The sequence below is a fragment of the Aurantimonas endophytica genome (assembly GCF_014196845.1).
GTDB classification, from domain to species: domain Bacteria; phylum Pseudomonadota; class Alphaproteobacteria; order Rhizobiales; family Rhizobiaceae; genus Aurantimonas; species Aurantimonas endophytica.
In genome coordinates this window covers 1,066,061-1,177,907 of record NZ_JACIEM010000001.1, presented here as the reverse complement: position 1 = coordinate 1,177,907, position 111,847 = coordinate 1,066,061, and the positions used below count along the sequence as shown (strand labels likewise).

107 protein-coding genes and 1 pseudogene (2 of these 108 cut by a window edge) are annotated in these 111,847 nt (G+C 67.0%); 56 read left to right on the top strand and 52 right to left on the bottom strand.

Going from position 1 to position 111,847, the window contains the following annotated elements:
- Nucleotides 1–360, top strand: the 3' portion of a protein-coding gene (locus tag GGR03_RS24570; RefSeq protein WP_183206598.1) for a nuclear transport factor 2 family protein. It extends 306 nt beyond the left edge of the window; 360 of the gene's 666 nt are visible here — the last part of the coding sequence; its start codon lies beyond the left edge, outside the window; the stop codon is at nt 358–360.
- Between the two features lie 180 nt (nt 361–540).
- Here the strand turns inward: GGR03_RS24570 and GGR03_RS05755 are convergent, their stop codons facing one another.
- From GGR03_RS05755 to GGR03_RS05710, 10 genes are all read right to left on the bottom strand, one after another.
- Nucleotides 541–1,734, bottom strand: coding sequence for an ABC transporter substrate-binding protein (locus tag GGR03_RS05755; protein WP_183206597.1), 1,194 nt, complete (start codon nt 1,732–1,734; stop codon nt 541–543).
- A 40-nt stretch (nt 1,735–1,774) separates the two neighbouring features.
- Entirely contained in the window at nt 1,775–2,869 is a 1,095-nt protein-coding gene (locus GGR03_RS05750) for a branched-chain amino acid ABC transporter permease (protein WP_183206596.1), read from the bottom strand.
- Nucleotides 2,870–2,875: 6 nt separating this feature from the next.
- Nucleotides 2,876–3,781: a branched-chain amino acid ABC transporter permease gene (locus GGR03_RS05745; RefSeq protein WP_183206595.1), complete on the bottom strand. Its 906-nt coding sequence runs from the start codon at nt 3,779–3,781 to the stop codon at nt 2,876–2,878.
- 1 nt (nt 3,782) lies between these two features.
- A complete protein-coding gene (locus GGR03_RS05740; RefSeq protein ID WP_183206594.1) occupies nt 3,783–4,514 on the bottom strand; it encodes an ABC transporter ATP-binding protein in 732 nt (243 codons plus the stop codon).
- On the bottom strand, nt 4,514–5,269 hold the full coding sequence (locus GGR03_RS05735; RefSeq protein WP_183206593.1) for an ABC transporter ATP-binding protein: 756 nt from the start codon (nt 5,267–5,269) through the stop codon (nt 4,514–4,516). The genes GGR03_RS05740 and GGR03_RS05735 overlap by 1 nt, the downstream gene beginning before the upstream one ends.
- A gap of 304 nt (nt 5,270–5,573) precedes the next feature.
- Nucleotides 5,574–6,545 carry a 5-oxoprolinase subunit C family protein gene (locus GGR03_RS05730; RefSeq protein WP_183206592.1) on the bottom strand — a complete coding sequence of 324 codons (972 nt, stop codon included), beginning with the start codon at nt 6,543–6,545 and terminating at the stop codon, nt 5,574–5,576.
- Nucleotides 6,542–7,411, bottom strand: coding sequence for a 5-oxoprolinase subunit B family protein (locus tag GGR03_RS05725; protein WP_183206591.1), 870 nt, complete (start codon nt 7,409–7,411; stop codon nt 6,542–6,544). The genes GGR03_RS05730 and GGR03_RS05725 overlap by 4 nt, the downstream gene beginning before the upstream one ends.
- A 10-nt stretch (nt 7,412–7,421) precedes the next feature.
- Complete coding sequence (locus GGR03_RS05720) at nt 7,422–8,786, bottom strand: acetyl-CoA carboxylase biotin carboxylase subunit (protein WP_183206590.1); 1,365 nt, start codon at nt 8,784–8,786, stop codon at nt 7,422–7,424.
- 1 nt (nt 8,787) lies between these two features.
- On the bottom strand, nt 8,788–9,021 hold the full coding sequence (locus GGR03_RS05715; protein ID WP_183206589.1) for an acetyl-CoA carboxylase: 234 nt from the start codon (nt 9,019–9,021) through the stop codon (nt 8,788–8,790).
- 66 nt (nt 9,022–9,087) lie between these two features.
- Nucleotides 9,088–9,810, bottom strand: a complete 723-nt coding sequence (locus GGR03_RS05710; RefSeq protein WP_183206588.1) for a LamB/YcsF family protein — start codon at nt 9,808–9,810, stop codon at nt 9,088–9,090.
- A gap of 125 nt (nt 9,811–9,935) precedes the next feature.
- Between GGR03_RS05710 and GGR03_RS05705 the strand changes: the two genes are divergently transcribed.
- The 9 genes from GGR03_RS05705 (at nt 9,936) to derI (ending at nt 19,010) form a co-directional block, all read left to right on the top strand.
- The gene (locus GGR03_RS05705) at nt 9,936–10,841 is read left to right on the top strand and encodes a LysR family transcriptional regulator (RefSeq protein WP_183206587.1); all 906 of its coding nucleotides are present in this window, start codon (nt 9,936–9,938) and stop codon (nt 10,839–10,841) included.
- 350 nt (nt 10,842–11,191) lie between these two features.
- Nucleotides 11,192–12,670 (top strand): sugar ABC transporter ATP-binding protein, encoded by a 1,479-nt coding sequence (locus GGR03_RS05700; RefSeq protein WP_183206586.1) that lies wholly within the window; start codon nt 11,192–11,194, stop codon nt 12,668–12,670.
- A gap of 35 nt (nt 12,671–12,705) precedes the next feature.
- The gene (locus GGR03_RS05695; protein WP_183206585.1) at nt 12,706–13,710 is read left to right on the top strand and encodes an ABC transporter permease; all 1,005 of its coding nucleotides are present in this window, start codon (nt 12,706–12,708) and stop codon (nt 13,708–13,710) included.
- Nucleotides 13,711–13,800: 90 nt separating this feature from the next.
- Entirely contained in the window at nt 13,801–14,790 is a 990-nt protein-coding gene (locus GGR03_RS05690) for a substrate-binding domain-containing protein (protein WP_183206584.1), read from the top strand.
- Nucleotides 14,791–14,856: 66 nt separating this feature from the next.
- Nucleotides 14,857–15,630 carry an SDR family oxidoreductase gene (locus tag GGR03_RS05685; RefSeq protein WP_183206583.1) on the top strand — a complete coding sequence of 258 codons (774 nt, stop codon included), beginning with the start codon at nt 14,857–14,859 and terminating at the stop codon, nt 15,628–15,630.
- A gap of 46 nt (nt 15,631–15,676) precedes the next feature.
- On the top strand, nt 15,677–16,672 hold the full coding sequence (locus tag GGR03_RS05680) for a dihydroxyacetone kinase subunit DhaK (protein WP_183206582.1): 996 nt from the start codon (nt 15,677–15,679) through the stop codon (nt 16,670–16,672).
- Nucleotides 16,673–16,692: 20 nt separating this feature from the next.
- On the top strand, nt 16,693–17,337 hold the full coding sequence (gene dhaL / locus GGR03_RS05675) for a dihydroxyacetone kinase subunit DhaL (protein ID WP_183206581.1): 645 nt from the start codon (nt 16,693–16,695) through the stop codon (nt 17,335–17,337).
- Between the two features lie 137 nt (nt 17,338–17,474).
- Entirely contained in the window at nt 17,475–18,518 is a 1,044-nt protein-coding gene (locus tag GGR03_RS05670) for an NAD(P)-dependent alcohol dehydrogenase (RefSeq protein WP_183206580.1), read from the top strand.
- A 30-nt stretch (nt 18,519–18,548) separates the two neighbouring features.
- Nucleotides 18,549–19,010 carry a D-erythrulose-4-phosphate isomerase gene (derI, locus tag GGR03_RS05665; protein WP_183206579.1) on the top strand — a complete coding sequence of 154 codons (462 nt, stop codon included), beginning with the start codon at nt 18,549–18,551 and terminating at the stop codon, nt 19,008–19,010.
- Nucleotides 19,011–19,073: 63 nt separating this feature from the next.
- Here the strand turns inward: derI and dhaL (GGR03_RS05660) are convergent, their stop codons facing one another.
- The 6 genes from dhaL (GGR03_RS05660) to GGR03_RS05635 form a co-directional block, all read right to left on the bottom strand.
- A complete protein-coding gene (gene dhaL, locus GGR03_RS05660) occupies nt 19,074–19,733 on the bottom strand; it encodes a dihydroxyacetone kinase subunit DhaL (RefSeq protein WP_183206578.1) in 660 nt (219 codons plus the stop codon).
- Nucleotides 19,734–19,792: 59 nt separating this feature from the next.
- Entirely contained in the window at nt 19,793–21,883 is a 2,091-nt protein-coding gene (locus tag GGR03_RS05655; RefSeq protein WP_183206577.1) for a bifunctional sugar-binding transcriptional regulator/dihydroxyacetone kinase subunit DhaK, read from the bottom strand.
- Between the two features lie 137 nt (nt 21,884–22,020).
- The gene (locus tag GGR03_RS05650; protein WP_183206576.1) at nt 22,021–23,052 is read right to left on the bottom strand and encodes an ABC transporter permease; all 1,032 of its coding nucleotides are present in this window, start codon (nt 23,050–23,052) and stop codon (nt 22,021–22,023) included.
- Entirely contained in the window at nt 23,049–24,650 is a 1,602-nt protein-coding gene (locus GGR03_RS05645; protein WP_425486697.1) for a sugar ABC transporter ATP-binding protein, read from the bottom strand. The genes GGR03_RS05650 and GGR03_RS05645 overlap by 4 nt, the downstream gene beginning before the upstream one ends.
- An 88-nt stretch (nt 24,651–24,738) precedes the next feature.
- Nucleotides 24,739–25,689: a substrate-binding domain-containing protein gene (locus GGR03_RS05640; RefSeq protein ID WP_425486703.1), complete on the bottom strand. Its 951-nt coding sequence runs from the start codon at nt 25,687–25,689 to the stop codon at nt 24,739–24,741.
- A 114-nt stretch (nt 25,690–25,803) separates the two neighbouring features.
- Nucleotides 25,804–26,787, bottom strand: coding sequence for an ABC transporter permease (locus GGR03_RS05635; RefSeq protein ID WP_183206574.1), 984 nt, complete (start codon nt 26,785–26,787; stop codon nt 25,804–25,806).
- Between the two features lie 640 nt (nt 26,788–27,427).
- On the opposite strand from GGR03_RS05635, the gene GGR03_RS05630 reads away from it, so the two are divergent.
- Complete coding sequence (locus GGR03_RS05630; RefSeq protein ID WP_183206573.1) at nt 27,428–29,335, top strand: adenylate/guanylate cyclase domain-containing protein; 1,908 nt, start codon at nt 27,428–27,430, stop codon at nt 29,333–29,335.
- A 304-nt stretch (nt 29,336–29,639) separates the two neighbouring features.
- Here GGR03_RS05630 and GGR03_RS05625 read toward each other — a convergent pair whose 3' ends face one another.
- Genes GGR03_RS05625 through GGR03_RS05615 form a run of 3 tightly spaced genes read right to left on the bottom strand, consistent with a single transcriptional unit; the run spans nt 29,640 to nt 32,262 of the window.
- Nucleotides 29,640–30,266: a response regulator gene (locus GGR03_RS05625; protein ID WP_183206572.1), complete on the bottom strand. Its 627-nt coding sequence runs from the start codon at nt 30,264–30,266 to the stop codon at nt 29,640–29,642.
- A gap of 21 nt (nt 30,267–30,287) precedes the next feature.
- A complete protein-coding gene (locus GGR03_RS05620; RefSeq protein WP_183206571.1) occupies nt 30,288–31,787 on the bottom strand; it encodes a histidine kinase in 1,500 nt (499 codons plus the stop codon).
- The gene (locus GGR03_RS05615) at nt 31,735–32,262 is read right to left on the bottom strand and encodes a hypothetical protein (protein ID WP_183206570.1); all 528 of its coding nucleotides are present in this window, start codon (nt 32,260–32,262) and stop codon (nt 31,735–31,737) included. The genes GGR03_RS05620 and GGR03_RS05615 overlap by 53 nt, the downstream gene beginning before the upstream one ends.
- Nucleotides 32,263–32,607: 345 nt before the next feature.
- Here GGR03_RS05615 and GGR03_RS05610 point away from each other — a divergent pair, with 345 nt between their 5' ends.
- The 11 genes and pseudogenes from GGR03_RS05610 to GGR03_RS05560 all read left to right on the top strand — a co-directional run bounded on the left by GGR03_RS05610 (nt 32,608) and on the right by GGR03_RS05560 (nt 42,829).
- Nucleotides 32,608–34,545 (top strand): methanol/ethanol family PQQ-dependent dehydrogenase, encoded by a 1,938-nt coding sequence (locus GGR03_RS05610; protein ID WP_183206569.1) that lies wholly within the window; start codon nt 32,608–32,610, stop codon nt 34,543–34,545.
- A gap of 86 nt (nt 34,546–34,631) precedes the next feature.
- On the top strand, nt 34,632–35,573 hold the full coding sequence (gene moxJ, locus GGR03_RS05605) for a methanol oxidation system protein MoxJ (RefSeq protein ID WP_183206568.1): 942 nt from the start codon (nt 34,632–34,634) through the stop codon (nt 35,571–35,573).
- Nucleotides 35,573–36,115, top strand: a complete 543-nt coding sequence (moxG, locus tag GGR03_RS05600) for a cytochrome c(L), periplasmic (protein ID WP_183207045.1) — start codon at nt 35,573–35,575, stop codon at nt 36,113–36,115. Before moxJ ends, moxG begins: the two co-directional genes overlap by 1 nt.
- A 108-nt stretch (nt 36,116–36,223) precedes the next feature.
- A pseudogene (locus GGR03_RS05595) lies at nt 36,224–36,514 on the top strand (methanol dehydrogenase [cytochrome c] subunit); the annotation flags it as partial.
- 231 nt (nt 36,515–36,745) lie between these two features.
- Nucleotides 36,746–37,786 (top strand): AAA family ATPase, encoded by a 1,041-nt coding sequence (locus GGR03_RS05590; protein ID WP_183206566.1) that lies wholly within the window; start codon nt 36,746–36,748, stop codon nt 37,784–37,786.
- Between the two features lie 14 nt (nt 37,787–37,800).
- On the top strand, nt 37,801–38,703 hold the full coding sequence (locus GGR03_RS05585) for a DUF58 domain-containing protein (protein ID WP_183206565.1): 903 nt from the start codon (nt 37,801–37,803) through the stop codon (nt 38,701–38,703).
- Complete coding sequence (locus tag GGR03_RS05580) at nt 38,700–39,632, top strand: hypothetical protein (RefSeq protein WP_183206564.1); 933 nt, start codon at nt 38,700–38,702, stop codon at nt 39,630–39,632. Before GGR03_RS05585 ends, GGR03_RS05580 begins: the two co-directional genes overlap by 4 nt.
- Nucleotides 39,632–40,660, top strand: a complete 1,029-nt coding sequence (locus tag GGR03_RS05575) for a VWA domain-containing protein (RefSeq protein WP_183206563.1) — start codon at nt 39,632–39,634, stop codon at nt 40,658–40,660. Before GGR03_RS05580 ends, GGR03_RS05575 begins: the two co-directional genes overlap by 1 nt.
- Entirely contained in the window at nt 40,657–41,289 is a 633-nt protein-coding gene (locus GGR03_RS05570) for a hypothetical protein (RefSeq protein WP_183206562.1), read from the top strand. The genes GGR03_RS05575 and GGR03_RS05570 overlap by 4 nt, the downstream gene beginning before the upstream one ends.
- Nucleotides 41,286–42,284: a VWA domain-containing protein gene (locus GGR03_RS05565; protein WP_183206561.1), complete on the top strand. Its 999-nt coding sequence runs from the start codon at nt 41,286–41,288 to the stop codon at nt 42,282–42,284. The genes GGR03_RS05570 and GGR03_RS05565 overlap by 4 nt, the downstream gene beginning before the upstream one ends.
- Entirely contained in the window at nt 42,281–42,829 is a 549-nt protein-coding gene (locus tag GGR03_RS05560; RefSeq protein ID WP_183206560.1) for an SRPBCC family protein, read from the top strand. Before GGR03_RS05565 ends, GGR03_RS05560 begins: the two co-directional genes overlap by 4 nt.
- 143 nt (nt 42,830–42,972) lie before the next feature.
- On the opposite strand, the gene GGR03_RS05555 is transcribed toward GGR03_RS05560, so the two are convergent.
- The 6 genes from GGR03_RS05555 to GGR03_RS05530 all read right to left on the bottom strand — a co-directional run bounded on the left by GGR03_RS05555 (nt 42,973) and on the right by GGR03_RS05530 (nt 49,299).
- Nucleotides 42,973–43,782, bottom strand: a complete 810-nt coding sequence (locus tag GGR03_RS05555; protein WP_183206559.1) for a creatininase — start codon at nt 43,780–43,782, stop codon at nt 42,973–42,975.
- Nucleotides 43,775–45,277, bottom strand: coding sequence for an amidohydrolase family protein (locus GGR03_RS05550; protein WP_183206558.1), 1,503 nt, complete (start codon nt 45,275–45,277; stop codon nt 43,775–43,777). Before GGR03_RS05550 ends, GGR03_RS05555 begins: the two co-directional genes overlap by 8 nt.
- Nucleotides 45,278–45,295: 18 nt before the next feature.
- On the bottom strand, nt 45,296–46,378 hold the full coding sequence (locus tag GGR03_RS05545; RefSeq protein ID WP_183206557.1) for an ABC transporter ATP-binding protein: 1,083 nt from the start codon (nt 46,376–46,378) through the stop codon (nt 45,296–45,298).
- Entirely contained in the window at nt 46,378–47,199 is an 822-nt protein-coding gene (locus GGR03_RS05540) for an ABC transporter permease (protein WP_183206556.1), read from the bottom strand. Before GGR03_RS05540 ends, GGR03_RS05545 begins: the two co-directional genes overlap by 1 nt.
- On the bottom strand, nt 47,196–48,068 hold the full coding sequence (locus GGR03_RS05535) for an ABC transporter permease (protein WP_183206555.1): 873 nt from the start codon (nt 48,066–48,068) through the stop codon (nt 47,196–47,198). The genes GGR03_RS05540 and GGR03_RS05535 overlap by 4 nt, the downstream gene beginning before the upstream one ends.
- A gap of 79 nt (nt 48,069–48,147) precedes the next feature.
- On the bottom strand, nt 48,148–49,299 hold the full coding sequence (locus GGR03_RS05530) for an ABC transporter substrate-binding protein (protein WP_183206554.1): 1,152 nt from the start codon (nt 49,297–49,299) through the stop codon (nt 48,148–48,150).
- Nucleotides 49,300–49,678: 379 nt separating this feature from the next.
- Between GGR03_RS05530 and GGR03_RS05525 the strand changes: the two genes are divergently transcribed.
- The 3 genes from GGR03_RS05525 (at nt 49,679) to GGR03_RS05515 (ending at nt 53,062) form a co-directional block, all read left to right on the top strand.
- Nucleotides 49,679–50,656, top strand: a complete 978-nt coding sequence (locus tag GGR03_RS05525) for a LysR family transcriptional regulator (protein WP_183206553.1) — start codon at nt 49,679–49,681, stop codon at nt 50,654–50,656.
- Nucleotides 50,653–51,951, top strand: coding sequence for an amidohydrolase family protein (locus GGR03_RS05520; RefSeq protein WP_183206551.1), 1,299 nt, complete (start codon nt 50,653–50,655; stop codon nt 51,949–51,951). Before GGR03_RS05525 ends, GGR03_RS05520 begins: the two co-directional genes overlap by 4 nt.
- Before the next feature lie 175 nt (nt 51,952–52,126).
- A complete protein-coding gene (locus tag GGR03_RS05515; protein ID WP_183206549.1) occupies nt 52,127–53,062 on the top strand; it encodes a LysR family transcriptional regulator in 936 nt (311 codons plus the stop codon).
- Nucleotides 53,063–53,110: 48 nt separating this feature from the next.
- Here GGR03_RS05515 and GGR03_RS05510 read toward each other — a convergent pair whose 3' ends face one another.
- The 5 genes from GGR03_RS05510 to GGR03_RS05490 all read right to left on the bottom strand — a co-directional run bounded on the left by GGR03_RS05510 (nt 53,111) and on the right by GGR03_RS05490 (nt 57,924).
- Complete coding sequence (locus tag GGR03_RS05510; protein WP_183206547.1) at nt 53,111–53,887, bottom strand: SDR family NAD(P)-dependent oxidoreductase; 777 nt, start codon at nt 53,885–53,887, stop codon at nt 53,111–53,113.
- A gap of 1 nt (nt 53,888) precedes the next feature.
- A complete protein-coding gene (locus GGR03_RS05505) occupies nt 53,889–54,920 on the bottom strand; it encodes an NAD-dependent epimerase/dehydratase family protein (RefSeq protein WP_183206546.1) in 1,032 nt (343 codons plus the stop codon).
- Nucleotides 54,917–56,221 carry a TRAP transporter large permease gene (locus tag GGR03_RS05500; protein WP_183206544.1) on the bottom strand — a complete coding sequence of 435 codons (1,305 nt, stop codon included), beginning with the start codon at nt 56,219–56,221 and terminating at the stop codon, nt 54,917–54,919. The genes GGR03_RS05505 and GGR03_RS05500 overlap by 4 nt, the downstream gene beginning before the upstream one ends.
- Nucleotides 56,218–56,808, bottom strand: coding sequence for a TRAP transporter small permease subunit (locus GGR03_RS05495; RefSeq protein ID WP_183206543.1), 591 nt, complete (start codon nt 56,806–56,808; stop codon nt 56,218–56,220). Before GGR03_RS05495 ends, GGR03_RS05500 begins: the two co-directional genes overlap by 4 nt.
- A gap of 69 nt (nt 56,809–56,877) precedes the next feature.
- Nucleotides 56,878–57,924: a TRAP transporter substrate-binding protein gene (locus GGR03_RS05490; protein WP_246367594.1), complete on the bottom strand. Its 1,047-nt coding sequence runs from the start codon at nt 57,922–57,924 to the stop codon at nt 56,878–56,880.
- Between the two features lie 294 nt (nt 57,925–58,218).
- Between GGR03_RS05490 and GGR03_RS05485 the strand changes: the two genes are divergently transcribed.
- Genes GGR03_RS05485 through GGR03_RS05475 form a run of 3 tightly spaced genes read left to right on the top strand, consistent with a single transcriptional unit; the run spans nt 58,219 to nt 61,141 of the window.
- Nucleotides 58,219–58,992, top strand: coding sequence for an aspartate racemase/maleate isomerase family protein (locus tag GGR03_RS05485; protein ID WP_183207043.1), 774 nt, complete (start codon nt 58,219–58,221; stop codon nt 58,990–58,992).
- Nucleotides 58,992–59,705 (top strand): GntR family transcriptional regulator, encoded by a 714-nt coding sequence (locus tag GGR03_RS05480; protein WP_183206542.1) that lies wholly within the window; start codon nt 58,992–58,994, stop codon nt 59,703–59,705. Before GGR03_RS05485 ends, GGR03_RS05480 begins: the two co-directional genes overlap by 1 nt.
- Nucleotides 59,702–61,141, top strand: a complete 1,440-nt coding sequence (locus GGR03_RS05475; RefSeq protein WP_183206540.1) for an amidohydrolase family protein — start codon at nt 59,702–59,704, stop codon at nt 61,139–61,141. Before GGR03_RS05480 ends, GGR03_RS05475 begins: the two co-directional genes overlap by 4 nt.
- A gap of 10 nt (nt 61,142–61,151) precedes the next feature.
- Here the strand turns inward: GGR03_RS05475 and GGR03_RS05470 are convergent, their stop codons facing one another.
- From GGR03_RS05470 to GGR03_RS05460, 3 genes are all read right to left on the bottom strand, one after another.
- Nucleotides 61,152–61,826: an aspartate/glutamate racemase family protein gene (locus GGR03_RS05470; protein WP_183207042.1), complete on the bottom strand. Its 675-nt coding sequence runs from the start codon at nt 61,824–61,826 to the stop codon at nt 61,152–61,154.
- A 204-nt stretch (nt 61,827–62,030) separates the two neighbouring features.
- Complete coding sequence (locus GGR03_RS05465) at nt 62,031–62,444, bottom strand: DUF3830 family protein (RefSeq protein WP_183206534.1); 414 nt, start codon at nt 62,442–62,444, stop codon at nt 62,031–62,033.
- Nucleotides 62,441–63,229, bottom strand: coding sequence for a GntR family transcriptional regulator (locus GGR03_RS05460; RefSeq protein WP_183206532.1), 789 nt, complete (start codon nt 63,227–63,229; stop codon nt 62,441–62,443). The genes GGR03_RS05465 and GGR03_RS05460 overlap by 4 nt, the downstream gene beginning before the upstream one ends.
- Nucleotides 63,230–63,689: 460 nt before the next feature.
- Here GGR03_RS05460 and GGR03_RS05455 point away from each other — a divergent pair, with 460 nt between their 5' ends.
- From GGR03_RS05455 to GGR03_RS05360, 20 genes are all read left to right on the top strand, one after another.
- Nucleotides 63,690–64,433 carry an aspartate/glutamate racemase family protein gene (locus GGR03_RS05455; protein WP_183206530.1) on the top strand — a complete coding sequence of 248 codons (744 nt, stop codon included), beginning with the start codon at nt 63,690–63,692 and terminating at the stop codon, nt 64,431–64,433.
- Nucleotides 64,420–65,787, top strand: coding sequence for an amidase (locus GGR03_RS05450; RefSeq protein WP_183206529.1), 1,368 nt, complete (start codon nt 64,420–64,422; stop codon nt 65,785–65,787). The genes GGR03_RS05455 and GGR03_RS05450 overlap by 14 nt, the downstream gene beginning before the upstream one ends.
- A 144-nt stretch (nt 65,788–65,931) precedes the next feature.
- The gene (locus GGR03_RS05445) at nt 65,932–66,981 is read left to right on the top strand and encodes a substrate-binding domain-containing protein (protein WP_183206526.1); all 1,050 of its coding nucleotides are present in this window, start codon (nt 65,932–65,934) and stop codon (nt 66,979–66,981) included.
- A 131-nt stretch (nt 66,982–67,112) separates the two neighbouring features.
- Entirely contained in the window at nt 67,113–67,946 is an 834-nt protein-coding gene (locus GGR03_RS05440) for an ABC transporter permease (protein WP_246367592.1), read from the top strand.
- Complete coding sequence (locus tag GGR03_RS05435) at nt 67,943–68,734, top strand: ABC transporter ATP-binding protein (protein ID WP_183206523.1); 792 nt, start codon at nt 67,943–67,945, stop codon at nt 68,732–68,734. The genes GGR03_RS05440 and GGR03_RS05435 overlap by 4 nt, the downstream gene beginning before the upstream one ends.
- Entirely contained in the window at nt 68,731–69,579 is an 849-nt protein-coding gene (locus GGR03_RS05430; RefSeq protein WP_183206521.1) for a carbon-nitrogen hydrolase family protein, read from the top strand. Before GGR03_RS05435 ends, GGR03_RS05430 begins: the two co-directional genes overlap by 4 nt.
- Nucleotides 69,576–71,117, top strand: coding sequence for an amidohydrolase family protein (locus GGR03_RS05425; protein WP_183206520.1), 1,542 nt, complete (start codon nt 69,576–69,578; stop codon nt 71,115–71,117). Before GGR03_RS05430 ends, GGR03_RS05425 begins: the two co-directional genes overlap by 4 nt.
- On the top strand, nt 71,114–72,373 hold the full coding sequence (locus GGR03_RS05420; RefSeq protein ID WP_183206518.1) for an allantoate amidohydrolase: 1,260 nt from the start codon (nt 71,114–71,116) through the stop codon (nt 72,371–72,373). The genes GGR03_RS05425 and GGR03_RS05420 overlap by 4 nt, the downstream gene beginning before the upstream one ends.
- A gap of 102 nt (nt 72,374–72,475) precedes the next feature.
- Nucleotides 72,476–73,201, top strand: a complete 726-nt coding sequence (locus GGR03_RS05415; protein WP_183206516.1) for a DeoR/GlpR family DNA-binding transcription regulator — start codon at nt 72,476–72,478, stop codon at nt 73,199–73,201.
- A 40-nt stretch (nt 73,202–73,241) separates the two neighbouring features.
- Nucleotides 73,242–74,057, top strand: coding sequence for a BtpA/SgcQ family protein (locus GGR03_RS05410; RefSeq protein WP_210291992.1), 816 nt, complete (start codon nt 73,242–73,244; stop codon nt 74,055–74,057).
- Between the two features lie 9 nt (nt 74,058–74,066).
- Entirely contained in the window at nt 74,067–75,050 is a 984-nt protein-coding gene (locus GGR03_RS05405; RefSeq protein WP_183206514.1) for an ABC transporter permease, read from the top strand.
- The gene (locus GGR03_RS05400; RefSeq protein WP_183206513.1) at nt 75,050–76,150 is read left to right on the top strand and encodes a M42 family metallopeptidase; all 1,101 of its coding nucleotides are present in this window, start codon (nt 75,050–75,052) and stop codon (nt 76,148–76,150) included. The genes GGR03_RS05405 and GGR03_RS05400 overlap by 1 nt, the downstream gene beginning before the upstream one ends.
- The gene (locus GGR03_RS24720) at nt 76,147–77,667 is read left to right on the top strand and encodes an FGGY family carbohydrate kinase (protein ID WP_183206512.1); all 1,521 of its coding nucleotides are present in this window, start codon (nt 76,147–76,149) and stop codon (nt 77,665–77,667) included. Before GGR03_RS05400 ends, GGR03_RS24720 begins: the two co-directional genes overlap by 4 nt.
- A 23-nt stretch (nt 77,668–77,690) precedes the next feature.
- Nucleotides 77,691–78,686: an autoinducer 2 ABC transporter substrate-binding protein gene (locus GGR03_RS05390; RefSeq protein WP_183206511.1), complete on the top strand. Its 996-nt coding sequence runs from the start codon at nt 77,691–77,693 to the stop codon at nt 78,684–78,686.
- Between the two features lie 61 nt (nt 78,687–78,747).
- Nucleotides 78,748–80,235, top strand: a complete 1,488-nt coding sequence (locus GGR03_RS05385; RefSeq protein WP_183206508.1) for a sugar ABC transporter ATP-binding protein — start codon at nt 78,748–78,750, stop codon at nt 80,233–80,235.
- Nucleotides 80,235–81,248 (top strand): ABC transporter permease, encoded by a 1,014-nt coding sequence (locus GGR03_RS05380; RefSeq protein WP_183206506.1) that lies wholly within the window; start codon nt 80,235–80,237, stop codon nt 81,246–81,248. Before GGR03_RS05385 ends, GGR03_RS05380 begins: the two co-directional genes overlap by 1 nt.
- 19 nt (nt 81,249–81,267) lie before the next feature.
- Nucleotides 81,268–82,266, top strand: coding sequence for a dihydroxyacetone kinase subunit DhaK (locus GGR03_RS05375; RefSeq protein ID WP_183206504.1), 999 nt, complete (start codon nt 81,268–81,270; stop codon nt 82,264–82,266).
- Nucleotides 82,267–82,269: 3 nt separating this feature from the next.
- Complete coding sequence (locus GGR03_RS05370) at nt 82,270–82,884, top strand: DAK2 domain-containing protein (protein ID WP_183206502.1); 615 nt, start codon at nt 82,270–82,272, stop codon at nt 82,882–82,884.
- Between the two features lie 15 nt (nt 82,885–82,899).
- On the top strand, nt 82,900–83,961 hold the full coding sequence (locus GGR03_RS05365; RefSeq protein ID WP_183206501.1) for an aldo/keto reductase: 1,062 nt from the start codon (nt 82,900–82,902) through the stop codon (nt 83,959–83,961).
- A gap of 185 nt (nt 83,962–84,146) precedes the next feature.
- Nucleotides 84,147–87,080, top strand: a complete 2,934-nt coding sequence (locus GGR03_RS05360) for an autotransporter family protein (protein WP_183206500.1) — start codon at nt 84,147–84,149, stop codon at nt 87,078–87,080.
- Nucleotides 87,081–87,231: 151 nt separating this feature from the next.
- On the opposite strand, the gene GGR03_RS05355 is transcribed toward GGR03_RS05360, so the two are convergent.
- Nucleotides 87,232–88,233 (bottom strand): ring-cleaving dioxygenase, encoded by a 1,002-nt coding sequence (locus GGR03_RS05355; RefSeq protein ID WP_183206497.1) that lies wholly within the window; start codon nt 88,231–88,233, stop codon nt 87,232–87,234.
- 263 nt (nt 88,234–88,496) lie between these two features.
- On the opposite strand from GGR03_RS05355, the gene GGR03_RS05350 reads away from it, so the two are divergent.
- The gene (locus GGR03_RS05350; RefSeq protein WP_183206495.1) at nt 88,497–89,057 is read left to right on the top strand and encodes a VTT domain-containing protein; all 561 of its coding nucleotides are present in this window, start codon (nt 88,497–88,499) and stop codon (nt 89,055–89,057) included.
- 5 nt (nt 89,058–89,062) lie between these two features.
- Here GGR03_RS05350 and GGR03_RS05345 read toward each other — a convergent pair whose 3' ends face one another.
- Genes GGR03_RS05345 through GGR03_RS05315 form a run of 7 tightly spaced genes read right to left on the bottom strand, consistent with a single transcriptional unit; the run spans nt 89,063 to nt 95,159 of the window.
- Nucleotides 89,063–90,274, bottom strand: coding sequence for a BatD family protein (locus GGR03_RS05345; protein WP_183206493.1), 1,212 nt, complete (start codon nt 90,272–90,274; stop codon nt 89,063–89,065).
- The gene (locus tag GGR03_RS05340; protein WP_183206491.1) at nt 90,268–90,906 is read right to left on the bottom strand and encodes a tetratricopeptide repeat protein; all 639 of its coding nucleotides are present in this window, start codon (nt 90,904–90,906) and stop codon (nt 90,268–90,270) included. Before GGR03_RS05340 ends, GGR03_RS05345 begins: the two co-directional genes overlap by 7 nt.
- 1 nt (nt 90,907) lies before the next feature.
- Entirely contained in the window at nt 90,908–91,834 is a 927-nt protein-coding gene (locus GGR03_RS05335; protein ID WP_183206489.1) for a vWA domain-containing protein, read from the bottom strand.
- Complete coding sequence (locus GGR03_RS05330) at nt 91,831–92,787, bottom strand: VWA domain-containing protein (RefSeq protein WP_183207040.1); 957 nt, start codon at nt 92,785–92,787, stop codon at nt 91,831–91,833. Before GGR03_RS05330 ends, GGR03_RS05335 begins: the two co-directional genes overlap by 4 nt.
- A gap of 2 nt (nt 92,788–92,789) precedes the next feature.
- Nucleotides 92,790–93,227, bottom strand: a complete 438-nt coding sequence (locus GGR03_RS05325; RefSeq protein WP_183206488.1) for a hypothetical protein — start codon at nt 93,225–93,227, stop codon at nt 92,790–92,792.
- Complete coding sequence (locus GGR03_RS05320) at nt 93,211–94,152, bottom strand: DUF58 domain-containing protein (protein ID WP_183206487.1); 942 nt, start codon at nt 94,150–94,152, stop codon at nt 93,211–93,213. The genes GGR03_RS05325 and GGR03_RS05320 overlap by 17 nt, the downstream gene beginning before the upstream one ends.
- The gene (locus GGR03_RS05315; protein WP_183206485.1) at nt 94,152–95,159 is read right to left on the bottom strand and encodes an AAA family ATPase; all 1,008 of its coding nucleotides are present in this window, start codon (nt 95,157–95,159) and stop codon (nt 94,152–94,154) included. The genes GGR03_RS05320 and GGR03_RS05315 overlap by 1 nt, the downstream gene beginning before the upstream one ends.
- Nucleotides 95,160–95,330: 171 nt before the next feature.
- On the opposite strand from GGR03_RS05315, the gene GGR03_RS05310 reads away from it, so the two are divergent.
- Entirely contained in the window at nt 95,331–95,855 is a 525-nt protein-coding gene (locus tag GGR03_RS05310; protein WP_183206484.1) for a metallophosphoesterase, read from the top strand.
- A gap of 29 nt (nt 95,856–95,884) precedes the next feature.
- On the opposite strand, the gene GGR03_RS05305 is transcribed toward GGR03_RS05310, so the two are convergent.
- The 8 genes from GGR03_RS05305 to GGR03_RS05270 all read right to left on the bottom strand — a co-directional run bounded on the left by GGR03_RS05305 (nt 95,885) and on the right by GGR03_RS05270 (nt 103,384).
- Complete coding sequence (locus tag GGR03_RS05305) at nt 95,885–96,073, bottom strand: hypothetical protein (protein ID WP_183206483.1); 189 nt, start codon at nt 96,071–96,073, stop codon at nt 95,885–95,887.
- Nucleotides 96,070–97,083: a hypothetical protein gene (locus GGR03_RS05300; protein WP_183206481.1), complete on the bottom strand. Its 1,014-nt coding sequence runs from the start codon at nt 97,081–97,083 to the stop codon at nt 96,070–96,072. Before GGR03_RS05300 ends, GGR03_RS05305 begins: the two co-directional genes overlap by 4 nt.
- 5 nt (nt 97,084–97,088) lie before the next feature.
- Complete coding sequence (locus tag GGR03_RS05295) at nt 97,089–98,162, bottom strand: formate dehydrogenase subunit gamma (protein ID WP_418885010.1); 1,074 nt, start codon at nt 98,160–98,162, stop codon at nt 97,089–97,091.
- A 13-nt stretch (nt 98,163–98,175) separates the two neighbouring features.
- Nucleotides 98,176–98,772, bottom strand: coding sequence for a formate dehydrogenase FDH3 subunit beta (gene fdh3B / locus GGR03_RS05290; RefSeq protein ID WP_183206478.1), 597 nt, complete (start codon nt 98,770–98,772; stop codon nt 98,176–98,178).
- Between the two features lie 15 nt (nt 98,773–98,787).
- On the bottom strand, nt 98,788–101,727 hold the full coding sequence (locus tag GGR03_RS05285) for a formate dehydrogenase subunit alpha (protein ID WP_183206477.1): 2,940 nt from the start codon (nt 101,725–101,727) through the stop codon (nt 98,788–98,790).
- Nucleotides 101,728–101,734: 7 nt separating this feature from the next.
- The gene (locus GGR03_RS05280) at nt 101,735–101,962 is read right to left on the bottom strand and encodes a formate dehydrogenase (protein WP_183206476.1); all 228 of its coding nucleotides are present in this window, start codon (nt 101,960–101,962) and stop codon (nt 101,735–101,737) included.
- Nucleotides 101,963–102,014: 52 nt separating this feature from the next.
- On the bottom strand, nt 102,015–102,626 hold the full coding sequence (locus GGR03_RS05275; protein ID WP_343058652.1) for a TorD/DmsD family molecular chaperone: 612 nt from the start codon (nt 102,624–102,626) through the stop codon (nt 102,015–102,017).
- A gap of 143 nt (nt 102,627–102,769) precedes the next feature.
- Nucleotides 102,770–103,384, bottom strand: a complete 615-nt coding sequence (locus GGR03_RS05270) for a DUF3306 domain-containing protein (RefSeq protein ID WP_183206474.1) — start codon at nt 103,382–103,384, stop codon at nt 102,770–102,772.
- A gap of 95 nt (nt 103,385–103,479) precedes the next feature.
- Between GGR03_RS05270 and GGR03_RS05265 the strand changes: the two genes are divergently transcribed.
- Nucleotides 103,480–104,751: a c-type cytochrome gene (locus GGR03_RS05265; protein ID WP_183206473.1), complete on the top strand. Its 1,272-nt coding sequence runs from the start codon at nt 103,480–103,482 to the stop codon at nt 104,749–104,751.
- Between the two features lie 18 nt (nt 104,752–104,769).
- Here the strand turns inward: GGR03_RS05265 and GGR03_RS05260 are convergent, their stop codons facing one another.
- The gene (locus GGR03_RS05260) at nt 104,770–106,515 is read right to left on the bottom strand and encodes a 4Fe-4S dicluster domain-containing protein (protein WP_183206472.1); all 1,746 of its coding nucleotides are present in this window, start codon (nt 106,513–106,515) and stop codon (nt 104,770–104,772) included.
- 97 nt (nt 106,516–106,612) lie between these two features.
- Here GGR03_RS05260 and GGR03_RS05255 point away from each other — a divergent pair, with 97 nt between their 5' ends.
- Genes GGR03_RS05255 through GGR03_RS05240 form a run of 4 tightly spaced genes read left to right on the top strand, consistent with a single transcriptional unit; the run spans nt 106,613 to nt 109,285 of the window.
- On the top strand, nt 106,613–107,296 hold the full coding sequence (locus GGR03_RS05255; protein WP_183206471.1) for a biotin/lipoate--protein ligase family protein: 684 nt from the start codon (nt 106,613–106,615) through the stop codon (nt 107,294–107,296).
- Nucleotides 107,287–107,823 carry a DUF6505 family protein gene (locus tag GGR03_RS05250; protein ID WP_183206470.1) on the top strand — a complete coding sequence of 179 codons (537 nt, stop codon included), beginning with the start codon at nt 107,287–107,289 and terminating at the stop codon, nt 107,821–107,823. Before GGR03_RS05255 ends, GGR03_RS05250 begins: the two co-directional genes overlap by 10 nt.
- Complete coding sequence (locus tag GGR03_RS05245) at nt 107,820–108,833, top strand: DUF6352 family protein (RefSeq protein ID WP_183206468.1); 1,014 nt, start codon at nt 107,820–107,822, stop codon at nt 108,831–108,833. The genes GGR03_RS05250 and GGR03_RS05245 overlap by 4 nt, the downstream gene beginning before the upstream one ends.
- Complete coding sequence (locus GGR03_RS05240) at nt 108,833–109,285, top strand: DUF3305 domain-containing protein (RefSeq protein WP_183206467.1); 453 nt, start codon at nt 108,833–108,835, stop codon at nt 109,283–109,285. Before GGR03_RS05245 ends, GGR03_RS05240 begins: the two co-directional genes overlap by 1 nt.
- 40 nt (nt 109,286–109,325) lie before the next feature.
- On the opposite strand, the gene GGR03_RS05235 is transcribed toward GGR03_RS05240, so the two are convergent.
- Nucleotides 109,326–109,562 (bottom strand): sulfurtransferase TusA family protein, encoded by a 237-nt coding sequence (locus GGR03_RS05235; RefSeq protein WP_183206466.1) that lies wholly within the window; start codon nt 109,560–109,562, stop codon nt 109,326–109,328.
- Between the two features lie 64 nt (nt 109,563–109,626).
- Nucleotides 109,627–110,883 carry a molybdopterin molybdotransferase MoeA gene (locus tag GGR03_RS05230; protein WP_183206465.1) on the bottom strand — a complete coding sequence of 419 codons (1,257 nt, stop codon included), beginning with the start codon at nt 110,881–110,883 and terminating at the stop codon, nt 109,627–109,629.
- Nucleotides 110,884–110,972: 89 nt separating this feature from the next.
- On the opposite strand from GGR03_RS05230, the gene GGR03_RS05225 reads away from it, so the two are divergent.
- Nucleotides 110,973–111,847 carry the 5' portion of a formate dehydrogenase accessory sulfurtransferase FdhD gene (locus GGR03_RS05225; protein ID WP_183206464.1) on the top strand. It continues 10 nt past the right edge of the window, so the window shows 875 of its 885 coding nt (coding positions 1–875); its start codon is at nt 110,973–110,975; its stop codon lies beyond the right edge, outside the window.

Genomic DNA, 111,847 nt, shown 5'->3' with positions numbered 1-111,847 from the left:
CGACTGGCCGTTCTCGACCGCTTCATGGGCGCGTGGAACGCGCGCGACGTCGAAGGGCTCATGGCCTGCATGGCGCAGGACTGCGCCTTCAACGCGTCGGCCGGCCCGGGCGCGGAAGGCAAGAGGCATGTCGGCCGCGAGGCGGTGCGCGCCGCCTACGCAGGCCTGTTCGATGCCTTTCCCGAAGCCGCGTGGACCAACGGCCGCCACGCGATCATGGGCGACACCGGCCTGTCGTCCTGGCGCTTCGTCGGCACGAGCACGGGCGGCCAGAAAGTCGATGTCGACGGCTGCGACGTCTTCGCGTTCTCCGGCGACCTGATCGCGCTGAAGGACTCCTACCGCAAGGCGCGGGGATAGGTTCAGGTCCTGGAGATCGGTTGGGAACGGCTGAGGTCGGGCTTTCTACTGGAGCGGGGTTGTGGGGGACCGTCCTCCGGAATTCGCATCTGACCGGTATAGAACGAAGAAACCCGGCCGCCTTGCAGCGACCGGGTCATTGCTGTTCCGGCACCGGACAGGCCGGTGCCGATCCTTGGCCTACTTGACGATGGCTTCCATCGGAACCGGCTCGGAAAGCTGCCACTCGCCGACCACGCCTGGCACACCCTTGTCGACATTGACCACGAGGTAGCGTGCCTGGTTCTGGTGATGCAGTTCGGAAGTGAAGGTGCGGGGCCCGAAGAGCGTCGGCTCGTCGGTCATCTTCTCGAGTTCCGCCACGACCGCCTCGGCTTCCGTCGTGCCGGCGCGCTCGACCGCCTTCGCCCAGACATCGACGGCGACATAGCCCGGATAGACGTACTGGCTCGAAGGATCCGAACCGGTCTTGGCCTTGTAGGCCTCGTTGAACTTCTTCACCTCGGGGTTCGGATCATCGCCGTAGATCGAACCCTGAACCGGGATGTAGAACTCGGAAAGATCGGGGACGGCCGCGAGCCAGTAGCTGCCGTCCATGCCCGAGCCGTTGAGGATCATGGAATTGATGCCGGCCGCGCGGATCTGCCTCACCGCCGATACGCCGCCCGGCATCATCGTGCAGAGCATGATGGCGTCCGGCTCCTCCGGGAGAGCCTTGATGCGGGTGATCTGGGCAGCGATGGAGGCGTCCTCGTTCTTGAACGTGTCTTCGCCGACCAACGTGGCGCCCTGCTCCTCGAGCTTCGGCATCATCCAGTCGAAGCCGTCGCAGATTCCCTTGTTGTAGACGGTCCAGGTGTCGAGCAGCTTGTAGAAGGTTTGTGCCCCCTTCTCCTTGAACGCCCATTCCGACATCGCGGCACCCTGGACAGGTGCCAGCACCGAGCCCGAGAAGCTCAGCGAGCCGACGCCCTGGATGCCGGCCATGACGGATTCCGCGCAGGAAAAGAACGACACGACGCCCGCATCCTGGGCGGCGAGCGCTGCCGGCGCGCCGAAGTCGTAATCGCAGGACACGACGACGAGGTCGGCGCCCTGGTCGAGCACCGTCAGGCCCGCCTTGGCGCCTTCGGTCCGATCCGACTTGGTGTCGGCACGCACCACCTGGATCTGCTTGCCCAGCAGGCCGCCGGCAGCATTGATCTCGTCGATGCGGATCAGCGCGGCCTCGTCGGCCGGCTTGTCGTACGCTTCCATCGCGCCCGACTGGGCCGTGGCGAAACCGATCGTCACCGTCTCGTCGTCGGCAAGCGCCGGGAGCGTCATGCTGACCGAGGCCAGGGCCGTCGCAAGTAGTCTCACCTTGTAGGACATGCACGTCTCCTTTGTTCGACCGTCGGCTTCCGGCCGGCGATCATTTGCTGCGTTTGCTACGGGTTAAGGTGACCTCGCGATTGCCCAAAAGGCCGGATGGGCGCAGCGCGAGGATCACGATCATGATGATGCCCAGGGCGATCTCCTGCACGCCCCTGGGCAGCGCGAACGTCGTGTCGGCGATCGAGACACCGTTTTCCATCCAGCGCAGGAGCTGGATCAGCCCCGAAAGCAGGACGACGCCGATGACCGCACCGGACAGGCTGCTCATGCCACCGACGACCAGCATGGAGAGCGTGATGAAGGTGAGGCCGAGGTAGAAGGCATCGGGGGTCACGACGCCGACCGAATGAGCGGCAAGCGCGCCACCAAGGCCCATGACGGCGCCCGACACGACAAAGGCGACGAGGCGCTCCTTCGGGATGTCGACGCCGGATGCGGCCGCGGCCGTCGGCTCGTCCCGGGAGGCGCGCAGCGCAAGGCCCGAGCGCGAGATCGCATGCGCCCAGGCGATGAAGACCGCCACCACGGCGCCGATCAGATAGGGCCAGATCGTGCGGATGATCGGGATGCCGACGACGGACGAGGTGCCGCCGGTCACGCTGTCCCAGTTGGCGTAGATCGTATTGATCATGGCCAGCACCGCGAAAGTGGCAATCGAGGCGGCGATGCCCGACAGCCGCATCAGGACGCGACCCAGGATCAGCGCGGCTACGCCGGCAAACAGGGACGCGATCACCGCCGACTGCCAGTAGGGCAGGCGCATGTCGAGGACGAACTGCGGCAAGCCCGGGAGGGCACTGGCCTTCATCATCGGGTTGATGGTCATCCAGGCGGCGGCATAGGCGCCGAGGCAGGTGAAGCCGATGTGGCCGAAGCTCAGGATCCCGGAATTGCCGATGAAGATGTAGAGACCGACGACCAGCGTGACGCGCACGAACAGGTCGATCACGGTCTGGTTGAAGGGCCGCGAGCCGGTCACATGGGTCACGACGGCGATCGCGATCAGCAGCAGCGCCAAGAGGATCGGCGTCATGATCGTCTTGCTGGCGAGCGCGAAGCGGGCTGGCTTGTGCTCGGCGACGGCAGCCGGGGAAACCGCTTCGGCGGTCGTGGAGGGGGCGGCAGCGGTCATGATCGATCAGATCCTTTCCTTGGTGCCGCGGGCAGAAATCAGCCCCTGCGGACGGAACAGAAGGATGAGGATGACGGCGCCGTAGACGAAGGCGTCGCGGAAGGCGCGTGCGTCGATGGGCAGGACGACCTGCATGACGACCGATGCCGCGCCCAGCAGGAAGCCGGCAAGCACGGCGCCGGGCAGGCTGCCGAGGCCGCCGATCACGGTGGCGATGAAGGCCATCAGCATGACGGAAGCCCCCATCTGGATGTCGAGCGTGCCGGTCTGGCTGCCGAAGATCAGCGCGATGGCGCCGGCGAGCGCACCCGATATGGCGAAGGCCCCCATGATCACGTTGTTGGCCCGCACCCCCAGCATGCGGGCCATCGAAAAGTTCTCCGCCGCGGCGCGCATCTCCAGGCCAAACCGGGTCCGGCGCAGGAACAGGGTCAGCGCCAGGAGGATCAGCATCGTGGCGACGATGGTGATGAGCTGCAGGAGAGGGAGCCGCGCGCCGAAGATCTCGATCGGCTGGCCGAGTCCCGGCAGGAGCGAGATCGACTTCGGCCGGCTCGTGAAGAGCATCAGCAGGACGTAGCGGATGACGAAGCCGAGGGCGAAGGAGGCGATCATCATCGTCGCCGGATTGGCATGGCGGAAGCGGCGATAGACGACGATCTCGCACAGAACCGAAAGAGCCGCGCCGACGATCAGGACGAAGGGCACGAGCAGGTACCAGGGCAGGAGCCCTGCGAAGACGATCGCCAGCGCGTCGGTGGAGGGCCAAAGCAGCGCGAAGACCGAGAAGGCGATGACGTCGCCATGGGCGAAGTTGACCAGCCGCATCACGCCGAAGATCAGCGCGATGCCGAGTGCGCCGAGGGCGTAGAGCGAGCCGAGCGAGAGCGCGTCGAACAGGATCTGCAGCATCTCAATGATCCTCGTAGCCGAAATAGGCGGCCTGGATGGCTGCGCTGTTGCCGAGCTCGCGGGCATCGCCATCCAGAACGATCTGGCCGCCGCGCATGAGCAGCATGCGTCCGCCCACCATGACGGCGCGGGTCGAGCTCTGCTCGACGATCAGCAATGTCAGGCCGCGCTGGGCGCGCAGCGCGATCAACCGTTCGTAGACATGGTCGGTGATGTTGGGCGCGAGACCGAGCGACGGCTCGTCGATGGCGATCAGGCGCGGCTGCGTCATCAACGCCCGGCCGATCACCAGCATCTGCTGCTGGCCGCCGGAAAGCAGGCCGGCCTGGCCGTTGCGGCGCTCCTTCAGCATCGCGAACGTGTCGTATACCGAGGCAAGCTCGTCCGCGACGCGGCCGCGCCTGGCGCCTGTGTGCATGCCGGTGCCGACCAGGAGGTTCTCTTCGACCGTCAGCGAACCGAAGACCTCACGGCCCTCGGGCACCATCGAAAAACCCATGCGGGCGATGTTCTCCGGCTTTTCGGCCGTGATGTCGGTGCCGCCGAGCGTGATCTTGCCGCCGGCGCAGTGCGTGACGCCGGCGATCGAGCGCAGCAGCGACGATTTGCCGGCGCCATTCGGGCCGGTGATGAAGAGGATCTCGCCTTCGGCCATCTCGAAGGAAACGTCTCGGACGGCGGTCAGGCTGGCATAGCGTACGGTGACGCCGGTAAGCGACAGCAAGGCGGTCATCAGACGACCTCCAGCGCTTCGACGGGAATGTCGGGATCGGCGGCGGTGCCCATGTAGGCGTGGCGCACCTTTTCGCTGCCGCGGATCGCGGCCGGTGGGCCCTGCTCGATGATGGCGCCGGAGTCCAGCACCACGATATGTTCGCACAGGCCGAGGACGAGGCCGACATTGTGCTCGATCAGCAGCACGCCGCAGCCGAGGTCGGTGGCGATGCGCCGGATCAATGCGGAAAGCTCGGCGGCTTCCGGGCCGCTCATGCCGGCGGCAGGCTCGTCGAGCAGGATATAGGCGGGCCGGCCCATCAGCGCCCGGCCGATGGCGACGCGGCGCTCGTCCGTATAGGGCAGCGTGCCGGCGATGCGCTCGCCCAGCGCGCCGATGCCGATCCACTCGAGCATGGCCTCGGCCTCGGCCACCGCCGCGCGGCGGCTCATTCCGAGCCCGACCCCGGTCACTTCGAGATTGTCGACGACGGCGAGGTCGCGGAACAGGCGGCCGCCCTGGAACGTGCGGGCGATGCCCTTGCGGCGCACCTGATGCGGCTTCATGCCGGCAAGCGACGCCCCGTCGAGCTTCACCGCACCCTCGGTCGGCGACTGGAAGCCGGTGAGGACGTTGACCAGCGTGGTCTTGCCGGCGCCATTCGGGCCGATCAGGCCACTGATGCGGCCCGGCGTCACCTCGAAGTCGACCGCTGAAAGAGCTTTCAGGCCCGCGAATGCGACCGAGACCATCTCCGCCCTCAGATGATTCATGCGCCGTCCCTTCTATTCTCCGATGAAGAAAGCCTGCAGCGACAGGACGGCAAAGGCGCCGGTCACGTGGCTGGATGTCTTCCCCTTCGGTCCCTGCCGCCCTTGTCGGGCGGCTGGGATGGCCAATCTTCTGCCGTCACCGGCATAGTCTCGTCGTTACGCGCGCCGAATCTCGTCGCCGGCGCGCGGGAGGCCGGATCGGCCGACCGCTTCCTCCCTCCAGCCCCTTCGGGGCAGGAAACCTTGTTTCCGCAGGTTGCCCGGTCAAAGTCTCCCGAAGCCTTGCGGCGACCTGCGACCGGCATCAGCCGGCCAGGTAGTCCTCGGCGCGCTTCCGCGTCGCCGTCGCGTCGGCCCGGGCGGCAAGCGCCTGGTCGAGCGTCACTTCCACGAACCGGGCCGGCATATGCGGCTGAAGCTGCGCGATCAGGTCCATGTCGGCCGAGATCACGACGCCCAGCATCATGTAGCCGCCGCCCGAGACCGCGTCGCGGTGGAGCACGATGGGCTCGGTGCCGCTCGGCACCTGCACGGAGCCGTAGGGATAGCAGGCGTCGACGATGTTGGACGGGTCGGAGCCTGCCCCGAACGGCGGTTCGCGCGGCACGAAGTCGAGCGGCGTGCCACCCTTGAAGCGATAACCGATGCGGTCGGCTTCCGGGGCGACCTTCCAGGTCTCTTCGAAGAAGCGCTTGCCGGCAGCATCGGTGACGCGATGCCAGTAAAGGCCGGGCAGCATGCGCAGTTCGGCTTGCGCCTTGTCCGGGCGGCGGTATTCAGCGGGCAGGGACTTGCCAGCCTTCCCCGCGCCCTGGCCGATCGGCAGTTCGTCGCCGGCCTTGAGCACGCGGCCTTCGAAGCCGCCGAGCGCGCCCAGCACGTAAGTCGTGCGCGAGCCCAGCACGACAGGCACGTCGATGCCGCCGGAGATCGCGATATAGGCGCGCGCGCCGCCCTTGAGGTAGCCGAAGGAGAGCCGGTCGCCGGCCTTCACCTCGAAGCTTTCCCAGGTCGGCTTTTCCTCGCCGTTGAGCTTGGGCGGCAGTTCGCCGCCGGTGACGGCGACCGTGACCGGCTGCGTGAATTCCAGCTCGGGTCCCAGGAACGTCGCCTCGAGAAGGGCCGCGCCCGGCTCGTTGCCCACCAGCAGGTTGGCGATGCGCGTGGCGAAGCGGTCCATGCCGCCGCCCTCTGGGATGCCGATATGGTAGTAGCCCGGGCGGCCGAGATCCTGCACCGACGTCGCGAGGCCGGGGGAGATAACCTTGACGGTCATTTCAGCAGCTCCATCAGCTTGGCATTGGTGCCGGTGATGTCCTTGTCGAAGTCGGCCAGGCTGAACGTCGCGTCGCGCACGGTCGGTTGCCACCTGTTGGCCGCGATCTCTTCCAGCGTCGCATCGTAGTCGTCGCGGCCGATCGCCTTGAAGCGCACGATGTCGCCGGGCTTGAACAGGCACATCTCGTCGGTGAGGTAGCGGACCTTTCGCTCGGGATCGTAGATCGGAGCCGGCGTCACGCCGTACATCTGATAGCCGCCGGCGCCGCGCACCGAATAGATCGCGGCGAAGCAGCCGCCGTGGCCGATGGTGAGTTTCGGCGTGTCGGTGCGCGGACGCAGGTATTTCGGCGCCTGGATCTGCCGGGCGCGCTCGACCATCTGGTAGAGGAAGGGCAGGCCCGCCACGAAGCCGACCATGGAGACGAACCATGGCTGGCCGGCATAGGCCGCGATGAACTCCTCGATCGTCGCATAGCCGTTGATGCGGGCGGAATATTCGAGATCGCTCGAGGACGGGTCCTGATGGCGCTCGCGGAAGCGCAACATGGTCTCGTGCGTCCAGGGGTCCTGGAAATAGACCGGCAGTTCGATGATGCGGGTGTCGAGCACCGGATCGGAAGCGGCCGCCGCGCTCTCCATCGACTTCAGTTCGGCAAGGAGATCCTGCGGCTTGATCAGGTCCGGGTCGAAGCGGATCTGGAAGCTCGCATTGGCCGGGCAGATCTCGGTTACGCCCCTGATGCCGGCCTGCTTCACAGCATTGGTCATCGACAGGCCGGTAAAGAAGGAGGCGAGCGACATTTCCTCGGATACTTCCCCGAAGATATGTTCGTCACCGCCGAAGTTGAATCGGATCGCCATCGGGTCTCCTTCAGTTCGCAAGCGCTGCGGCGTTTTCGGTGAGCCAGCCTTCCAGCCAGCGGGTGTGGACGTTTCCGGCGCGCACCGACGGATCGGCGGCGAGGGCCAGGAAGAGCGGCCTGGTCGTCTTGAGCCCGCCGATCTGCAGCTCGCCCAGCGCACGGACCAGACGGTCGATGGCCGCCTCCCGCGTCTCGCCGTGCACGATCAGCTTGGCGAGCAGGGAGTCGTAGAAGGGCGGCACCTGATAGCCCTGGTAGAGCATCGAATCGAAACGCACGCCCGGGCCTCCGGGAATGCGCAGATCCTCGACCGTGCCGGGGAACGGCGCGAAGTCCTTTGCAGGGTCCTCGGCGTTCAGGCGCACCTCGATCGCATGGCCCTTGACCGCAATGTCCGACTGCTTGAGCCGAAGCGGCTCGCCACCGGCGATCCGCAGCATCTCGGCCACCAGGTCGATGCCCGTAACGGCTTCCGTCACCGGATGCTCGACCTGGATGCGGGTGTTCATCTCGATGAAGTAGAAGCAGTCGGCCTCGTCGTCGTAGAGATACTCGACCGTGCCCGCGCCCGAGTAGTTCACGGCCTCGGCGAGCGCCACGGCCGAGGCGCACAGTCTCTCGCGCAGAGCGTCCGAAAGGGCCTGTGACGGCGCCTCTTCCCAGACCTTCTGTCGGCGGCGCTGCAGCGAGCATTCGCGCTCGTAGCAATGGATCGCGCGGGTCCCGTCGGCCAGCACCTGGACCTCGATGTGCCGGGCCTTGCCGATGACCTTTTCCATGTAGAGGCCGCCATCGCCGAAGGCAGCCAGCGCCTCCGCCTCGGCCTGCGGGAAGGCCTGCTCGAATTCGGCTTGGGATTGGGCGATGCGGATGCCGCGCCCGCCGCCGCCGGCAGCGGCCTTGATCATGACGGGGAAGCCGGTTTCTTCGAGGATGGCGCGGGCGTCATCAATGCCGTCGACGCGGCCGGCGGAGCCGGGCACGACCGGCACCCCAGCCTTCGCCGCAGCTGTTCGGGCCGACACCTTGTCGCCCATCAGCCGCATTGCGTCACCGGACGGACCGACGAAGACGAGGCCTGCCGCCTTCACGGCATCGGAGAAGTCGGCGTTCTCCGCCAGGAAACCGTAGCCGGGGTGGACGGAGTCGCAGCCCGTATCGGCGGCCGCCTTCAGCAGCGCCTCGATGTTGAGATAGGACTTCTTGGCCGCCGGCGGTCCGATGTTGACTGCCTCGTCGGCGATCTGGACATGGAGCGCTTCCGCGTCGGCGGCCGAGTAGACCGCGACGGTCGCGATGCCGAGGTCCTTCGCGGCCCGGATGATCCGGACGGCGATCTCGCCCCGGTTGGCAACCAGAAGCTTCTTCAGCATCTCAGTCGAGATCCGCCAGCGGCGCCCCGGCCATGACCGGCTCCTCGTTGTCGACGAGGAAGCGGATATTGGCGCCGGCTGTCTCCGCGCGAACCTCGTGGAACGACTTCATCACCTCGATCAGGCCAATGACGTCGCCGGCGTCGACGGCGTCGCCATCAGCCTTGTAGGGCGGCTTGTCAGGGGCGGCGCTGCGATAGAACGTGCCGGGAAGCGGGGACAGGATCTGGGCCATTTTAGCTCCGAAGTGGCGGTCGTTTGACAGGCAGCATCCGACCCCCCGGGGGGTCGGCACGCAATTTCAGTGCCAGGGCGCGACCGCGTCGCGGACTGCCCTGGTGATGTCGAGTGCATTCGGCGTATCGGAATGGATGCAGATCGTTTCGCAGCGAACCGGGAACAGGCTGCCATCCTCGCAGGTGCCCTGACCGTCGGTGATGGCGCGAACGCAGCGCTCGGCCATCAGCGCCGGGTCCTTGGCATCATGCTCGCGCGTCACGATCAGCGTTCCACCGGGCGCATAGTCGAGATCGGCGTAGTACTCCGCGATGAACGTCTTGCCGCGCGCCTGGTAGACCTTCTCGTGGAATGTGCCGGTCATGCCGAACAGCGGGACGTCGAACACATCGGCAGCGTCGCAGATTCCGTGCGCGACCTCTTCCTGGCGTCCGGCCATGCCGTAAAGGCTGCCATGCGGCTTGATATGGTTGAGGACCATGCCCTCGGCCTTCAGGAAGCCGACAAGGGCGCCCACCTGGTAGATCACGAGATTGGCGACCTCTTCGCGGCTCAGCTTCATCTCGCGGCGGCCGAAGCCTTGCAGGTCCGGCAGGGAGGGATGCGCGCCCACCTTCACGCCGTTCGCCTTGGCGCGGCGTATCGTGAGCCGCATGTGATCCGGATCGGAGGCATGGAAGCCGCAGGCGACGTTGGCCGCGTCGATGAGCGGCATGATGCCGACGTCGTCGCCGATCTTATACAGGCCGAAGCCTTCCCCCATGTCGCAGTTCAGCGTCACGCCCATTCAGTGAACCCCTCGGTGCCGTCTTTTTCGGCGCTGAAGAATGATGGCGCAGCAATGGGCAGTTGTGAAATAGTAGTTTATTGTTTGTTTTATCGAAAAAACTGATCGCCTATTTGCGAGGCAAATTGACCATCACCTTGAAACAACTCGACTATTTTATAGCCACGGCGGATAGCGGGCAGGTCAGTCATGCCGCCGTCGAGTTGAACATCTCCCAGTCGGCGGTCACCGCCGCGATCAAGGCGCTCGAACGCGAATTGGGAGAACGGCTGTTCGACCGGACCCATTCCGGTGTCCGGCTGACGATGGAAGGTGCCCGCTTCCTTGATCACGCGCGGGTCATCACCGGTGCGGTTGCCGCTGCCATCCACAGTCCGCTGCGCGAACACCAGGGTCTGGCAGGCCGCCTGAGGCTGGGCATGACCTACACCGTGGTCGGCTATTTCATGTCCAAATACTACGCGCGCTTCCGCAAGACATATCCCCATATCGAGGTCGAGGCGATCGAACTGCCGCGAGATGCGCTGGAGGAAAGCGTGGTGGGCGGCGACATCGACATGGCGGTCATGCTCGTCTCCAACCTTAAGCGGATGGAGGAGATCGATCATGAGTTGCTGGTACGTTCGCAGCGTCGTTTATGGATGCCGGCCGATCACCATCTATCGGCGAAACCTGCAGTCACGCTGTCGGACGTTGCGGCCGAGGATTATATCTTCCTGACGGTGGACGAGGCGAAAACTACCGCGTCCCGGTATTGGGAAGCAGCCGGGCTGACGCCTCGCACGGTTCTCGTGACCTCGTCGGTGGAGGCAGTCCGGTCGCTGGTCGCGGCTGGCATGGGCGTGACGGTGCTGTCCGACATGGTGTATCGACCCTGGTCGCTGGAGGGCCAGCGCATCGAGGTGCGCGCGCTGGACGACAAGGTTCCCAGCATGGATGTCGGTCTCGCCTGGGCGCGGGACCGGGACATTTCTCCGCAAGCCGCCGCGTTTCGCGCCTTCATGTCGGTCACCATAGGTGGCGGCGGCTGACCTTCCCATCTGCGCCCTTGAGGCGGAGGACTCGTCGCATGCCGCTGGATCCGGATCAGCAGCCGTAACCACGCTCTCGGCACGCTAATCTGTGGATCTTTGACGCCTCGCATATCTGAAGTCCCAACGCACGAAGCAATCGGCGTCGGACTTGGCTGCAGCCTTGGACGTCCTGCCTCCCGGCTCCGGTTCCTCCTCGGCGCTTGCGTTGCAGTTTTAGTCTGACTTCGGACTTGGCGGAGGACGCTCGATTGACAAATTTCAACGAAGCTGGAAGTTTGTCGAAGTCCGTCGCGGGAAGCCGAGGTTCCACCTAGGGATAGGGTTCGCGGGACGGCAGGGAGGCGTTCTTGATTCCACTGCTGAAGGTCGAGGGTCTGAGCAAGTCCTTCGGCGGCGTCCATGCCTTGAAAGACGGTCAGTTCGAGCTGGCGGCCGGATCCGTTCACGCGCTTTGCGGGGGCAACGGCGCCGGCAAGTCGACCTTTCTGTCGATCCTCATGGGAATCCATCGCCGCGATGGCGGCAGGATCTGGCGCAACGGGGAGCTGGTCGAGTTCTCAAGCCCGGCCGAGGCGCTGGCATCGGGCATCGCCATCATCGAGCAGGAACTCAGCCCGGTCCCGTTCATGACGGTCGCCGAGAACATCTATCTCGGACGCGAGCCCTCCCGCCGCTTCGGCGGCGTCGATTTTCGCGTCATGAACCGCGCGGCACAGAAGCTGCTCGACGATCTCGAATTCGACATCCGCGCCGAGCAGACCATGGCGAGCCTGTCGGTTGCCAAGATGCAGCTGGTGGAAATCGCCAAGGCGCTCAGCCACGATGCCGAAGTCATCTTCATGGACGAGCCGACCTCGGCGATCGGGGAGCGCGAGGCGCAGCATCTGTTCGAGGCGATCGAGCGGCTGAGGGCGCAGGGCAGGGGCATCGTCTACGTGTCCCACCGCCTGTCGGAAATCTTCCAGATCGCCGATTCCTACACGGTGTTCCGCGACGGCGCCTATGTCGGCAGCGGCCGGCTCGCCGATGTCGACCGGCCGGCGCTGATCGGCATGATCGTCGGGCGCGAGCTCGGCGAGGAATACATCAAGACCAATGCGCCCACCGACCATGTCGGGCTGGAGGTCGAGGGGCTCGAAAGCCCCGGCAAGATCGCCGACATCTCCTTCAAGGTGCACAAGGGCGAGATCTTCGGCATCTACGGCCTGATGGGATCGGGCCGCACCGAGATATTCGAATGCCTGTTCGGGCTCGACGCGCCATCGGCCGGCCGCATCCTCCTCGACGGCGTCCCCGTGTCCTTTCGCAAGCCGGCCGACGCCATGGCCGAGGGCGTCGCGCTGGTGACGGAAGACCGCAAAAAGACCGGCCTCAACCTGACCGACAGCGTGCGCGGCAATATCGGTCTGGCGAGCCTGCCGGAGATGAGCCCGTCCTTCGTGATGCGACGCAGCGAGGAAGTGGCCGCGAGCCGCGCCATGATCGAGCGCTTCGGCATCAAGGCGGCGCGCGACACGATGCCGGTCTCCGGCCTGTCGGGCGGCAATCAGCAGAAGGTCGTGCTCGGCAAGTGGTTTCTGCGCGAACCGCGGGTGCTGCTGCTCGACGAGCCCACCCGCGGCGTCGATGTCGGCGCCAAGCGGGAGATCTATCGCATCATCTGCGACTATGCCGCGGCCGGCGGAACGGTGGTGATGATCTCGTCGGAGATCGACGAGGTGCTCGGAATGTCCGATCGGGTGATGGTGATGCGTGGCGGTCGCTCCGCGGGGATCCTCGACCGCGCCGAAGCCAGCGCCCAGTCGCTGGTACATCTTTCGACCTGACGGTTGCGGTTCGCGCTGCGCAAGGGGAATAGCCTATGTCCGACGTCAACGTGAAACCTGCTGCCGGCTGGCTGGGATCGGAGCGCCGCCGCCTGCTGGTGCAGGAATACGGCATCTTCATCGCCTTTATTCTGCTGGTCGTGGTCCTGTCGTTCTCCAACCCGTATTTTCTGACCCGGGGCAACATTTCCAACGTCCTGCTGCAGACGTCGATCAACGGCGTGCTGGCGATCGGCATGACCTTCGTGATCCTGTCGCGCGGCATCGATCTGTCGGTCGGCTCGGTCGTGGCTCTGGCAGGTATCGTCAGCGCGAGCTTCGCGACGACCTCGACGACGGCGGCCGTGGCGGGCGGGCCTTACCCCGTCGTCATCCCGTTTGCCGTCGGCATCGGCGTGGGCGTTGCCTGCGGTGCCATCGTCGGCTTCATCGTGTCGCGCTTCGCCGTGCCCGCCTTCGTGGCGACGCTGGGCATGCTGTCGGCGGCCCGCGGCATGACGCTGATCTACGGCGACGGCCGACCGGTGCCGGCGCTGGTGCCGGAGTTCCGCTGGCTGGGCACCAGCAGCATCGTCGGCATCCCGATGCCGGTCGTGATCCTGGCCGTGGTGTTCCTGGTTTCGTGGTGGGTTCTGTCGCGCACCCGCTTCGGCCGCTACGTCTACGCCGTGGGCGGCAACCCGCATGCCGCCAAGACCTCGGGCATCAATGTCAGCCGCATCCGGTTCTCCGTCTACGTCATCTCGGGCGGCCTCGCGGGGCTCGCCGGCATGATCCTCTCGGCACGCACCGGATCGGCGCTGCCGCAGGCCGGCATCGCCTACGAACTCGATGCGATCGCGGCCGTGGTGATCGGCGGCACCAGCCTCGCCGGTGGCGTCGGCCGGCTGACCGGCACGCTGATCGGAGCGCTGATCATCGGCGTCATGAACAACGGCCTCGATCTCATGGGTATCCAGTCCTATTACCAGCAGATCCTCAAAGGCGTGCTGATCGTCGGCGCGGTCATGCTGGACCAGAAACGCAATCAGGACGCCTGATTGCGTGCACGACCGGCTCCGGCACCGCATGCCGAGCCGAAACAGGGAGGCGTCATCGCGGCGCTTCCTGCTCTCCCAGGGAGGAATGAAATGAAGAAGTACTTGCTTGCGTTGGCGGTGGGCACCGCCCTCTGCGCCAGCCCCTCGATGGCGCAGGAAAAGCTGAAGATCGGCGCGACGGTCTACGGCCTCAATGCCGAGTTCATGCAGATCTGGACGTCGGCCCTGCAGCAGCATCCGGCCGTGCAGAACGGCGAAGTCGAAGTGACGATCTTCGACGGCCGCTACGACGCACTGGTCCAGCAGGAGCAGTTCAACACCATGATCACGCAGCAGTACGACGCCATCCTGTTCGTGCCGATGGACGTCGAAGCCGGTGCCGCACCCGTGCAGGCCGCCGTCGACGCCGGGATCCCGGTCGTGGGCTCCAATGCCCGCGTCAACTCCGAGGTGCTGACCGCCTATGTCGGCTCCAACGACGTCGAGGCCGGCGAGCTCGAGGCCAAGGCCGTGCTCGACAAGATGGGCTGCACGGGCAATGTGGTGATCATCGAGGGCCCGATCGGCCAGTCCGGTCAGATCCAGCGCCTCGAAGGCAACATGAAGGCGCTCGAAGCCTGCCCGGACGTCCAGGTGCTCGAGCAGCAGACCGGCAACTGGTCGCGTGCCGAAGCGCAGACGCTGATGGAAAACTGGCTGACCGCTCACCCGGACCAGATCAACGGCGTGATCGGCCAGAACGACGAGATGGCGCTCGGCGCCATCGAGGCGATCAAGGCGGCCGGCCTCGACGTCAAGAGCTTCGCGATCGCCGGCATCGACGGCGTCACCGACGCCATCAATGCGGTGAAGGCCGGCGAGATGGCGTCCATCCTGCAGGACGCCAATGCCCAGGCGCAGGGCGCGCTGGATATCGCCATCAAGGCCGTGCGGCCGGACTATGAGCCGCAGTCGGAGATCTGGCAGCAGTACCCGGACATGGAGTGGCAGGATGGCGGGGCCAAGGACTACCTCGTCCCCTGGACCCCGGTGACCACCGAGAATGCCGACCAGCTGCTGGAAGCCCGCAGCAAGCTCTGACCGCCATGTGGAGCGGCCTTGACCCGGCCGCTCCACCTTCTTTCTTTTGCCGCAAGGACCTGCCCGATGAGCGACGTCGCGCCCCAGATCGACCTGAACTTCGGACTGCCTGACCGTGTCGCGCTGGTGACCGGCGCAGGATCTGGCATCGGTGCCGCGATTGCGTCGGCGCTCGCCGCCAAGGGCGCTCGCATCGCGCTGCTCGATGTCAATGAAGCCGCGGCGCAGGCGCATGCCGCCACGCTGGGCGGCGAGAGCAGGGCCTTCCGCTGCGACGTCTCGGACCAAGCTTCCGTGGAGACGGCAGTTGCCGCGGTTCGTGACGCCTTCGGCCGGATCGACATCGCGGTCAACAGCGCCGGCATCGTGGCGCTGGCCCCTGCCGAGGAACTGTCGGTCGACGCCTGGGACAGGACCATCGCCATCAACCTCAAGGGCACTTTCCTCGTGTCGCAGGCGGTCGGCCGCATCATGATCGCCGCGGGAACCAGGGGGCGCATCATCAATCTCGCCTCGCAGGCCGGCACGGTCGCGATCGACGAGCACGCCGCCTATTGCGCGTCGAAGTTCGGGGTGATCGGCCTGTCGAAGACCCTCGCTGCCGAATGGGGCAAGCACGGCATCACCGTGAACACGATCTCGCCGACGGTCGTCCTGACCGAACTCGGCAAGCAGGCCTGGGCCGGCGCCAAGGGCGAGGCCGCCAAGCAGCGCATCCCCACCGGCCGTTTCGCATTCCCGGAAGAGGTCGCCGCCGCGGCGGTCTTCCTCGCATCCGACGGCGCCCAGATGATCAACGGCGCCGATCTGCTGATCGACGGCGGCTACACGATCCTCTGATCCGCATTCCTTTCAAACCAGCAAGCATTCCGCATCGGAGTTTATCATGCAGCGTTTCATCAATGACCCGGATGATGTGGTCGACGACAGCGTGCGGGGCTTCGTCAAGGCACATGCCGACCTGGTGCGGCTGTCGGAGAAGAACCGCCGCGTCGTCGTCTCGACGGCCGCGCCGGTGAAGGGCAAGGTCGGCGTGGTGACGGGCGGCGGCTCTGGCCACGAGCCGGCCTTCGTCGGCTACACCGGCCGCAACATGCTCGACGCGGTGGCCATCGGCGAGCTGTTCTCGTCTCCGACGGCCAAGAGCTTCCACGAAGCGATCAAGGAAGCCGACGGCGGCGCCGGCGTCGTCTGCCTCTACGGCAATTACGCCGGCGACAACATGAACGTGAAGATGGCGGCCAAGCTGGCTGCCAAGGACGGTATCGAAGTGGCGACCGTCGTGGCCAACGACGATGTCTGCTCGGCCTCGCCCGAGGAGCGCGAGAAGCGCCGCGGCGTGGCCGGCGAGATCTTCATGTGGAAGATCGGCGGCGCGAAGGCGGCGAGCGGCGCCAGCCTCGAGGAAGTGCGGGTTTCCGCGCAGAAGGCGATCGACAGCTGCCGCTCGATCGGCGTCGGCCTCGGCCCCTGTACGCTGCCTGCCGTCGGGCACCCCAACTTCCAGATCGAGCCCGGCACGATGGAAGTCGGGATCGGCCACCATGGCGAGCCCGGCATCCGGGTCGAGAAACTGAAGACGGCTGCCGAGGTCGCCCGCGACATGTGCCAGCTGGTGCTCGACGACCACGACCTGCCCGCCGGCACCGAGGTCGCGGTGCTGCTCTCCGGTCTCGGCGCGACGCCGCTCAACGAGCTCTACATTCTCAACGACACGGTGGAAGCGGAGATCGCGGCGCGCGGCCTCACGATCCACCGCAGCTTCATCGGCAATTACTTCACCTCCCTGGAAATGGTCGGCGCCAGCCTCACGGTGATGGCGCTGGACGAGGAGATGAAGACGCTGCTCGATGCCGACGCCAGCTGCCCGGCAATGCCGTGACGGACAAGGAGACGAAGACCATGCAGGCATTCCCCAATGCCGGTTCCGGCGCGATCGTCTTGCGCATGGCCGAGCGGATCATCGAGAACCGGGCCTATCTCAGCGAGATCGACGGCAAGATCGGCGACGGCGACCACGGCGTGAACATGGCCAAGGGCTTCGGCATGGCCGCCGAGCAGCTCAAGGACGCCGATGCGAGCCTCGCGACGGCGATGAACACGTTGGGCGATGTGCTGATGAGCGAGATCGGCGGCTCCATGGGGCCGCTCTACGGCATGATGTTCACCGAATTCGCCGAAGCGATCGAGGGCAGCGAGACGGTGGACGCGCAGGCGTTCTCGGCGATGCTGCACAAGGGCCTGGAAGGCCTGGAGTCGATCGGCGCGGCCAAGGTGGGCGACAAGACGCTGCTGGACACTTTCGTCCCGGCGCTGGACGCGTTCGATGCGGCGATCGCCGGAGGCCAGTCCTTCGCTCAGGCACTCGATGCGCTGTCGGCCGCCGCCGAAACGGGTCGCGACTCCACGATCGACCTCGTTGCCAGGATCGGCCGCGCATCGCGTCTCGGCGAACGCTCGCGGGGGGTGCTGGATGCCGGCGCCACGTCCTGCGAAATCATCCTGAACACGCTGGCGAACGGCGCGAAGGAACGGCTGACGCGCTGAGCGCGTGCCGTGCCTCCGGATCATACCGCTCGCGACGCGGGCACCTTACATAGGACGGGAAGGGCGTGCGGCAGATTGCTCCGCGCCTGAAGCTGTCCGATCATCGACCCGGGTGCAGGTCGCCCAACGGAGCCTTCATGACAACGAAGAATTCCCTCGTGCTCGAGCGTCGCGGCCAACTGGCGCTGCGCCCGATCGATCTGCCGACCGAGGTTGGCCCTGACGACGTGAAGATCGCCATCCACACCGTCGGCGTGTGCGGGTCCGACGTGCATTATTATACCCATGGCAGGATCGGACCCTTCGAGGTCAAGGCGCCGATGGTGCTGGGCCATGAAGCCGCCGGCACGGTGATCCAGATCGGCGAGCGGGTGACCGGTCTTGCCGTCGGCGATCGCGTCTGCATGGAGCCGGGCGTGCCCGATGCCAATTCGAGGGCCTCGCGGCTCGGCATGTACAATGTCGATCCGGCCGTGAGCTTCTGGGCGACGCCGCCGGTGCACGGCGTGTTGACGTCGGAAGTGGTGCATCCCGCGAGCTACACGTTCCGACTGCCCGACAACGTGTCGTTTGCCGAGGGCGCGATGATCGAGCCTTTCGCGGTGGGCCTGCAGGCCGCTCAGAAGGCGCAGATCGCACCGGGCGATGTCGGCGTGGTGATCGGCGCCGGGCCGATCGGGATCATGATCGCGCTGGCAGCCCTGGCCGGCGGCTGCGCCACGGTGGTGATTGCCGATCTCTCGGCCGAGAAGCTCGCCATTGCCGGCCAGTATCCTGGCATCGTGCCCGTCGACATCCGGTCGCAGAGCGTCAAGGACGTCGTGGACGGAGTGACCGACGGCTGGGGCGCGGACGTCGTGTTCGAAGCGAGCGGCTCGCCCAAGGCGTGGCAGACGCTGCTCGATCTTCCGCGGCCGGGCGGCTGCGTGGTCGTGGTCGGCATGCCGGTGGAGGCGACGCTGATCGACTGGTCGCTCGCCTCGACGAAGGAACTCCGGTTCGAGACAGTGTTCCGCTATGCCCACCAGTATCCGCGCGCGATCCAGATGCTGGGTTCCGGCAAGGTCGACCTGAAGCCGCTGATCTCGGAAACCTACCCCTTCGAGAAGGCGATCGAGGCGTTCGACCGCGCCGTGGAAGGCCGGCCGACCGACGTGAAGATCCAGATCACCATGCCCTGAGGGGCGCCGCTTGCAGAGAAGAGAACAGCCATGAAAATCGCCATTGCCGGTGACAGCGCCGGAGCGCCTCTCGCCAAGGCGCTTGCCGAGCACCTCTCGGGCCGCGAAGGTCTCAAGGTCTCCGAAGTCAGCACCCCGCCGACCGGATCCGGGGAGTACTACGCCAACCTTTCCGAGCGCGTCGCCAGCGGCATTCTCGACGGCACCTATGACCGCGCGATCCTCTGCTGCGGCACCGGGATCGGCGTCGCCCTTTCGGCGAACAAGATCCCCGGCATTCGTGCCGCGCAGACGCACGATCCCTATTCGGCCGAGCGCGCGGCGCTGTCCAACAACGCCCAGATCATCACCATGGGCGCGCGGGTGATCGGCTCCGAGCTCGCCAAGTCGGTGGCGGACGCCTTCCTCTCGGTGACCTATGATCCGGCCGGCCGGTCGGCCGACAACGTCAAGGCGATCGACGCGCTCGACGCCAAGTTCCGCCGCGCCTGACGGCAGGCGGCGCGTCCCTGCGAAGGAGTCGGCCCGGCAGCAGGCGCGCCGACCTGTCTACGGTCACTGGTGCTCGGCGTCCGGCCCGCCGTCCTCGAACGCGCTCGCCATCGCCTCCAGGATCAGCAAGGCCGACACGGCACCCGGGTCGATATGGCCGATGGAGCGATCGCCGACCCGCGCGGCCCGGCCGCGTACGGCGATCATGGTACGCGTGGCTTCGGCGCCTTCGGCTGCCGCGACCTGGACGCAGGGCCAGAAACGGCCCGGCGTTTCCCGCAGTGCCTGCTGGGCGGCTTCCGCCGCCGGCAGCCACACATCCAGCATGGTCTTCTCGCCCCTGCTGCCCTTGCCCCGCTCGGCGATTCCCGAAGCGATGGCCTCGATGGTCGCGGCGGCCGCCGCCTCGTCGAAGCGCGTCGTTCCCTCCAGTCGCTGCGCGGCGCGCAGGAAGCCGCTGGCATAGAGCGGACCGGTCGAGGCGCCCACCGCATCCAGGAACGCGCCGGCGGCAATGCGGAAAATCTCGGACGGGGTGACGCGCTGGGCATCGGTCCGGGCGAGCGTGGCCGCGACGGCGCGAAAGCCGAGCGACATCGTCATGCCGTGGTCCGCATCGGCGATCGCCCCGTCGAGATCCGACAGATGATCGCGCTTCGCCTCCATGACGGCCGCGGTGCGCTCGAATATCTCCACGAGCCGTCTCGATCCTGGGGTCGGCATGGAACGTCCTTCTGGGGCGGAGGGAGGAGCCGGCGCGTCCCGGTCGCGAGAAGGGGGCGTCACGAGCGCACCTGAAGGGCGGGCGTATCGCAGGGATGGGCAAGAAGCTCGGCGAGTTCGTCGTCGAGATGCATCACAGAAATGGATGCTCCGACCATGTCGAGCGACGTGCAGTATTCGCCCACCCAGCGGGTCTCCACGACCAGGCCCTTGGTCCGCAGTCGCTGCTCGACCCGGCGGTACAGGACGTAAAGCTCCATCATCGGCGTGGAACCGAAGGAGTTGACCAGGACCGCGACGCGGTCGCCCGGGACGCTCGGCATCTCCACGAAAATCCGGTTCATGACGCCGTCGACCACCGTGTCGGCCGTTTCCAGCGGCTCCCGCGCCACACCCGGCTCACCGTGGATGCCGACGCCGACTTCCATGTCGTTGGGGCCGATGACGAAATTGTAGCGGCGCGTCTGCGGCATGGAACACGGCTCCAGCGCCACGCCGATCGTGTAGGTCCGCAGATTGGCCTTGCGCGCGACGCGCTCGCAGGCATCGAGCGACCAGCCGCGATCGCAGGCCGCCCCCGCCACCTTGAACACGAGAACGTTGCCGGCGACGCCGCGCCGGCCATCGCGATCTTCGGCCCGCGAGGATGCGATGTCGTCGGTGGTCACGACGGTGCGAACCGGAATGCCGTCCGCCTGGACGAGTTCGGCGGCCATTTCGAAATTCATCGTGTCGCCGGCATAGTTGCCGTAGATGAACAGGACGCCCTCGCCACCGGACACGGCGCGGGCGGCGCGCGCGATCGGATCGGGCGGCGGCGATGAGAACACGTTGCCGACAGCCACGGCATCCGCCATGCCACGCCCGACATAGCCGAAAAAGCACGGCTCGTGACCGGAGCCCCCGCCGATCACCAGCGCGACTTTGCCCTGCCGCGGCGTGCCGAGCGCCCGGAAGGCGCGCCGCGCGCCCTCCACCGGCACGAAATGGGCGCTATGAGCGCGCAGTGCGCCATCCAGCATCTCGTCGACCACGTCGTCGGGATCGTTCAGGAACTTCTTGACGTGGCGGCGCTGGACTACGGCCGCCGGGGCGGCGTCCCCGGTCCTGAGCGGCGCAGGGCGAGACAGCTTCGTGGCGCCGTCGGCTTCGAGCAATGCCTTGCCGGTTGCCGCATCGGTGACCAGAACATCGACGAAGCCGCCGCGCAGGGCGCCCAGCACCGCCGGCACCTTGTCGATGCCGCCGGCGACGGCGATCCGCCGCTCGATGCCGCGCAGTGCGTCGAGCGAAATGCCGAGCGTGCGATCCTCGAGCGGGCCGAGCACCGGGCGCCCATGGCCGTCGATGAAGCGTCCCGCGATCACGCCCACCGCGTTCAGCGCGAGATAGGTCTGCAGCGGCGCGTGGTCGAAGAAGCCGCTGGAGTGGATGGTGGAGTTCGGACGGAGCGAGGAAATCCCGAACAGCGCCCGGCTCGCCTGGCCGAGCGCCTGGAACTGCGAGCGGATGAGCGGCTCTGCCATCAGCATGTCCAGCATCGCCGGTGACGACACGATGCTGGGGGCGGTGATCGGGACGCATTCGGCGCCAATGCCGGCCGCGAGGCGCGCCGCACAGATCTCCGGAGCGTCCGGCTGGCCGGTGGTCACGCCGCCGGTGGCCTGCACCACGCGGACATCCTGAAGCCCGGTTACGGAGGTGGCGCCGGCAACCGCCAGTACCGTCCGGCCCCAGCCGACCGCGATCGTGTCGCCCGACCGCAGATATCGCCGCAGGACCAGGCTGCCGGCCCGGCCCAGCCGGTCGATCAGCGAATGCGCCGGATCATGGTTCGGGAACACCAGGCAGTCATGCAGGCCGAAATGCCGCTTCAGCTCCTGCGCCACCGTCAGCGAGGCGAGGCGCTGGGGATCGAGCGTGATGTTGACGATGCCACGCTCGCGGGCATCGGCCAGATAGGCATTCACCGTGGCGCGCGAGATCCCCATGGCATCGGCGATCTCGCCCTGGGTGAGCCGGTCCTCGTAATACAGCCAGCAGGCCCAGACCTGCGGATCGTCACCGAAGCGCAGGGGGATGATGTCGGCAGCATCCGGCCCAACGGCACGGACCCGCCGCCGGCCGGCATTTGGCAGAGAATTCGCCATACGCGCTTACCCTCGTCGAACCTCTCCGCAGGGATGCATCTATTCCGCCGCCGCCGCAAGGTGACGGGCGGATGCGCATTTGGCCATCGGGGCGGGAGGCAATCCGTCCGCTCGCCCACGGAGCGGATCCTTCTGCTTCAGCGTCCGCGCTTCTGGGTCGCGAAGAACACGCCCGCGCACAGAATGAACAGGCCGAGGATGGCGGTCTGCCACGAACTCGGGATGCCGATCAGGATCAGCACGTTGTTCACCAGCGTGATGAGGACCACACCCAGGAGCGTTCCGAGGACCGTGCCCGATCCGCCGGTTATGCGGGCACCGCCAAGGATCACCGCGGCAATCACCGACAGTTCGATGCCGGCGAGGTCGAACGGGTTGGCCAGCCGGTTGCTGGATACGTGAATGATTCCGGCGATGCCGGCCAGCATTCCGGCCCAGGTGAACACGAAGAGCTGCACGCTCGCCACGCGATAGCCCAGGCGCTCGGCGATATCCGGGCGACCGCCGACCGCGTAGACGGCCCGGCCGATGAGGGTGAAACGCAGCACCGCCCAGGTGGCGAGCGCCGCGACGGCCAGGACCAGCACGAAGCCGGGAAGCTGCACGGTGAAGCCGTTGGCCGCCGTCTGCGTCATCAGGCTCCACTGGCCGAACCGGTCCATGGCGGGCGGGATGTTCATGAAGAGCGCCGTGCCGATGAAGGTCAGCAGGATGCCGCGATAGGCATACTGGGTGCCGATCGTGACGATCAGCGAGGGCGCCCTCAGGACATTCACCAGGACGCCGTTGACCGCGCCGAGCAGGGCGCCGCCCATGGCCGCCATGAGGAAGATCAGCACCATGCCCGTATCGGGAGCGAGCAGCGTCACGGCCTTGGTCACCGCGTACATCACGAATGCGGCGATGGCCGAAAAGGAAACGTCCAGCCCGCCGGCTGCCAGCACCATCAGGACGCCCAGTGCGAACAGCCCCCGCACCACCGAAGCGCGCAGGATGTCGAACAGGTTGGCGAGCTGCCAGAAGGCCGGGTTCAACAGGCCGACGCCGACGCAGAGCAGCACGATCAGCAGGGCGGCGAAGCTCTCGGGATAGCGGTAGAAGAAGGCGCGGATCCGGCTCGGCAGACCGGCTTGCGCGCGCTGGTCTTCAGCCGTGGTGATCGCGCTCATGCTCGGTCCTCTGCCGCTTCGCCATCCGGGATCGCCGCTCCCATCATCGCGTATAGATCGTTCTCGCTGAGGCTTCCTGCCGGTTCGCAGGCGACGATGCGACCCTTCTGCATCACCGCGATGCGATCGCAGTTCTGCAGGAGTTCCGGCAGGTCATCGCTGATCAGGATCACTGCCATGCCGTTGGCGGCCAGGCCCTGGATGATCCGGAAGATCGTGTCCTTGGAGCCGACATCCACACCGACGGTCGGACCGTGCAGGATGAGCAGCCGCGGCTCGATCGCCAGCCAGCGGCCGATCAGGACGCGCTGCTGGTTGCCGCCCGACAGGGAATCGACCGGTGCCTTGATGTTGGGGGCTACGACCTTGAGCTCGTTCATCAGCCTGGTGGTCAGCGAGGCGCTCTTGGCCGGATCTATCAGCCCGAAACGGCTGCGCAACCGGTGCATGATCGCCGTGACGACGTTGTCCTCGATCGGCTTTTCCAGGAACAGGCCCTCTGTGAGACGGTCCTCCGGTACGTAGCCGATGCCGGCTGCATTGGCCGATGCCGGATCCGGCAGTGACAGAGCCGTGCCCCCTAGGCTGATCTCGCCGCCATCGGGCGGAGCGACGCCAGCGAGGGCGAGGGCGAGTTCGTTGCGTCCGGAGTCCAGAAGGCCGGTGACGCCGAAGATCTCGCCTTCGGCGACCGCGAACGTCACACCCTGGAAACGGCCCTCTCGGTTGAGATCCTTGACGTCCAGCAGGACAGGACCGAGCCGCGGGTTTTCGCGGTAGCGCCCCTCTTCAAGCTCCCGGCCCGTCATCCACTGGCCCAGTTCCCGCTTCGTCGCCGAGCCGATATCGCATTCGCGCACCATCTCTCCGTCGCGCATGACGATCGCCCGCCCGCCGATAGCCTTGCACTCGTCGAGCTTGTGCGTGACGAACAGCACCGAGACGCCGTCGGCGTGAAGCTTGCGGACCACCGAAATCAGGTTCTCGACTTCGCGGCGCGTCAGCGAGGTGGTCGGCTCATCCATGATCACGAGGCCGGCTTCGCCGGCGATCGCGCGTGCGATCGCGACGAGCTGGCGGGTGGCGATGGGCAGTTCCTCGATGCGCCTGCCGAGGAACGCGCTGTCGGTCGGCAGACCGACCTTTGCCAGCGCGTCGCGCGCGGTCTGGCGCAACCCACGCCCGTCGATCACGCGAAACAGCCGCCCGTCGCCTTCGACCAGCTGCCGGGTCAGGCCGATATTCTCCTCGACCGACACGTTGGGGAGCAGCGAAAGATCCTGGTAGACCGTCTCGATGCCGGCCTGGAGGGCGCGGATGGGGTTGAGATCGTTGCGGACGGCGCCGTCGACCACGAGATCGCCCTCGCTCGCCGGCTGAGCGCCGGACAGGATCTTGATCAGGGTCGATTTCCCGCAGCCGTTCTCTCCGAGCAGATGGTAGGTCTGGCCGCGCTCGATGCTGAAGCTTATGCCGCGCAGCGCATGCACGCCGCCGTAGCGCTTGTGGAGGTTGCGCACCTCGATGAACGGCGTCGTCGGGGCGGCGACCCCGGTGGGCTCACCCCGTGCCTCGGGCTCCATCATTTCGTCCTGCATGATGCCTCAGCGACGGTTCCGGTTCCGCCGACTCGATGGAAGGCCGGGGCGAGGAGCCGCCCCGGCCATTGTGTGGCTGATCCAGTGATCAGAACGGATAGTCCTTGTAGTTGTCCTTGGTGACGTCCACCCAAGCCTGGCCGCGCACGATGATGCCGTCGCCCGGCCCGTCGGTCACCGAGACGTTGTCATAGCCCGCGACACCCAGGTCCATGCCGTCGGTGATCACCTCCCCCTTCAGAACCTTGTGGGCGAGGATGTTCATCACGTAGCCGGCATCCTTGGGATCCCAGAAGGCGATGCTGTCGATCGCGCCGGTCTCCAGATACGGGCCGGAATCCTTCGGCAGGCCAAGCCCGATCACGCAGGTCTGGTCGGCAAGGCCGGCTTCCTCCACGGCGCGACCGATGCCGATGACGTCGATCGCCGAGCCACCCTGGAAGCCCTTGATGTCGGGGTGGGCGCGCAGGATCTCCTTCGCCAGATCATAGGCTCGGTTGGCATCGTTGAAGGATTCATTCTTTGGCGAGACAAGCTCCATCTCGGGATGCTTTTCGGCATTCTCCGCGCCGCCATCGGCCCACTGGACGTGGGTGAGGCTGCCGAGAGAGCCGACGAACGAGGTCCACTTGCCCTGGCCGCCCATGCAGGTCGCCAGCTGCTCGTTGAAATGGGCGCCGAAGGCGGTGTTGTCGAATGCCTCGAGATCCACCTCGGTGTTCTGCAGGGTGTCCGCCTCGTGGGTGATGACCTTGATGCCGCGCTGCTGGGCGCGCCGGAGGACGCCTTCGAGCGAGGAGGGGTCCATCGGCACGATCGCGATGGCACCGACGCCCTGGGCGATCAGATCCTGCACGATCGCGGCCTGCTGGGCGGCATCGGCCCGGGCTGGTCCGACCTGGCGGGTCGTGACATCCTCGTTGTCCTGTCCGTACGCCTGCACGCCTTCCTCCATGCGGGTGAACCAGTTCTCACCCGTCACCTTGACGACGGTGACGATGTCGCCGCTGCCCTGTGCGGCAAGCGGGGTGACGAGCATGGCGCATACGGCTGTACTGCCGAGAAGAGTTGCGATCTTACGCATTACGGTTTCCTCCATCTTCCCTCTCAATGGTTTCCCACCGCGCATGAGGGCGAGCGCGGCGGTGGTTCGTCAGGCCCGGACGCGCAGGAAGTGGCGCAGGTCGATGCGGGCCGAGGCCAGAAACAGCAGCAGCAGCACGCCCCAGGCGCAGTCGCGGAAGAAGTTCGAGATGTTCATGAAGTTGAACAGGGTGGAGAGCATCTGCAGCGCGATCGCCGACAGAACGACGCAGATCACGCGGCCGTAGCCGCCGGCGGGGCGGACACCAGCCATCACCACCACGAGGATGGCGACCAGCACGTAGGATGTGCCGTAGTCCCACTTCACGCTCGAGGTGCGCGCGGCGATGATGAAGCCGGCGATCGACGCCATGACCCCAGCCAGCAGGTAGGTGGTGAACAGCATGCGCCGGACGGGAATGCCGGCGAAGAATGCGGCGGTCGGATTGCTTCCGAGCAGGAACAGGCGCTTTCCGAAGGACGAGAAGCGCAGCAGGACCGCGATCGCCAGGGCGACGGCGATGAACAGGGCGAACGGCAGCGGCACGCCCGCGAAGGGCATGTTGCCGAAATCGTCCATGGGAAGAATGAAGCCGAGGGTGCGCGCGGAGCCGCCCGTCAGACCCACCGCAACGCCGGTGAACAGCAGCTGTGTCCCGAGTGTCGCGATGATCGGCGTCAGGCCGGCATAGCCAATGAGCAAGCCGTTGAGCGCCCCGCCGACCACGCCGGTGGCCAGGGCGATTGCGGCAAAGCTCAGCGTATAGAGGAGCGGCGCGGCCTCCGGCGTCGTGACCAGCGGTACAAGCAGCACCGCCATCACGCCCGACAGGTTCGCGAGCGCGATGCCCGACAGGTCTATGCCGCCATTGCCGGATATCATCGCCAGCATGACACCGAGCGAAAGCAGCCCCAGCTCGGGCACCTGGGCTCCCATCGACTGCAGGTTGAACAGACTCACGAATGAGCTGCCGACGAGAATCAGAGCGGCAACCACAATGAGCACATTGACCCCGGCCAGAAAGACCAACTGGCCGTCCGGTTGTCTGCCCATCTCCACTGCCTCCCCACGTGCACTGGTTCCCGACGCGTCTCACGAGAGCGGGACCGATGCCTCAGTTGCAACAGAAGCTAACCTCGGGCCGACATATGTCAACTCGAAACGAATATTGACGATGTCGCTGGCCTTTCGCTCGCACGGCGGAGCGTGGGCAACCGGGGAGCGCCGCTGCCGTCCATGATGGTTAAGGAGCCGCGACCCGAGGCGCCGGTCTTCGTATGGTTTTGCTGCCTGATGCCGAAACTGTGTAGCTTCGGGACACAATTCTGCGCCAGTTCACCCGTGAATATCACCGCCTGTTCCAGGCGCCACCTAAACAGGACGCTTTACGCCGGCGCGTGGCCCCGGATCGCTTCAGGCCCAGGGGAGGGCAGGACGAACTGGCGATTTCCACCTGATCTCATGGTATTGACGTGACGGCCGCGGATCTTCGCCGAGCCACGGTGCAGGAGACCGTAGGAGGATTGGGCAAGATTTCGGCACGATCAGGCAATGGCGACGGCGCGCGGGTCACTAGACTTCCGGCGCGCAGGCGCCAGCGTCGTCAGGCGGATCCCGCTCCCGGGTCGCGGCTCACACCGGCAGCGATCAGTCGAACGAGGCCTCCGGCCCTTGAACCATCGGGTATGTGGATATGGAGCGCAAGCTAGCTGCAATCGTTGCCGGCGACGTCGTCGGCTACAGCCGTTCGATGGAGGCGGACGAGGCCGGGACCTATGCCGCCCTCCAGAGCGCCTTCTGCGATATCATCCAGCCGTCCCTCGATCGCCACGGGGGACGCAATTTCAAGAACACAGGCGATGGCTTCCTGGCGACGTTCCCCAGCGTGAACGACGCGCTGGACGCGGCGATCGAGATCCAGGCCGGGTTCGCCGAGCATCCACTCTCGCTGCGGATCGGCGTCAATCTCGGCGACGTCATCGAAACCGACGGCGACACGTTCGGTGACGGGGTCAATGTCGCAGCCCGGCTCCAGGCAATGGCCGAGCCCGGCAGCATCTATGTCAGCGCCGCCGTGGTCCGCAGCGCCGACCGCAATCGCGCCGATGCGTTTCGCCGCGTCGGCCGGCGCCGGGCCAAGAACATCGCGGACCCTATCGAAGTCTACAGGGTCAGTCCAGGCAGCGCATCCCCCATCGCCGCCTGGCTGCCCTCGATGAGCATCAGGCAGCCGGCCGGCGTCTATCTGGGGGTTGCCGCGGTAGTGGGGCTCGTGGCGGCCGGTCTGGCCGACCGCGCAGGACTGGCGGCGTTCGCCAGCAGCACGATCGATACCGTGATGCGAATCTCCGGCACGGCGCGCGAGCAGCGGCCCGCCATTGCCGTGCTGCCCTTCGACGACATGGGAGAGGCGGCCAACGATCAGTATTTCGTCGACGGTCTGACCGAGGATGTCATCGCAGAACTGGCTCGCTACGCCGATCTTCAGGTGATCGCCCGCAACTCCACCTTCGCGATGCGGGGGCAGGCCGCCGACGTCCGCGAACTCGGCAGGCGGCTGGGTGCCGACTACATCGTGGAGGGCAGTGCGAGGCGCGCCGGCGATCAGCTGCGCGTCGTCGCCCAGCTGGTCGAGACGAAGACCGGTGCCCATCTCTGGTCAAGCAGCTACGACCGGCGTGTCGACGACGTCTTCCTGCTGCAGGCCGACCTCGCCGCCGAGATCGTATCGCATGTCGGCTCTTACGTCCGGCAGTCGGAAGTGGCCGCCGCCGCTCAACGGCCGACGGACAGCCTGCAGGCCTACGATCTCGTGCTGCGCGCCCGCAGCCAGTACAAGCACGGCTCGTCCGACGGCGACGGGCTGCTTGCATCCAGAGCCCTGCTTCTCAGGGCGCTGGAACTCGATCCCGGCTATGCAGCGGCCCGCGCCGGGCTGGGCCTGACCTACATCGTCGACGCCGTGAACGGCCTGACCGGACGGGCGTCGGCGCCGGAGATCGAGACCGGGCTGAGCGAGGCGCGGCAGGCCATCCAGCTCGATCCCAACCTTGCGGCCGCCTACCAGGTCCTGAGCTTCGGCCTCGCGGCCAAGGGCGAATATCAGGAGGCGATGCAGGCCGGTCTTCGGGCGGTGGAACTCAATCCCAACGACCCCGACAGTCTGATGGCGCTGGCCAAGGCACAGGTGCGTTTCGACCGCTATGGGGAAGCGGTGGAGAACGCCGAGCGCGCTCGCCGGCTGCAGCCGCTCGCGCCGCAGTACTACGTCTACGTGCATGGCCAGGCGTTATACGCAGCAGGGCAGACGGAGGAAGCGGAAGCTGTCCTCGGCGAGTGCCTCATGACGTCTCCCGACGAGGCAGATTGCCTGCTGATCTGGAGCGCGTTGCTGGCCGAACTCGGCCGGCGGGACGAGGCACGCGCGGCCATGGACAGGCTTCGGGCCGTCAGACCCGAGTTTTCGCTGGAGTCCGAGCGTCAGTATCGACGCTTTGGGGACTCGCCGCTGATGGAGCGTTTTCTGGCCGCGCTCGCCCTCGCGCAGGCCCCCGAAGCGGCGGATCGCGCGCCCGGAGCCGCCGCAGCCAAGGCAAGCTGAGGGGCAGGGCATACGCGCCGTCTTCTCCAGGTTGGTGGGGCCGGCGCCGGACCTGCCGATCGGGTGCGAAGCGCGGCTGTAGGGTGTATTCCTGAGGGCGGACGCGCCTCGGTGCTTGCCGGCGACTCCGCAAAACTTGCCCAACCCTGCCGATCGGGAGATCCGTCATGGCGGGTGGGGATCGTCGAAGCAGATCGTCGCAGTGTGGCCGCAGCTCCGGCGAGCTACGCCAGGCCGCATCGTTACGGCGGCGGCCTCGATAGCGGTTACGCCGGCGCGTCCCAGTTCGGCAGAATCGCCGCCATCAACTCAGAAGTCGGATGGACTTGATCATGAGCTCTGGCAGGCTCCTCGCGGACAGCTTCGTTTTCAGGATCGACGACGTGTTTGCGACCGTCTTGTAGCTGATCCCGAGCCGGCTGGAGATGTCGGTATAGGAATGGCCGCGGCTGATCAGGCCGAGTATCTCCATCTCGCGGGAGGTCAGTCGATCCAGCAATCCCCGGTCGCGCGGCTGATTCAGCAGCGCGACTTTCGATGCCATTTCCGGCATGAGAAAGGATGATCCGGCGAGTACCGCGAGGAAAGCCTCGCGGATCATTTCCGGCGACACATCTTTCTGTACGTAGCCGTTGGCGCCGACATGCAGCACCTGCCGAACGATCGTCGGATCGTCATGCATGCTGAAGACGAGGATGGGCGTACTGGCGCCGAGCGCCCGGAAACGCCGCAGGAACGACAGGCCCGCAAAAGGGTCGTCGCGGAAGGAAAGGTCGAGCACGATCGCGTCGGGCCGGCGCTGACGATAGGTCCTGAATCCCTCGACAAGGCTGATCGATCCGACGACGTCACAAACGCCTGTCGCCCCGACCGTCTGCATGAAACCCGTTACCACGATCGGGTGGTCGTCGATGATGAGAGCGAGCGGCATCCGGCCTCCAGCCATGCGTGCTTAAAGATAAGGGGTCATCCGGGCGTGCTGACCGGGAGGTGCCGGTACGCGGATGACGATGACGGTGCGATCGTCCTGGCGCTCGGGACCGAAGACCTGCCCGCCCAGCGTCTCGACCCTCTCATGAAGGCCGCTGAGGCCGATCCCTCTTGCCTGATCCTCGCCGAGGCCGTGCCCGTTGTCGGTGACCGATGCGATGAGCGTCCTGCCTTTGCCATCCTCTCCCTCGAGGTCGATCGTGGCGACGATCTCGGTCGCTTTTCCATGGCGCAGGGCATTGAGGATTGCTTCCGCGACAAAGCGGTGGATCGTCAGATCGACGGTCATGCCGAAGGTGAGGTCGTCCGTATTGGAATGGACCTCGATCGTCGGATAGGGCGCGAGCCGCCTGAATTCCGTCGCCAGATTGTCGACGGCGCGCACCAGCGGCACGCTGCCGATGACCATCGGCTTCAGCTTCGACAGGATGCGCCGCAGGAGAAGCTGAACATCCGCAATGCCCTTCTCGAGCGAGCCGAGCGGCGAGTCGATCTGTTCGAGCACCTCGGGTCCCTGGTCGCCGACGGCTCGCTTGAGATCGGAAAGCGCGGCCCGCACGGCAAACAGATTCGGGCCGATCTCGTCGTGCAGTTCGTTGGCCACCCGGCGGCGTTCTTCGTCATGCGCGGTCAGGAGACGATTGGCGAGGTGCTGGTTTGAAGTCGTCTTGTTCATGAGCGATGCGGCGAGCTCGTTGAAGCCGCTGGCGACCGGTGCGAACTCGGCAAAGCCCGCCTCGGGCAGGCGCGTGTCGAGATGACCTTCCTTTAGACGCAGAAGGCCAGAAGACGTCTCCCGCAGGCGCCGGAATACGGTGTTCACGTAGAGCATCGCCACGAGCGAGATCAGACCGCCATAGATCATCGTCATCGGCAGGACGAAGCGGAAGTCCTCCCACACTTCCTCGATCTCGTCCGTATCGTCGGACCTCAGGAGGATCTCCGCGAAATGCCGCTCGTTTCGAACCGCGACCGGAATGATGGCATGGATATCCGTGGACTGGATCAGGCGCGTGAAGAATGCCGGCGAGGCGCCATCGGCGTCGGACTCGGTATCGGGTAGCGTGCCATCGAGGGAGGCTACGGGAATCTCGCGGCCGTCGCTGAAGTTCATGTCCACCCGAACGTGGCGAATCTGCTCGATCTGGGCGCGCAGAACCGACAGATCGTCCGCTGGGGTCGATGAAGCTTCGATGGCGTGCAGCCTTTCCCGCACAAAGCGTTCTGCGATGAAGAACGAGGCTTGCACCTCCCGCGTCGTGGCCACCCTCGCATTGACGATCATGACGACCGCGAGGGCGATCCAGGCTGTGATGCTGACGAGCGCGAGGCCGATGGCGATCCGTCGCTGGAGGGTCGCGCGCGGCTTGCGCCCCGCCGAATCCTGAAAGTCGGCCATTGCCGCCTCGTCAAAAGCCTTCGTCACGAGCTTCCCGAGCGAGTTGGCGGATTGCGTCGTCATGACCGACGCCGGCATCTCGCAGGTTGAGGTAGTGATGAAGATCTGACGTGAAGGACCGTCTCGTCTGCCCGGCCGCCGACTCGATCGCATGGAGGAGTTCGGGGATCGGCATGGCCGCGTTCAGTTCAGCCAGCCGATCGCTCCCCTGGATCAGCCGGTTTGCCAGCATGCGCGGGGTTTCGACATAGTAGGCCCGGGCATCGGTGAGCAGCGTCTCGTACTGCCTGACGAGCGGCTCACTCGGGCTGATGTCGTCGCGACTCTCGGCGACCCGGGCCAGAAAAAGTGCCGTCGGCGTCTTGTCGGTCACCTCCTGCCATCGTGCAGGTGCTGCGGATTGCTCGCGCTTTGCGCTGTCGGCCATCTGCGGAGGGCTCGGGTCGTCGCAAGCCGAAACGGCGAGCACGACGAGGGAAAGGAGCAGCAGGGGCGGGTGCGCCGGGAGCCTCGATTGCCACGGCCGCGAGTCGAGCATGACGACGTTTCCTCCCTTGCGCTGCGCTGCCGGATAGCAGGCAATACCTACCTCATCCGTTGTTGGGCCGACAGGGGAAGTATTCCTAATCTGGTTTGGTCAGGCGAGCAGCGGCGTGACTGGATCACGCCGCTCGAAGCATTGTCGTGCCGCTTCGACAAGTGAACCAAACTGGTAATCGACCGGGTATTTCTTCCCGAATATTCTGCCGTCGGCTCCTAATGACAGGTTGGCAGGCGCGTGACAGGTTTTTCTCTGCGCTCTGGGAGGAACGCAGAATCCGTAGTTCCGCAACCACTTATGGCCGACGCAGGAATTGTGCGCGCCCATAGCAAGGGGGGAGAGATGAAGAAATTCCTGAACTCGACGTCGGCTTTCGCGCTCGCCGTTTCACTTCTGGCGGCGGGTTCCGCCACGGCGATCGCCAATGATCGTCTCGTGGAACTCGCGGAGGATCCGGCGAACTGGGTAATGACCGGGCGCGACTACAACGCGCAGAACTATTCCCGCTCCACGGAGATATCGAAGGAAAACGTGGCTCAACTGAAGCCGGCGTGGTCGTTCTCGACGGGCGTCCTGCACGGCCACGAGGGCACGCCCTTGGTGGTCGACGGCATGATGTATATCCACTCGCCGTTTCCGAACACGACCTTCGCGCTCGCCCTCGACGATCCGGGCAAGATCGTATGGCAGAACAAGCCACAGCAGGATTCGACAGCGCGCGCCGTCGCATGCTGCGACGTGGTCAATCGCGGTCTTGCCTACTGGCCCGGCGACGATGAGACCGACCCGCTGGTCTTCCGGACCCAGCTCGACGGCCTGATCGTCGCCATGGATGCCAAGACCGGCGAGACCCGCTGGCAGATGGAGAACTCCGATATCGCCGTCGGTTCGACGCTGACGATCGCGCCTTACGTCATCAAGGATCAAGTCATCGTGGGCTCCTCGGGCGCCGAGCTCGGCGTTCGTGGCTACGTGACTGCGTACGACGTGCACAGCGGCGAGCAGAAATGGCGTGCCTACGCCACCGGACCCGACGAGGACATTCGTCTGGCAGAGGACTTCAACGAACCAAACCCCCATTATGGCCAGTTCGGGCTGGGTCTGGAGACGTGGGAGGGCGAAGCCTGGAAGATCGGCGGCGGCACCAATTGGGGCTGGTACGCGTACGATCCGGGCGAAGACCTCTTCTACTACGGATCGGGCAATCCGGCGCCGTGGAACGAAACCATGCGGCCGGGCGACAACAAGTGGACGATGGCGATCTGGGGCCGCGATCCCGACGACGGGATGGCCAAATTCGCCTACCAGAAGACCCCGCATGACGAATGGGATTATGCCGGCGTCAACGTCATGATGCTCTCCGATCAGGAGGATCGGGAGGGCAACATGCGCAAGCTGCTGACCCATCCCGACCGAAACGGCATCGTCTACACGCTTGATCGGACGAACGGTGACCTGGTCTCGGCCGACAAGATCGACGACACGGTGAACTGGGTGACCGAGGTCGACATGGAGACCGGCATCCCGGTCCGCGACCCGGAATTCGGAACGCGGATGGACCATGTCGGCCGCGACATCTGCCCCTCGGCTATGGGCTACCACAACCAGGGGCACGACTCCTACGATCCGGAGCGACGCTCCTTCTTCATGGGAATCAACCACATCTGCATGGACTGGGAGCCCTTCATGCTGCCCTACCGTGCCGGTCAGTTCTTCGTCGGCGCGACGCTCAACATGTATCCGGGGCCGAAGGGCGATCGCCAGGCCAATCTGGGACTGGGCCAGGTCAAGGCTTACGACGCGATCAACAACGAGTTCAAATGGGAAGTCATGGAACGCTTTGCGGCGTGGGGCGGTACGTTGGCGACCGCAGGCGGCGTGATGTTCTACGGGACGCTCGACGGGTTCATCAAGGCGCGTGACTCCGATACGGGCGATCTGCTCTGGAAGTTCAAGCTTCCCTCGGGCGCCGTCGGCCACCCGATGTCGTACGAGCACGACGGGCGCCAGTACATCGCCATCTACTACGGCGTCGGCGGATGGCCGGGCGTCGGCCTGGTCTTCGACCTGAACGATCCCACGGCAGGACTCGGTGCGGTGGGTGCGTTCTCGGAACTCGCCAACTACACCCAGATGGGCGGCGGCGTCATGGTGTTCTCGCTGGACGGCGAGAGTGTCTACACCGACGACATCAACACGGGCGAGTACGAGCCGACCAGCTTGATCCGGGGCGATCGTGACGCGGCCAAGGATCAGCCTTCGGATCGCGATCCGAGCTGAAGCCTCTTGCAACTGCAGGCCCGGCACCTGGACGCCCGGCCTGCAGCTATTGCCCAGGATTTTCACCAACCATCGGACACGTTCTCATGAGCACCCGCCGAGCCCTAACCTTGCCGCGCAGGACCCCACACGCTGCTTGCGTCTCTGCCGTCCTCGCCGCCTCTCTCGCCACGTCCAGCCTGGCTTTGGCGCAGCCTGCGGACTCCGTCGTCACGTCGCCGACCCCGGCCACTGCGAGCGGACCCAGCGAAACGTCCGACAGCGACATTCTCAAGGTGTGCGCCTCCACGAAGGAGGCACCTTATTCGACGCGCGACGAGGACGGCTTCGAAAACCGCCTCGCCGAAATCCTCGCCGAAAGCATGGGAAGAACCCTCGAGTACGAGTGGATCAGCAAGCCCGCGATCTACCTCGTGCGCGACGGCCTGAACGAGAAGACATGCGACGTCCTTATGGGGACCGATGCCGGTGATGGACGTCTTCTGACGTCGGACCCCTACTACCGGACGGCCTATGCCTTCGTCAGCCGATCGGACCAGGGGTTCGAAGGCACGCGTTGGCAGGATGTCGGGTCGCAGGAGCTTGGGCGATTTGCGACGCGCCTCTACTCGCCGGCTGAGACGATCCTGAAGTATTCTGGAAAGTACGAAGACAATCTGGCGTATCTATACGGCCTGGTCGACTTCAAGTCGCGGAGAAACCAGTTTCTCGACGTTCCTGCGGACATGATCGTTCGAGAGGTGCGAGGGGGCGAAGCCGATCTCGGGATAGCCTTTGCGCCGGACGTAGCTCGCTACGTCAAGGCGTCCGAGGGCGAGCTGAAGCTCACGCTAATCGAGAACGATCTCGAGCTGCAGAACGGACAGACCGTCGAACTGCAATATGCCCAGTCGGTTGCGGTCCGTCCGGGAGACGACACGCTCCTCGCCGAGATCAATGAAGCTCTCGACAAGGCCTCTTCGAAGATTACCGAATTACTCGTTCAGGAGGGCGTTCCTCTCTTGCCGCTCGAGGAGACGACGAATTGATGCAGGGATCCGGTGCATTCGGTATCAAAAAGCTCGCAATCGCCGCTTTTTTCGCCAGTACGACAATCACGACCGCTTTAGGCTCAATACAATTCTATCACACGACGCAGGGAACGCCGCTCGATCTGTCTCTCGGCTCGGAGGAAGGGAGAGATACGGAAGCCGTGAAGCACTTCCTCGAGACCGGGGACAATAAATACCTGAGCGACGAGTCGGTCTTCAAGGAAGGCGAAGAATTGTACCTGACGGCCTGCTCGGGGTGCCACGGCCACTACGGCGAGGGCAAAATCGGCCCAGGCCTCAACGACGATTACTGGACCTATCCCAAGAACGCCACCGACAAGGGGCTCTTCGAAACCATGTACGGCGGAGCCCAGGGAATGATGGGTCCGCAATATGGTCATCTGACGCTCGACGAGATGCTGAAGGTGTCAGCCTGGGTACGCCACCTCTACACCGGCGACCCGGCCAAGGCGAAGTGGCTGACGCCGGAGCAGCGCAAGACCTTCAAACCCTTCGATCCCGACGCGAACGAAGGCTGAGAGCGCCGTTCGGCGAAGTCACACAGGCCCGCCCGCCGAAGGGCAGTGCAGAAGCAGGGCTCCGTTGGTCCCCGCGAGAGGCAGAATTGAAAAGGAGGAGGAAAAACCATGAAAAAGACAGCGATACTGGGTGGTTTCGCGATAGCAGCAGCGTCGACGGCCTGGGTTCCGGCTCTCGCCTATGACGGCACCAATTGCCGCGCACCGGGCAATTGCTGGGAGGCCAAGCCGGGTTACCCGGAGAAGGTCGAGGGATCGGAATACGATCCCCAGCACGATCCGATGGAACTCAACAAACAGCAGGAATCCATCCAGGGAATGGAGGCGCGCAATGCTCAGCGCCTGAACCACTTCAAGCAGACCGGCGAGTTCATCTTCGACGTGAGCGAGATCCCCGCGAGCAGCGCGGGTGCCGGGGAAGATACCGATGATGGCGACGCATCCGCGACCGATGCGAACGAGCCAGAGGCCTCCGGCCAGTGATTAGGCACCAACTGAGCCGGTAGTTCCTGCCGGGCGCGTCGTGGCGCATGCAAGGTCCTCCCAAAGGCACATGGGCTCGGGCCGTCCGGCAGGAATGTCTCGCCGACTGTGGTCAGTTTCAAACTCCCCCTTTCCCGGCAACGCATGATGGATGCGATCTTGCTTGAGCGTCCGAACATAGACCTGGCGGAATGGCGACAACGAACGCAGGAGTTCGAGCGCGAAATCGGAAGCGCGATCCTCGGTCAGTATGACGCCATCCGATTGTTGACGATCGCCACCCTGTGCCGGGGTCATGTGCTTCTGGAAGGCGATGTCGGGGTCGGCAAGACGACATTGCTGCGAGCGGTCGCCCGCGGGTTGGGCGGACCCTACGAGAGGATCGAGGGAACGATCGATCTGATGCCGAACGACATGCTCTATTCGGCCTATGTGGCGGAGGATGGTCGTCCGCGAGTGGACCCCGGGCCGGCGCTCGCGCATGGCGAAAACCTCGCCGTATTCTTCTTCAACGAGATCAACCGCGCTCGTCCTCAGGTCCACTCGCTGCTGCTGCGCATGATGGCGGAGCGCAGCGTGAACGCTTTTCGGCAGGAAACGCGCTTCGTCCACCTGCAGGTATTCGCCGACCGCAACAAGGTCGAGCGCGACGAAACGTTCGAGCTACCGGCAGCGGCGCGTGACCGCTTCTTCATGGAGATCGCAATCGCCGCGCCTCGTGACCGGGACGACAGGCGCCGCCTGGCTTTCGAGCCGGCTTTCCACGATGCCGATGCGCTGATCCAGGAGGTTCCGGAGGGGCTGCTTCCCTATCATCGCCTGAACGAACTGGCCGTTGCCATTCAGAGGACCGTCTCGGTCAGTCCGGCCATCGAGAACTATGTCCTGAACCTTTGGGACGCGCTCCGCGATCCGGCGGGCCATGCGATCGAGATCGAGAATGTCGACGTCTCCCGTCTCATCATCGGTGGGGCGAGCCCGCGCGGATTTTCTGCCCTCGTCCGGGCTGCGCGCGCAAGAGCGTGGATGGAAGGACGCGGCAGCGTCGTGCCGGAAGACGTGCGGGCAATGTTCCCGTCGGTGATGGGCCATCGGATCTTCTTGGCACCGATTTACGAGATGCACAAGGACAGGATCGCGCCGGCGCTCCACGCCGCCGTGTTCGATGCCATCCCCGTTCCAGCCTGAGACCGAGTTCGCCGATGGTTGCCGCATCGAACCCACCTGCCGCGACCGAGTCGGACCTCGAGGAGTTCGCCGACCTCGTCTACGCGCTGAGGCACCGCGTGTCGTCCTCACGGCCCGGAAACCATGCCAGCAGAAGCCCCGGATCATACGGCCGGTTTGCCGGCCTCGACCGGTTGAGCGGCAATTCCGACCTTCGCCGGTTGGACCTTCGCGCCTCGATCGCCGACCCGTTCGCATCCGTCTGGGTGCGGCGGTATCTGCAGGCGGCAAGCGGCGTGGTCCACGTCGTCGTCGATCTGTCCGGATCGATGGGGTTTCGTGGAAGCGTTGCGCGTCATGCCGTCGCCGCGACGCTCGCGGGCGGATTGACCCGGGCGGCCATCCGGAGCGGAGACAGGGCGAGCGTCCGCGCTGCGACCGGCGACAGATCCGACGCCTTCGTCATGGAGCCGACACGCCGGGCGTCCGCGCCGTCGGAAGTCGCAATGGCGCTGGCGGCCATTGCACCGGCGGGATCGGGTCTTTCTGCCTTGCGCGAATGTTGCTCGCAACTGTCGACGACGCCGGGCCTCGTCTTCCTGATCTCCGACTTCGCTGCCGCTGTGGACGCGATACGGCCGGTCCTCGACGCGCTGGTCATGCACGATGTGCGAGCCGTCGTTGTCGGCGATCCCGAAGCCGAGGTGCCGGCGGCACGCTTCGGATTGGCGCATCTGGACGACCTGGAAGACCGCCGGGGAGGCGTCGCTTTCCTGCGGCCTTCGCTCCTGAGGCGCTGGCGCGAACGTCGGCGCGAGCATGGCAGGGCACTCTCCAGCCTCTTCGCCGAAACCGGATGCCCCGTGATCCCGGTCACCGGCCAGATCGACCTTGAGCAGATCACCGAGACGCTGATCGCCGGGCAGGCAACTCTTTGATCGCGTGTCGCGCAAGATTACTGGGGGCGGCATTCCTCCTGGCGTCCTCCTGCTTCTGCTGCCTCTCGGCCAGCGCCCAGGAGCTGCTGATCGATGCCGATCCGCCGCGCCGCGTCGGCTGGTTCGTGGGCGACCGTCTGGACTGGTCGGGACACGTAACCATCCCCGAGGGGCTCGAACTGGACAGCGCGTCTCTGCCCGAACCAGGTCCCCTGGACAGCTTCACCGAGATCAGCGCGATCACGGTCGCCCGGGAGGCGGAAAGCGATGCGACGCGGTATGATTTCCACGTCGTCTATCAGAGCTTCTACGTTCCGCTGGAGCCCCGCGAGATCACCATCCCGCCGCTGAACATCGGCTTCCGCGCGACCGACGAAAACGATCCGACGCGCCGAGACATCGCCTTCCCCGCCTGGCCGGTCGTGCTCTCGCCGCTGCGTCCGATCCTGGAGCGGTCGTCAATGGAAGCGATGCGCCCGGACAAGCTGCTGACGGTCATCGATACGACCCGGCGGCAGGGCGTGGTTGCAGCCTCCTGGGCTGCCTTCGCCATCCTCGTCGCGGCTTTCGGCTGGCATCGCGGCTGGGGACCCGCACGCTATCGCAGGTCACGCCCGCTTGCCCGAGCCTGGCGGGACATAAGCCGAGCCCAGCTTGCGGAGGTGCAGGGCTACGAGGCTGCTCTCCTGAGACTGCATAGGGGCCTCGACGAGGCCTTCGGGCACCGGATCCTGGCTGACGACCTCGATCGGCACCTGCTGGGGCGTCCGGCCTTCGGTGACGTGTCCGGCGATCTCCATCGCTTCTTCGCGGCTTCGCGGGCGCATTTCTTCGCCGGTCGAACGAGTGCCGCCGCGAGCATTCTTCCCGGCAACCTCCTTCGCGATCTCGCGCGTCGTCTCAGTGCCATCGAGCGGGGCAGTCGCTGATGTTCGCGCTCAATTTCGATCATCCATGGCTGCTGCTGGCGCTGCCGATCGCGTTCGCGCCTTTTCTGATCTCGGCGCTCCGGCGTTCGCCGCATCCCTATCGCCTCAACGCGCCCCTCGACCGGGTGTCGCTGGCGCTCTCCCTGGCCTTGCCGTTCCTTGGATCAATCGCGCTGCTCCTCCTGCTCCTCGGCCTCGCGGGACTCCATCGGACGGACCAGGTCGTCGTGCGGGAGGGGCTGGGTGCTCACCTCATGATCCTGATCGACCGTTCGTCCTCGATGGAAAGCACCTTCGCCAACCGCCGTCCTGATGGCGGGGAAGAGTCGAAGGCGGAAGCTGCGAAACGTCTGCTGACCGCGTTCATCGAGCGACGCCCGCATGACCGGGTGGGCGTTGCCATGTTCTCCACCGCGCCGCTGCTGGCCGTGCCGCTGACGGGCCAGCACGAGATCGTCAAGGCGGCGATCGCCACCATGGGCTTTCCGGGCCTTGCCCAGACGAATGTCGGACGAGGGCTCGCGCTGGCGGCTGGCAGCTTCGGTTCGGAGACGGCGTCGGCTTCGCGCGCCGTCCTCCTCGTTTCGGACGGCGCGGGAGTGATCAGTCGAGAAGTTCAGGCGCAGCTTCGCGATATCATCGCGAGGCAGCCGGTGAACGTCTACTGGCTCTTCCTGCGCACCGAAGGCGCGAAGGGAATATTCGAGGTACCGGCAAGCGGCGAGCGAGACACGCCACAGACGCGTCCCGAACGGCATCTGCATCTCTTCCTCCAAACGCTGGGCGTTCCCTATCGCGCCTTCGAGGCCGACAGTTCGGACGCGGTGCGCGAGGCGATCGGCGAAATCGACCGGCTGGAGGCGCGTCCTCTCCTTTACGAGGAGCAGGTGCCGCGCCGCGATTTCGATCGTCTTGCCTTTGCCGGTGCGGCGGTCTGCCTGCTTTTCCTGGTCCTCATGAAGTCTTTCGAGACGACACTCGTGGTCCGCTCCGCACTGCTTCCGGCGATCAGGAGGGTCGCGAGGTGACGGCACTGCGCGGGATGTTTTCCGCCGGTGGAGCGACCACGCGGCGCAAGGGCCGAAGACTGATGACGGCGTCGCTGCGCGACAGCCTGCAGACGGGGTTGTTCGCTATCGCGCTGATCTGCCTGTTTGCCTTTGCCGCCTACCAGACGCTGTCGCTCCTGCAGGCGTGGGAAGCGAACCGGTCAGTCCGTGCACTTGCCTCCGGCGCTGCCGTGTCGCTGGACGACGATGCACCTGCCGAGGTCGTTCTCGCGGCAACCTACCGTCATCTGCGTCTACGTGACATGGCTGCGGCCGAAGCGCTCGGTCCGCGGTTTCAGGCTTACGACGCGTCCGACATCGAGGCGGCCTACCGCTTCGCCCTCGCCAATGCGCGGATGAGAGAGGCGTTCGAACAGATCACCGCCAACCAGATCGACGAGGCGACTGTCACCGTCCGGCTGGCCCAGCAGGACTACCGCGCGGCGATGCGGCTCGTGCCGGAAAATTTCGACCTCAAGTACAATTTCGACATCGCGAGCCGGCTCGTCAGGGTCTTTCCGCGACCGGCCATCGAACCGGAAGAAGAGGGCCAGCGGCCCCGCGACGTCTGGACTGACCTTCCGGGTGTTCCGAGGGGGCTGCCATGAACTGGCTTCGGCGGCGCGGCATCGCCTTCTGGCTCCTGGCCGCCGCCTTCCTCTCTGCCACGGGCGCGGCGTTCGGGCCGACGCTTGCGCGCGAACGAGACGTTCTGACGCTGTTCTTCGTCATCGACATCACCCGCAGCATGCTGGCACGCGACCATGGGACGACGGATGCGCCACTGAGCCGGCTCGAACAGGCCAAGCGAACGATCGGCGCGGTGACACGGCGGCTTCCCTGCGGCTCGAAGGTCGGCCTCGGCGTCTTCGCCGAGCGCCGTAGCTTCCCGTTGATCGAGCCGGTGGAGGTATGCGCGAATTTCGGCCCATTCAACGAGGCGGTGGCGGGGCTCGAATGGCGCATGGCGTGGGAAGGCGACAGCCGGATCCTGGGCGGGCTCGCCTCGGCACAGGATGTCGCGCAGAAACTGGGCAGCGACCTGGTGTTCATCACCGACGGCCACGAGGCGCCGCCGGCGCCGATGGAGGGGCGCCGCACCGCTCCCAGCTCCGATACGACAGCCGGCCTGATCCTCGGGGCCGGGGGAAGCGAACTGGTGCCGATTCCCAAGTTCGACGACCTCGGCAATCTTGACGGTTTCTATTCGCTCCAGGACATCGCCGCAGGGGCCCGAGTGAGCATCGTGCCGCCCGGTGCCAGCAAGAGCGGGAACTACCATCCCCGGAACAATCCGGTCGGCAATCTCGCGGCGACCTCCACCGAGCACCTGACCAGTGTCCGCGAGAAATATCTTCGGGAAATCGGGGGCGAGGCGGGGCTGGGCTACGCGCCACTGGGCGATATCGGCGCGATCACGGCCGAGATCGACATCCATACGAGCCCCCACCGTCTGGACGCGTCGGTCGACCTCTCGCCTCTGCTCGGGGCTCTGTCCCTATTCTGCATCCTGGCGGCCTACGCCTGGAATGCTTCTGTCGTGTGGCGTCGCGAGAGCACGCTGCCCGGCCATGCCATACTCGCACACAGGACCGTATCATGACCTTCAATCGACGCACCGTTCTAGTCGCGGCGACACTGGCAGCCCTCACGGGTGCTGTCCTCACTTCGCCTGCCTTGTCCCACGGACCCACGCCCCAAAAGACCGATGTGAGCGTCGAGATCGACGCACCCTTTGACGCGGTCTGGGAGGTCCTGGCCGACTTCGCCTCGATTGCCGACTGGCACCCGGCCGTCCAATCCGCCAGCCCCGGAGAGAATGGCAAGAGCCGGGTACTGACCCTCGATGGCGGATCGATCACCGAGACGCTCGACGTGTCGAGCAAGGAGCGCGGCGTGATCGCCTGGCGCCTGGGTACCCCCAACCCAGAAGCGCTGGCGGTGAGTTCCTACAACGACAAGCTGATGGTGGAACCGGCCGGCGACCAGAAGACCACCGTGCGGTGGATAGGGCGCTTCTACCGCGCGGACACCAGCAACTTCCCGGCAGACGGGCAGACGGATGAGGCGGCGATAGAGGACATGACGCGCTACGTGGAGAGCGGCCTTACCGGGCTGGAGGCCTACTTCGCCGCGCGACGGAATTAGCCTGCGTCCTAGGTGCATGCCTGGCCACCGCAGGAGCGGCGATTGCGTTTCGATCGGGGGGACCAGGAGGCATGGCGATCCCGAGGAGCACATCGTCTCGCAGAAGGGGTCACTGATCCTTCCGCGGCGCAGGCGACGGCATTTCAGCCCTCGGCGCCCGCGGGAGAACACTCGAAATGCCGTGCCAGTGCGGCGGCGATGTCCGGCACCACCTGCTCGACGACGGCACGGCCCTTCTCGGCGCTGGCGCTGGCGGCCGAACTGAGGACGCCATCCGGCGGGATCGGCCGCAGGTCGAATGGGTAGGGGTCAAAGAGCGGGAATTCGGCGGGCGGATTGTCCGGGATCGCCGTCTCGTTGACGAGATCCGGCCGCAGATGCAGCATCACCGACGTCTCCATCACCGCCGCATGTTCCAGCGCCCAGCTGATCAGGCCGTCCGGAAACAGGATCGCCTCGGTCGCCGGGGTGATGAACTCCCAGTAGCCCAGCTTGACGATCTTGAGGTCGGTGACGCCCTCGCGCCGCTGGTCGGTGAGCGCCAGGTCGGCCGCCTCGGTGATGAACCACTGGTTTTCCATGTGGCCATCGAAGAGGACGATCCGGCGCACGCCGTGGCGCGCCAGCTCGTTGATGATGTCGCGCATCAGCGCGACGAGGGTCGCCGCGTTGAGGCTGAGCGTGCCGGGAAAGTGATTGCCGCCGCCGGTCTTGGGCTGCGACTTGTAGCCATAAGCGAGCGACGGCGCGACGATGCCGCCGAGCCGCTCCGCGACCCTGAGCGCGATGCTCTCCGGCAGGATGACGTCGGTGGACAGCGGCAGATGCGGGCCGTGCTGCTCGGTGGCGCCGATCGGCAGGAAGACGATGGGGTCGTCCTCGCTGACGCGCCGGGCGAATTCCATCCATGTCATGTCCGCGAGGCGCACCGCGCCGGGCTCTGCCTCAAGCATCGGAGGCCCAGCGCGTCATGCCGACATCCATGGCGTTGCAGCGCTGCACGACCTTCGTGAAGGCCGGCTCCAGCTCGCCGTTCGCCGCCTCGACGCCTTTGGTATATTCGAGGAACTCCGGCATCAGCGCCCGCAATTCGGCGAGCAGCGCCTTCTCGTCGACGCGGGTCAGGCGGCCGTTCTCGACCACCATCTCGCCGTTGACGAAAACCTTCTCTATCGACGAGCCGTTCTCGCAGTAGACGAGGTGGTTGCGGATGTCGTTGAGCGGCGTAAAGCTCGCGGTCTCCGCGTCGAGGATCAGCAGGTCGGCCTTCTTGCCGACCTCCAGTGAGCCGGTCTCCTCTTGCAGCAATGCAGTGCGCGCACCGCCGAGGGTCGCCGCATGGAGCACCTCGCTGGCGTTCAGCCAGCGCGACCAGTCGGGATTGTTGACCTTGTGCATCAGGGCCGCGGCCTTCATCACGTCGAAGATCCGCGGCGTGTCGTTGGAGCAGATGCCGTCGGAGCCGAGGCCGACATTGACGCCGGCCGTGAGAAGCTTGCGCACCGGCGCGGAGCCGGCACCGAGCTTCTGGTTGGAGATGGCGTTGTGGCAGACCGAGACGCCGGCTCTGCCCATGCGTTCGATGTCGGAATCGCTGACCCAGATCGAATGCGCAATGGTCGTCCACGGGTTGAGCAGGCCGAGATCGTCCATGTAGGCGACCAGCGACTTGCCGTAGAATTCCGGCCCGGTCACGGACTGAACCTTGGTCTCGACGATGTGGGTATGGAAGGGCGCGTTCCATTCCTTCGCCAGCTCGTTGGCGGCCAGCATCAGCTCCGGCGTGCAGCGCTGCGGCGCCGAGGGCGCGAGCATCGTCCGGATGCGGCCCGAGCGCCCGTGGAAGCGGGCATGCGCCTCCCTGACGAAGGCGAGGTAATCCGGCGTCGTCACCGGCTGGATCGCATCGATCTCCTCCTGCAGATGCGCCGGCACGTAGTCGCGGGTGAAGGGGATCGTGTCGAGGAAGTTGCGGTTGACGACGTGGGCGGAGACGGTGGCGCGGATGCCGACATCGTCATAGGCGTCGATCGCCGCGCCCATCAGTTCGAGCTCCGAGCGCGGGCTTTCGTAGAGGTCGTCGGTGATGCAGGTGACGCCGGTGCGCAGCGACTCCATCGCCACCAGCATCGAGCGCAGATAGACCAGGCGCGGGGGGAGCGCCTTGGCAGCTCGGATCGGGTAGGCATAGAGCATCCACACCTCGAGCGGCATGTTGTCGTAGCGACCCTTGAACAGCGCCTCGTTGGAATGGAGATGGGCGTTGACGAGGCCCGGCATGACCAGCTTGCCGGCCCCCTCGATGATCGTCGCGCCCTCCGGCACGGGAAGCGACGGCCCGATCGCGGCGATCCGGTCGCCCTCGATCAGAAGATCGCCGGTGAACGGCTCCGCGCCGGTCCCGCCGCCCATTGCCAGCAGCGTCGCGCCCCGGATGAATGTCGTCATGTCAGCTCCGTCCTGTCGTCATGCAAGGAAATAGCCGGCCTCTGCGGGCCAATGGACGAACACCGCGTCGCCCGGGGCGAGCGGCATTGCGTCGAGATCGCGTGAGGAGAGCTGCGCCCGGATCTCGAGCCCGGCCGGCGTCTCCATGAACACCGTGACGGAGGCGCCGACGAAATCGAGCGTCGCGACGCGGGCCTCCAGCGCGTTGCCGCTCGCGGGGCGCTCGCTCGTGATCGCCACGCGGTCGGTGCCGACCACCAGCGTCGCCGCGTCGCCGGGTGAGAGCCCTTGGTCCTCCGACGTGCGGGCGAGCAGCGGCCCGCTGGCGGTGTCGATGGTGATGGCGCCGGCTTCCCGGGATGCGACGGTGCCGGCGATCAGATTCGAGCCGCCGAGGAATTCGGCGACGAAGCGGTTCTCGGCCCGCCGGTGGATGTCGCGCGGGGCGCCGACCTGCTGGACGCGTCCCTCGCTCATGATCACCACCCGGTCGGCCATGGCAAAAGCCTCCGAGGGGCTGTGCGTGACGCAGATGAAGGTGATGCCGAGTTCCTGGTGCAGCCGGACGAGTTCGGCCTGCATCTTCACCTTCAGATGCGGGTCGAGGGCGCTCAGCGGTTCGTCGAGCAGCAGCAGTTCGGGTTCCGTCGCCAGCGCGCGGGCAAGCGCGACACGCTGGCGTTGGCCGCCGGAGAGCTGGCCGGGCATCCGTTCGGCGAGCGCGCCGATGCCCATGCGCGCCAGCCATTCGTCCGCCTTGGCCGTGCGCTCGCGCGGCGGCGTGCCGCGGTGCTTCAGCCCGAACTCGACGTTCCGGCGCACGGTCATGAACGGGAACAGCGCGTAGTTCTGCCAGACCAGCGGCGTGTCGCGGGACCAGGGCGTGTCCTCGTTGATCCGCCGGCCCCAGAGGCGAATTTCCCCGGCGGTGGGCGTCTCGAGGCCCGCCAGCATGCGCAGCGTGGTGGTCTTGCCGCAGCCGGACGGGCCCATCAGCGCGATGAACTCGCCTTTGCGGATATCCAGCGACACGTCGGACACGGCCATCTGGTCGCCATAGGCCTTCGCGACCTGGTCGAGCTCGATCATGGTGGGTGTCATCAATCGCTTCCCTTGAGGCGTGCGGCGGCAAGGCGCCGGGCGGCGACGAGCTGGGCGACGACGACGAGCAGGATGCTGACGCCGAAGACCAGCGCGCCGACGGCGTTGATGCGCGGGCTCACCTGGCCCTGCAGCATGGCAAGGACGCGCACCGGCAGCGTCTCGTTCAGCCCGGATATTAACCAGGCGATCATGAATTCGTCGAAGGAGACCGAGGCGGTGATCAGCAGCGCCGAGAACAGCGATGGGGCGACGAAAGGCAGCACGATCTCGCGCAGGGTCGTCCATTGGCTGGCGCCCAGATTCCAGGCCGCGGGCTCGAGATCGCGGTCGAGGTCGGCGAGCCGCATGCGCACCAGTGCCATGGCGAAGGGCGCGCAGACGACGACATGGGCGGCGATGAGACCCGGTATGGTGCCCGACAGGCCGATGCGGCCCTGAAAGGTCAGCATGGCGACGCCCATGATGACCACCGGCACGGTCGGGGGCAGGGCGGCCAGTGCCATGTAGATGCCCTTGCCGAAGAAGCGGAAGCGGTAGTCCACATAGGCGGCGGTGAAGCCGAGGAAGGTGGCGATGAGCGAGGCGCCGAAGGCGACGACCAGGCTGTTCCACAGGCCGCGTCGGATGGTCTCGTCGGCGGCGATCGCCTCGTACCATTGCAGCGAGAACCCGCCCCACGGCAGCGCCGGAAATCGGTCGGCATTGAACGAGAAGACGACGGTGGAAACGACCGGCGCGAAGATGAAGGCGAAGACCAGGACGGTCCACGCCACGAGCAGCGTGTTGGCGAGAAGGCTGGCTGTGCGGGTGCGGGTCATGCGGCTTTCCGGCCGCCATAGGCGAGCTTCAGCAGGGCGCCGAGCACCAGGGCGAGCGTGGCGATCATGATCACGGCGACGACGGAGGCGCGGGGCCAGTGGTTGCCGGATTTTACCTGGTCGGCGATGAGGATCGACAGGGTCGGCGGGTTGGAGCCGCCGAGAAATTGCGGGCTGATATAGTCGCCGAAGGCCAGCACGAAGGCGAAGGCGCCGGCGACGACGAGGCCGACGCGGGCTGCGGGGATGACGATCGTGAAGACGGTGCGCAGCGCGCCGCAGCGCAGGTTGTGCGCCGCCTCGACCAGCTGTCGGTCGACGGCGACCAGCGAAAAGGTCTGCAGCAGCACCACCAGCGGCGCCGTCAGGGTGAGGAAGCCGATGAAGGTGCCGGTCGGGCTGTTGAGGACGGAGATGGGCGCGATCCCGATGGCGTCGAGCGCCGTGTTGATCAGGCCGTTCGGGCTGAAGAAGATCTGCATCGAGTAGATGCGGACCGGGAAGCTGGTGAAGAACGGCACGACGAGCAGGCCCGCCAGCAGCATCCGCGTCGACGGCCGCACCTTGAAGGCGAGGACATAGGCGACGGGAAAGGCGGCGACGCTGACGAACACGGCGACCAGGGCCGACAGGCTGAACGTGTAGACATAGGCGCTCTGGAAGAAGCCGGCAGAGAGGATCGTCGACCAGTTGGCGAAGGTGAAGTCCGGCTGCAGCCGGAAATTGCGCACCGACCAGAAGGTCATGGCTACCAGAAAGCCAAGCGGCACCACGAAGAAGCAGAGCTGCCAGATTAGCGTCGGGGCGCCGAGGAACACCGCGAAGCGGATGCGGCTGGCGCGGGCGTGCGACAGAGACCTGTCAGCCATGACGTACCTGTTTCATTGCATGAAGGGATGCGCTTGCCGGAGCAGCCCGAAGCCGCCCGAAGCCGCCCCGGCAGGCGGATCACATGGCCTTGAATTCGGACCAGGTGTCGTTCCAGGTCTCGATGTCCTGCTGCACCGGCGTCTGGCGAATGAAGATCTTGCCGTCCTTGTATTCGTCCATGACGTTGCGGGCGTCGAAGGTGTGGCGCAGCTTCACCGCGTCCTCGGGGGCCTCGGCGTTCATCTTCTCCCAGCCCTTGCGGTTGGGGATCGAGGCCCAATAGGCGGGCAGGCGGGCCGAACGGAACTGGCCTTCCGGCGAGCTGGCGTACTGGATGAACTTCTTGGCGAGATCCTTCTTCGACGAGCTCGAGACGATGGACATGGATTCGGTCCACTGGATGCCGCCTTCGTCGGGTACGACCGCACTCACCGGCACGCCCTCGTTCTGCAGCAGCAGCACCACCCAGTCGCCGACGCCGGGGATGACGCCGGCGGTGCCGTTGGTGAGCATCGCGAACTGGTCGGCCATCGAGTAGAAGCCGCTGGTCTGCGGCCGAAGCGAGAACAGCGTCTCCTTCAGGGCCTCGAAGGCCGCCTCGTCGATGTCGAAGGGCGGCTTGTTGCCGTTGCCGAGGCTGAGGCAGCCCATGGTCGGCAGGTACCAGTCGAAGAAGCCGACCTTGCCCTTCACCTTCTCGCTCCACAGCGCCTTGTAGGTCTTCACGTCCTCCTCGTTCAGGACGTCCGTGCGGTAGGCGAGGCCGAGATAGCCGAAGCGGATCATCACCGAATAGAGCTTGTCGTCCATCCAGTGCAGCGGGAACTTCTGGAACTCCGGCCAGTAGTCGGCGAGCGGGTAATCGGCCGGATCCATCTCGTCGATGAAGCCGCCTTCCTGGAGCATGTAGATGTATTCGGCATCGGCCAGCACGACGTCGAAGGATCCCGGAGGCGACTGGTTCATCAGCGCCAGCATCGGTTCGCCGCCGACATACTCCTTGGCGACCACCTTCACGCCGTGCTCGTCCTCGAACGGCTTGACGAAGGCAGGATCGCCATGGCCCGGCCAGGTGAGGACGTTGAGCACGTTGTCCTGGGCGCTCGCCTCAAAGGGGCCGAAGCCGGTGAAGGCGGCCGCGCCGGCCAGCGCGCCGGCGCCCTGGAGCACCGTCCGGCGCGTCGGGCGCAGCAACAGCCCGCGCGGATCGGTAATCTGAAACTTGCTCATCCAATGTCTCCTGTCCGTGTGGCCGTTCAACGAGCACCGCTCGCGGGCCTTGAACGGCAATTTCGACGGCACGAGCCATCGACAGACAGCCCGCGTTCACGAGCTCTCCGTGCCGTTTCGGCGCTTCGGTGTGATCAGGAGCTTGCACCACGGGTTTCGTGATTCAAAAGACGAAATAGCAATCGCCAGCCATAGGCAGAAGTTATAGGCGTGCAGATATCGGCGAGTTAACCAATCCTCCTCCATTGTTATCTTTACGTGATTTCCTATCGCCTGCATCGATTCTGAGCAGGCGATAGTCATTCTGCATAGGTTCTGGGCGTTTGACAGAAGCCGCCGGTCGCCGACACTCAGGCCATCTCCGACCCCGGAGTACGGGATGGAACTTCGCCAGCTTCGCTATTTCCTGCAGATCGCCGACAGCGGCAGCTTCTCGCGTGCCGCAGAAGTGCTGAGCGTCGCCCAGCCGTCGCTGAGCCAGCATGTGCGCAGCCTGGAGGACGAACTCGGGGTGAACCTATTGGCGCGCCATCCGCGTGGGGTGACGGCCACTGAACAGGGGCGGCTCCTGTGCGACCACGTCCGGCTCATCCTGCGGGAGGTGGAGCGATCGCGCGAGGCGCTGCAGGCAGCGGCCGACAGTCCTGCCGGCGTGGTCGTGCTCGGGCTTCCGACCTCTGCCTGCCGGGGCCTGGCGGTGCCGCTGATCCGCGCCGCCGCCGAGCGCTACCCGCGGATCGCCATCCATCTCGTCGAGGCAATGACCGGCAGTCTCGACGAATGGATGCAGACGGGCAAGGTCGACGTGGCACTGCTCTACGATCGCAAGGTGTTCGAGAACATCGTCGCGAATGACGTGATGGTCGAGGCGCTGCAGCTCATCCTGCCCGCCGGGCACGAGCTCGCCGGGCGGCGCGCCGTTCCGTATCGCGAGGCGCTGGCCCTTCCTCTCGTGCTGCCCCAGCGACCGCACGTGATCCGAGAAGTGGTGGAAACCTTCGCGGCGCGCGCTGACGCCGAACTGACGATCGCCGTCAACTGCGACAGCCTGCAGGCGATCGTGGCGCTGGTGCTGGACGGAAATGCCTCGATCTATCCGAGCTTCGCCCTGCGCGAGGAGATCGATCGCGGCGAACTCGTCGCCATTCCACTCGTCGACCCGACGCCGACATGGCGCCTGTCGATCGTCATGTCCCGCAAGGCCGCCGACGGCCGGGCCTCGATGGCAGTGGCGCGGCTCCTCGACGAGGTTGCCCGTTCGCTGGTGGCCGCCGGCATATGGGATGCGCAGCTGCGCCGGGCACCCGGAACGAGCATCACCGACCTCCATCCATTCCCGAGCAAGGACCTCTCATGACCTTCGATCTCATCATGCGGAACGGCAACCTGCCGGACGGCCGCACCGGAATCGACATCGGCTGCCGGGACGGGCGCATCGTTGCGGTCGAGCCGCGCCTTCAGGCCGAGGCCGGCCGCGAGGTCGACGCGACGGGGCGGCTCGTCTCGCCCCCCTTCGTCGACATCCACTTCCATCTGGATGCGACGCTGTCGGTCGGGCAGCCGCGCTTCAACCGGTCGGGAACGCTGCTGGAGGGGATCGCCCTCTGGGGCGAGCAGCGGCCGCTGCGGACGGTCGAGGCAGTGGCGGAGCGGGCGTTGCGCTATTGCGACCTCGCCGTCGCGCAGGGCCTGCTGGCGATCCGCACCCATGTCGACGTCTGCGACGAGCGCCTCGTCGGGGTCGAGGCGCTGCTCGACGTGCGCGACAAGGTGAGGGACTATCTCGACCTGCAGATCGTGGCGTTCCCGCAGGACGGCTATTTCCGCTCGCCGATCGCGGCAGCGAATCTGGAGCGCGCGCTCGACCGCGGCGTCGACGTCGTCGGCGGCATCCCGCATTTCGAGCGGACGATGGAGGAGGGCAACCGTTCGGTCGTCGCGCTCTGCGAGATCGCCGCCGCGCGGGGCCTCAGGGTCGACCTGCATTGCGACGAGACCGACGATCCGCTGTCGCGTCACGTCGAGACGCTGGCGGCCGAGGCGGTTCGGCTCGGGCTTCGGGACCGGGTGTCCGGGTCGCACCTCACCTCGATGCACTCGATGGACAACTACTACGCCAGCAAGCTCATTCCGTTGATCGCCGAATCCGGCATGCACTGCATCCCCAACCCGCTCGCCAACATCAATCTACAGGGTCGAAGCGACACCTATCCGAAGCGCCGCGGCCTGATGCGCATCCCGGAGCTGCGGGCGAAGGGCGTCAACATCGCGCTCGGGCAGGATTCCTGCATGGATCCTTGGTACGTCTTCGGCAATGCCGACATGCTCGACGTCGCCCATATGGCGACGCATGCGGCGCACATGATCAGCCTCGAGGAGATCCGGTTCTGCTTCGAGGCGATCACCACAAACGCCGCACGCGCCTTCGGCCTCGAGGACTACGGTCTGGCACCCGGCTGCCACGCCGATTTCGTGCTGCTCGATGCGCGCGATCCCATCGAGGCGATCAGGCTTCGGGCGGACCGGCTGGCAGTGGTGCGGCGCGGACGCGTGCTTGCCGAGACACCGGCGCGGGAGACGATGCTCGACCTGCCGGGGCGGGCGCAGAAGGTCTCCGTGACGGGATACGCACCGTTCTGGCCGGCGCCATAGCGGCAGCCTATCGAGCGCGCTGCCGCGGGGTTCAGGAAAGGTGGGAGCGGACACGGAGCATCCGCATACGCGGTGTGCACGGTCGCTGCGCGCCATAGGCCATTCGTATGCCTAAAATCTAGACTATTTGACATCCGCCTATGATTTGTGCGTCATCTCCCACCGGAGACGCATCATGGACCTTCGTCAGCTTCGATATTTCGTGCAGATCGCGGACGCGGGCAACTTCTCGCGCGCCGCCGAGATCCTGCGTATCGCGCAGCCCTCGCTCAGCCAGCAGATCCGCAATCTAGAGGACGAGCTGGGGGTGGAACTGCTCACCCGCCACGCCCGCGGCGCCAGCCTGACGGAGCTGGGCCAGCAATTCTACGACCACGCCCGCAAGATCTTGAGCGGGGTCGAGCGGGCGCGCGACGTGATCCAGTCGCAGGCGGCGTATCCGACCGGCAAGATCTCCGTAGGGTTGCCGACCTCGGCCGCGCGCAGCCTTTCGCTGCCGCTGTTCCGGGAACTGGCGGCGACGCAGCCGAACATCGTCCTTCACGTGGTCGAGGCGATGTCCGGCTATCTCGACGATTTCATCCGGGCGGGGCGGCTCGACGTCGCCTTGCTCTATGATCACCGTGCCTTCGAGCACGTCGCCTATACCGAGATGATCGCCGAGGACCTGATGCTGTTCGTCCCGCCCGGAAGCGCGATGGCGCGCCGCGGCTCGGTGCCCTTCCAGAAGATCTTCGACCTGCCTCTGGTGCTGCCGGGGCGACCGCATATCCTGCGCAGCGTCATCGAGCGGCTGGCAGCCAGGCATGACGTCGTGCCGACCGCGCTGGATTGCGACAGCCTGCCGGCCATTGCCCGGCTGGTCTGCGAGGAAGGCCACTGCACCGTGATGCCGCATTTCGCCTTTCTCGAGGAATTGCGGCGCAACGAGATGGCGGCGGTACCGATCGTCGACCCGACGCCGTCGTGGCGGCTCTCGGTCGTGGTGTCGCAGCGCACGATGAATCCGCGTGGAAGCGAGGTCGTCGCGCGGGCCCTCGGGGACGTCATCGTCAAGCTGGTCAACGCCGGAACCTGGAAGGCGCGGCTTAAGACGCCCATGGCCGCCTGAGGCATCGTGCTGCCGAGCCAAGCCAATGCGCTGAGGGGGCGAGACGGATCAGGCGGCCATCCAGCCGCCGTCGACGAAGAGGTTGTGCCCGGTCAGGAACGTCGCCTCGTCGCTGGCGAGGAACAGCGCGGCATTGGCGACGTCCTGCGGCGTGCCGAGGCGCGGCCAGGGCGTGCGGGAGTTCGAGTAGTCGATCCATTTCTGCTCGACGGCCCGGCCGCCCTTGCCCGTCAGGATCTTGCCCGGCGCGACGGCGTTGCAGATGATGTGGTGCCGGGCGTAGTCGGCGGCGATCTGGCGGGTCATGTAGGCGATGCCGGCCTTGCTGACGCCGTAGGCGAAGTCCTCCGGCGCCGAAATGTGGCCGTGCTGGGAGGAGATGTTGATGATCCGCCCGCGCGCTTCCTCGACCGGGTCCTGGGTCAGCATCTGCCGAACGGCGGCGCGGGCGCAAAGATAGGCGCCCTTCAGGCTGACATCCATGACGCGGTCCCAGTCGGCCTCTTCGGTTTCCAGCAGCGGTTTGCCGGCGCGCAGCACCGCGTTGTTCACCAGAATGTCGAGCCGGCCGAAGGCCGAGACGGTTTCCGCCACCAGATGATCGACCTCGGCCTGGCGCGACACGTCGGTCCGGACGAAGCGAGCGATACCGCCTTCGGCGGCGATCACGTCGCAGACCGGCTCGCCGCCCTCGATGGCGTCGGTGGTGACGTCGGCGACGACGATCGTCGCGCCGTGCCGGGCAAAATGCCGGGCGATCGCCCGGCCGATGCCGGACGACCCACCGGTGATGACGGCGGTCTTTCCTGCCAGACGCTGGCTCATGTCATGCTGTCCTTGTTTCGCGCGGGAAGGCTTCTGCGGCCCATGCCAGATAGTCTGCGGCGGTGTCGGCGAGCGCCGTCTGCTGCCGCTCCGGCAGGAGGGCGTCGAGGCGCCGGGTGCAGAGCGGCGGGCGGTCCCGCCGGTAGTTCGACCGGATCGTCGCGGCGTCGGGGTCGATCCCCCACGCGAAGTCGGGACGCTCAGCCTGCAGTGCCCGGCACCAGTCGTCGACCGAGGTGACACGGCCGGCACCGAGATTGACGACCGGTGGCAGTGCTTCGGTTTCGAGAAGCAGCGTCACGATCCAGTTGGCGAGATCACGCGAATAGAGCCAGTCGGCTTGAAGCGCGCGGGGCAGGGCGCTGGCCTCGCCGCGCAAGGCGCCCTCCATGATCTGGCACTGCGGGCTCACGACCGGCCGGCTGCCGCTGGCAATTTCCCACGGGCCGAAGACGGGCCCGAGCCGCAGGATCGATAGTGGCAACTCGTATGCCTTGGCCTGTTCGCGCATCACGGCCTCGGCGGCCAGCTTGGTCCGGCCATAAAGCGATTGCGGGCCGACTGGGGCGTTTTCTTCTTCGAAGCAGCGCAAGTTGTCATCCGCCGGCTCGCCATAGACGGAGACGGATGACAGCTGCACGACCCTTCTCGGTCGCAATCGTCTAGCCAGTTCCATGATCTGCCGCGAGCCGTTGACGTTGACGTCGGTGACGCGTTCGGCGAGCGCATCGGCCTGCCCGGCATCCGGGGTGATGGCGGCGCCGTGGACGATATGGCTGATCCCGAGGGCTTCCACCTGACCGAGATCGGCGGCGGAGCGCACGTCCCCGGCGACGAAGCGGATGGCCGGGCCGGCCAGCATCGGCGCCAGCGGCGACGGGGCGGGCGCGAACAGGACTGCCCGGTGGCCTCTCGTCCGGAGCGCCTCGGCGATTGCCATGCCGACAAAGCCGGAGCCGCCGGTAATCAGGACATTCGCCGGCCCCCCAACGGCCTCCGCGGCCGGCTCGTCGTCCGCAACACCGTCGTTCACGGGAACATCTGGCCGGGCAGCCACAGGGCAATGCCGGGGAAGGCGATCAGCAGGACGATCATCGCCAGCATGATCGCCACGAAGGGCATCGAGCCCCACATCACGTCGGCAACCGACCCGCGACCGCGCACGCCCTGGACGATGAACAGGTTCATGCCGAGCGGCGGGGTGATCAGCGCCACCTCCATCATGATGACGAGGAAGATGCCGAACCAGACCGGATCGATGCCGAAGTGGATGACGATCGGCATGACGATGGGGATCGTGGCGATCATCATCGACAGCGTCTCGAGGAAGCAGCCGAGCACGAAATAGAACACCACGAGAAGCAGGAGGACTTCGAGCGGGCTCGAGGCGATGCTGCCGACGACGGCGGTCAGCATCTGCGGGACGCCGAGAATGCCGATGACGAAGTTCAGGAACTGCGCGGCCACGACGATCAGCAGGATCATCGCGCTGATCTTGACCGTGGACAGCATCGCCTCGTGCAGCATCGCGAAGGAGAAGCGGCGCTTGGCGATGGTGACGACGAGCGCGCCGATCACGCCGAGTGCGGCCGATTCCGACGGCGTCGCCCAGCCGAGATAGATCGAGCCCATGACCAGTGCGAAGATCATCAGCGGCGGCAGGATGTCGAGGAGGTTGCGCAGCTTCTGCGCCAGCGGGACGGAAGGCGGCGTCCTGCCGGCGATCGACGGCTTCAGCAGGCTGGCGACCGCGATATAGGCCATGAAGAGCAGGGCGAGGACGATGCCGGGCACGATACCGGCGGCGAAGAGCTGCCCGATCGAGGTGTTCGACATCGACCCGTAGATGATCATGTTGATCGAGGGCGGGATGAGGATCCCGAGCGTCGCGCCGGCGGCGATCGAGCCCAGCGTGATGCGGTCCTCGTAGCCGTATTTCTCCATCGTCGGGATGGCCACCGTGCCAATCGTCGCCGCCGTGGCGACGGACGATCCTGAGACTGCCGCGAAGAGGCTGCTGGAGGCGATGTTGGTGTGCAGGAGCCCGCCCGGCAGGCGCCGCAGCCAGTCGGTGAGAGACCGGTACATCCCGTCGGCGACGCCGGAGCGCACCAGCAGTTCGCCGAGGAAGATGAAGAGCGGGATGGCGGTCAGGATGAAATCGTTGAGGACGCTCCAGGTCTGCGTGCCGAACATCATCAGCGTCGGGATGCCGAGATAGGCGAGCGTTCCGAGGAGCGCCGTGAGGAACAACGTCACCGCCACGGGAATGCCGATGAGCATCATGGCGAGCATGGCGGCAAAGCCGGCGGCGGCCGGCAGGAACCCGATCATCGCGCGTCACTCCGCTCTGCCACGAGCGCGGTCTGCTCCCGGATCTCCTCGTTCAGCGATTTCACGCCGTACCATTGTGCGAGCATCGGGGAACGCCTGGCGAAGAGGATGATGGCATGGACGCTGGTCGCAGCCGCCACGAGGGCGAAGAAGACCAGGCCGATGACCCAGATCGCCTGCGGCTGCCACAGCGGCGTCATCATCGGCGTGCCCGAAAGCGAGCCGTATTCGATGCTTTCGGTGAGCGTCGCCCAGCCGCGCCACGCCATGAAGACCGCCATGCCGGTGAGGCTCAGGACCGCGATCAGATCGAGCAACGCGCGCAAGGCCGGAGACACTTTTTCGAGGACCAGTTCGACGCGCGTGTGGGAGCGATCCAGCCAGGCATAGGCGAAGCCGAAGGCGGCCAGCATCGCAAGGACGTAGCCGCCGAATTCGTCGCCACCCTGCAGGGAGAAATTGAGGAAGCGTCGCAGCAGCACCTCGCAGGTGATCAGCAGCGACAGCGCCAGGATGCCGTACCCGGCCAGGAGCGCGAAGAACCGCGCCAAGGGTCCGAGATAGGTTGCGACAGGATTGGTCTGCATGCGCTCCGCTGTCCTACGGCTTCGGGGGTGGGAGCGCCCGACACCCAGGGGTGCCGGGCGACTGCGGTGCTATTCGATGGTCAGGCCGGCGGCCTTGCCGACGGTCTCGTTCCAGGTGGCCGAGCACTCCGGATCGACGGCGTTGCAGGTGTCACGCCAGATCGGCAGTACGACGGTCTCGGCGGCTTCCTTGACGCGCGCCTGGTCGTCCGGCTGGATTTCGACCAGCGTCATGTCGAATTTCTTGTGGTTGGCGCAGCTTTCGGCGCCGGTATTGCAGGCCACCGCGTCCTCGTTCGACGACACCGCAAGGTCCCACAGCTGATCCTCCAGCGCCTTGAACTCGGTCTGCAGCGCCGTCTGCTGCTCGGGCGTGAAGCCGTTCCAGGTATCGAGATTGATGAAGTGGCCCTGGACCGAACCGGAGACCGACAGCGGCAGGAAGTGCGACGTGACTTCCGGCCAGTTGCCGGTGTTGCCCGAGGTGGGCGAGGTCACGCCGCAGGAAACCACGCCGCGCTGGAGAGCCGGGTAGACCTCGGAGAACTGCAGCGTCACCGGCGTCGCGCCGAAATGCTCCAGCATCGCCGACATGGAGGGCGTGAAGCTGCGGACCTTCAGGCCCTTGAGATCGTCCAGCGTCTCGATCGGGCTGTTGCAGTAGAAGACCTGCGGCCCGAACGGCCAGAGGGTCATCACCTTGGCATTGAATTTCTCTTCCAGCCGCTCGTCGAAAGCCTCGCGATAAGCGTCCACCGCCTTGCGCAGTGCGTCCATGTCGGTCGACACGCCGATCAGGTCGACGCCCTCGAAGAACGGATCGTCGCGCGAGGCCATGCCGATCTGCACCGACATCACATCGAAGGAGCCGCCGCGCAGCATGCGCAGGGCATCCGGCGCCTTCACGCCGACCACGTCCATGGGGTTGTAGTTCACGGCCAGATCGACGCCGGCCTCGGTGCCGAGGCTCTCGAAGAACGCGCGCTCGACATCCACCTGCTTGTTGTTCTGCGAGAAATTGCCGGCGACGCGCAGCGGCGTCTGGGCGCCTGCCTCGGCGATGCCGAGAGCGACGGCCGCGACCGCCCCTGCGCACAGGATCATGCGATTCATCATTCTGGCCTCCGAGTGAGTAATTTTGCATTCATTTGAGCCGCCTCAGCTTTGCAGGTCTGCGTCGAAAGGCAATGACAAATATTGGGCAGACGGCCGGCCGGAGAGCTTGGGGTTTTCGGCCCGATGCGCATCAGATGAGCATGAATGACCGATATCTGGTCGATTCACGGGCATTTGCGAAGCGAGCCGCGTCACCTGTCCAGTTGTATTCTTGGTGTCTGCGTGGCATCCGATTATCCGGAAATTGCCTGTCGCGAGGAAAATGCGGTGCCAGAAGTGAATGCAAAATCAGCGATGGAGGTGCCTTCCAAACGGAAGCTCGTCGGCATGCTCACGCCCTCGTCCAACACGGTGCTCGAGCCCTTCACCGCCCGGATGCTGGATCCGCTGTTTCCCGACGTGACAGCCCATTTCGGCCGGTTCCGGGTTACCGAGATCGCGCTGGCCCCCGACGCGAACAGCCAGTTCGCACTGCCGCCGATCCTCCAGGCCGCCGAACTCCTTGCCGACGCGAACTGCGACGTCATCGCCTGGAACGGCACCTCGGCGAGCTGGCTCGGCTTCGACAGCGACACGCGTCTCTGCGACGCCATCAGCCAGAAGACCGGCATCGCGGCGACGAGCGCCATTCTCAGCCTCAACCGGCTGTTGGCCCATCTTGGAGTGCACCGGCTGGGGTTGGTCACTCCCTACACCAGCGACGTCCAGGACAGGATCGTTGCCAATTATGCCGCCGCGGGTATCGAAACGGTCGCCGAGGAGCATCTCGGCCTGCGGGACAATTTCTCCTTCTCGGACGTGTCGGAGGCGACGATCGAGGCCATGTGCGAGCGCGTCGCAGAGGCGCGGCCGGACGCGATCGCCATCGTCTGCACCAACATGCGCGGGCCGCTGGTCGCGGCGGCGCTGGAAGAACGTCTCGGTATCCCGGTTCTCGACTCGGTCGCCTTCACCCTGTGGGGTTGCCTCGACGCCATCTGCGTCTCTACGGAGAAGTTGCACGGTTTCGGGTCGATCTTCGCCTCGTCCGGCCAGCCGGTCGGACGGGCCGCGACTGCGGAGGGGTAATGCAGGATCTGGAGGGCATCGACCGGGACGAGGCGTCGCCAAGACAGGGCCGCGCCAACCTCCACGACCAGGTGATCGCGGAGCTCCGCGACCTGGTGACGAGAGGGGAATTGGCGGAGGGCAAGCGCGTCCCGGAGGCAGCGCTCTGCCAGCGCCTCGGCATCTCCCGCACGCCGCTGCGCGAGGCCCTGAAGGTCCTGGCTGCCGAGGGGTTCATCGAGTTGCGGCCCAATCGCGGCGCCGTCGTGGTGCCGATCGACCGTGCGGCCGTCGCGGCCGTCTTCGAGGTCAAGGGCGGGCTGGAGCGGTTGATCGGGCTGCTGCTGCCGGAGCGGATCGAACGCCCGCAGATGGTGCATCTGGAGCAGCTGCACGAGCAGCTTCGCTCGCACTACCAGGAAGGCGGGGTTGCCGCCTATACGCGGCTCAACCACGAGTTCCACGCCGCGCTTGCCGCCGCTACCCGCAACGATGCCCTCGTGCAGATCTACTCCGGGCTGCAGCAGAAGATCCTGCGGGCCCGCTTCGCCATCAACGAGCAGCCAGCGCGGATCGGGCAGTCGATGGCCGAGCATGACGGCATCATGGCCATGCTGCGCGCGGGGGCGGCGCACGACCTCGCGCATCGCCTCGAAGAGCACAATCGCCTGACCGGCGAGGCGATCCTGCGCCAGTTCGGTGAAACGTCCGCCGTGCCGGGACCCGCGCGATGAAGATCCTCGCGGCCGACCACATCCTGCCGGCCGCGGGTTCCGCCTGGATCGAGGGTGGAGCGCTTGTCATCGATGACGGACAGATCCGCGACAGCGGCAGCCGCGCTGCGGTCGTCGCGCGCTGGCCGCAGGTCCCCGTAACCGATCTCGGGCGCGCCGCGGTCCTGCCGGGCTTCGTCAACGCGCATCAGCACGGCCGCGGCCTCAGCCAGATGCTGCTCGGTTACGCCGACGATGCGCTGGAGCCCTGGATCGCGGGCCGCCGCCGCCATGGCCCGCCCGACATCTACGCCGTGACCCGGCTTGCCGCCGAGGAAATGCTGGCAAACTGCGTCACCGCTACGCTGCATGCCAACTATGCCTATGGTTCCGGCGACTACGAGCAGGAGCTGGACGCGACCATCCGCGCCTATGCCGACAGCGGGCTCAGGACGACGATCTGCGTCGGCTACCAGGATCGAGGCTACACGTTCTATCCCGGAAGCGACGGATCCACGCTCCAGGAAAATCCGTCAACGGCGCCCTATGCCGGCAGCCTGGCGGCGACGTTCCGGCTGATGGATCGGCTGCAGGCGCAGTGGGCGGGAATCTCGACGCTGTCTTTCGCCTATGGCCCGGCCGGGCCCCAATGGGTCAGCGACGAGGCATGGCGGGCGCTTGCCGCGGATGCGGTGGAGCGGCAGGTGGGGCTGCACTTCCATCTCCTGGAGTCGCCGGCGCAGGCGCGGGCCTGCCGCAAACTCTATCCCGAGGGCACGCTCGCCCGGCTTGCGTCACTCGGGGTCTTTTGCGCCCGCACGAGCTGCGCCCATGGCGTCTACATCGGGGAGGCCGATCTGCGGGTCGCCCGCGACAACGACCTGGTGATCGTCACCAACCCGGGCTCGAACCTGCGCCTGTTCAACGGCCTGCCGCCGCTCGCGTCGATCCTCTCCGCCGGGTGCACGCTCGCCGTCGGAACGGATAATACCGCGCTGTCGGACGACGAGGACTATCTCCGCGAGCTTCGGCTCGCCACGGTCGCGGCGCGGGTGCCCGATGTCGGGGCCGAGGGTCCGTCGGCACATCAGGCGCTTGCGATGGCTACGCGCAACGGCGCGCGGGCGGCGTTCCTGCCGAAGAGCGGCGGCGCCCTCGCAAATGGCGCACCGGCCGATCTCGTGGCCGTCGATCTGGCGCGGATGACCGGCGGCCTGTCCAGGTCGCCGATCGACCTGCTCGACCTCATCCTCGGACGCGGGCGCGGCTGCGACGTGATCCTGACCATGACCGACGGCGAGATCCGCTACGGCGCGACCGAGGCCGACCGGCAGCGCCTGGATGACTGGCGATCGTTGGCCACGAGGTCCGTCGAAGCACGATCCGAAGCGGAAACCGGCGAGGCGGTCGCGACGCTTCGCAGCCAGATCCGCGAGCACTACAAGCCGTCGCCGTAGGCAGTCTCCGCTACGCCGGCACGGCCAGGCGCGCGACCGCCATGAGCATCGCTTCTCGGATCGGCTCGACCAGAAGTGCGGGCACGCGCCCCGCCAGAGCCCGAGCGGCCCCGGCGAGCGGGCCGCCGCCGATCACGATGGCCTTGACCTGCTCACGCGCCGCAACCGTTTCGCAGAGGCGGTAGAGCGCGTCTTCGAGGCGCGGCGCGTCGCGCATCAGGGCAACCGGGTCACCGGTCGTGCAGAACGTGCCGGCGAAGGCGGATCCGTGGCCGTATCGGTCGGCTGCCGCCGCGATGGCCGTGGCAAGACCCGGGGTTGTCGTGACGACACAAAAACGCTGCCCGCCGAGAGCCGCGCGGGCCATGGCGGCTTCGGCAAGGCCCGTGACCGGGCAATCGAGGGAAATGCGAAGTTCATCCAGCGCCGGATCACCGAACGCTGCGACGACGACGCCTTCGCAGCCAGCCCGCCGCAGCCCGGGTGCCAGTGCAAGAACTGCCCGTGACGCGGTATCCAGCGCGGCAGGGTCCAGGATCAGGGGCGATCCGAACGGTGCCGTCACGCCTTCGAGCAAGACGTCGGCCGGCAAATACGGGCGCGCGATGGACAGCATGGTCTCGGTGACCGCGGGGTCCGTGTTCGGGTTGACGAGGACGAGGCGGTGCTGCGGGCGCGATGGCATCATGACAAGCGGCACTGCCCGACGGGTGTCGGACCGGGCGACCTGTCCGCGAGGCTCCCCATGCCAATCCAACCTTCGGCGCCTGCTTCGAACAGGACGTCGACGAAGAGGGCAAGGCGCTCCCCGCCCGGCCGGCGCGGCTTGCGCCCGCGACGGGCCGCGAAATCGCGGCCCGCTGGTGTGATCACCATTGGGCCCGACTCCTCAGGCCAGTCGGAACTGGATCGACTTTGCCCCGGACCACAGCGTGCCGCGTCCCAGTTCGGCGAGGCGGTCGAGCTTGTCGGTGATCGTCAGGAAGTGGTTGCCGGCCAACGGACCCGCCTTCGACGCGAAGGCGGTCGGTCCGTAGGAGAGCAGGATCTCGGTCTCCGAGACACCGCCGGGATAGAGGATGATTTCGCCGGGGGCAGGGTGGCTGGTCGCGTTTTCGTAGCCGAGCCCGAAATCCTTGTCGCCCAATGGGATCCAGCAGGCTTCGCCGCTCCAGCGCACGTGGATGATGCGCTCCGAATAGGGAAGGACCTTCAGGAAGGCTTCCACTGTCTTCGGCGCGCGATCCGTCTCCAGGCGCGCAGGGAAGCTTTCCCCGTCGATCTCGACGACTAACTCGGTCATGCACTGTCCCTTTCGAAATGATGATCTGCCGGCGCGGCCGTGCCGGGGGGCGGTCGCAGTCCGTCCAAAGACGGCCCTTGCCGTTCCAGTTCCCTGCGCACCAGCGTCTCGATCTCGACCGCTTCGCAGCGCGGCCGCATGCGAAGGCGCGTCTCCACGAGCGAGAGATGCGAGCACATGGCCTCGCGCGCCCGCAGCGGGTCGCGCGAGGCCAGCGCTTCGAGGATCGTGCCGTGCTCCCGGCAACTGCAGGCGGGGCCGTCGTTCGGCCCGAAGACGGAAAGCAGCGTCGAGGTCCGGTTCACCATCGAACGCAGCGTATCGACGACCAGCGCATTTCCCGTCAGTTCGGCGAGTCCCATATGGAGCGCGCCGCCGAGTGCCAGTGCAGCGTCCGCGTCGTCCCGCGCAATCGCCTCGCGTTCAAGCTCGTGCTGCGCGAACAGTGCGTCGAGATCGCTGCTCCGGAGCCGCTCCGTGACTGACAGCGCGATTCCGCCCTCGATGACCCGGCGCGCCTCGTAGACCACGCGGGCGTCGGCAAGTCCTGGATCAATGGTGCGCGCACCCCGGTTGGGCACGAGCTCGAGCTTGCCCTCATAGCCGAGCCTTTGAAGGATGCGTCGCATCCGGTCCCGCGAGATACCGAAATGTTCGGCCAGTTGCCGCTCGCCCAGCTTGGTGCCCGGCGCGACGACGCCGGAAGCCAGGATGCGGGTCAGGATGTCGTGAACTTTCGTATCGTCCATCGCGCGAACGGGTCTCTCTTTGATGCGTGCGATCATAGGATGCGAGGGAGAGCCGGCACCATACCGCGGAGGCGGATATTTTGTGCACAATCTCGTTTTTTCTTGCACAAAATTGAGGCCGGCGGGCGAATTCCTGCTTTCGCAGGCCTTCGGCGCCGGGACCTGACAGTTGGCACGGCGCTTGCTGGACGTACTCCGACCCTTTGGAGCACGTCGATGAAACCTCGCCTGTCCCCGGTTCCTCGCCAATCGGCATGGCTTAATGTCAGGAGCCGCCGGCATCACCCGTGCCTCGCCATGCTCTCGCTGGTGATCGGATGAATGGGCTTGCCGGACAGATGGGCCCAGCCTTGGTGACGTCGGGGGCGTCTACCTTCCTCGCGTCCAAGAAAGGTCATTCGGCCTCGACCGGCCAGATCCTGCTCGCAGGGCTCGTCGCCTGCATGCGGGACTGCCGCGCCGCCATTCGCCGCGCGGCGCGGTCCTGAGGCCAGCCGTGCGCGTCCTCCTCGTCAACCCCAACGTCTCCGTCTCGATCACCCAGCGCCTCGCGCAGGTCGCGCGCGGTGTCGCGGCGCCAGGCACGGAGATCACCGCGGTGACCGCCCCGCGCGGCGTTCCCTACATTTCCTGCCGGGCGGAAGCGCAGCTTGCCGGCGCCGTGGTCCTGGAAATGCTGGCCGAGCACGGCGCCGGCCATGACGCAGCGCTGATCGGGGCTTTCGGCGATCCGGGGCTTTGGGCGGCGCGGGAACTGTTCGACCTGCCGATCGTCGGCATGGCGGAAGCCTCCATGCACATGGCCGCGATGCTCGGACAGCGCTTCTCCATCGTCACCTTCGCTCCGGCGCTCGGTCACTGGTACCGGGACTGCGTCGAAGCGAGCGGCCTGGCGTGCCGGCTAGCGGCCATCCGCTCGCTCACCGCCAGCTTCGGTTCGCTCGACATGGTGGCAGAGGAAAAGGCGGAAGCACTGGTACGGCTTTGCGAAGTCACCGTTCGCGAGGACGACGCCGATGTCGTGGTCCTCGCCGGTGCGCCGCTTGCGGGCCTCGCCGGACAGATCGCCCACAGAGTACCGGTTCCCCTCGTCGAACAGGTCGCGGCCGGCATCGGGCAGGCCGAGATGCTCGTGCGGCTTGCCACGGCAAGAGGCGCCTCGCTTCGCCGTCCGGCTCCGAAGACATCGCAGGGCCTGCCACCGGCGCTGGCCTCACGGATCGCCCATGCAGACGCTTGAGAGCCTCGTCCGGACCGTCGATGCCGTGCACGCGGGGCGCTCAAGTGCACGTGTCGAGTGCGAGCAGGCACTTGCCCGCATCGAGGCGGGGCGTGACCTCAAGGCCATCGTCGCGGTGGATGCGGCGCTGAGCCTGCGGGAAGCCGACATGGCGGACCGGCGGCTCGAGGCAGGGGAGATCCTGCCGCTGGCCGGCGCGGCCCTGGCGGTGAAGGACCTGATCTGGGTCGACGGCCGGCGTGTGACCCAGGGCTCGCGGCTCTTCGCCGATTTCGTCGCCCCACAGGATGCGCTGGCCGTCAGCCGTTTGAAGCAAGCCGGTGCGGTCGTCGTCGGCATGGCCAACAGCTCGGAGTTCGGCTGCAAGGGCGTCACCGCCAATCCGCTGCATGGGGCAACGCGGCATCCGCTCGATCCGGCGTTGACGCCCGGCGGATCCTCCGGCGGCTGTGCCAGCGCCGTTGCCGGCGGGCTCGTGGCCGCCGCGATCGGAACGGATTCTGGCGGCTCAAGCCGCCGTCCCGCCGCCCATGTCGGCTGTGTCGGCTTCAAGCCGAGCACCGGGGCCGTGCCGAACGGGCCGGGTTTCCCGGCGCTCGACATCGGCCTCGAATGCCTCTGCCCGATGGCCGGCAGCGTCGCCGACATCCGCCTGCTGTTCGAGGCGATGGCCGATCGGCCTGCTTCTTCGGGCAAGGAGGCTTCCACGGCGCGGCGTCTCGGCTTCACCCCAAGCTTCGGTCTCGACGTGCCCGTCGACCTGGAAATCGAGGCACTGCTGGAGGCGGCGCTCGCTGCGCTGCGCCAGGCCGGCTTTTCCGTCGAGCGGCGTGATCCCGCTTGGCCGGACGGCGCCGAGCCCGCCGACCTCATGCCGCTGCAATATGCCATGCTGGCCGATCTTTATGGAGACGCGTTCGAGCAGGATCCGGACCTGTTCGATCCCGACATCGCCGTCCAGATCGAGGCTGGCCTGCGCCTTGAGGCTCGTGCCGTCTCGCGTGCGCTTCGCCTGTCGAAGGCGATCCGGCTCAGCCTCGACGCAACGCTGGACGGCGTCGACGCGCTGCTGTCGCCGACCGTGCCCTGCTTCGCGTGGCCATCGACCGAACTCGGCCCCTCCCACATCGCCGGCCGCGCAGTCGGGCCCAGGGCGCACGCCGCGTTCACGCCCTTCATCAACCACGGCGGGCATCCCGCGCTGTCGCTGCCGATCGGCGTTGGCGCCGTCGGTCTGCCGGCGGGACTGCAGATCTGCGGCAAGCGCAATGGCGACGACGATCTCCTCGCGCTTGCCGCGCGCATCGAGGCATCGCTCTGCCCATCGGGACGGGGAGGGACGCTCACGCACTGAGACGACAGGCACCGTCGCCGCTTCGGCGACCGCAGCAGACGACATGAAGCGCAGAGCAGCAATGCTTCTTCCGGGTTGGCGTGCCCCTCGCAGATGCGGTTCGAGCCGATGCGGTTCGGCCGGATTTCACCCATGGAGACGAACATGTGCGAACGTAACGGCCACTTCTACGCTAACTTCTCACGCCGGAATTTTCTGAAGACAACGGCCGCCGGCGCGGCGATGGTCGCCCTGCCGGCGCATCTGGCAGGGCTGATCGGCCAGGCCCACGCCGCCGGAACGACGATCAAGGCGACGCACGGCACCGGCTTCTGCAACATGGGCATCTTCCTTGCCAAGGAACGCGGGCTCGCCACTGCCGACGGCGTCGACCTCGAATTCGTCATCACCCCGTCCAACGCCGAGATCACCACGATGTTCGGCGCGGGCCTCGTCGACATCTCGATGATTCCGTATTCCAACTTCATGACGCTCTACGACGCCGGCGCGCCGGTGAAGATCGTCGCCGGCGGCGGCGTGCAGGGCTGCATCATCGTGGCGGGCGAGGGCATCAAGTCCGCCGAGGATCTGCGCGGCAAGACCTTCGGCACCTTCCAGGCCGACACGCTGGAAGTGCTTCCCTACGACTATCTGAAGGCCGCCGGCATGACCTTCGCCGACGTCGACATCCGCTACATGAATACGTCGCCGGAACTGGCGCAGGCCTTCATGGTCGGTGCGATCGACGCGATCTGCCACATCGAGCCTTACGCGACCCAATGCGTCGAGAGCCGAGCGGGCGCCACGGTTCTCTCGGACGGCACCGATCTCTATGGCGCCGGCTATTCCGATTGCGTGCTCGCCGCCCGCACCCCGCTGCTCGAGAGCAACCCGGACGCGGTGCAGGCGATCATCAAAGCCCTGATGCAGGCGCAGGCACAGGCCGAAGCCGACATCGAGGCGGCCCTGACCGACACCGTCGGCACCTACTACAAGACCACGATGGAAGCGGCGCGCAACGCGTCGTCCAAGCAGCCGATCGTCGTGGACCAGCGCGACCAGACCCAGTTCATCATCGATCGCGGCGTGTCGATGAAGGAGCTCGGCTACGTGCAGGACCTCCCGGACGAGGGGGCCTTCGACTGGAGCTTCCTCGAGGCGGCCATCGCCGAAAACCCCGAACTCTACGCCTCGCTGCAGCGCAAGTCGGCCTGACCGTCCGCCGCTCAAGTCTCACACGCCCGGCCGGTTATGCGGCCGGGCCGATGGTCCCCTTTTCAGCGAAAGGCCGCTCCATGGTCGCCCTTCCCTTTGCCTCCCTACGTTCCGGAGAGGCGCGCGTCAGCATGCGCCGCCCGCCCGCGCTCGTCATATCGGCGGGCTGGACCATTCTCTCGATCGGCTTGTTCGCCGGTCTGTGGGAGCTCGCCTGGGCGATGGGGTGGGCCAACCCGCTCCTGCTGCCGCCGCCGCATCTGTTCCTCAGCGACTGGGACCGGACGCTGTCTTATTTCAGCAATTCCAACCGCATTGGGGCCGATGCCTCGCATGGCGGGCTGGTCGGGCTCATGGCGACCTCGCTCTACACCATCCTCCGGGTGGTGACCGGGCTGACGCTCGGCTTCGTCGCCGGCGTCGCGGTCGGTGCCCTCGTCTATTACGTGAAGCTCGCCCGCAATCTCCTGATGCCGACGCTGCTGCTGCTGACGCCGATTTCCCCGGTCGCCTGGCTTCCCGTCTCGATCTTCCTGTTCGGCATCGGCAACACGCCGGCGATCTTCCTCGTCTTCATCACCATCTTCTTCGCCATCGTGCTGTCGACGACGGCGCAGCTGGAGGGCGTCAGCAAGTCCTATCTGAACGTCGCCCGCATCATGGGCGCCAACGGACACCAGATCTTCTGGCGCGTCGTGTTCCCGGCGATCCTGCCAGGCCTCTTCATGACGCTGCGCCTCAACCTCTTCGCGGCCTGGATGGTGGTTCTCATCGCCGAAGCGGTGGGCGTCGGGTCGGGACTCGGCCAGATCACCGCCGTCGCTCGCTCGACCTTCAACGCCCAGCTCACCTTCTTCACGATGGCGCTGATCGGCGTCCTGGGCTTCGGCTTCGACTGGGCGCTGCGCCTGGTGCAACGACGCATGCTCTGGTGGGTCGCGCCCTCGACGGGAGGCGCACGATGAAGGTCCCCGCGCTCTCCCTCGAATCCGTCTCCAAGGTCTGGCAGAGCGACGGCCGCGAGCCGGTGCGTGCGCTCGACGACTTCAACCTGGAGATCGCCAGGGAGGAGTTCGTCGTCTTCCTCGGACCGTCCGGATGCGGCAAGTCCACGCTGCTCTACATGATCGCCGGCCTGGAGGAGACGACGGGCGGCACGATCCTCGACGAAGGCGTCCCGATCCACGGCCCGTCCTTCGACCGGGGCCTGATCTTCCAGGACGCGTCGCTGTTTCCGTGGCTGACCATCTCCGACAACGTCACGTTCGGCCTGTCGCTGCGCGGTGTCTCGGCTGCGGAACGCGAGCGCACGGCCGAGCAGTTGCTGCGCTCCGTCGGCCTCGCCGGCATGGGCGACAAGCGGCCGGACGAATTGTCCGGGGGTATGCGCCAGCGGGCGGCCTGCGCCCGGGCGCTGGCGGTGCGTCCGAAGATCCTGATGATGGACGAGCCGTTCGCGGCGCTCGACGTCCAGACACGCACCAAGATGCAGGATTTCCTGCTCACCCTCTGGCGGGAGAGCCGGGCGTCGATCATCCTCGTCACACATTCGATCGACGAGGCGATCTCGCTGGCCGACCGGGTCGTGGTGTTCACGGCCCGTCCCGGGAAGGTGAAGGCCATCGTGCCGATCGAGATGGAGCGACCGCGTCCGCCGCGCGACCCGCGCTATCACGCCTATCGGGACCTCTTCACCGATCTGCTCGCCGACGAGGTGGACCGCGCCTTCGCCGAACAGGAAAGCCGGCGATGACTGAGCCATTGTTGCGCGTCGCAGCACTCGGCATCGGACCGTACCGGAACAGCCCGGCGGCGCTTCGGGACGAAGCTGAGCTTGGCATAAGGGAGCTCGCCGCACGCGGCGCCGCGCTTGTCCTCCTCCCGGAGTTGTTCGCGCTGCCGTTCTACGCCGCCGACGAGCCGCGCCGCTGGGCCCATGTCGCCGAGGATCTTGCAGGGCCAACCTGCGACTGGGCTCATCGCCTGGCGACCGAGACCGGAACGGCGATCGTCTTCGGCATGGCGCTGGCCGATACGGCCGGGAAGCCTCCCGCCAACGCCGTGGTTCTCGCCGCGCCGGGCGCGGCCCCTGTCGTCGTGCAGCGGAAGGTCCATCTCGCGCCCGCAGCAGGCGAGCCTTTCGGCGAAGCCGACCATTTCACCGCGGGGCCGGCACGTCTCGACTGCTTCGACTATCGCGGCGTCCGGTTCTGTCCGCTGGTCTGCTACGACCGCCGTTACCCCGAATGCTGGCGATCGGCCGGCCGCGACGGCGCCGATGTGGCCCTCGTCCTCGTCGGCGGGCCGACTGCCGATCCGCCGGGCCTCTTCGAGGCCGAATTGCGGACCCACGCGCGGGCCAACGCGCTCTATGCCTTGGCCGCGTGCCGGTACGGGCAAGAGGATGTCGCCGGCGGTCCGCAGCGCCATGCCGGCGAGACGGTGGCCTTCGGCCCCGATGGCGGGGCACTGCCCGGCGACGGTCAGGCGGTCTTCCTCGACATCGATCCCGCGCGCCTTGCAGCGGCGCGCGAACACAATCCCACCCATCGAACACTTCGCCTGAACGACCAGGCAGCAGAAAGGGCATACGCATGAGCGACCACATCACGAGCGCACGCTGGGTCGTCACCGGCATCCAGGACCGCCATACGCCAGTCATCGTGGATGAAGGCGCCGTCCTTTCGCGGGACGGTGAGATCGTCGCGGTCGGATCGCTGGAGGAGATGCGGCACCTGTCTCCGGGCGCTGCCGAGACGGCCTATCCCGACCACGTGATGCTGCCGGGCTTCGTCAACTCGCACCATCACGTGGGCATGACGCCGCTGCAGCTCGGCTCGCCCGACCATGCGCTCGAGCTCTGGTTCGCAAGCCGGATTCCAGGCCGCAAGCTCGATCTCTACCTCGATACGCTCTACTCGGCCTTCGAGATGATCGCGTCCGGCGTCACGACGGTCGCCCATATCCATGGCTGGATGAGCGGCGGCTACGAGGCGGTCCACGGCGCGGCGACGAAGGTGCTCGACGCCTACCGCACGATCGGCATGCGCGCCTCCTACTCCTACGCGTTGCGGGAGCAGAACCGTCTGGTCTACGAGGCCGACGAGGAATTTTGCGCCCGGCTGCCGCAGCCGCTTGCCGGCCAGGTGGCCGCCTATCTGCAGTCGCAGGTCCTGACCTTCGACGAGCATATGGCGCTGTTCGACCAGCTGACGGCGGAAAATGCCGGACAGGCGCTGACCCGCATCCAGCTCGCGCCCGCAAATCTCCACTGGGTCACCGACGAGAGCCTGGTCGAGATGAATGCCCGCTCGGTCCGCCACGGCGTACCGATGCACATGCATCTGCTGGAGACGGCGTACCAGAAGGAATATGCCCGCCGGCGCACGGGCAAGACGGCGGTCCGCCACCTCTACGACCTCGGCGTCCTGTCGCCCCGCATGACGCTCGGCCACGGCGTCTGGCTGAACCAGGAAGACATCGAGATCGCGGCCGATACCGGCACCTGCGTCTGCCATAACTGCTCGTCCAACTTCCGCCTGCGCTCGGGCGTCGCGCCGCTGAACGCCTTCGAGAAGCACGGGCTGAATGTCGGCATGGGCCTCGACGAGGCTGGCATCAACGATGACCGGGACATGCTGCAGGAGCTGCGACTCGTGCTGCGCGCGCATCGCGTGCCCGGCATGGACGACGCGGACGTCCCGAGCTGCCCGCAGGTCCTGCGCATGGCGACGGAGGGCGGCGCCAACACCACCGCCTTCGGCCGCGAGATCGGCCGGCTCGATCCCGGCCGGCGCATGGATGCCGTGCTGATCAACTGGAAGACCGCGACCTACCCCTTCCAGGATCCCGACATCCCGATGCTCGACGCCGTGATGCAGCGCGCCAAGCAGAATGCGGTGGACGCGGTCATCGTCGACGGCGCGGTCATTTATGAGGACGGCCGCTTCACCAATGTCGACCGGGACGCCATCCTGGAGGACATCGCGCGTCATTACGCCCATCCGCGCACGGAAGAGGAGACGGCGCGCCGCCAGATGGGCCACGATGTCTTCCCGCATGTGAAGGCGTTTTACGACGGCTATCTGGGCGCCGAGACGCGCACGCCCTTCTACGCGCCGTCCTCGGCAAAATGAGTGCGACCGCGTCCCTGGCCATGCCGCCCGATGCTGTCCGGATGGCCGGGGATGCGATGGCGCTGGTCGCCGACCTTGCCACGATCACGGACGAATCCGGGCGGCTGACGCGGCTGTATCTGTCGCCGGCGCATCGCCGCGCCGCCGACTTGGTGCGGGAGCGGATGGAAGAGGCGGGCCTCGCCGCGTCGATCGATGCCGCCGGCACGGTCATCGGACGCTACGAGGGGCGCCGTCCCGGCATGCCGGCGCTTCTCCTCGGTTCGCACATCGACACGGTGCGCGACGCCGGCCGCTTCGACGGAACGCTCGGCGTCGCGGTGGCTCTCGCCGTCGTGGCGGAGCTTGCGCGGCAGGAACGGCGTCTGCCCTTCGCGATCGAGGTCCTGGCCTTCGGCGACGAGGAGGGGGTCCGGTTTCCCTCGACGCTTGCCGGCTCGCGCGCGGTCGCCGGAAGCTTCGCCACCTCGACACTCGCCGAACGCGACGCGGAGGGCATCACCCTCGGTGAAGCCTTGCGCTCCTTCGGCTGCAATCCGGCGGCAATTCCCGCTGCCGGCCGCCGGCCGGAGGACGTGCTCGGCTATGTCGAGATCCACATCGAGCAGGGCAGGGTTCTGGAACAGGCAGACCAGGCGGTCGGGCTCGTGTCCGGGATCAGCGGAGCCTTGCGGCTCGGGCTCAAGGTCGCGGGCGTCAGCGGCCACGCCGGCACGCTGATGATGCCGGAACGCCGCGACGCCCTCTGCGGGGCGGCAGAGATGGTGCTCGCGATCGAGGAGATCGCCCGCAGCCGTACCAACGTCGTCGCGACCGTGGGCCGGCTTGCGGCGGAGCCGGGTGCGGTGAACGTCGTGCCGGGCACCGCGGAATTCACGCTGGACCTGCGGACCCTCGACGACGCCGCGCGACAACGGGTGCTCAACGAGATGCTGCGGCGTTGTGCTGCCATCGCAGGACGACGCGGCCTCGAACTGGATCACGAGACCTTCTACGACCAGCCGACGACCTTCTGCGACGCGGCGTTGAAGGCAGGCCTGGCGAACGCTCTCGCCGGCATCGGACTCGAGCCTATCGAAATGCAGAGCGGGGCCGGCCACGATGGCCTGGCGCTAGCTGCGCTTTGCCCGATGGCGATGCTGTTCGTCCGCTGCACGGATGGTGTCAGCCATCATCCGGACGAAGACGTGAGCGAAGACGACATCCAGATGGCCTGCGCCGTCCTCGCCGAGTTCCTCAGGGCTTTCGAGCCGTAGCCGATTGCCCCCGTTGACGCGTCCCAAATGATCATTAATGATCATGGGATGGCAGACGCTGATCGGCAGCAGAAACGGTTTCCCCAGGAGCGCCATCGGCGCATGGCGGAGCTCATTCTTGCGCGCGGGCAGATGACGGTCGGCGAGCTGATCGAACATTTCGGGATTTCCGGCCCAACCGCGCGGCGCGATCTCGAGGTGCTCTCGCGGGCGGGGCTCGCGGCGCGGACCCATGGCGGCGTGCTCGCGCCCGGCAAGGGCGGACCGTCCGAGCCCTCGTTCATGGAGAAACTGCGTGTCCACCAAGCGGTGAAGACGCGCATCGGCTTGGCCGCCGTCCGTCATCTGGAGGACGGTCAGCGCGTGCTCATCGATTCCGGCACCACGACCCTGGCCGCCGCACGTGCCCTCGCTGGCCGGCCGCTGCATGTGTTCGCGATGGACCTGAAGATCGCCGAAGCTGCAGCGGCGGGAGAGACCCGGGTCTCTCTGCTCGGGGGCGAGGTCCGCAACGGCTATTACAGTCTCGTGGGCGAATGGACGCTGCGCGCGCTGTCCGAGCTTTCCTGCGACATCTTCCTCATGGCCGCCGACGCCGTGGATCCCGACGGCATCTCCAATTCCACGGCCGAGGAAGCTGAAGTCAAACGCCGGGGCATTTCGCGTGCCGCCCGCACGATCCTCCTTGCAGACCACTCCAAGCTCGGTCGGCGGGCACCGGCCGACGTTTGCGGGCTCGACGCCATCGATCTCTTCATCACCGACAGGACCGCGGCCGTCCGGCTCGAGCCCTATCGCTCGCTGTTCAAGCGATGCGAACTTCATTGATTTTGGCCGCGGCTGCCGCGGCGAAAGAACGGGATCCGAAATGCAGATAACGAAATTCAAGACGATCTTCGGCGACAAGAAGCCTGTCATCGCGATGGTGCATCTGGCGCCGCTGCCGGGCTCGCCCCTGTACGACAGCGAGGGCGGCGTCGCGGCGATCGTGGAGGCGGCGCGGCGCGACCTGAAGGCGCTGCAGGCGGCCGACGTCGACGCGGTGATGTTCGGCAATGAGAACGACCGCCCCTACGAGCTGAAGGTCGATACGGCGTCGACCGCCACCATGGCCTATGTCATCGGCCAGCTGCGCGCCGAGATCGAAAAACCCTTTGGCGTCAACGTCTTGTGGGACCCGATGGCCTCGGTGGCGTTGGCGGCGGCGACGGGGGCATCATTCCTTCGCGAGATCCTGACCGGCACCTACGCCTCTGACATGGGACCCTGGACCCCGAATGCCGGCGAGGCGATGCGCTATCGCGACCGGCTGCACCGGCCGGACGTCGCGATGCTGGCCAACGTGTCGGCCGAGTTCGCCTATTCGCTCGACCGGCGGGACCTCGCCGACCGGGCACGTTCGGCAGTGTTCTCGTCGATCCCGGACGCGATCCTCGTCTCCGGCGCGATCACCGGCGAGGCGGCGGAGATGACCGACCTCATCGCGGTCAAGAAGGTCCTGCCGACGACGCCGGTGCTGGCCAATACGGGGGTCAAGCACACGACGGTGGAAGACGTGCTGAAGGTTGCCGACGGCTGTATCGTCGGATCGTCGCTGAAGGTGAACGGCGACACCTGGAAGCCCGTCGACGCCGAACGGGCCGCCGAGTTCATGCGGCTCGCCAAGGCCGCCCGCGGCGATTGAGGTAGGGTCATGAGCACACGGCGCGACTCCACTGGTTCCTACATTGTCGGCCTCGGCGTGCTGACCCTGACGATCCTCGTCGTGCTGAGTGTGACGACGCCGAACTTCCTCACCGTCGCGAACCTGAATTCGATGGGATCGCAGTTCCCGGAATTCGGGCTGCTCGCGCTGGCGGTCCTGCCGACGATGATCAGCGGCGGCATCGACCTGTCGGTGGTGGCGATCGCCAATCTAGCCTCCATCATCGCGGCGCTGCTTCTGCGCGCGGGGCCCGAATATGCCTGGCTGGCGATCCCGGCGGCGCTGCTCGTCGGGCTTGCCTGCGGCGTCCTCAATGGGTGCCTCATCGCCTATCTCAGGCTGCCGCCGATCCTGGCGACGCTGGGGACCATGCAGCTGTTCAGCGGCATCGGCATCGTCATCACAAGAGGCCCGGCGATCACCGGGGTTCCCGCTTGGTACGGCGCCTGGGGCAACTGGTCGATCGGCGGCATGGTGCCGATGCCGCTGGTCATCTTCACCGTCGTGGCGCTGGCGCTCGGCATTCTCCTGCGCTTCACAGCATCGGGGATGCGTGCCCGGCTCTTCGGTGCGAACCCGACGGCCGCGCGCTTCGCCGGTATCGGCGAGACCGGGCTGATCATCCGCATCTATGCGGTCGCCGGGGTGATCGCGTCTATCGCCGGCCTCGTCATCCTCGCGCGGGTCAATTCGGCCAATGCCGATTACGGCGGCTCCTATCTCCTGCTGGTCATTCTGATCAACATCCTAGCGGGCGTCAGCCCGTTCGGCGGCTTCGGCTCGACCATCGGCGTCGTCCTCGCGGTGATCACCCTGCAACTGATCTCGTCGGGGCTGAACTTCCTCGCCTTCTCGGCCTTTGCCCGCGACCTCTTCTTTGGCGGCCTCCTGATCATCGTCATGTCGGTGCGTGCACTGATGGAAGGCGGAATGGGCTGGCTGCGACCACGATTCGGAAAGGCATCCACCTGATGAAAGACAGACTGCGCGACCTCGTCGCCGATCTGATGATGATCCCGGGCCTCTCGGGCCACGAGGATCGGGTGCGCCGGCGCATCGCCGGTGAGCTGAGCGAGATGGGCCTTGCCTCCCGTACCGACCGGCTGGGCAATCTGATCGCGACGCTGCCGGGCGATGTCGGCGCCCCCAGTGTCATGCTGTTCGCCCATACCGACCAGCTCGGTTTCGTCACCCGAAAGATCGAGCCGAACGGCCTGATCCGGATCGAGCGGCTGGGCGGTGTTCCGGAGAAGGCGCTGGCCGCGCAATGCGTGCTGTTCTGCGTCGGCGAGGGCCGGGACGTGCGCGGCATCATCGCCAACAAGAGCCATCACGCGACACCGCCCGAGGAGAAATACAAGGTCACGCCCTATGCCGACCTGTTCATCGACATCGGTGTCGATTCCGCGGCCGCCGCGCGCGACCTCGGCATCGAGATCGGCACGCCGGTGGTCTACGAGCCGCGCGTCCTGCATCTGAACCAGAACCGCGTCGCCGGGACCTCGGTCGACGACCGGGCCGGCTGCGCCGTGGTCGTCGAGGCTGCGCGGCTGCTGAAGGACATCCAGCCGCGACCGACGATCCATTTCGTCTTCGCGGTGCTCGAGGAGTTCAACCTGCGCGGCGCCATGGTGGCGGCGCAGGCGCTGGCGCCGGACATCGCCATCCAGCTCGACCTGGCACTCACCGCCGACACGCCGGATATGGTGCATCGCGGCGAGGTGGTGCTCGGCGGCGGTCCGGCGATGAGCCACTACTCCTTTCATGGCCGCGGCACGCTGAACGGCACCATCCCGCACCCGGCGCTGACGGCGCTCGTCGCCCGCACGGCGGCGGAGGACGGCATACCCCTGCAACGCACCGCCCATGTCGGGGCGCTGACCGATTCGGCCTATGTACAGCTGGTCGGCGAGGGCGTCGCCTGCATCGATCTGTGCTTCCCCAGCCGCTACACCCACACCTCGCTGGAAGTCTGCGATCTCGATGATCTGGTCGGCCTGACCGGGCTCGTGGTCGGGGCGATCTCGCGCATGGCCTCCGGCTTCGATCTCGACCGGGACCTCTATACGTGAGCCGCGCCTATCTCGGCATCGATGTCGGCACGTATCAGACGAAGGGCGTCGTCGTGTCCGGCACCGGCGAGGTGCTGGCCGCGACCAACCGCTCGCACCGGATGATCGTGCCGCAGCCGGGATGGGCCGAACACGATGCCGAGCGCGACTGGTGGGGAGAGTTCGCCTCGATCGCGCGGCAGCTGGTAACCGAATGCGGCCTGCCGGCGGAGGCGATCCGCGCGGTCGGTGCCAGTGGCATCGGCCCGTGCATGCTGCCGGTGGACGCGGACAATCGGCCGTTGATGAACGCCGTGCTCTACGGCGTCGACACCAGGGCCCATGAAGAGATCGCGGAACTGACGGACCGGATCGGCGCCGACACGCTGCTCCAGCGCACCGGCAACCCGCTGACCTCGCAATCGGTCGGGCCGAAGATCCTCTGGCTGAAGCGGCACCGTCCGGAAATCTACCGGGACGCCGCGGCCTTCGTGAACTCCACCACTTTCCTCGTCGAGCGGCTGACCGGGCAGCGCGTGCTGGACCATTACTCGGCCGCGAGCTTCCAGCCGCTCTACGATCCTGCCCGGCACGACTGGGCCGACGATCTGTGCGCGGGCATCGTCGAACGCGAGCGCCTGCCGGAACTGCTCTGGACGTCGGAGATCGCCGGCACGGTGACGGCGCAAGCCGCCGCCGAGACCGGGCTCGCGCCCGGCACGCCGGTGATCGCCGGGACGATCGACGCGGCCGCAGAGGCGGTCAGCGTCGGCGTCGCGCGGCCGGGCCAGATGATGCTGATGTACGGCTCGACGATCTTCATGATCCTCGTCACCGCCGACCCGGCGCGGGACCGCCGGCTCTGGTCCGCCCCGTGGCTGTTCCCCGGCCAGTACGCGCTGATGTCGGGCCTGGCGACGAGCGGCACGCTGACGCAGTGGTTCCGCGAGCAGTTCGCCCGCGACCTCGCCAAAGACGGTGCGATGGGGCGGCTTGCCGAGGAGGCCGCGGCCTCGCCGCCGGGGGCCAACGGCCTGATCGTGCTGCCGTATTTTTCGGGCGAGCGCACGCCGCTGCACGATCCGCATGCCAAGGGCATGATCTTCGGTCTCGACCTGACCCATAGCCGCGGCGACGTCTACCGCGGCGTGCTGGAGGGGATCGCCTACGGGGTCCGGCACGTGCTGGAAACCTACGAAGACATCGGCAACCGGCCGGATGAGATCTGCGCCGTCGGTGGCGGCACCAATAACGAAGTGTGGTCGCAGGCGGTTTCGGATGCGAGCGGGGAGGCGCAAGTGCTGCGACGCGAGACCATCGGTGCCAGCTTCGGCAACGCGTTCCTGGCGGCAGTCGGCGTGGGAGACGCCGCGCCGGCCGACATCGACAGCTGGAACCCGGTCGTCGGCCGCGTCGAACCGCGTGCCGCGCATGCCGGCACATACGATCGGGGCTTCGGCACCTATCGCGAACTCTACGAGCGGACCCGCGATCTGATGCGGCCGCCCGCCGAGCCATATCGAGACGGCATCGGGTGATGCCACAACAAGGGAGAGTGCATATGCATCGCAAATTGAAGGGCGCCCTCGCAGGCGCATTGCTGACGTCGACCCTCGTCGCCGGAACTATCGTGACGGTGGGCGCGCAGGACGCCAAGGAGATCGTCACCGTCGTCAAGCTGTCCGGCATCGCCTGGTTCAACCGCATGGAGGAGGGCGTCGAGGAATATGCCGAAGCCACCGGCAACAATGCCACCCAGGTCGGCGCGGCGACGGCGGACGCGGCACTGCAGGTGCAGCTGATCGAGGACCTCATCGCGCGCGGCGTCGATGCCATCACTGTCGTGCCGAACTCGCCGCAGACCCTCGAGCCGGTGCTCGCCCGGGCGCTCGAGAACGACATCGTCGTGATCGCCCATGAGGGCGCGACGCTGCAGAACATCACCTACGACCTCGAGGCCTTCGACAACGCCGCCTATGGCGAGCACCTGATGGAACGCCTGGCGACCGACATGGGCGGCGAGGGCGAATACGCCGTGTTCGTCGGCTACCTCACCTCGGTCACGCACAATTCCTGGGTCGACGCGGCGATCGCGTATCAGGAGAAGAACTATCCGAACATGACGCTGGTCGGCGGCAAGCAGGAATCGGCCGAGCAGCAGCAGCAGGCCTATCAGAAGACCCGCGAGCTGCTGCGCACCTATCCCAACCTCAAGGGCATCCAGGGCTCGGCCGGCGAAGACGTCGTCGGCGCGGCACTGGCCGTCGAGGAAGCCGGCATGAGCGACCAGGTGTCGATCGTCGGGACCAGCCTGCCGTCGGTGTCGGGCCCGTATCTGGAGACCGGCGAGATCGACATGATCTCGTTCTGGGATCCGGCCAAGGCCGGCTATGCCATGAACGTGCTGGCCGAGAAGGCGCTGGCCGGCGAGACCATCGAGAACGGTGCGGATCTCGGCGTCGAGGGCTACAACGACGTCAAGTTGGACGGCAAGGTCGTCTACGGCCAGGCCTGGGTCGACGTCACCGCCGACAACATGGACGAATACGACTTCTGACGAACCAGAGGGCCGCCGTCGTCGACGGCGGCCCTTTGCCTGCAATCCACCGGAGACGAACATGGCCGAACCCGTCCTCTCGATGACCGGCATCCGCAAGGCCTACGGGCCCGTGACGGTGCTCGAGGACGTGGGGCTGTCGCTGATGCCGGGCGAAGTGCGGTGCCTGGCCGGCGAGAACGGCTCCGGCAAGTCGACACTGATCAAGATCCTGTCGGGCGTGGTCGGCAGCGACGCCGGTACCGTCAGGGTCGCCGGCAACCTCCTCACCGGTGATCCGCGCCAAGCAATCGGGGCTGGATTGTCGGTGATCTACCAGGACTTCTCGCTGTTTCCGAACCTGACGGTGGCGGAGAACATCGCCTTCCTGAAATTCGTCGCCAATGGTGAGCGCTGGCACCGGCGCGGGGCGGAGAAGCGGATCGCGCGCGAGACACTGGCGCGGATGCAGGTCGCTATCGACCCGGATGCCCTGGTCGAATCCCTGCCGGTCGCCTCCAAGCAGCTCGTGGCGATCGCTCGGGCGCTCGCCAACGAGGCGCGCATCATCGTGATGGACGAGCCGACGACGGCGCTGACCCGCAGCGAGGTGCGCCATCTGGCCGAGATCATCGCGGCGCTGAAGGCCGACGGCGTTGCCTTCCTGTTCGTCAGCCACAAGACCGAGGAAGTCTTCGCCTTCTGCGACACGATCACCATCCTGCGCGACGGCAAGGTCGTTGCCGAGGGGCCGGCGACCGAGTTCGACGGTCACAGGCTCGGCCGCGAGATGACCGGCCGCGACGTCGACACCCAGCGCCTGCGACGCGACGCCGCGCCCGAGGCAAAACCCTTCCTTACCACGCGCTCGCTGACGCGCCGCGGCGACTACGCCGATATCGAGCTCGATCTGCGGCCGGGCGAAATCGTTTCGATCGTCGGCCTGCTCGGATCCGGCCGCACGGAACTCGCGCTGTCGCTGTTCGGGCTGATGGCTCCGGACGATGGCCGGATCGAGATCGACGGCACCTTGGCGGTTCTCGACAGCCCGCGCCGGGCCATGGATGCCGGCATCGCCTATGTGCCGGAAGACCGGTTGACGGAAGGCCTGTTCCTTGATCAGCCGATCGGCGACAACATCACCGTCGCCACCCTGAAGGAGCGTGGCTTCCTCAGCCGCAGCCGGCTCAAGGCGCAAGCGCGCAAGGCGGTCGAACGGCTGCGCATCAAGACGCCGGGTGTCGAGCCGTCGGTGGCGACGCTGTCGGGCGGCAACCAGCAGCGCGTCGTCCTCGCGCGGTGGATGGAGCGCTCGCCCCGCCTGATCATCCTCAACGGACCGACCGTCGGCGTCGACATCGGCTCCAAGCGGGAGATCCACGAGATCCTGCTGGCGCTCAGCCGCTCGGGGACCGCCGTGATGGTCGTCACCGATGATATCGGCGAAGCCATGGCGCTGTCCGATCGCGTCCTGATCATGGTGAAGGGCCGGATCACCTCCAGCTTCGACGCCGAGGCCGTCGACGAAGACCAGATCTATGCCGAAGTCACCAGGGAGGGGCGTAGCTGATGCGCGGATTGTCGAACATTCTCGGCTCGGCGCAGGGTGTCGTGCTCCTGATGGCGCTGGTATTCGCGCTGGCCATCGGCATCACCAACCCGGGCTTCCTCTCGGTGGCGACGATCGTCGACCTCATGCGCAACTCGCTGGTGACCGGCATCTTCGCCCTCGGCGTGATGATGGTGCTCGCCTCGGGCGGCATCGACGTGTCGTTCACGGCGATCGGCGCCTTTGCGATGTACACGACGATGACGTTGGTGCTCGGCGTCGACATCGACGTGCCGATCGTCGGCCTGTTCCTGGCGAGCGCGCTGATCGGCGCAGCGCTCGGTCTGATCAACGGCCTGCTCATCGGCGGGCTCGGGCTGCCGACGCTGATCGTCACGCTGGGCACGCTCAGCCTGTTCCGCGGCGCGCTCCTGACCTTCGTCGGGACGACCTATCTCACGAGCGTGCCGCGCAACGTCATCAGCTTCGCCCGGACGATGATCGTGCGGATGGAGAACGCCGTCGGCCAGCTCGTCTCGCTGCCGCTCTCCTTCGTGGTGCTGGTCGGCGTCACGATCTTCGTCGCCATACTGATGAACTTCACGATGTTCGGCCGGAAGATCTACGCCATCGGAGGATCCGAGGAGGGGGCCCGGCGCATCGGCATCGACGTGGCGCGGGTGAAGATCTGGATCTACGTCATCGCCGGCGCGATCGCCGGGCTCGCCGGCATGACGCACATGACCCTGTCGCGCATGGCCAACCCGTTCGACCTCGTCGGCACCGAGCTCAACGTTATCGCCGCCGTCGTCCTCGGCGGCGCGCGCATCACCGGCGGGCATGGCACCGTCACCGGCGCGCTGCTCGGCGCCCTGGTGATCACCATGATCAACACCTCGCTGCTGAGCGCCGGGGTACCGTCCTACTGGCAGCGCGTGGTGGTCGGCCTCTTGATCATCATCGGCACCGGCCTGCCCATCCTGACCGACCGCCATCGTGCGAAACGCGAGCGCCTGGCGCGCGCCGCCGTCTGAAACTTCGAGGGAGATCCGAGTGAAGAAGATCCTGAACGACCCGAAAGACTACGTTGACGAGATGCTGGAAGGCTTCACCGCCGCGCATCCCGAGTTCTACGCCCAGCCCGAGCGCCGGGTCATCGCCCGCGCCGGCGGGGCGATCGCCGGCAAGGTCGGCATCGTCACCGGCGGCGGCTCCGGCCACCTGCCGGTCTTCACCGGCTATGTCGGTCCCGGCTTCCTCGACGCCTGCGCCATCGGCGACGTGTTCGCCAGCCCGTCGGCCGAACAGATGGCCGGCGCCATCCGCCGGGCCAATGGCGGGGCCGGCGTCCTGCGCCTCTACGGCAATTACGGCGGCGACGTCATGAACTTCGACATGGCCGGCGAGATGGTCGACATGGAGGACGACATCCGCACCTCGACGGTGGTGCTCGCCGACGACGTCGTCTCGGCGCCGAAGGAAGAGGCCGAGAAGCGACGCGGCGTCGCCGGCATGATCTACGCCTTCAAGATCGCCGGCGCGGCGGCCGACACCATGGCCGATCTCGACGAGGTCACCCGGATCGCCCAGAAGGCCGCCGATGCCTGCCGCTCGATCGGCATGGCGCTGTCGCCCTGTATCGTGCCGCAGGCCGGCAAGGCGAATTTCGAGATCGGCGACGGCGAGATGGAAATGGGCATGGGCATCCATGGCGAGCCCGGCATCTGGCGCGACAGCCTGAAGCCCGCCGACGCCATCACCGACGAGATGATCGACCGCATCCTTGCCGACCGTCCGCTCGCCCGCGGCGACCGGGTCTCGGTGCTGGTGAACTCGCTGGGCGCGACGCCGCTCGAGGAACTCTACATCATGTACCGGCGCGTCCGGCAGCGCTTCGACGAGGCCGGCGTCGAGATCGTCATGCCGCTGGTCGGCCGCTATGCCACCTCGATGGAGATGACCGGCGCGACGCTGACCGTCATCGCGCTCGACGACGAACTCGAGACTTACCTGAAGGCGCCGGCGGCCTGCGCCTACTGGCGCGTGGGCTGAGCGATGAGCAGCACGACGATCGACAAGGCAGCCATCGCCGCCGCGCTCGGGAAAGTGGCGGCGGGGGCGGAAGTGGCCGCAGCCGAGCTCAACGCCGCCGACGGTCAGCTGGGCGACGGCGACCTCGGCATCACCGTCTCCAAGGGGTTTCGCGAGGCGGCCAACGCCGACCTGCCGGAGGACGTGGGCCTTGCTTTGCTGGAATGCGCCAAGGCCTTCCAGCGGGTATCGTCCTCCTCCTACGGCACGCTGGTCGCCACCGGCTTCATGGCAGCCGCCAAGGCGACCAAGGGACGGGCCGAAGTCCCCGCGTCGGAGATACCGGCGCTCGTCGCCGCGGCGCGCGACGCGATGATGGCGCGAGGGAAGGGCGAGCTTGGCGCCAAGACCGTGCTCGACAGTCTCGACCGGACGGCGCAGGCGCTGGAGGGCGTGGCGCCGGAGGCCATGGCCGCAGCGGCGGTCGAAGCGGCGCGCGCGACGCTGGAGGCCTTCAAGGGCAAGCCCTGCAAGCTCGGCCGCGCCCGTATGTTCGCCGAGAAGAGCGCGGCGCTCGACGACCCCGGCCAGCTGGCGTTCCTGCGCATCGTCGAGCCGCTCGCCGACCAGACCTCGTAACGGAAGACCGACGCCATGGAATACAGGACGCTCGGCCGTTCCGGCCTCAAGGTCTCGGCGATCGCGATGGGGACGTTCTCGTTCGGCGGCGAGGGCGCCTTCGCCAAGGTTGCCTCGCAGGGCGTCGCCGAGGCGCGGCGCCTCGTCGACGTCTGCATCGAAGGCGGCGTCAACCTCTTCGACACGGCCAACATGTATTCGCTCGGCCGCTCCGAGGAGATTCTCGGCGAGGTGCTGGAAGGACGGCGCGACGAGGTGCTGATCTCGTCCAAGGCCCGGATGCGGATCGGACCCGGCCCCAACGACGAGGGCGCCTCGCGCTACCACATCATCCGCGAATGCGAGCGGAGCCTGAAGCGGCTGCGCACCGACCACATCGACATCTACCTGATGCACGAATGGGACGGGCTGACGCCGCTCGAGGAGACGCTGGCGGCGCTCGACACGCTGCAGCGCCAGGGCAAGATCCGCTATGCCGGCTGCTCAAACTATTCCGGCTGGCACGTCATGAAGGCGCTCGGCATCGCCGAGCGCGAGAAGCTGCCCCGCTTTTCCGCCCAGCAGATCCACTACACGCTGGAGGCCCGAGAGGCGGAATACGAACTCCTGCCGATCGCCGTCGACCAGGGCGTCGGCGTCATGGTCTGGTCACCGCTGGCGGCGGGGCTGTTGTCGGGCGCCTTCCGGCGCGACAGCCGGCCGGCGGATTCGCGGCAGGCGGCCGGCTGGAGCGAGCCGCCGATCCGCGACGAGGGGCGGCTCTGGCGGATCGTCGACCGCCTGGTGGAGATCGCCGAGACCCGCGACGTCTCACCGGCGCAGGTCGCACTCGCCTGGACGCTGTCGCGTCCGGGGATCTCGACGCTGGTCGTCGGCGGCCTGAGCGAGGCGCAGTTCCGGCAGAACATCGCAGCCGCGGCCCTGAAGCTCTCGGCAGACGAGCTCGAAAGCCTGAACCAGGTGAGCCGACCGCCTTACCTCTATCCGTACTGGCACCAGCACAATTTCGCGTCCGAACGGTTCTGCGACGCGGACCGAGCCTTGCACGACAGCTATCGCGACCTCGGCCTGGTGTGAGGAAGAGGACCTCGCTCCGGGACGATCGTAAGGTAACCACAGCGATTACTCGTCAAACTATGGTATATTTGTCGTTCGGCCAAGAAAGCGACTTCGTGGCCTAATTCGGGCGAAAAAGTGGATCGCCTTCCGCCGCGTAGACGCCTAACGTTCCTCAGCCCCGTATCAGGGCGCTGGGGGAAGCCATGACAAATCAATCGGTGCGGACTTACGAGCGTCGCGCACGCTCGCTGGGCTTCGTCGCCTTGCTCCTGGGCAGCAGCGCCCTGACGCATCCGGTTCAGGCGCAGTCCGTGATTTCGGTTGAGCCGACATCGTTCCAGACATTGAACTTTGGCACCAACGGAACGTTCCTCACCGGCATCCGCGACGACAATATCGTCGGCAACTACACGATCCCCGAGAGCGGCCAGACGGGCGGGCTCTACTACAACATCGCGACCCAGGTCTGGTCTCCCATGACCCAAGCGACCGACAACGGCGCGAATTTCCCCGGTGCCATCGGTTCGTCGCCCTACGGCCCGCATTTCGGCAACCCGGACGGCGTCCTTCGCGTGGTCGGCAGCTACAAGACCGAGGCCTCCAACCCCTACGACCTCAGCTATCTGTATGACGGCGCCGCCTTGCCCGGCCAGCAGAACACGCTGCTTGCCTATCCCGGCGCCGACACGCTCTTCACCATCGCGCACAGCACGTTCGGCAACCACGTAGTCGGCAACTACGACACGCGATTTGCGACCGGCAACGCCTTCATCTACGACATCAATGCCGGCACCTACACGACCAACAACATTCCGGGGGCCATCAGCACGACCGCCTACGGCATCTACGGCGACAAGATCGCCGGCGGCTACGGCGAGGCGTTTGTCGACGGAGTACGCCACCTCGAACACGGCTACATCTACGACCAGCGGACCGGCACCTACCAGACCTATGACCACCCGCTCGCGGTCGCCACGCATTTCGAGGGCATCACAGGTGCTGGACGACCCGACGAATACAACCTCGTGGTGAACTGGGTCACGGCGGACGGCGTCGTCCATCCGGCGGTCATGCATGTCGACGCACTGGGGCTGCATACCTGGCACAACATCGACATCCCCGGTGCGCTCGTCTCGTCGAATTCCGCCTACGGTGACAACGTCGTCGGCATCTACGTCGACGCGAACGGCATCAACGGCTATCTCGCCACCATTCCCGGCATCTACAACCCGCTGCGCAACACCGGCACGCTGATCTCCGACGCCGACAATACGGCCGTCCTCTCCGGACGGCGTGGCGAGGACATCATCAACAGCGGCACCGTCGAGGTCAGCGGCACTGCCGGCATCGGCATGCGCGGCGAGACCTATGGCGTGCTGAAGAACACCGGCACCATCACCGCGACCGGCCTCGCCGGTGCCGCGGCGGAGATGCACGGTCGCGACGGCACGTTGCTCAATAACGGCATCCTGTATGCCACGCCTGTCGCCGATGCCCTGCGCACCGGCCCGACCAGCGCCGGTACGATCATCGTCAACCAGGGCGTCATCGATGGCCGGATCGCCGCCACGGCGGGGGTGGAGAAGCGGTTCGAGAACAGCGGCCTGATCAGCGTGTCCGGTACCGGCATTCCGATCACGCACCTGTTCGGGGGCACCTTCGTCCAGACCTCGGCCGGTACCTTCAATGTGCGGATGCTCGACGCGGGCAACGATGCGTTCGGGATCACCGGCACGGCGCGACTGGCGGGTACGCTCGGGATCTCCTTCCAGACCCTGAATTTCGCCGAAAGCTACACGCTCGTCGGCGCGACGCAGGGGATCAACGGGACGTTCGACACGGTCTCCATCGCCGGTCTGCCGGACCTGTTCGCAGCAAGTCTCGACTATGGTGCGACGACGGTGACGCTCGGCCTCACCGCCGATATCGCCGGCCTCGCCAATCTGACGCGTAACCAGACCGCGGTGGGTTCCGCGCTCGACGGGTTCATCAACACCGGCACGAACGGCATGCTGACGGGTCTGCCGGCGGGACTGGAGCCGCTCTACAGCCTCACCGCCGGCCAGCTGCCCGGCGCTCTCAGCGCGCTGTCCGGCGAGGCCTATGCGAGCCAGCAATCGGTGCTGACCGGCGACAGCCTCTACAGCCGCCAGGCGCTCCTTGGACGCCTGCGCCAGGAGAGCTATGCCGACCAGTCCGGCCCGATGGCAGCCCTCTCCAATGGCGGCCCAACGCTCGCCTATGGGCCGTCCACCACCTTCGGCGCGCCATCGCCGAGCATGGCGCCGCAGGGTGCTGCACCGACTTTCGACGGCACCGTCTGGGGTCAGGCCTTCGGCGGTTGGAGCGATTATGATGGCGGGAGCGGCGTCGCCGACGTCGATGCCGATATCGAGGGCATCATCGCCGGCGCCGATGTCACGGTCGAAAACTGGCTCGTCGGTGCGGCCATCGGCTACTCGCGGTCCACCGCCGATACCGACGCGCTGGCAAGTTCGTCGGACGTCGATAGCCTGCTCTTGGCGCTCTATGCCGGCACCGGGTACGGACCCTGGAACCTGCGCCTCGGCGCCAGCTATGCCTTCAATCAGATCGATGTCTCGCGCACCATCGCCTATCCGGGCTATGGCGAGCGGGCGGAGGGCGACTATGACGGCGGGACCGCCCAGGGCTTTGCCGAGATCGGCTACGGCTTCGCGGTCGGCGAACTGGCACTGGAGCCCTTTGCGGGCCTTGCCTACGTCAATGTCCACAACGACGGCTTTACCGAGACGGGCGCCGCGGCCGGACTGACCAGCGGATCGAGCTCCACCGATGTCGGCTATTCCTCGCTCGGTCTGAGGGTGGCGACGGAGATCGCGCTTCCCAATGGCATGGCGTTGAAGCCCAACGCCTCGCTGACCTGGCAGTACGCCTTCGGCGACACCACGCCCGAGGCGCGGCTGGCCTTCGTCGCCGCGCCTTCCGCGGACTTCACCGTGGTCGGTACGCCGCTCGCACAGAACACCGCGCTGGTGGAAATCGGCGCCGATCTCGCGCTCAGCGAACGGACCAGCTTCGGCGTCTCCTATCTCGGCCAGTTCGCCGAAGACGTCACCGCCAATGCGGTGCAGGCGAATCTGCGGTGGCAGTTCTAGGGGCTATCGTCGAGACGCGGCTCAAGGCGTCGGGTCCAGCTCCAGGGCGATGCTGCGGCATCGCTCGCCAGACCCCGGCCCATGGCGGTCTCGAAGTGTCGATCAGGCGACGACGAGCCCCAGCGGCGACGGCGTTCGACCCTCGGCTCGGCTAGTCGCGCGGAGCGGAATCGTCTTCCACCGCCGCAGCCGCGCCGAAGGCGGATCCGGCTGGCCTTCCCGGAGCGTCGATGGCGGGCAGGGCCGCCTCGATGCGTTGACGGAAAGGCTCGAACTGCGCCGGCAACTTCAGGGAACTGCCGAGGTCGGCCAGCTTCTCGTCGACGGTGAAACCCGGAATGTCCGTCGCGATCTCGAACAGGACATGGCCCGGCTCGCGAAAATACACCGAGCGGAAATAGTTGCGGTCCAGCTGGTCCGTCGTGGTGATGCCGTGGTTCTCGGCGAGCCGTTTCACCATCGCGGCCTCCTCCGCATCGTCGGCGGCGCGGAACGCGACGTGGTGCACCGATCCGCCGCCCTGGCGCGGTTTCAGGAAATCGCCGACGGCGCGGATGTCGACGATGCCGCCGAGCGTTGCGCCGCTGTCGAAGCGGGTCAGGAAGCCCTCACTGGCGCTCTGCCGGAAGCCCAGCACGTCGGTCAGGATGGCGCCGGTCGGCCCGACTTCCTCCAGCAGGAGGCTGACGGAGTGCAGGCCGCGGAGCGCGTTCTCAGCGGGAATCCCGCCATCGGCATAGGCCGGTTCGGCCTCGATGCCGGGCACCGCGACGAGGGCGAGGCGCGTGCCGTCCGGGTCACGGAAGGGCAGGACGGTCTCGCCGAAGCGCTTCTCCAGGCGCTCATGCGCGACGCCTTTGTCGACGAAGCGATGCGTCCAGTAGCCGATGGCGCCCTGCGGCACGCGGAAGGCGGTCTCCTGCGTCTCGCCGATGCCGAGGCGCCCGGGCGCGACATTCTCCCACGGAAAGAAGGTGATGACGCTGCCGGGACGGCCGGTCTCGTCGCCGTAATAAAGGTGATAGGCGCCGGAATCATCGAAATTGACGGTCTTCTTGACCAGCCGCAGGCCGAGGACGCCTGTGTAGAACGCGACATTGCGGGCAGCCGTCCCGGCGATGATGCTGACATGATGGATGCCTCTGGTCGTCATGGTCGCATCTGCTCCGGTTGGCTGGGCGCACGGTTCGCGGCTCAGAATAGATGCATTCTCGCCGTGTCGGAATGGTTCGGGCGAGGGGCGTCGGTCTCCGGTGACCGGCATGCGTCTGCGCGGTCCTGTCGTACTCGTCGGAGGGCAGTGCGGAATCGTCGGCGCCGAGCGATTTGCCGTTGCCCGGCACCCCGGCGAATGGAACATTGGCACCGGAGCGGCGATCTTGGCGCGGGCTTCCCAACCGAGGACTATCCGCTCCCGTGGATCTACAAGATCTGATCGCCCGTTACGGGCTCCTCGCACTCCTTGTCGGCTCAGGTGTCGAGGGAGAAACGATCGTCCTTCTGGGCGGGCTGATGGTCCACCGCGAACTGTTCGGCTTCGGGCCCGCGGTGATCGCGGCAACGGCCGGGTCGTTCATCGCCGATCAGGTCTTCTTCGCGCTGGGGCGCCGGTACCGCGACACGGCATTCGTTCGGCGCATCCGCGACAAGGCCGCTTTCCAGCGCGCCCTGCAGACGTTCGAACGCTACCCGAACAGCTTCATCTTCGGCTTCCGGTTTCTCTATGGGTTGCGGACGGTCAGCCCGGTGGCCATCGGCACTACGAGCGTCTCGGCGTGGCGCTTCCTTGCGGTCAACGCCGTGGCCGCCTGCGTCTGGGCCACCACTTTCATCTCGCTCGGCTATCTTTTCAGCCAGTCGATCGAGGCAGTCATGGGGCGGATCGGATCGATCGAGCATTGGGCGATCGGCGTGGCGGCAGTCGTGCTCCTGATGGTCCTGGCTATCCGTCTCGTGCGCCGCCGCCGCGCGTCTTAGGCCAGTCAGTCGCCGGCGGTCCGGCTGCCGCGCAGCATGGTGCGGACGAACGCGTGCAGGTCGAAGCCGGTCGTGGGGGAACGTCCGTAAAGATGCCGATCGAGCGCGGAGAGCGCGTTTTGGCGCGTGGCACGCTTCGGGCCTGTCGAACGGGCGACGAGGCCGCGTGCCGCCAGCCGCGTGGCCGGCATATCGCCGCGGCGCGCAGCGCGGCGGAGCGCAAGGGCATCACGATCGGGCATGATGCGCCGGGCAAGCCGCGCCAGCTCCGCGCGGCTGCGCAGCCTGCGGCCCGGCAGGAGCAGCGCCAGCACCGCGAGAAAGCTGCCGGCACCCGCCAGCAGCGCGGCGTTCGCGGCGAAGAAGCCCGCCATCCCGCCAGCTGCCGGCTCAGCCATCGCGGCGAATGCGATGCGCTGCGAATTCAGGACGACATCGCGCATCTGGCGTGTGGACGTATCGAACCAGGGGATGTGAAAGGCTTCCAGGCGCCCCGGTTCCGACGAGACGGGCCGCATGCGCCACTGCCATTCGACCGTCGAGACAGGGCCGTCTTCGGTTAGCTCGACGCTGCGCTGCTCCGGCGCAAGGAAGGAAATCAGCCACGGCGCCAGCATCTTCGGCGGTGGGGGGAGCGCGTTGGCCGGCAGGCCAGTCGCCTCGATCCGCACCGTTCGCGTCGCGGTCTCGCCATTGGCGAGCATGGCGGGATCGCGGTCCCACTCGTCACTGTAGGTGAGCGAACGGGCAGGAAGCCACCAGGCGCCGGCATTCGCCGGCCGCGGCTCGACGGCGACGGTGACGGGAGGCGACACGACGTCGTGCTCGAAACGTTCGCCGTTGCCTGCAACCAGCGTCAGGCGATGGGTGAAGGACGCGATCGTGAGCTCGCCGGCGGCCTCCGGATAGAGCGCCAGGCGCCGCTCGAAGACGGTCAGCTGGCGGCCTTCGATGCGCTGCGTCGTCCAGCTGTCACGGCCGAGCTGCACCCAGCCGAAATTGCGCAGATCGGGCTGCACCAGCCGCTCAAGTCCGATGGTGACGTCATAGAGGCCCCGGATGGTGATCAGGATCATCTCGCCTTCGAACGGCGTCGCCGGGGCGGGGTCGATCTCCACCGTCAGCCTGGCGTCGCGCGCCGCGATCTCGGGCGCGGCAGCGGCCGGCACGGCAAAGGCGAAAGCAAGGATCAGGATCCGCAGCGCGAAACCTACCATGCGGTGTCCTCCGGCGGGTTGGCGAGGCCGAGATCGAGGCGCCGCTGATGCTCCGCCTGCAGCCGCAGCTTCAGATAGAGGCCGGGATCGTCGGCCAGCGTCGTCAGCCAGGCCTCGCTGGCGGCCACCGCCTGGCCGGTACGCGGGCGAACCACCGAGCGTTGCTCGGCGAGGGTGAGCGTGCTGGGCGGTGCCTGCTCGGCCTGGGCCGCGTCGGCTTCCGGGGCGTCGGCGGTCGCCGCGATGCCGTCGATCGTGTTCGCCTCGCCGATGACCGGATCGACGAAGCGGGCGACGAGATCGCGGTTGAACCGCGCATCGGCATCGGTGGCATCGAGAAAAAGTACCGCCTCGAAATAGGCGACGGACTCGGCGTAGCGGCCAAGCGCTGCGAGCGACATGCCGCGATTGAACGTCGCCGAGCGCCCGGCCTCGCGGAACGCTTCATCGGCCGCGGCGTAGTCGCCCGCCGCGAAGAGCGCGACGCCCCGCGTCACCGGATCGTCCGCGAGCCGGGCCGCGATGTCGGGTGCGCCCGCTGACAGGGCCAGCCGGGCGAAGGCGGCCGGGCCCGCAATGACGGCAGCCAGGACGGCGACGGCGACCAGCGCGAAGGGGAGGAGGCGCCGCATCTCAGCTCGTCCTGCGAAACAGGGCCAGCGCCGGGATCAGCGCCAGGATGAGCAGATACCGGCCGTAGTCGGTGACGAACAGCACGGCGTAGTCGCTCGATTCCAGGCGGCTTGCCGCGCGTTGCCCGATGCCCTCGGCGACGGTCCAGGGCTCGCTCGCCGCGGCATAGAAACCGTCGCCGGCTTCAGCCAGGCCCTCCAAGCCGCCCGGATCGGGCGCCGGCATGTCGCCGGGCCGCAGGGTGGGCTCGACGAAGATCGCCGAGACATGCACGCCGGCCTCTCGCATCGACGCGGTTTCGGCGAGAGCGTCCGGACCGATGCCGTCGCCGTCGGTGATCAGCACCACGTCGCCATTGACGATGTTCGCGTCGGCAAGCGTCCGGCCTGCCAGCGCCAGCGCGCGGTCGGGGCGGCTGCCGGTGGCCGGCACGGTCTCTGCGTCGAGGACCGCAAGGGTCGAGCCGAGCGCCTCGGGGTCGCTGGTGAACGCCGTCGCGACGAAGGCGTCGCCGGCGTAGACGATCAGCATGACCGGCCGCGATCCGGCCCGTTGCAGCACCAGCTGGGCGGCCGCCTCGGCATCGTCGAGCCCGCCGCCCTCGGCGACCGAACGCGACACGTCCATGGCGAGGACGATGCCGTCGAGATTGCGGAAGGTCGGCGGGTTGCTGTCCCGCAAGCCCGGTCCGGCGAGTGCCAGCACGATCGGCGCGGCGATGAAGATCGGCAGCCATTTGCGCCGCGTCGCGCCGGGCACGACACTACCGAGACGCTGCATCGTCGCCAGAAGCTTCGGTTCGACGGCTCGCTCCCAGCCTGCGAGCCCGCGCGACCGGTGGGCGTCGATCATCGCCACCACTGCGAGCAGCGGGAGCGCCAGCAGCCAGTAAGGCCGGAGCAGCACGAAACCGATGGCGTCGCTCATGCCAGTCGCCTCCCGCCGAGGACCAGGCCGAGCGACAAGAGCAGGGCAAGGCTTCCCGGATAGACCCAGTAGGCGCGATGGATCTGGGCCGCCGGGCGGTCGAAGGCGCTGGTCTCCAGCGCGTCGATCGCGTCCGTCACCGCTTCGAGGTCCGCGCTTGTGCGAACCCGAAACGTCTCGCCGCCGCTCTCGCTTGCGATCGAGCGGAGCGTTGCCGTGTCCACCGCATCGCGCGACTGCGGCGCGGTCTCCAGATCCTCCGGTCCGAGCGCGATCGTATGAACGCGGATGCCGAGGCGTCTGGCAAGGGCGCCGGCGTCGTCGGGCTGCACGGTACCGGCATTGTTGGCGCCGTCCGACAAGAGGATCACCACGCGCGAGGCCGCATCGGAGCGCTCCAGCCGCTTCATTGCCAGGCCCAGCCCGTCGGCGATGGCGGTGGAGCGGCCGGAGATGCCGATCACGGCCTCTTCGATCGCCCTGGCGACGGATTCGACGTCGAAGGTGAGGGGCGCGGCGAAATAGGCGGTCTCGGCGAAGATCACCAGGCCCACCCGGTCGCCGGCGCGGCTGCGCACGAAGCTGGAGGCGACGCGCTTGACGGCGTCGAGACGGGAGACCGGGGCGCCGTCGAGGGCGAAGTCCTCCTTCTCCATGCTGCCGGAAAGGTCGATGGACAGGACGATATCGCGGCCGCTCGTCGGCAGCGCCGCCACGGGCTCGATGCGTTGCGGCCCCGCCAGGGCGACGACCAGCGCAAGCCACAACATGGCCGGCAGGAGACGCCGAGCCCGAGCCTTTACGCGGTTGGCAGAACCGGCTGTCAGCCGTTCGGCAATCGCGGCCGGCACGATCAGGGCGCCGGTGGCGGCGCGGCGGGGCGGCAGAAGAAGGAGCGCCAGAAACGGCAAGGGCACGAGCAGGAAGGCATAGGGGAAGGCGAAGCTCCACATGGTCACGCCCCCCTGCCGGATCGATGCAGCGAGCCGGCAAATTCCAGGATCGCGGCATCGATCGCTTCGGGGTCGGCCGCCCCGCCACGCCGATACAGCGCGTCTCCCATCGTCGCCCGCGCCCGTGCCAGCGCGCTGCCGGTTTGGCCGGGCCGGCGGCTTGCCCGTTCGCGTTCGGTCGCCAGTCGATCGAGGAGCACGGCCTGGCGGAACAGCCGCTGCTCGACGGGCATGCCTCTGGCCGCCGCCAGCTCCCGTCGAGCGACGGTCAGCGGCGTCTCCTGCAGGCGTGTGGCGAGCCGCAGGACCGCGAGCAGCGCCAACGCTGCAAGGATGCCGAGCGCTGCGCCCGCGAATACATCGGCCCAGGCAAAAACCTGCAATTCCGGCGGCAGGCGCACCGGGCGCAACTGCGCGAGCAGATCAGGATCGGCCGGCATCGAAGCCCTTTGACAGTTCCGCCAGCGACTGAGCCATCGCTTCGGAATCGGCGTCGGCATCGACCACGCGCACCTCGGCGCCCAGCCGTCCGAGCCGCTCCAGGCGCGGGTCGGGCGTCGCGGCCGATCGTCCGCGGCCGGTGACGAAGGCCCAGCGGAGAGTCGATCCGGCGCCCGTCAGATAGGGATAGGCGCCGCGGGGCGGTGCGGTCTCGAACCGGTCGCGGACGAGCAGCGCCACCAGCCTGGCTCGGCGCCTGAGTGCCGCCACCAGCGGGTCGAATGCGGCGCCCGGCTCATCGAGACCGGTCGCCAGAAACAGCGTGCCGTCGCGAGGCACGAGCGAGACGGCCCCCTCCAGCGCCGTGGAAAGGGCGGGGTCACTGCGGCGGCCCGCGGCCGCGGCTTCCATGGCGCCCGCATGGGCGCGCGCCAGACCGCCGGCGACGGCGGCCATGCCGCGCTCGCGGCCGCGCGGCGCGACATAGAGCGGTGCGCCGGCGCCGATCGCGAAGACGCCGACCCGTCCGCCGGCCTCGATCACCCGCCAGCCAGCGAGCGCAAGGGCCGTCGCCGCCGCCACCGACCGGAGACGGCCGCTTGTGCCCCACAGCATCGAGGGCCGAAAATCCGCGACCAGCAGTGCGGTCTTCTCGCGCTCGTCGCGGAAGGTACGAACATGCGTCCGGCCGGTGCGCGCGGTTGCGGCGGCATCGACATGGCGGATGTCGTCGCCCTCGGAAAAGGGCCGGACGTCGACGATCTCGAGGCCGTTTCCGCGACGCTTGCCGGCAAAGCCTCCGGGGCGGCCGGTGGGCGCCAGGCCGCGTTCCGGGATATGGCGGACGAGAAGGCGCAACCGGAATAGTTCGTCGGCGTCGACCTCTGCCCCGGCGTTCGCCGCTTGCGGCAGGATGCGGCTCATCAGAGTGGCTGGACGATGTCGAGCAGCCGGGTGACGAGACTGCGCGCCGTCACCCCGTCCGCCGCCGCCCGCCACGTCGGCACCAGACGGTGGGCGAGGATGTCCGGAGCAAGTTCGGCAACGTCGTCCGGAACGGCATGGTCGCGGCCGTGGAGGAACGCCCGGGCCTTGGCCGAGGCCGCCAGCGCGAGCGTGCCGCGCGGCGAGACCGGGTGTTCGATGGCGCGGCGGATATCGGGTGCCGGCTGCTCCTCGCGCGTCGCCATCACGAGGCGGACGATATAGTCCTTGAGGGCCGGCGCGAGATGGACGTTGGCCGCCGCGCGGCGCGCCGCGACGATGGCGGCGGCGGTCACCGGATGCGGCATGCTCGGCGCGGCGCCGCTGGCCTCGCGCTCGACGAGGTCGAGGATCGAGAGCTCGGAGCTGGCATCCGGCATGTGCACCAGCACATGCATCAGGAAACGGTCGAGCTGTGCCTCGGGGAGGGGGAAGGTGCCCTCGTGCTCGATGGAGTTCTGGGTGGCGACGACCATGAACGGTTCGGGCAGCTTGTAAGTCACGCCGCCGGCCGTCACCTGGTTCTCGGCCATAGCCTCGAGCAGTGCCGACTGCACTTTCGGCGGTGCCCGATTGATCTCGTCGACGAGAACCAGCGAGTGGAAGACCGGCCCCTCGACGAACTCGAAGACGCCCCGCTCGGGGCGGAAGACCTGGGTACCTGTCAGGTCGGCCGGCATCAGGTCGGGCGTGCACTGGATGCGGGAGAACGATGATTCCAGCCCGTCCGCCAGCCGCTTCACCGCTCGCGTCTTGGCGAGGCCCGGAGGTCCCTCGATCAGAAGATGACCGCCGGTCAACAGACCGATCATCAGGCGCTCGACGAGCGGTTGGTGCCCGATGAGCCCGGTCTCGACGGCGCGCTGCAGCGCCGCGAGCGCGTGGTCCCCGGATTGACCCGCGGAAGCGGGCTCGACGGGACGTGGCTTTACGGGTGACTGCTGCATGGCACTGCCGATCCTGACCAGACGTTCCTTCGCCGCGGGTCGGTGCCACTCCCCCCGGACTCACCCATTATGTCGCAAGCCTCCATGCAAAGGTAGGGGAAGCTTTCGTTTCCTTAGCAAATCGCCCGGCGGGCTGGCCGACCACAGACCGAACTGTTACCGGGTCACCCCATGTTCTTCACGGCGGACACGCATTTCAACGACCCGCGGATCCTGCGAATCGACCGGCGGCCGTTTCCGGACCTCGTGGCGCATGACGAAGCGCTGATCGGCTACTGGAACGAGATCGTGGGAGAGAGCGACATCGTCTGGCATCTCGGCGATTTCGCGCGCGGCGACGCCGGAATGAAATCGGCGCTGCTGGCGCGGCTCAACGGCCGCAAGCAGCTGATCGTCGGCAACAACGACGACAGCGCGACGATTGAGGCTGTAGGCTGGGAAAGCGTGCAGACCTACAAGGAACTCACCGTCGACGGACGCCTGGTGATCCTCTGCCACTACGCTTTCCGGACCTGGAACCAGATGGGCAAGGGCTCAATCGATCTGCACGGGCACTCGCACGGCAAGCTCAAGCCGCAGACTCGCCAGTACGACGTGGGGGTGGACGCTTGGAACTTCCGGCCGGTGACCCTGGCGCAGATCCTAGCGCCGCGCCGGCGCCGCACCGGCGCGGCGGTCGGCCAGCTCCCCGGCTGATCCGCGCGATCAGCCGGGGCCGCGGGCGGTCAGCTGTCGGTGTCTACCGGATCGTCGCCGCTCCAGTCGGCGCCGACGAGGTTGTGTCCCGGATCTCCGACCCGGACGCTGCTGGTGCTGTATCGCTCGTAGGACTGCCGCTGGGCTTCCGACAGCGCGAACGACGCGATCACGGCGACGATTCCCGCAATGACGATCCCGGAAATGATGGCTTTCACTGGTTCTCTCCGGGAGTGGCGGTCGGTGCCGGGGCAGCCGGTGCGGCCGTCTGCTGGTACTGAAGGTCGAGGGCCGCCAGCGCGATCAAGGCAGGCGGCATGTCCACTCCTTCGCGGCGCATCGACCGGGCGGCCTGCTGGCAACCCGCTATGTCGTTGGCATCGGCGAGAGCCTGGCCTTCCTCGAGCGACATGGTCGGCGCCTTCTTCTCCGGTTCCGGCGATGCCGGGATCGGCGCACTGAGACCCGAGGTCTGCGGCGCGTTCTGGCCGGAGCCTGCAGCAACGGGCGCGTTGCCATCCTGGGGGGCCTCTACCGCGGCACCTGCCTGGTTGGACGAATCCTGCGCCGAACCGCCTTCCGACTGTTCACCCGCTGCCTGGCCGTCTGCCGCTTGCGGCTGCGCCTCGCTGTCCAGAGCGCCTTCTTCGACCGGCGCTTCCGCGTCGCCTGGCGCTGCCGGCGGCGCTTCGGCCTCGTCGGTGGGAGCCGCCGGTTCGGGTTGCCCCGGCGCAGCAGGCTGGGCCCCGGCCTGGTCGGCCGGTGCAGCCGGTGCGGGCTCACCGGGAGCGGCGGGCTGAGCCGCTGCCTGGTCGGACGGAGCGGCCGGTGCTGGCTGGCCGGACGCTGCCGGCGGCGCAGAAGGCGCCGCCTGGCCTGCCGGCGCGACTGCCGGCTCGGGCGGCTCCGGCGTCAGGAAGGTCACCAGCTCCGTACATAGATTGGCAGGACCACTCGCGGTTGCTGCCGCCGGTGCGCCAGCAGCGGGAGACTCAGCGGCGGCCGCGGCGGGCGGTGTCGACGTCGCGGCAGCCGGCGGTGCGGGCGCCTCGGTCGCGGAAGGCGCCGGCGCCGCGGCGGCAGGCGGTGCCTCTGTGGCTGCGGCGGGAGGTGCCGGGGTGGCCGCGGGCGGTGTCGTCGCGGCGGGCGGGGCCGCCGTCTGCGCCAGCGCAAGCGGCGTTGCCGCTGCCGAGGCGGCGAGGAGCATGATCAGTCTGGTAAGGCGCATGTTCGTCACTCCGCCGGCGTCGCGTCGGGACGCAGCTGCGCCCCTTTCGCCGTCTTGGCCTGCTCTTCCTCGACCCACAGGCTGTGATGGGTCTTCGCCCAGCCGAGATCGACCTTGCCGCTGCCCATGGCGTCGTAGGCGCCCTTCATGCCGAGCGAGCCGATGTAGATGTGAGCGATCATGATGGCGACCAGCAGCACGCCGACCGTGGCGTGGATGTACTGCGCGGTCTGCATGCCGTTGACGTCGAGCGCGGAGAAGGGGAACAGCATCAGGATGCCGGTGATCGACAGCGCGACGCCGCCGAGCGCCACCGCCCAGAAGATCATTTTCTGCCCGGCGTTGAAGCGGCGGGCCGGGGGATGATGATCGCCGACGAAGCCGCCGAGTTCCTTGACCCAGCGCACGTCCGTCTTCGACGGGATGTTGTCCTTGATCCACACGACGATCATGAAGATCACCCCGAGCATGAACGCCCAGGATACGTACATGTGAATGTACTTGCCCCACTGGCTCATCGTCGCGAAGGCGTCGGGACCCATGATCGGTGCCAGCAGGCGCTTGCCGAAGATGTAGTTCAGGCCCGTCAGCGCGAGGAGGATGAAGGCGGTGGCCGTCATCCAGTGGTTGAACCGCTCGAAGAAGCTGAAGCGCAGGATCTTGCGGCCGGTGAACTCGCTGGGTTCCGTCAAGATCCGGCCACGGACGAAGTAGAAGATCGCCAGAGCGGCCAGCATGCCGAGAATGGCGATGCCGGCGATCCACGGCAGCCAGCCCTCGCGGAAGGCGCGGTAGTCACGCCCCTGGGGCTGCTCGAGGATCGCGGATTTGCTGTCCGGGATCGAAACGCGGCCGTCGATGCGGCCGCCCTGCAACGCGTTCAGGAGCTGCTGTTCGGTGGGCGCCTCGGTCGTGGGATTGGCGCCGCTCGGATCGGCGCCGTCGGGCAGGGCGCCGCCCGGCGGGTCAATGGAGTCGGTGCGCGCCGGCGTGTTGCCGCCGTCGATCTGCGCCGTTGCCGGCAGGGTGGCAAAGGCCGCCAGTGCCAGTGTCGCCCCGAAGGCGAGCGTGCGGATGATCCTCATCGCAGTCTCAAGCCTCCACGGTTTCGCGATAGGCCGTCTGCCAGCCCCAGGCGCCGGTGCCGTAGCCGCGCATGGCGACGCGCTCCTTGTAGATCGTCGCGATGATCTCGCCGTCGCCGGCGAGCAGCGACTTGGTCGAGCACATCTCGGCGCACATCGGCAGCTTGCCTTCGGCCAGGCGGTTCTTGCCGTATTTCGCGTACTCGATCTCGGAGCTGTCGGCTTCCGGGCCGCCGGCGCAGAAGGTGCACTTGTCCATCTTGCCGCGCGAGCCGAAATTGCCGACCCGCGGATATTGCGGCGCGCCGAACGGGCAGGCGTAGAAGCAGTAGCCGCAACCGATGCACAGATCCTTCGAATGAAGGACGACGCCGTCGGCAGTGGTGAAGAAGCAGTCGACGGGGCAGACCGCCGCGCAGGGCGCGTCGGTGCAGTGCATGCAGGCCATCGACACCGAGCGTTCGCCCGGCTTGCCGTCGTTGAGTGTCACCACCCGCCGCCGGTTGATGCCCCAGGGCACGTCGTGCTCGTTCTTGCAGGCCGTGACGCAGGCATTGCACTCGATGCAGCGGTCCGCGTCGCAGAGGAATTTCATCCGCGCCATTGTCTTGTCGCCTCCTTAAGCCGCTGCGATCTGGCAGAGCACAACCTTGGTTTCCTGCATGCCCGTCACCGGATCGAATCCGTAGGTCGTCAGGGTATTTACCGATTCACCCAGCACCAGCGGGTCCGTCCCGGCCGGGTAATGCGGGCGCCAGTCCTCGCCCTGGTAGTGGCCGGAGAAGTGGAAGGGCATGAACGCCACGCCCGGTCCCACCCGCTCCGTCACAAGGGCCTTCACCCGCGTCCGCGCGCCGTTCTCGGTTCCCGATACCCAGACGATCTGGCCGTCGCTGACGCCGCGCGCCGCGGCGTCAGCCGGGTTGATCTCGACGAACATCTCCTGCTGCAGCTCGGCGAGCCAGCGGTTCGAACGGGTTTCCTCGCCGCCGCCCTCGTACTCGACCAGGCGGCCGGAGGTGAGGATGATCGGGAAGTCCCGCGCGACGTTCCGGTCGACCGCCGACTGCTGCACCGACATGCCGATATTCGGAATGCGGAACTGCATCTCGTCGGGACGCGTCGGGTACTTGGCGACCAGGTCCGGGCGCGAGGTGTAGATCGGCTCGCGATGGACCGGCACCGGATCGGGCAGGTTCCAGGCGACGACGCGGGCCTTGGCGTTGCCGTAGTGCATGACGCCGTGGTCCATGCAGACGCGCTGGATGCCGCCCGACAGATCCGTCGCCCAGCTGACCGCGTCGGGCTTGTCGGCGCCGATCCGCAGGATCGTCGCGCGCTCTTCCGGTCGCAGGTCCGTGTCCCAGCCGAGCTTGCGCAGGATGCCGTAGTTGATCTCCGGGTAGCCGTCGGTGAGTTCGGAACCGGCGGAGAAGGAATCCTCGGCCAGCAACGTCGCGCCGTTGCGCTCGACGCCGAACCGGGCGCGGAACGTGCCGCCGCCTTCCCACACCGGCACGTCCGTGCGGTAGAGGATCGGCGATCCCGGATGCTTCATCTCCGGCGTGCCCCAGCACGGCCAGGGCAGGCCGTAATACTCGCCCCCAACATCGGGCGTGTCGGCCGGCGCCCGCAGCGTGACGAGGTCGAACTTGTCCTGGTTGCGCATGTGCGCCTTCAGGCGCTCCGGCGACTGGCCGCAATAGCCCGTGGAGAAGCCGCCGCGGTTGATCTCGCGCAGGATGTCCTCTGCGAGCACATGGCCGCCCTCGACCGCGATATTCTTGAACATGTCCGCGCTGAAGCCGAGCTTCTCCGCGAAATCATAGATCACGTCGTAATCATTGCGGGACTCGAAGGCCGGCTCAACGATCTTCTCGCCCCACTGCAGCGAGCGGTTGGACGCCGTCCGCGAGCCGTCGCATTCCAGCGAGGTGGCGATCGGCAGGAGATAGGTGCCGTTGCGTCGGCCCTTGATGGCGCCGAACGTCGTCGCATGCGGGTCGGCGACGACCAGCAGCTCGAGCTTCTCGAGCGCCTTCATCATCTCGGGCATGCGCGTTACGGTATTGCCGCCATGGCCCATGATGAACATGCCACGCAAGGCCGAGCGCTGGTCGATGTCCTCTTCCGGCAGGTTGACCGCATCGAACCACCTCGTCGAGGTGATGCCGGGGGTCTCCATGTTGTCCTTGCGCGACCGGGCCTTGCGACCGCCCTTTTCCGGGACCTCGTCGAAGCGGCCCTGCAGCCACTCGTATTCGACTTCCCAGACGCGGGACCAGTGCTTCCAGCCACCCTCGGTGAGGCCGTAATAGAGCGGCAGCGACGTGACATCGAGGCCGAGATCGGTCGCGCCCTGGACGTTGGTGTGGCCGCGGAAGATGTTGGCGCCGGTGCCCGGCTTGCCGACATTGCCCGTCGCCAGGCAGAGCGTGCAGTAGGCCCGCACATTGGCCGTCCCGACGGTGTGCTGGGTCGCGCCCATGCACCAGATCAGCGTCGACGGCTTCTCCTGGCTGAACAGGTAGGCGATCCGCTTCAGCTGTTCGCCGGAAACGCCGGAGACCCGCTCCACCTCTTCAGGCGTCCACTTGGCGACTTCCTTGCGGACCTCGTCCATGCCGTAGACGCGGGTGCGGATGAATTCCTTGTCCTCCCAGCCGTTCTCGAAGACGTGCCAGAGAATCCCCCAGATCACCGGAATATCGGTGCCCGCGCGGATGCGGACATACTCGGTGCCATGCGCGGCGGTGCGGGTGAAACGCGGATCGATGACGATCATGTTGGCGCGGTTCAGTTCCTTGCCGGCCAGCACGTGCTGCATGGCGACAGGGTGCGCTTCCGCCGGGTTGCCGCCCATGATGATCATGGTCTTGGCATTGCGGATGTCGTTGTAGGAATTGGTCTGGGCGCCGTAGCCCCAGGTGTTGGCGACGCCGGCGACGGTCGTGGAGTGGCAGATGCGCGCCTGGTGATCCACCGAGTTGGTGCCCCAGAAGGCGCCGAACTTGCGGTACAGATAGGCGCCCTCGTTGGTGAACTTCGCCGAGCCGAGGAGATACATCGCGTCGGCGCCGGACTGCTCGCGGATCTCGAGCATCTTGTCGCCGATCTCGCCGATCGCCTGTTCCCATGACAGGCGCTGCCACTCGCCGTCGACGAGCTTCAGCGGATATTTCAGCCGCCGGTCGCCGAAGACGATCTCGCGGATCGCGGCGCCCTTGGCGCAGTGCGTCCCGCGGTTGATCGGGCTCGACCAGCTGGGCTCCTGGCCGGTCCAGACGCCGTTCTGCACTTCCGCGGTGACCGTGCAGCCGACCGAGCAGTGGGTGCAGATATTCTTCTTGATGGTGATCTCGACGCCGGGCATCGGCGCGGGAATGGCGGCGTCTGCCTTGCGGACGGCACCGGGCAGCATCGAGCCGAAGGCCGCGAGGCCGCCGACGGCGATACCCGAGTGCTTCAGGAAGGTGCGGCGATCGACGCCCGGGGAACGGGCGGCGACAGCCGTTGGAATAGCGCGGCCGGGCTGGCCGTCTTTGCGCTTGGTCAGCATGGCCGCCTCACTTCCTGTCGAGGGTTTCGTAGCCGTTCGTGCGGTAGAACGCCTGCACGTCGGCACTTTCCGGCTGATATTTCGTCCGCGTCTCGTCTTCGCCGGGATCGTAGGCCTCGGCATCCGTCACCATCGCCGGGGTCATGACCGCGGCAGTCGCGGCAAGGCCCGCGACGCCGGTGGCGCTGCGCAGGAACGTGCGGCGATCGATGGGCTCGCGCTTGTTTGTCGTCATCGTTTCTCTCCCGAAATCCGGCGGGGCAGCCGGATCATGCGTTCTTCGGCCGTCACGCCGCGAGGGCGAGGGCCTCGGATTCGATCGTCATGAAGGTCCGGCCAAGGATGGCCACGTGCTTGTAGAATTCTGCGGCCTCTGCCGAAGCGAGGTCGTCGAAGAAACGCGGTGCCCAGGGCTGGAGATGAGCCTGGAAGAAACGCGTTCCGGCGTCGTCGGGCGTCTCGAACGAGCCGCCGAGCAGGCCTGCCATGACCTCGCAGAGGACGCCGACATGGTCCTCCAGCTCGACCAGGTCGGGCGAGCGCTCGACACCCAGCGCCGCCAGGTCCTGACGCAGGCGGGCCAGCGGCTTCTCCTGCAGGAACCCTGTCAGATAGAAGGATTCATACGGTACGATCTCGCCGCGGCCGACGCCGATGAAGAGGCGGAAATACTCGCGCTCCAGTACCGTCGCTCGGGCGGTTCGCGCCGCTTCGGCCAAGGCCGCATGGGCACGCCCGAGCGGACTTGCGTCGCCTTTGAGAGCAGCCAGGAGCTGCAGCGTCGATTCGCTGGGCGCAGAGGTCAGCAGGGTCGCGAGCAGCGCGTAGTGATGGCCGCGGAAAAGATCGAACGAATGCTGGCTGCCGAGCGCCTCTGCGTCGCCGGCCCCCGGTTTCACTGCCGCAAACTCCTGCGGAGCCTCGCTCATTTTCGCACCCGTGGGTGCCTAAATTCGGCGCATTCATTCATGGCGCGATCCTAAAGTGCCACGGCACATGCGCCAAGCGTTTTTTGTAGTCATTCCAAATAGCTTGCGCCTGCTCAAGATGGCAGCGCGCCGCCATGCCGGGTTGCCCGGGCAACAGGCAGTTGATCGTCGGGGCCAGGGTCTACGTCCGGGAGCGCGGGCCGGTCTGGCTCGGAGTAAGCGGCCGGTGGGTTCCCTGTCCCTCGATCGGGCAGGGACTCGATCAATTCTTCGCGTTCAGGGAGCGCTTCGGGCTCACGTACTGGTGCTTCCGGAGCCGGCTCGTAGAGGCCGCGAACGATCTTCCCGACATCGGTCGTCGCCGAGAGAGGACCCGAGAGCGGCATGCCCCCCGGCGTGTTCCAGTCCCAGGCATAGTCGCGGGCGTCGCCTATATAGTCGCGGATCGACGGATCGAGGCTCCAGATCCGCCGCAAGGCCCGGTTGCGCAGAGCGAGGGGGACGCCCTGGCGGAGGAACCCCGTGATGTCCGACCAGGTGGTCACCGCATCCGGATCGGGAAGGGCTGCAAGTTCCTCATCGGTGATAGCATTGCCCGATGCATCAGCCTCGAATGTCGGCGTGGGCGAATCGCCGGTTTGCGACGGGGCATCGATTGCCTCGTCCGGCTCCGGGGATGCGTCTTCCAGCTTGCGGCGCGACCAGCGCGCGAAGAAGTCATTGCTCATGGATGCCATGTTTGCGCGATACCGTCACATTGCAAGCGCGCCGTCCCATTCGTCCCGGGGCTCCCGCACGTCGCTTTAGTGTTCGAGGCCTGCCGATGATCCGCCTGTTGCTTTCGGTGCTTGCCGTCATCCTGGCGGTCCCCGCTATCCATGCGGCGGAGCTGCGAGGCCATGGCGGACCTGTCCGCGGGCTCGCTGTCAGCCCCGACGGCGCCTCGGCGCTCTCCGGCAGCTTCGATTCGACGGGGATCCGCTGGGCGCTGGCGACGAGCTCCGCCGAGCAGGTGCTGCGCTTCCACGACGGCGCGGTGAACGCGGCGATTCTGCTGACGGACGGACGGGCCGTCACCGGCGGCGAGGACGGCCGCATCGCCATCTGGACGGCCGATCACACCAGGCCGGAGCGGATACTCGAAGGCCATCAAGGCCCGATCGTCGCGCTGTCGCTATCGGCCGACGGCCAATTCCTTGGATCGGCGGCCTGGGACGGGACGGCACGGATATGGCCGCTGGCGGGCGAGACACCAGCGCGAATCCTCGAAGGCCACACCGGCAACGTCAACGGCATCGCGTTCCTCCAATCCGGCGAGGTCGCGACGATCGGTTACGACGCCACCCTGCGGATATGGCCGAAGACCGGTCCGGCACGCGTCCAGACGCTGCCGACGCCCCTCAACGCGCTCGCGGTCGTGCCCGGCGCCGACATGCTGGCAATCGGCGGCGCCGATGGGCGGCTGCGACTGGTTCGAGCCGACGGCACAATTGAGGCCGAGGCCGAGATCTCGCCGACGCCGGTGATAGCCGTCGCCAGCGACGGGCGCCGCATCGCGGCATCCGGCCTGCGCGGCGCCATCGCCATTCTTGCCGCCGAAGACCTCACGCCCGAACGGACGCTGGTCGGCCCGGGTCTGCCGGTCTGGTCGCTGGCTTTCGTACCCGGCACGGACCAGCTTCTGACGGGTGGCAACGACGCCGTCATCCGGCGCTGGAATGCGTCGACGGGCGCCAGCCTCGGTTCGGGCATAGCGGGGGGCCCTTCCGATCCGCTGGCAGAATATGCCGGGGATCCGGGCGCCAGCGTCTATCGCGCCTGCGTCGCCTGCCACACGCTGCAGCCTGGCGAGGGGGTGCGGGCGGGCCCGACGCTGCATGGCATCATGGGCCGGCCGATCGCGTCGCTGCCTGACTACGACTACTCCGCCGCCTTCGCGAACCACGACATCATCTGGACGCCCGAGACGGTGGCGCGGCTCTTCGAGATCGGCCCGCATGCCTATACGCCCGGGACGAAGATGCCCGAGCAGACGATCAACCGGGCGGTCGATCGGAAGGCATTGGTCGAGTTTCTGGAGCGCGCGACCCGCTGACAGGGCGAATCAACCGGCTCACGCATCCCACTGATTGCGTTCGCTCTTGTAGTCGTCCGCCGTACGCGTCTTCGGGCGCTGCGCGCCGGCGTAGGGGTCGATCCCTTCGTTGAGCACCGCCTCGACGCGGCAATCCTCGCACATGCGGATGGCATCCAGCCGCCGGGCGTTCTCGCCGGAGAACATCCAGTGCGAGCCTTCCAGCTTGGCGATGACCCGCTCGATCGTGCTCTTGGTGCCGAACGGCTTGGCGCAATTGATGCAGCAGAAAGGCTCTTCTTCCTTCAACGTCCTGCGCGGTGCAGCCCATGCGTCGAAGTCGAGCTGCGGCCGCAGCGTGATCACGTCTTCGGGGCAGGTGGCCTCGCAGAGACCGCACTGGACGCAGGCGCTTTCGAGGAAGCGCAGCATCGGCCGGTCCTCCCCTGCCGACAACGCGCCGGTGGGACAGGCGGTGACGCAGGAATGGCAGAGCGTGCAGCCATCGACCTGGACATCGACCGCGCCGAAGGGCGCGCCTTCTGGCAGCGCGACGACGGGCACCGGCGCTGGCGCAACCTGGTGCAGCATGCCGAGGCTGAGCTCGAGCAGGCCGCGCTTGTTGCCGACCGGCTTGAAGCTCGCGGGCTCGGGGCTGGGCGTGCCCAGCGGCTGCTGTGCCAGGCCGAACAGCACCTCGGCCGGCTCGTCGGCGTGAACGATGCCGCAGGCGCCGTCGCCGTAGCCCAGCGCCTTGGCCGCGTCGGCCGCGAGCGCCACGGTGGCGCCCAGCGTCACGATGCCATTGCGGGGCTCGCGCCTAGCCAGGATCCGTACCGCCGAAGCGCCATAGGCCAGCGCGGCGGCGAGGCTCTCCAGCCCGATCTGCTTGATCTCGTTGACCGGGAAGGGAAGGACGTTGGGCGCCAACGCATCACCGATCGCCTCGATCAACGGGCCGCCGACATAGCCATCATGGAAAAGCACGACGGCGTCGCGGCCGCCGGCGGCGCGATATTCCAGCAGCAGCGTGCGCAGGCGGTCGAGCTGCAGGTCGACGGTCGGCAGCGTGTAGGAGGCTGCGCCTGTCGGGCAGACGGCGGCGCAATTGCCGCAGCCGGCGCAGACGAAGGCGTCGATTGCCACATGGTCGCCGACTGGGGCGATCGCCTCCATGGCGCAGGCATCGAGGCAGCGCGTGCAGCCGGTGATGCCGGAGCGCGAATGGGCGCAGAGTTCCTTGCGGTAGGCGACATAGACCGGCTTGTCGAAATCGCCGACCAGATCGGCGGCTTCGGCGATCGTCGCCGCAAGTGCATCAGGATCGGCGGGGTCGGCCTTGAGATAGCCGTCGCGGGCCTCGTGCGCCGGAAACAGCGGCGCCTCGCCCGACAGATCGAGGATCAGGTCGCAGCGCGAGACCGCGCCATCGCGCACCGCGCCGAAGGCGACGCTGCCGTCCGCCGCCGGTCGCGGCGGCGCGAAGCCATCGACGACGACCTCGTAAGCGCCGAAATGCCCCGATGCCGACGCGACGCGGCCGCGCGCCACGGGAAAGGGCAGCGGTGTCGGGATCGTGATCGTCGACGTATCGGCCAGCAGGACGGTGACGTCGAGGCTCTCCGCCAGGCGCTGCCCCGCCTCGATCGCCGTCATGTCGCGCCCGTAGATCAGCACCACGCCGTCGCTGTGCAGCGAGAGAAGCGGCGGTTCTGGCAGGGTCAGGGCGGAAAGGGCCGAACGGGCTATGTCTCGCGGAATGACGTCCGCTTCGGTAATGGTCACGGTTCGGAGAGTCTCCTTGGCGCGAACGTCAAGCGCATTGGCACCTAGTCTAGAACGATTATAAGCTGGTGCAAGCCGTTAATCTCATATGGATTTCATGTCCCTGTCCCACAATGCCGCGCTCAGCCTGCCGCCGCCGTTTCATCTGGTGACGCTTCGCGAGGCGGGTGACGCCTACGCCCACGCCCAGTCCATTGCCGCCGCCGACGGTGCCGGCACGCTGGTCTGGGCCCGTCGCTTCCACATGACTGAGTTCGCTGTGGTGCTCGAGCCCGAAGAGCCGCTAGCGTCGGCGAGGCGCGTCGTCTATGCGGCGGGCAATGCCCTGGCCGATGCCCTCGCCATCCATGCACCGCCGCAGCAGCCAATCGGATTCGACTGGCCGGGCGGGCTGCGCGTCGACGGGGCTCTGGTGGGCGGCCTGCGCCTCGCCTGGCCGACCGGCGCGGCGGAAGACGCGGTGCCGGACTGGCTGGTGCTCGGCTGCAGCGTGCGGATGATCGTGATGCGCGCTGGTGAGCCCGGCTTTCGCCCGCTGCTGGGGGGGCTGGACGAGCAGGGGTTCGAAGAACTCGACCCGGCAGCGCTCATTGAGGGGTTTTCCCGGTATTTCCTGCGGGAGATCAACGAGTGGAACGCCGAGGGATTCGGTGCGGTACAGACGCGCTGGCTTCAGCGCGGCGAGGACGACGTCGTCGCCTTGCCTGACGACAAGCTGCTGGCCGAGGCGCTGCGCGTTCCCGCTTGGCTCGATCCGGCGACGGGGGCCCCATGGCTTTGAAACTGCCGCGCACCATCCGCCTCGATCCGTCGGACACTTTCGTCTTCGCCCGCGCCGCCGAGCCCGGCGAATGGGCTGTGTCGGGGTCGTTCTGTTTCTTCAACGACGACATATCGGCGCTTGGCGGCCAGGAGCGGCAGGCTTTCCGATCGGGCTTCCTGGGGATTTCGAGCTTCGCCTGGTCGACGCTCGTGGTGGTGACGGAAGCGACCGAGGCGGACCACGAGGCAGCGCTCGCGGGGCTCGCGGCGCAGCTCGTCGAGCGTCTCGGCGCGCCCGACATGGAGACGGCCCGGGCGGCGGCAGCCGAGGAGATCGCCTTCGCGGCCTCGCTCTGCGACCATCCGGTCAACACGGTGCTCGCCGTGCAGCGGTCGATGGAGGAGGAGGGCATCCGCGAGCGCTTCCGCACGCTGCAAAAGCGCGAGGGCCTGGTCGAACACAGCCGGGCCTTCGACATCGTGGTGGACGAGGCCGACTATGTCGAGCATGTCGACCTTCACGCACTCCGGCAGGACAAGGCATGAGCGATTTCTGGGTTTCGTCGGGCCATCACCTGCTCGACCGCAACGAGGACGGCTGGCTGGTGCCGACGGATGCGTTCCTGAAGGCGTATTTCGCCCGGCCGGAACTGATGCCGCCGGAGGAGGCCTGCGACGCCGAGCGGGCGCTGCATGCGGCGCTGCTCGCCGATCCGAAACGGCCGGTGACGGCGGACGAGATCGCCGGCCTGGCGGACGAGGATGCGCGCGAGAACTGGGAGGTGATGCTCGCCTTCCGCGACCGGCTGCTGGCGCATCCGACGCTGGAGGCGGCCTATCTCGATCTGGTGCGAGGCGGGATGAGCGGCACGCCGCCGCTCTTCGTCAACCAACTGACGCAGGTGATCCTGCGCAACGCGCTGGAGGGATGCACCGACGCCTTCGTGCTGCGTTCGGCGGAGCTGTTCTTCCGGACGCAGCGCAGCAGCGCCCACGAGGGCGCGCTGCTGCTCGCCGATGCCGAAGTTGTGGAGCTGCAGGAAGAGAGCCGCCGCAACACCGCGCCGCTGCTGATGATGTTCAGTGGGCCGACGATTACCGAGCTCGACATTCTCGATGCCGAGAACGAAGCCTCCTACGGCCACCGCAACGAGGCATTCGACCTGGTGCTCAGCTTCGGCGGCGGCCTCTCCTCGCGCGCCGGCCTGGCGAAGGCCATTGAGATCTGGGTGCGCCATCTCCTGGGCGTCGCCGTCAGCGTCGAGCCGGTGGCGCACGCGGAGGAGGCGGACTGGGCCTGGTTCGTCGGGCTCGACGTCGATTCGATGCGCGTCGGCAACCAGCTCTGGCGCGGCGAGGCGACGCGGGACGCAGACCTCGAACGCATCATCGGCCTGTTCGCGCTGCGCTTTGACGACCCGGCCGAGGCGTTTCCGTCGATCGGCGACCGGCCGGTCTGGCTATTCCTGTCGACCACGCCCGACGGCATGGTGCGGATGAAGCCGCAGAACCTGATTGCCGGCCTGCCGCTGCGCGGCCCGGCGGAGACCAGCTGATGGCCGATACCCCTGCCTTCCGGGTCGGTGTCGTCGTCGAGCGCCGGCCGTCCTCGAGCCCATGGGCCGAGCATGCCTGGCGCATCGCCGCAATCGTTCCCGAAGCGCCGGGTACGCCCGACGGTCAGGTGCTCGGGCAGGAGGGCGATGCGACGCTGATCTATGCCGGCGCGAGCGATGTCGAGTTCCACCGCGTCGAGACGGCCAATTACCGCGACAATCTCGCCTCAGGCCACGCGGGGCTCTGGGTGACGCTGGCGCTCCTGCCGGAAGAACCGGGGATCCGGCTCGTCGCCGTCACCGCCGATCCGGCCGAGGGCGAATCGATGACGGAGATCGGCGATCTCCTCGTCGAGGTCGCGCCGATGCCGCCGGAGATCGCCGAAAGGCTCGCCGAGTTCGTGCGGGTCCATCACGTCGAGCGGAAATTCATCAAGCGCAAGCGCGACTGACGTCCACGGCTCGGTGCGGGCCGCAATGCCACCGTCTGTTTCAGGCGGGATCGGCCGGTTTCTCTATCAGAAACACGCTACGCTCGCCGTCACGCCCGGTGTTTTCCAGCCGGTAGCCCATCTCGTTGACGAGATGGGGGATGTCGATGAGCGCCAGGGGATCGGTGCAGCGCACCTCGAGCCGGTCGCCCGGCGCGATGCCGCCCAGCGCCTTGCGGGTCTTGAGCGCCGGCAGCGGGCATTTGAGGCCCGACAGGTCGAGGATGGTGGTGGTCATGTGTTGGCGACGATGGCCGGGCGGCGTGGCGCCGTCAACTGAACTTCATTCTTCATCGCGTGTCTCACAGCAGGCTTGAATAGGGAAGGAAATCGACGATGTCGCCAGGTGCGACTCCGACGCTGTCCTCGCGCAGTTCGACCAGCCCGTCCGTCTCGACCAGCGAGGAGAGGAGGCCGGCGCCCTCGCGCGGGAACTTCACCGTCTCGACGCTGCCGTCGTCGGCCCGGCGGATGGTGACCCGGACGTATTCCCGCCGGCCGGCCTTCTTTCGATACGCAAACGCCGCGCGCAACGGCGTCGCCACCAGCGCCGGCGCCCTTGCCCCGGCGAGCGCATGGATCGCGGGGCGGGCGATGCGCGCGAAGGTGACGAAGCCGGCGACGGGATTGCCGGGCAGGCCGATGAAGGCCGTCCCGTCGATCACGCCCATCGCCACCGGCCGGCCCGGCTTGATCGCGACGCGCCAGAACACCAGCGTGCCGACGCTCTCGACGCTGGCCCGGACATGGTCTGCCTCGCCGGTGGAGACCCCGCCGGAGGTGAGGATGAGGTCGTGGCCGGCGGCGGCATCGCGCAGCACGCCGGCGATCCGCTCGCGGTCGTCGGCGAGGATGCCGAGATCGGTAACGGCGCAGCCGAGGCGACGCAGCATGGCGCCAAGCATGAAGCGGTTGGAATCGAAGAGCTGCGCCGGCGCGCGCGGCGCGCCCGGCGCGACGATCTCGTTGCCGGTGGAGAACACCGCGACGCGGACCCGCCGACGCACGACGATCTCGGTGAAGCCAAGCGCTGCGGCGAGCGCCACGTCCTGCGGCCGTAGGATCCGGCCCGCCAGAAGGACGACGGTGCCGGGGGCGACATCCTCGCCCGCGGGCCGAACATTAGCGCCGCGCTTCAGGCCCGCCGGGAAGACGATGCGCCCGTCCTCGGCGACCCGCACGTCCTCTTGCATGAAGACGGTGTCGGCGCCTGCCGGCATCGGCGCGCCGGTGAAGATCCGTACGGTCTCGTCCGGGCCAAGCCGTCGGGCCGACGCCATGCCGGCCTGCAGGCGCTCGGCGACCCTGAAGGTAGCCTCGCCCTCGGCGGGCAGGTCGGCACCGGCCAGCGCATAGCCGTCGACGGCCGAGTTGGTGAAGGGCGGCAGCGGGAAGGGAGCGGTGAGGTCCTCCGCAAGGACCCGCCCATCGGCCGAATCCAGCGGCACCGTCTCGCGGCCTTCGACCGCCGGCAGGCGCTCGGCGATCAGGGCGACGGTGTCGTCGACTGTTTGCATCGGTCCGCCAAAGGCGAAGCAGTCGTCGGAAAGTTGCGCCATGGCTCCTTCGGTCGTCTTCCTGATCTGATCGGCGGTCTCGCGCCACCCCGCCAATTGCGGGACGGCCTGCCGGCATCTAGGTAAGAGCCATGCAGCACACAACGATCCGACCCGATGCGCCCCTCGTCCTGCCGGACCCCGACAACCCGCTTCTGACGCAAGCCGTCACGGGTGTCGACCATAATGGCGTTACCGTCGACATCCGGGTGCCGGTGGAGCGGACGCTGACGCTCTACCTCAACGCCCAGGAGATCGTCACGATGATGACGATCAACGACCATCCGGAATATCTGGCGCTCGGCTACCTGCTCAACCAGAACATGCTCAAGCCCCGCGACGTCGTCACCGAGGTGGAATACCACGACGACCTGCAGGTCGTCGTGGTGCGGACCGAGGCCGGAACGAATTACGAGCAGAAGCTGCGCAAACGCACGCTGACCTCCGGCTGCGCCCAGGGCACGGCCTTCGGCGACCTCATGGAGTCGATGGAAGGGGTGGTGCTGCCGCAGGCGGAACTGCGGACCTCCTGGCTCTACCATCTGACCCGGACGATCAACACGACGCCCTCGATCTACCTGGCGGCCGGTTCCATCCATGGCTGCGTACTCTGCCGCGGCGACCAGCCACTCTGCTACATGGAGGACGTCGGCCGCCACAATGCCGTCGACAAGATCGCCGGCTGGATGTTCCGCAACGAAATCGATTCGGCCGACAAGATCATGTACACGACCGGCCGGCTGACCTCGGAAATGGTCATCAAGACGGTGCGGATGGGCATTCCGGTGCTCGTCTCGCGCTCCGGCTTCACCGCCTGGGGCGTGGAGCTGGCGCAGAAGGCCGGACTGACGCTGGTCGGACGCGCCCGCGGCAAGCGCTTCGTCGCCGTTGCCGGCCAGGAGCGCATCGTCTTCGACCTCGACATCGAGGCGACGCCGGATGCGCCGCTGGGCGACCGCCAGGGCTA

What these genes read in the sequence shown, in the direction of transcription:
- GGR03_RS05755 (WP_183206597.1), bottom strand. Translation starts at nt 1,734, where the DNA reads ATGTCCTACAAGGTGAGACTACTTGCGACGGCCCTGGCCTCGGTCAGC.
- GGR03_RS05750 (WP_183206596.1), bottom strand. Translation starts at nt 2,869, where the DNA reads ATGACCGCTGCCGCCCCCTCCACGACCGCCGAAGCGGTTTCCCCGGCT.
- GGR03_RS05745 (WP_183206595.1), bottom strand. Translation starts at nt 3,781, where the DNA reads ATGCTGCAGATCCTGTTCGACGCGCTCTCGCTCGGCTCGCTCTACGCC.
- GGR03_RS05740 (WP_183206594.1), bottom strand. Translation starts at nt 4,514, where the DNA reads ATGACCGCCTTGCTGTCGCTTACCGGCGTCACCGTACGCTATGCCAGC.
- GGR03_RS05735 (WP_183206593.1), bottom strand. Translation starts at nt 5,269, where the DNA reads ATGAATCATCTGAGGGCGGAGATGGTCTCGGTCGCATTCGCGGGCCTG.
- GGR03_RS05730 (WP_183206592.1), bottom strand. Translation starts at nt 6,545, where the DNA reads ATGACCGTCAAGGTTATCTCCCCCGGCCTCGCGACGTCGGTGCAGGAT.
- GGR03_RS05725 (WP_183206591.1), bottom strand. Translation starts at nt 7,411, where the DNA reads ATGGCGATCCGATTCAACTTCGGCGGTGACGAACATATCTTCGGGGAA.
- GGR03_RS05720 (WP_183206590.1), bottom strand. Translation starts at nt 8,786, where the DNA reads ATGCTGAAGAAGCTTCTGGTTGCCAACCGGGGCGAGATCGCCGTCCGG.
- GGR03_RS05715 (WP_183206589.1), bottom strand. Translation starts at nt 9,021, where the DNA reads ATGGCCCAGATCCTGTCCCCGCTTCCCGGCACGTTCTATCGCAGCGCC.
- GGR03_RS05710 (WP_183206588.1), bottom strand. Translation starts at nt 9,810, where the DNA reads ATGGGCGTGACGCTGAACTGCGACATGGGGGAAGGCTTCGGCCTGTAT.
- GGR03_RS05695 (WP_183206585.1), top strand. Translation starts at nt 12,706, where the DNA reads ATGTCCGACGTCAACGTGAAACCTGCTGCCGGCTGGCTGGGATCGGAG.
- GGR03_RS05690 (WP_183206584.1), top strand. Translation starts at nt 13,801, where the DNA reads ATGAAGAAGTACTTGCTTGCGTTGGCGGTGGGCACCGCCCTCTGCGCC.
- GGR03_RS05685 (WP_183206583.1), top strand. Translation starts at nt 14,857, where the DNA reads ATGAGCGACGTCGCGCCCCAGATCGACCTGAACTTCGGACTGCCTGAC.
- GGR03_RS05680 (WP_183206582.1), top strand. Translation starts at nt 15,677, where the DNA reads ATGCAGCGTTTCATCAATGACCCGGATGATGTGGTCGACGACAGCGTG.
- dhaL (WP_183206581.1), top strand. Translation starts at nt 16,693, where the DNA reads ATGCAGGCATTCCCCAATGCCGGTTCCGGCGCGATCGTCTTGCGCATG.
- GGR03_RS05670 (WP_183206580.1), top strand. Translation starts at nt 17,475, where the DNA reads ATGACAACGAAGAATTCCCTCGTGCTCGAGCGTCGCGGCCAACTGGCG.
- derI (WP_183206579.1), top strand. Translation starts at nt 18,549, where the DNA reads ATGAAAATCGCCATTGCCGGTGACAGCGCCGGAGCGCCTCTCGCCAAG.
- dhaL (WP_183206578.1), bottom strand. Translation starts at nt 19,733, where the DNA reads ATGCCGACCCCAGGATCGAGACGGCTCGTGGAGATATTCGAGCGCACC.
- GGR03_RS05655 (WP_183206577.1), bottom strand. Translation starts at nt 21,883, where the DNA reads ATGGCGAATTCTCTGCCAAATGCCGGCCGGCGGCGGGTCCGTGCCGTT.
- GGR03_RS05650 (WP_183206576.1), bottom strand. Translation starts at nt 23,052, where the DNA reads ATGAGCGCGATCACCACGGCTGAAGACCAGCGCGCGCAAGCCGGTCTG.
- GGR03_RS05645 (WP_425486697.1), bottom strand. Translation starts at nt 24,650, where the DNA reads ATGCAGGACGAAATGATGGAGCCCGAGGCACGGGGTGAGCCCACCGGG.
- GGR03_RS05640 (WP_425486703.1), bottom strand. Translation starts at nt 25,689, where the DNA reads ATGCTCGTCACCCCGCTTGCCGCACAGGGCAGCGGCGACATCGTCACC.
- GGR03_RS05635 (WP_183206574.1), bottom strand. Translation starts at nt 26,787, where the DNA reads ATGGGCAGACAACCGGACGGCCAGTTGGTCTTTCTGGCCGGGGTCAAT.
- GGR03_RS05630 (WP_183206573.1), top strand. Translation starts at nt 27,428, where the DNA reads ATGGAGCGCAAGCTAGCTGCAATCGTTGCCGGCGACGTCGTCGGCTAC.
- GGR03_RS05625 (WP_183206572.1), bottom strand. Translation starts at nt 30,266, where the DNA reads ATGCCGCTCGCTCTCATCATCGACGACCACCCGATCGTGGTAACGGGT.
- GGR03_RS05620 (WP_183206571.1), bottom strand. Translation starts at nt 31,787, where the DNA reads ATGACGACGCAATCCGCCAACTCGCTCGGGAAGCTCGTGACGAAGGCT.
- GGR03_RS05615 (WP_183206570.1), bottom strand. Translation starts at nt 32,262, where the DNA reads ATGCTCGACTCGCGGCCGTGGCAATCGAGGCTCCCGGCGCACCCGCCC.
- GGR03_RS05610 (WP_183206569.1), top strand. Translation starts at nt 32,608, where the DNA reads ATGAAGAAATTCCTGAACTCGACGTCGGCTTTCGCGCTCGCCGTTTCA.
- moxJ (WP_183206568.1), top strand. Translation starts at nt 34,632, where the DNA reads ATGAGCACCCGCCGAGCCCTAACCTTGCCGCGCAGGACCCCACACGCT.
- moxG (WP_183207045.1), top strand. Translation starts at nt 35,573, where the DNA reads ATGCAGGGATCCGGTGCATTCGGTATCAAAAAGCTCGCAATCGCCGCT.
- GGR03_RS05590 (WP_183206566.1), top strand. Translation starts at nt 36,746, where the DNA reads ATGGATGCGATCTTGCTTGAGCGTCCGAACATAGACCTGGCGGAATGG.
- GGR03_RS05585 (WP_183206565.1), top strand. Translation starts at nt 37,801, where the DNA reads ATGGTTGCCGCATCGAACCCACCTGCCGCGACCGAGTCGGACCTCGAG.
- GGR03_RS05575 (WP_183206563.1), top strand. Translation starts at nt 39,632, where the DNA reads ATGTTCGCGCTCAATTTCGATCATCCATGGCTGCTGCTGGCGCTGCCG.
- GGR03_RS05565 (WP_183206561.1), top strand. Translation starts at nt 41,286, where the DNA reads ATGAACTGGCTTCGGCGGCGCGGCATCGCCTTCTGGCTCCTGGCCGCC.
- GGR03_RS05560 (WP_183206560.1), top strand. Translation starts at nt 42,281, where the DNA reads ATGACCTTCAATCGACGCACCGTTCTAGTCGCGGCGACACTGGCAGCC.
- GGR03_RS05555 (WP_183206559.1), bottom strand. Translation starts at nt 43,782, where the DNA reads ATGCTTGAGGCAGAGCCCGGCGCGGTGCGCCTCGCGGACATGACATGG.
- GGR03_RS05550 (WP_183206558.1), bottom strand. Translation starts at nt 45,277, where the DNA reads ATGACGACATTCATCCGGGGCGCGACGCTGCTGGCAATGGGCGGCGGG.
- GGR03_RS05545 (WP_183206557.1), bottom strand. Translation starts at nt 46,378, where the DNA reads ATGACACCCACCATGATCGAGCTCGACCAGGTCGCGAAGGCCTATGGC.
- GGR03_RS05540 (WP_183206556.1), bottom strand. Translation starts at nt 47,199, where the DNA reads ATGACCCGCACCCGCACAGCCAGCCTTCTCGCCAACACGCTGCTCGTG.
- GGR03_RS05535 (WP_183206555.1), bottom strand. Translation starts at nt 48,068, where the DNA reads ATGGCTGACAGGTCTCTGTCGCACGCCCGCGCCAGCCGCATCCGCTTC.
- GGR03_RS05530 (WP_183206554.1), bottom strand. Translation starts at nt 49,299, where the DNA reads ATGAGCAAGTTTCAGATTACCGATCCGCGCGGGCTGTTGCTGCGCCCG.
- GGR03_RS05525 (WP_183206553.1), top strand. Translation starts at nt 49,679, where the DNA reads ATGGAACTTCGCCAGCTTCGCTATTTCCTGCAGATCGCCGACAGCGGC.
- GGR03_RS05520 (WP_183206551.1), top strand. Translation starts at nt 50,653, where the DNA reads ATGACCTTCGATCTCATCATGCGGAACGGCAACCTGCCGGACGGCCGC.
- GGR03_RS05515 (WP_183206549.1), top strand. Translation starts at nt 52,127, where the DNA reads ATGGACCTTCGTCAGCTTCGATATTTCGTGCAGATCGCGGACGCGGGC.
- GGR03_RS05510 (WP_183206547.1), bottom strand. Translation starts at nt 53,887, where the DNA reads ATGAGCCAGCGTCTGGCAGGAAAGACCGCCGTCATCACCGGTGGGTCG.
- GGR03_RS05500 (WP_183206544.1), bottom strand. Translation starts at nt 56,221, where the DNA reads ATGATCGGGTTCCTGCCGGCCGCCGCCGGCTTTGCCGCCATGCTCGCC.
- GGR03_RS05495 (WP_183206543.1), bottom strand. Translation starts at nt 56,808, where the DNA reads ATGCAGACCAATCCTGTCGCAACCTATCTCGGACCCTTGGCGCGGTTC.
- GGR03_RS05490 (WP_246367594.1), bottom strand. Translation starts at nt 57,924, where the DNA reads ATGATGAATCGCATGATCCTGTGCGCAGGGGCGGTCGCGGCCGTCGCT.
- GGR03_RS05485 (WP_183207043.1), top strand. Translation starts at nt 58,219, where the DNA reads ATGGAGGTGCCTTCCAAACGGAAGCTCGTCGGCATGCTCACGCCCTCG.
- GGR03_RS05480 (WP_183206542.1), top strand. Translation starts at nt 58,992, where the DNA reads ATGCAGGATCTGGAGGGCATCGACCGGGACGAGGCGTCGCCAAGACAG.
- GGR03_RS05475 (WP_183206540.1), top strand. Translation starts at nt 59,702, where the DNA reads ATGAAGATCCTCGCGGCCGACCACATCCTGCCGGCCGCGGGTTCCGCC.
- GGR03_RS05470 (WP_183207042.1), bottom strand. Translation starts at nt 61,826, where the DNA reads ATGCCATCGCGCCCGCAGCACCGCCTCGTCCTCGTCAACCCGAACACG.
- GGR03_RS05465 (WP_183206534.1), bottom strand. Translation starts at nt 62,444, where the DNA reads ATGACCGAGTTAGTCGTCGAGATCGACGGGGAAAGCTTCCCTGCGCGC.
- GGR03_RS05460 (WP_183206532.1), bottom strand. Translation starts at nt 63,229, where the DNA reads ATGATCGCACGCATCAAAGAGAGACCCGTTCGCGCGATGGACGATACG.
- GGR03_RS05450 (WP_183206529.1), top strand. Translation starts at nt 64,420, where the DNA reads ATGCAGACGCTTGAGAGCCTCGTCCGGACCGTCGATGCCGTGCACGCG.
- GGR03_RS05445 (WP_183206526.1), top strand. Translation starts at nt 65,932, where the DNA reads ATGTGCGAACGTAACGGCCACTTCTACGCTAACTTCTCACGCCGGAAT.
- GGR03_RS05440 (WP_246367592.1), top strand. Translation starts at nt 67,113, where the DNA reads ATGCGCCGCCCGCCCGCGCTCGTCATATCGGCGGGCTGGACCATTCTC.
- GGR03_RS05435 (WP_183206523.1), top strand. Translation starts at nt 67,943, where the DNA reads ATGAAGGTCCCCGCGCTCTCCCTCGAATCCGTCTCCAAGGTCTGGCAG.
- GGR03_RS05430 (WP_183206521.1), top strand. Translation starts at nt 68,731, where the DNA reads ATGACTGAGCCATTGTTGCGCGTCGCAGCACTCGGCATCGGACCGTAC.
- GGR03_RS05425 (WP_183206520.1), top strand. Translation starts at nt 69,576, where the DNA reads ATGAGCGACCACATCACGAGCGCACGCTGGGTCGTCACCGGCATCCAG.
- GGR03_RS05420 (WP_183206518.1), top strand. Translation starts at nt 71,114, where the DNA reads ATGAGTGCGACCGCGTCCCTGGCCATGCCGCCCGATGCTGTCCGGATG.
- GGR03_RS05415 (WP_183206516.1), top strand. Translation starts at nt 72,476, where the DNA reads ATGGCGGAGCTCATTCTTGCGCGCGGGCAGATGACGGTCGGCGAGCTG.
- GGR03_RS05410 (WP_210291992.1), top strand. Translation starts at nt 73,242, where the DNA reads ATGCAGATAACGAAATTCAAGACGATCTTCGGCGACAAGAAGCCTGTC.
- GGR03_RS05405 (WP_183206514.1), top strand. Translation starts at nt 74,067, where the DNA reads ATGAGCACACGGCGCGACTCCACTGGTTCCTACATTGTCGGCCTCGGC.
- GGR03_RS05400 (WP_183206513.1), top strand. Translation starts at nt 75,050, where the DNA reads ATGAAAGACAGACTGCGCGACCTCGTCGCCGATCTGATGATGATCCCG.
- GGR03_RS05390 (WP_183206511.1), top strand. Translation starts at nt 77,691, where the DNA reads ATGCATCGCAAATTGAAGGGCGCCCTCGCAGGCGCATTGCTGACGTCG.
- GGR03_RS05385 (WP_183206508.1), top strand. Translation starts at nt 78,748, where the DNA reads ATGGCCGAACCCGTCCTCTCGATGACCGGCATCCGCAAGGCCTACGGG.
- GGR03_RS05380 (WP_183206506.1), top strand. Translation starts at nt 80,235, where the DNA reads ATGCGCGGATTGTCGAACATTCTCGGCTCGGCGCAGGGTGTCGTGCTC.
- GGR03_RS05370 (WP_183206502.1), top strand. Translation starts at nt 82,270, where the DNA reads ATGAGCAGCACGACGATCGACAAGGCAGCCATCGCCGCCGCGCTCGGG.
- GGR03_RS05365 (WP_183206501.1), top strand. Translation starts at nt 82,900, where the DNA reads ATGGAATACAGGACGCTCGGCCGTTCCGGCCTCAAGGTCTCGGCGATC.
- GGR03_RS05360 (WP_183206500.1), top strand. Translation starts at nt 84,147, where the DNA reads ATGACAAATCAATCGGTGCGGACTTACGAGCGTCGCGCACGCTCGCTG.
- GGR03_RS05355 (WP_183206497.1), bottom strand. Translation starts at nt 88,233, where the DNA reads ATGACGACCAGAGGCATCCATCATGTCAGCATCATCGCCGGGACGGCT.
- GGR03_RS05345 (WP_183206493.1), bottom strand. Translation starts at nt 90,274, where the DNA reads ATGGTAGGTTTCGCGCTGCGGATCCTGATCCTTGCTTTCGCCTTTGCC.
- GGR03_RS05340 (WP_183206491.1), bottom strand. Translation starts at nt 90,906, where the DNA reads ATGCGGCGCCTCCTCCCCTTCGCGCTGGTCGCCGTCGCCGTCCTGGCT.
- GGR03_RS05335 (WP_183206489.1), bottom strand. Translation starts at nt 91,834, where the DNA reads ATGAGCGACGCCATCGGTTTCGTGCTGCTCCGGCCTTACTGGCTGCTG.
- GGR03_RS05330 (WP_183207040.1), bottom strand. Translation starts at nt 92,787, where the DNA reads ATGTGGAGCTTCGCCTTCCCCTATGCCTTCCTGCTCGTGCCCTTGCCG.
- GGR03_RS05325 (WP_183206488.1), bottom strand. Translation starts at nt 93,227, where the DNA reads ATGCCGGCCGATCCTGATCTGCTCGCGCAGTTGCGCCCGGTGCGCCTG.
- GGR03_RS05320 (WP_183206487.1), bottom strand. Translation starts at nt 94,152, where the DNA reads ATGAGCCGCATCCTGCCGCAAGCGGCGAACGCCGGGGCAGAGGTCGAC.
- GGR03_RS05315 (WP_183206485.1), bottom strand. Translation starts at nt 95,159, where the DNA reads ATGCAGCAGTCACCCGTAAAGCCACGTCCCGTCGAGCCCGCTTCCGCG.
- GGR03_RS05310 (WP_183206484.1), top strand. Translation starts at nt 95,331, where the DNA reads ATGTTCTTCACGGCGGACACGCATTTCAACGACCCGCGGATCCTGCGA.
- GGR03_RS05300 (WP_183206481.1), bottom strand. Translation starts at nt 97,083, where the DNA reads ATGCGCCTTACCAGACTGATCATGCTCCTCGCCGCCTCGGCAGCGGCA.
- fdh3B (WP_183206478.1), bottom strand. Translation starts at nt 98,772, where the DNA reads ATGGCGCGGATGAAATTCCTCTGCGACGCGGACCGCTGCATCGAGTGC.
- GGR03_RS05285 (WP_183206477.1), bottom strand. Translation starts at nt 101,727, where the DNA reads ATGCTGACCAAGCGCAAAGACGGCCAGCCCGGCCGCGCTATTCCAACG.
- GGR03_RS05280 (WP_183206476.1), bottom strand. Translation starts at nt 101,962, where the DNA reads ATGACGACAAACAAGCGCGAGCCCATCGATCGCCGCACGTTCCTGCGC.
- GGR03_RS05270 (WP_183206474.1), bottom strand. Translation starts at nt 103,384, where the DNA reads ATGAGCAATGACTTCTTCGCGCGCTGGTCGCGCCGCAAGCTGGAAGAC.
- GGR03_RS05265 (WP_183206473.1), top strand. Translation starts at nt 103,480, where the DNA reads ATGATCCGCCTGTTGCTTTCGGTGCTTGCCGTCATCCTGGCGGTCCCC.
- GGR03_RS05255 (WP_183206471.1), top strand. Translation starts at nt 106,613, where the DNA reads ATGTCCCTGTCCCACAATGCCGCGCTCAGCCTGCCGCCGCCGTTTCAT.
- GGR03_RS05250 (WP_183206470.1), top strand. Translation starts at nt 107,287, where the DNA reads ATGGCTTTGAAACTGCCGCGCACCATCCGCCTCGATCCGTCGGACACT.
- GGR03_RS05245 (WP_183206468.1), top strand. Translation starts at nt 107,820, where the DNA reads ATGAGCGATTTCTGGGTTTCGTCGGGCCATCACCTGCTCGACCGCAAC.
- GGR03_RS05240 (WP_183206467.1), top strand. Translation starts at nt 108,833, where the DNA reads ATGGCCGATACCCCTGCCTTCCGGGTCGGTGTCGTCGTCGAGCGCCGG.
- GGR03_RS05235 (WP_183206466.1), bottom strand. Translation starts at nt 109,562, where the DNA reads ATGACCACCACCATCCTCGACCTGTCGGGCCTCAAATGCCCGCTGCCG.
- GGR03_RS05230 (WP_183206465.1), bottom strand. Translation starts at nt 110,883, where the DNA reads ATGGCGCAACTTTCCGACGACTGCTTCGCCTTTGGCGGACCGATGCAA.